This window comes from Peptoniphilus catoniae, from assembly GCF_901447155.2.
In the GTDB taxonomy this organism is placed as follows: Bacteria; Bacillota; Clostridia; order Tissierellales; family Peptoniphilaceae; genus Peptoniphilus_E; species Peptoniphilus_E catoniae.
On the sequence record NZ_LR588418.1, the window covers coordinates 1 to 98,925 of the forward strand.

Annotated in this window: 91 protein-coding genes, 2 tRNA genes, 1 rRNA gene, 1 other RNA gene, 1 riboswitch and 1 other annotated feature; of the genes, 78 read left to right on the forward strand and 17 right to left on the reverse strand. The window is 35.1% G+C overall.

The annotated features are described in order from the left end of the window. Positions 1-11 precede the first annotated feature (11 nt). From rrf to PEPCATONIAE_RS07350, 4 genes are all read left to right on the forward strand, one after another. A 5S ribosomal RNA gene (gene rrf / locus PEPCATONIAE_RS07335) occupies positions 12-127 on the forward strand. Positions 128-696: 569 nt separating this feature from the next. Beyond that, positions 697-1,743, forward strand: coding sequence for a TAXI family TRAP transporter solute-binding subunit (locus tag PEPCATONIAE_RS07340; RefSeq protein WP_246060454.1), 1,047 nt, complete (start codon positions 697-699; stop codon positions 1,741-1,743). Next, complete coding sequence (locus PEPCATONIAE_RS07345; RefSeq protein ID WP_138160497.1) at positions 1,730-2,266, forward strand: DUF1850 domain-containing protein; 537 nt, start codon at positions 1,730-1,732, stop codon at positions 2,264-2,266. Before PEPCATONIAE_RS07340 ends, PEPCATONIAE_RS07345 begins: the two co-directional genes overlap by 14 nt. Next, positions 2,259-4,307, forward strand: coding sequence for a TRAP transporter permease (locus PEPCATONIAE_RS07350; protein ID WP_138160498.1), 2,049 nt, complete (start codon positions 2,259-2,261; stop codon positions 4,305-4,307). The genes PEPCATONIAE_RS07345 and PEPCATONIAE_RS07350 overlap by 8 nt, the downstream gene beginning before the upstream one ends. 182 nt (positions 4,308-4,489) lie before the next feature. Here the strand turns inward: PEPCATONIAE_RS07350 and pepT are convergent, their stop codons facing one another. After that, positions 4,490-5,719 (reverse strand): peptidase T, encoded by a 1,230-nt coding sequence (pepT, locus tag PEPCATONIAE_RS07355; protein WP_138160578.1) that lies wholly within the window; start codon positions 5,717-5,719, stop codon positions 4,490-4,492. A 100-nt stretch (positions 5,720-5,819) separates the two neighbouring features. Between pepT and PEPCATONIAE_RS07360 the strand changes: the two genes are divergently transcribed. The 12 genes from PEPCATONIAE_RS07360 to PEPCATONIAE_RS07415 all read left to right on the forward strand — a co-directional run bounded on the left by PEPCATONIAE_RS07360 (position 5,820) and on the right by PEPCATONIAE_RS07415 (position 21,886). Continuing rightward, the gene (locus PEPCATONIAE_RS07360; RefSeq protein ID WP_180339372.1) at positions 5,820-5,981 is read left to right on the forward strand and encodes a hypothetical protein; all 162 of its coding nucleotides are present in this window, start codon (positions 5,820-5,822) and stop codon (positions 5,979-5,981) included. Further along, the gene (locus PEPCATONIAE_RS07365) at positions 5,978-7,174 is read left to right on the forward strand and encodes an aminoacetone oxidase family FAD-binding enzyme (RefSeq protein ID WP_138160499.1); all 1,197 of its coding nucleotides are present in this window, start codon (positions 5,978-5,980) and stop codon (positions 7,172-7,174) included. The genes PEPCATONIAE_RS07360 and PEPCATONIAE_RS07365 overlap by 4 nt, the downstream gene beginning before the upstream one ends. Before the next feature lie 160 nt (positions 7,175-7,334). Beyond that, the gene (locus tag PEPCATONIAE_RS07370; RefSeq protein WP_138160500.1) at positions 7,335-8,612 is read left to right on the forward strand and encodes an NAD(P)H-dependent oxidoreductase; all 1,278 of its coding nucleotides are present in this window, start codon (positions 7,335-7,337) and stop codon (positions 8,610-8,612) included. A 53-nt stretch (positions 8,613-8,665) separates the two neighbouring features. Then, complete coding sequence (locus PEPCATONIAE_RS07375; RefSeq protein ID WP_138160501.1) at positions 8,666-9,082, forward strand: RrF2 family transcriptional regulator; 417 nt, start codon at positions 8,666-8,668, stop codon at positions 9,080-9,082. A 208-nt stretch (positions 9,083-9,290) separates the two neighbouring features. Further along, positions 9,291-12,383, forward strand: a complete 3,093-nt coding sequence (gene ileS, locus PEPCATONIAE_RS07380) for an isoleucine--tRNA ligase (RefSeq protein ID WP_138160502.1) — start codon at positions 9,291-9,293, stop codon at positions 12,381-12,383. 59 nt (positions 12,384-12,442) lie between these two features. Then, entirely contained in the window at positions 12,443-13,480 is a 1,038-nt protein-coding gene (locus PEPCATONIAE_RS07385) for a haloacid dehalogenase-like hydrolase (protein ID WP_138160503.1), read from the forward strand. Then, positions 13,470-14,582 (forward strand): M20/M25/M40 family metallo-hydrolase, encoded by a 1,113-nt coding sequence (locus tag PEPCATONIAE_RS07390; protein ID WP_138160504.1) that lies wholly within the window; start codon positions 13,470-13,472, stop codon positions 14,580-14,582. Before PEPCATONIAE_RS07385 ends, PEPCATONIAE_RS07390 begins: the two co-directional genes overlap by 11 nt. 48 nt (positions 14,583-14,630) lie before the next feature. Next, positions 14,631-14,867 (forward strand) — a binding site (T-box leader). Positions 14,868-14,903: 36 nt separating this feature from the next. Beyond that, entirely contained in the window at positions 14,904-16,190 is a 1,287-nt protein-coding gene (locus PEPCATONIAE_RS07395; protein WP_138160505.1) for an O-acetylhomoserine aminocarboxypropyltransferase/cysteine synthase family protein, read from the forward strand. Between the two features lie 12 nt (positions 16,191-16,202). Continuing rightward, the gene (locus PEPCATONIAE_RS07400; protein WP_138160506.1) at positions 16,203-17,999 is read left to right on the forward strand and encodes a homoserine O-acetyltransferase/O-succinyltransferase family protein; all 1,797 of its coding nucleotides are present in this window, start codon (positions 16,203-16,205) and stop codon (positions 17,997-17,999) included. A 129-nt stretch (positions 18,000-18,128) separates the two neighbouring features. Then, a complete protein-coding gene (locus PEPCATONIAE_RS07405; protein WP_138160507.1) occupies positions 18,129-19,073 on the forward strand; it encodes a hypothetical protein in 945 nt (314 codons plus the stop codon). A gap of 191 nt (positions 19,074-19,264) precedes the next feature. Further along, entirely contained in the window at positions 19,265-20,839 is a 1,575-nt protein-coding gene (locus tag PEPCATONIAE_RS07410; protein ID WP_138160508.1) for a copper amine oxidase N-terminal domain-containing protein, read from the forward strand. 168 nt (positions 20,840-21,007) lie between these two features. Further along, on the forward strand, positions 21,008-21,886 hold the full coding sequence (locus PEPCATONIAE_RS07415; RefSeq protein WP_282957748.1) for a DMT family transporter: 879 nt from the start codon (positions 21,008-21,010) through the stop codon (positions 21,884-21,886). A 252-nt stretch (positions 21,887-22,138) separates the two neighbouring features. Here the strand turns inward: PEPCATONIAE_RS07415 and PEPCATONIAE_RS07420 are convergent, their stop codons facing one another. Further along, on the reverse strand, positions 22,139-24,025 hold the full coding sequence (locus PEPCATONIAE_RS07420; protein ID WP_138160510.1) for an ABC-F family ATP-binding cassette domain-containing protein: 1,887 nt from the start codon (positions 24,023-24,025) through the stop codon (positions 22,139-22,141). A gap of 89 nt (positions 24,026-24,114) precedes the next feature. Here PEPCATONIAE_RS07420 and PEPCATONIAE_RS07425 point away from each other — a divergent pair, with 89 nt between their 5' ends. The 5 genes from PEPCATONIAE_RS07425 (at position 24,115) to groL (ending at position 28,441) form a co-directional block, all read left to right on the forward strand. Further along, positions 24,115-24,759, forward strand: a complete 645-nt coding sequence (locus PEPCATONIAE_RS07425) for a redox-sensing transcriptional repressor Rex (RefSeq protein ID WP_138160511.1) — start codon at positions 24,115-24,117, stop codon at positions 24,757-24,759. 37 nt (positions 24,760-24,796) lie between these two features. Beyond that, a complete protein-coding gene (locus tag PEPCATONIAE_RS07430; RefSeq protein WP_138160512.1) occupies positions 24,797-25,678 on the forward strand; it encodes a DNA-3-methyladenine glycosylase family protein in 882 nt (293 codons plus the stop codon). Further along, positions 25,675-26,388 carry a DUF554 domain-containing protein gene (locus PEPCATONIAE_RS07435; RefSeq protein WP_138160513.1) on the forward strand — a complete coding sequence of 238 codons (714 nt, stop codon included), beginning with the start codon at positions 25,675-25,677 and terminating at the stop codon, positions 26,386-26,388. The genes PEPCATONIAE_RS07430 and PEPCATONIAE_RS07435 overlap by 4 nt, the downstream gene beginning before the upstream one ends. Positions 26,389-26,510: 122 nt before the next feature. Further along, positions 26,511-26,795, forward strand: a complete 285-nt coding sequence (locus tag PEPCATONIAE_RS07440; protein ID WP_138160514.1) for a co-chaperone GroES — start codon at positions 26,511-26,513, stop codon at positions 26,793-26,795. A gap of 11 nt (positions 26,796-26,806) precedes the next feature. Further along, positions 26,807-28,441 (forward strand): chaperonin GroEL, encoded by a 1,635-nt coding sequence (groL, locus tag PEPCATONIAE_RS07445; protein ID WP_138160515.1) that lies wholly within the window; start codon positions 26,807-26,809, stop codon positions 28,439-28,441. A 102-nt stretch (positions 28,442-28,543) separates the two neighbouring features. Here the strand turns inward: groL and PEPCATONIAE_RS07450 are convergent, their stop codons facing one another. The 5 genes from PEPCATONIAE_RS07450 to PEPCATONIAE_RS07470 all read right to left on the reverse strand — a co-directional run bounded on the left by PEPCATONIAE_RS07450 (position 28,544) and on the right by PEPCATONIAE_RS07470 (position 32,831). Next, positions 28,544-29,317, reverse strand: coding sequence for a hypothetical protein (locus PEPCATONIAE_RS07450; RefSeq protein WP_138160516.1), 774 nt, complete (start codon positions 29,315-29,317; stop codon positions 28,544-28,546). Continuing rightward, positions 29,317-30,003: an ABC transporter ATP-binding protein gene (locus PEPCATONIAE_RS07455; RefSeq protein WP_138160517.1), complete on the reverse strand. Its 687-nt coding sequence runs from the start codon at positions 30,001-30,003 to the stop codon at positions 29,317-29,319. Before PEPCATONIAE_RS07455 ends, PEPCATONIAE_RS07450 begins: the two co-directional genes overlap by 1 nt. Further along, the gene (locus PEPCATONIAE_RS07460) at positions 30,000-30,359 is read right to left on the reverse strand and encodes a GntR family transcriptional regulator (RefSeq protein ID WP_138160518.1); all 360 of its coding nucleotides are present in this window, start codon (positions 30,357-30,359) and stop codon (positions 30,000-30,002) included. Before PEPCATONIAE_RS07460 ends, PEPCATONIAE_RS07455 begins: the two co-directional genes overlap by 4 nt. A gap of 248 nt (positions 30,360-30,607) precedes the next feature. After that, entirely contained in the window at positions 30,608-31,888 is a 1,281-nt protein-coding gene (locus tag PEPCATONIAE_RS07465; protein WP_282957745.1) for an amidohydrolase, read from the reverse strand. Between the two features lie 52 nt (positions 31,889-31,940). Beyond that, positions 31,941-32,831: a fructose bisphosphate aldolase gene (locus PEPCATONIAE_RS07470; protein ID WP_138160519.1), complete on the reverse strand. Its 891-nt coding sequence runs from the start codon at positions 32,829-32,831 to the stop codon at positions 31,941-31,943. Positions 32,832-32,943: 112 nt separating this feature from the next. On the opposite strand from PEPCATONIAE_RS07470, the gene PEPCATONIAE_RS07475 reads away from it, so the two are divergent. The 23 genes from PEPCATONIAE_RS07475 to PEPCATONIAE_RS07585 all read left to right on the forward strand — a co-directional run bounded on the left by PEPCATONIAE_RS07475 (position 32,944) and on the right by PEPCATONIAE_RS07585 (position 58,090). After that, positions 32,944-33,537, forward strand: coding sequence for a ribonuclease H1 domain-containing protein (locus PEPCATONIAE_RS07475; RefSeq protein WP_138160520.1), 594 nt, complete (start codon positions 32,944-32,946; stop codon positions 33,535-33,537). Beyond that, entirely contained in the window at positions 33,537-33,971 is a 435-nt protein-coding gene (locus PEPCATONIAE_RS07480; RefSeq protein ID WP_138160521.1) for a deoxycytidylate deaminase, read from the forward strand. Before PEPCATONIAE_RS07475 ends, PEPCATONIAE_RS07480 begins: the two co-directional genes overlap by 1 nt. Continuing rightward, a complete protein-coding gene (gene mscL, locus PEPCATONIAE_RS07485; RefSeq protein WP_138160522.1) occupies positions 33,968-34,417 on the forward strand; it encodes a large conductance mechanosensitive channel protein MscL in 450 nt (149 codons plus the stop codon). Before PEPCATONIAE_RS07480 ends, mscL begins: the two co-directional genes overlap by 4 nt. Next, positions 34,410-35,555 carry a patatin-like phospholipase family protein gene (locus tag PEPCATONIAE_RS07490; RefSeq protein WP_138160580.1) on the forward strand — a complete coding sequence of 382 codons (1,146 nt, stop codon included), beginning with the start codon at positions 34,410-34,412 and terminating at the stop codon, positions 35,553-35,555. Before mscL ends, PEPCATONIAE_RS07490 begins: the two co-directional genes overlap by 8 nt. Continuing rightward, positions 35,552-36,169 (forward strand): NUDIX hydrolase, encoded by a 618-nt coding sequence (locus tag PEPCATONIAE_RS07495; RefSeq protein ID WP_138160523.1) that lies wholly within the window; start codon positions 35,552-35,554, stop codon positions 36,167-36,169. The genes PEPCATONIAE_RS07490 and PEPCATONIAE_RS07495 overlap by 4 nt, the downstream gene beginning before the upstream one ends. Positions 36,170-36,422: 253 nt before the next feature. Beyond that, complete coding sequence (locus PEPCATONIAE_RS07500; RefSeq protein ID WP_138160524.1) at positions 36,423-37,421, forward strand: resuscitation-promoting factor; 999 nt, start codon at positions 36,423-36,425, stop codon at positions 37,419-37,421. A gap of 1,362 nt (positions 37,422-38,783) precedes the next feature. Continuing rightward, a complete protein-coding gene (locus PEPCATONIAE_RS07505) occupies positions 38,784-41,609 on the forward strand; it encodes an S-layer homology domain-containing protein (protein WP_138160525.1) in 2,826 nt (941 codons plus the stop codon). A 731-nt stretch (positions 41,610-42,340) separates the two neighbouring features. Next, entirely contained in the window at positions 42,341-42,892 is a 552-nt protein-coding gene (locus tag PEPCATONIAE_RS07510) for a sigma-70 family RNA polymerase sigma factor (RefSeq protein ID WP_138160526.1), read from the forward strand. Further along, positions 42,886-43,356 (forward strand): peptidoglycan recognition protein family protein, encoded by a 471-nt coding sequence (locus PEPCATONIAE_RS07515; RefSeq protein ID WP_138160527.1) that lies wholly within the window; start codon positions 42,886-42,888, stop codon positions 43,354-43,356. The genes PEPCATONIAE_RS07510 and PEPCATONIAE_RS07515 overlap by 7 nt, the downstream gene beginning before the upstream one ends. 47 nt (positions 43,357-43,403) lie before the next feature. Then, positions 43,404-43,628: a DUF1659 domain-containing protein gene (locus PEPCATONIAE_RS07520; RefSeq protein WP_138160528.1), complete on the forward strand. Its 225-nt coding sequence runs from the start codon at positions 43,404-43,406 to the stop codon at positions 43,626-43,628. 25 nt (positions 43,629-43,653) lie between these two features. Continuing rightward, a complete protein-coding gene (locus tag PEPCATONIAE_RS07525; protein ID WP_138160529.1) occupies positions 43,654-43,872 on the forward strand; it encodes a DUF2922 domain-containing protein in 219 nt (72 codons plus the stop codon). A 16-nt stretch (positions 43,873-43,888) separates the two neighbouring features. Continuing rightward, positions 43,889-44,041 (forward strand): YvrJ family protein, encoded by a 153-nt coding sequence (locus PEPCATONIAE_RS07530; RefSeq protein WP_346265078.1) that lies wholly within the window; start codon positions 43,889-43,891, stop codon positions 44,039-44,041. 329 nt (positions 44,042-44,370) lie between these two features. Beyond that, positions 44,371-45,321 (forward strand): DNA-binding protein WhiA, encoded by a 951-nt coding sequence (gene whiA, locus PEPCATONIAE_RS07535; protein WP_138160530.1) that lies wholly within the window; start codon positions 44,371-44,373, stop codon positions 45,319-45,321. After that, positions 45,311-45,577 (forward strand): HPr family phosphocarrier protein, encoded by a 267-nt coding sequence (locus PEPCATONIAE_RS07540; RefSeq protein ID WP_138160531.1) that lies wholly within the window; start codon positions 45,311-45,313, stop codon positions 45,575-45,577. The genes whiA and PEPCATONIAE_RS07540 overlap by 11 nt, the downstream gene beginning before the upstream one ends. Before the next feature lie 60 nt (positions 45,578-45,637). After that, complete coding sequence (locus PEPCATONIAE_RS07545) at positions 45,638-49,084, forward strand: DNA polymerase III subunit alpha (protein WP_138160532.1); 3,447 nt, start codon at positions 45,638-45,640, stop codon at positions 49,082-49,084. A gap of 7 nt (positions 49,085-49,091) precedes the next feature. Continuing rightward, positions 49,092-50,051, forward strand: a complete 960-nt coding sequence (locus PEPCATONIAE_RS07550; RefSeq protein WP_138160533.1) for an ATP-dependent 6-phosphofructokinase — start codon at positions 49,092-49,094, stop codon at positions 50,049-50,051. Positions 50,052-50,059: 8 nt separating this feature from the next. Continuing rightward, positions 50,060-51,808, forward strand: coding sequence for a pyruvate kinase (gene pyk / locus PEPCATONIAE_RS07555; protein ID WP_138160534.1), 1,749 nt, complete (start codon positions 50,060-50,062; stop codon positions 51,806-51,808). 330 nt (positions 51,809-52,138) lie between these two features. Further along, complete coding sequence (rbsK, locus tag PEPCATONIAE_RS07560) at positions 52,139-53,050, forward strand: ribokinase (RefSeq protein WP_138160535.1); 912 nt, start codon at positions 52,139-52,141, stop codon at positions 53,048-53,050. Position 53,051: 1 nt separating this feature from the next. Beyond that, positions 53,052-54,572, forward strand: a complete 1,521-nt coding sequence (locus PEPCATONIAE_RS07565; protein ID WP_138160536.1) for a sugar ABC transporter ATP-binding protein — start codon at positions 53,052-53,054, stop codon at positions 54,570-54,572. Continuing rightward, on the forward strand, positions 54,556-55,500 hold the full coding sequence (gene rbsC, locus PEPCATONIAE_RS07570; RefSeq protein WP_138160537.1) for a ribose ABC transporter permease: 945 nt from the start codon (positions 54,556-54,558) through the stop codon (positions 55,498-55,500). Before PEPCATONIAE_RS07565 ends, rbsC begins: the two co-directional genes overlap by 17 nt. Before the next feature lie 9 nt (positions 55,501-55,509). Then, entirely contained in the window at positions 55,510-55,908 is a 399-nt protein-coding gene (gene rbsD, locus PEPCATONIAE_RS07575; RefSeq protein ID WP_138160538.1) for a D-ribose pyranase, read from the forward strand. Between the two features lie 47 nt (positions 55,909-55,955). Next, positions 55,956-56,900: a ribose ABC transporter substrate-binding protein RbsB gene (rbsB, locus tag PEPCATONIAE_RS07580; protein ID WP_138160539.1), complete on the forward strand. Its 945-nt coding sequence runs from the start codon at positions 55,956-55,958 to the stop codon at positions 56,898-56,900. Between the two features lie 245 nt (positions 56,901-57,145). Beyond that, positions 57,146-58,090: a D-2-hydroxyacid dehydrogenase gene (locus PEPCATONIAE_RS07585; RefSeq protein ID WP_138160540.1), complete on the forward strand. Its 945-nt coding sequence runs from the start codon at positions 57,146-57,148 to the stop codon at positions 58,088-58,090. 501 nt (positions 58,091-58,591) lie between these two features. On the opposite strand, the gene PEPCATONIAE_RS07590 is transcribed toward PEPCATONIAE_RS07585, so the two are convergent. From PEPCATONIAE_RS07590 to PEPCATONIAE_RS07605, 4 genes are all read right to left on the reverse strand, one after another. Further along, the gene (locus PEPCATONIAE_RS07590) at positions 58,592-59,083 is read right to left on the reverse strand and encodes a methyltransferase family protein (protein WP_138160541.1); all 492 of its coding nucleotides are present in this window, start codon (positions 59,081-59,083) and stop codon (positions 58,592-58,594) included. Between the two features lie 13 nt (positions 59,084-59,096). Further along, positions 59,097-60,035, reverse strand: coding sequence for an alpha/beta hydrolase (locus tag PEPCATONIAE_RS07595; protein ID WP_138160542.1), 939 nt, complete (start codon positions 60,033-60,035; stop codon positions 59,097-59,099). A 77-nt stretch (positions 60,036-60,112) separates the two neighbouring features. Further along, on the reverse strand, positions 60,113-60,739 hold the full coding sequence (locus tag PEPCATONIAE_RS07600) for an L-2-amino-thiazoline-4-carboxylic acid hydrolase (RefSeq protein WP_138160543.1): 627 nt from the start codon (positions 60,737-60,739) through the stop codon (positions 60,113-60,115). A gap of 20 nt (positions 60,740-60,759) precedes the next feature. After that, the gene (locus PEPCATONIAE_RS07605; protein ID WP_138160544.1) at positions 60,760-61,377 is read right to left on the reverse strand and encodes a class I SAM-dependent methyltransferase; all 618 of its coding nucleotides are present in this window, start codon (positions 61,375-61,377) and stop codon (positions 60,760-60,762) included. 413 nt (positions 61,378-61,790) lie between these two features. Between PEPCATONIAE_RS07605 and ispE the strand changes: the two genes are divergently transcribed. Genes ispE through PEPCATONIAE_RS07625 form a run of 4 tightly spaced genes read left to right on the forward strand, consistent with a single transcriptional unit; the run spans position 61,791 to position 64,538 of the window. After that, on the forward strand, positions 61,791-62,639 hold the full coding sequence (gene ispE, locus PEPCATONIAE_RS07610; RefSeq protein ID WP_246060456.1) for a 4-(cytidine 5'-diphospho)-2-C-methyl-D-erythritol kinase: 849 nt from the start codon (positions 61,791-61,793) through the stop codon (positions 62,637-62,639). Beyond that, entirely contained in the window at positions 62,629-63,303 is a 675-nt protein-coding gene (locus tag PEPCATONIAE_RS07615; RefSeq protein WP_138160546.1) for a hypothetical protein, read from the forward strand. The genes ispE and PEPCATONIAE_RS07615 overlap by 11 nt, the downstream gene beginning before the upstream one ends. A gap of 39 nt (positions 63,304-63,342) precedes the next feature. After that, positions 63,343-63,708: a metallopeptidase family protein gene (locus PEPCATONIAE_RS07620; protein WP_246060457.1), complete on the forward strand. Its 366-nt coding sequence runs from the start codon at positions 63,343-63,345 to the stop codon at positions 63,706-63,708. Beyond that, positions 63,705-64,538, forward strand: coding sequence for a DnaJ domain-containing protein (locus PEPCATONIAE_RS07625; protein ID WP_138160547.1), 834 nt, complete (start codon positions 63,705-63,707; stop codon positions 64,536-64,538). Before PEPCATONIAE_RS07620 ends, PEPCATONIAE_RS07625 begins: the two co-directional genes overlap by 4 nt. 67 nt (positions 64,539-64,605) lie before the next feature. On the opposite strand, the gene PEPCATONIAE_RS07630 is transcribed toward PEPCATONIAE_RS07625, so the two are convergent. Then, positions 64,606-64,682, reverse strand: a tRNA-Pro gene (locus tag PEPCATONIAE_RS07630). Between the two features lie 52 nt (positions 64,683-64,734). Between PEPCATONIAE_RS07630 and PEPCATONIAE_RS07635 the strand changes: the two genes are divergently transcribed. Beyond that, positions 64,735-65,367, forward strand: a complete 633-nt coding sequence (locus tag PEPCATONIAE_RS07635; RefSeq protein ID WP_138160548.1) for an epoxyqueuosine reductase QueH — start codon at positions 64,735-64,737, stop codon at positions 65,365-65,367. Between the two features lie 35 nt (positions 65,368-65,402). Beyond that, a tRNA-Thr gene (locus tag PEPCATONIAE_RS07640) sits at positions 65,403-65,478 on the forward strand. A 190-nt stretch (positions 65,479-65,668) separates the two neighbouring features. On the opposite strand, the gene PEPCATONIAE_RS07645 is transcribed toward PEPCATONIAE_RS07640, so the two are convergent. Beyond that, a complete protein-coding gene (locus tag PEPCATONIAE_RS07645) occupies positions 65,669-66,658 on the reverse strand; it encodes an aspartate-semialdehyde dehydrogenase (RefSeq protein ID WP_138160549.1) in 990 nt (329 codons plus the stop codon). 123 nt (positions 66,659-66,781) lie between these two features. Between PEPCATONIAE_RS07645 and PEPCATONIAE_RS07650 the strand changes: the two genes are divergently transcribed. From PEPCATONIAE_RS07650 to PEPCATONIAE_RS07690, 9 genes are all read left to right on the forward strand, one after another. After that, positions 66,782-67,972: a homoserine dehydrogenase gene (locus PEPCATONIAE_RS07650; protein WP_138160550.1), complete on the forward strand. Its 1,191-nt coding sequence runs from the start codon at positions 66,782-66,784 to the stop codon at positions 67,970-67,972. Beyond that, positions 67,973-68,923, forward strand: coding sequence for an NAD(P)-dependent oxidoreductase (locus PEPCATONIAE_RS07655; RefSeq protein ID WP_138160551.1), 951 nt, complete (start codon positions 67,973-67,975; stop codon positions 68,921-68,923). Positions 68,924-68,931: 8 nt separating this feature from the next. Next, positions 68,932-69,369 carry a ribose 5-phosphate isomerase B gene (gene rpiB / locus PEPCATONIAE_RS07660; protein WP_138160552.1) on the forward strand — a complete coding sequence of 146 codons (438 nt, stop codon included), beginning with the start codon at positions 68,932-68,934 and terminating at the stop codon, positions 69,367-69,369. Beyond that, complete coding sequence (locus tag PEPCATONIAE_RS07665; protein ID WP_138160553.1) at positions 69,351-70,907, forward strand: glycoside hydrolase family 26 protein; 1,557 nt, start codon at positions 69,351-69,353, stop codon at positions 70,905-70,907. The genes rpiB and PEPCATONIAE_RS07665 overlap by 19 nt, the downstream gene beginning before the upstream one ends. A gap of 32 nt (positions 70,908-70,939) precedes the next feature. After that, a riboswitch (Lysine riboswitch) is annotated at positions 70,940-71,069 on the forward strand. 69 nt (positions 71,070-71,138) lie between these two features. Beyond that, the gene (locus PEPCATONIAE_RS07670) at positions 71,139-72,305 is read left to right on the forward strand and encodes an aspartate kinase (protein WP_138160554.1); all 1,167 of its coding nucleotides are present in this window, start codon (positions 71,139-71,141) and stop codon (positions 72,303-72,305) included. Positions 72,306-72,315: 10 nt separating this feature from the next. Continuing rightward, positions 72,316-73,194, forward strand: coding sequence for a 4-hydroxy-tetrahydrodipicolinate synthase (dapA, locus tag PEPCATONIAE_RS07675; protein WP_138160555.1), 879 nt, complete (start codon positions 72,316-72,318; stop codon positions 73,192-73,194). After that, a complete protein-coding gene (gene dapB / locus PEPCATONIAE_RS07680; RefSeq protein WP_218975530.1) occupies positions 73,194-73,946 on the forward strand; it encodes a 4-hydroxy-tetrahydrodipicolinate reductase in 753 nt (250 codons plus the stop codon). Before dapA ends, dapB begins: the two co-directional genes overlap by 1 nt. After that, the gene (locus tag PEPCATONIAE_RS07685; protein ID WP_138160557.1) at positions 73,947-74,909 is read left to right on the forward strand and encodes a diaminopimelate dehydrogenase; all 963 of its coding nucleotides are present in this window, start codon (positions 73,947-73,949) and stop codon (positions 74,907-74,909) included. A gap of 138 nt (positions 74,910-75,047) precedes the next feature. Then, positions 75,048-76,025: a copper amine oxidase N-terminal domain-containing protein gene (locus PEPCATONIAE_RS07690; RefSeq protein ID WP_138160558.1), complete on the forward strand. Its 978-nt coding sequence runs from the start codon at positions 75,048-75,050 to the stop codon at positions 76,023-76,025. A gap of 38 nt (positions 76,026-76,063) precedes the next feature. Here the strand turns inward: PEPCATONIAE_RS07690 and PEPCATONIAE_RS07695 are convergent, their stop codons facing one another. Further along, entirely contained in the window at positions 76,064-76,960 is an 897-nt protein-coding gene (locus PEPCATONIAE_RS07695) for a LysR family transcriptional regulator (protein WP_138160559.1), read from the reverse strand. Between the two features lie 267 nt (positions 76,961-77,227). On the opposite strand from PEPCATONIAE_RS07695, the gene PEPCATONIAE_RS07700 reads away from it, so the two are divergent. Genes PEPCATONIAE_RS07700 through PEPCATONIAE_RS07715 form a run of 4 tightly spaced genes read left to right on the forward strand, consistent with a single transcriptional unit; the run spans position 77,228 to position 81,945 of the window. Then, positions 77,228-78,670, forward strand: coding sequence for a sodium:solute symporter family protein (locus PEPCATONIAE_RS07700; RefSeq protein ID WP_138160560.1), 1,443 nt, complete (start codon positions 77,228-77,230; stop codon positions 78,668-78,670). A 13-nt stretch (positions 78,671-78,683) separates the two neighbouring features. Then, complete coding sequence (gene allB / locus PEPCATONIAE_RS07705) at positions 78,684-80,087, forward strand: allantoinase AllB (RefSeq protein WP_218975531.1); 1,404 nt, start codon at positions 78,684-78,686, stop codon at positions 80,085-80,087. A 25-nt stretch (positions 80,088-80,112) separates the two neighbouring features. Continuing rightward, complete coding sequence (locus PEPCATONIAE_RS07710) at positions 80,113-81,288, forward strand: Zn-dependent hydrolase (protein WP_138160561.1); 1,176 nt, start codon at positions 80,113-80,115, stop codon at positions 81,286-81,288. A gap of 18 nt (positions 81,289-81,306) precedes the next feature. After that, positions 81,307-81,945 carry an aspartate/glutamate racemase family protein gene (locus PEPCATONIAE_RS07715; protein WP_138160562.1) on the forward strand — a complete coding sequence of 213 codons (639 nt, stop codon included), beginning with the start codon at positions 81,307-81,309 and terminating at the stop codon, positions 81,943-81,945. 70 nt (positions 81,946-82,015) lie between these two features. On the opposite strand, the gene PEPCATONIAE_RS07720 is transcribed toward PEPCATONIAE_RS07715, so the two are convergent. Continuing rightward, the gene (locus tag PEPCATONIAE_RS07720; protein ID WP_138160563.1) at positions 82,016-82,807 is read right to left on the reverse strand and encodes an ABC transporter permease; all 792 of its coding nucleotides are present in this window, start codon (positions 82,805-82,807) and stop codon (positions 82,016-82,018) included. Between the two features lies 1 nt (position 82,808). Continuing rightward, complete coding sequence (locus PEPCATONIAE_RS07725; protein WP_138160564.1) at positions 82,809-83,441, reverse strand: ABC transporter ATP-binding protein; 633 nt, start codon at positions 83,439-83,441, stop codon at positions 82,809-82,811. Positions 83,442-83,665: 224 nt separating this feature from the next. On the opposite strand from PEPCATONIAE_RS07725, the gene PEPCATONIAE_RS07730 reads away from it, so the two are divergent. The 11 genes from PEPCATONIAE_RS07730 to PEPCATONIAE_RS07780 all read left to right on the forward strand — a co-directional run bounded on the left by PEPCATONIAE_RS07730 (position 83,666) and on the right by PEPCATONIAE_RS07780 (position 95,138). Beyond that, on the forward strand, positions 83,666-85,744 hold the full coding sequence (locus tag PEPCATONIAE_RS07730; protein ID WP_138160565.1) for a glutamine synthetase III domain-containing protein: 2,079 nt from the start codon (positions 83,666-83,668) through the stop codon (positions 85,742-85,744). Between the two features lie 35 nt (positions 85,745-85,779). Next, complete coding sequence (pyrG, locus tag PEPCATONIAE_RS07735) at positions 85,780-87,387, forward strand: CTP synthase (protein WP_138160566.1); 1,608 nt, start codon at positions 85,780-85,782, stop codon at positions 87,385-87,387. Positions 87,388-87,416: 29 nt separating this feature from the next. Further along, positions 87,417-89,126, forward strand: a complete 1,710-nt coding sequence (locus PEPCATONIAE_RS07740) for a DUF2207 family protein (RefSeq protein ID WP_138160567.1) — start codon at positions 87,417-87,419, stop codon at positions 89,124-89,126. A gap of 12 nt (positions 89,127-89,138) precedes the next feature. Beyond that, complete coding sequence (locus tag PEPCATONIAE_RS07745; protein ID WP_138160568.1) at positions 89,139-89,681, forward strand: LemA family protein; 543 nt, start codon at positions 89,139-89,141, stop codon at positions 89,679-89,681. A gap of 16 nt (positions 89,682-89,697) precedes the next feature. Next, positions 89,698-90,690, forward strand: a complete 993-nt coding sequence (locus tag PEPCATONIAE_RS07750; RefSeq protein ID WP_218975532.1) for a PLP-dependent cysteine synthase family protein — start codon at positions 89,698-89,700, stop codon at positions 90,688-90,690. Positions 90,691-90,810: 120 nt separating this feature from the next. Next, positions 90,811-91,323: an NUDIX hydrolase gene (locus PEPCATONIAE_RS07755; protein WP_180339373.1), complete on the forward strand. Its 513-nt coding sequence runs from the start codon at positions 90,811-90,813 to the stop codon at positions 91,321-91,323. 83 nt (positions 91,324-91,406) lie between these two features. Continuing rightward, positions 91,407-92,804, forward strand: coding sequence for a cysteine--tRNA ligase (cysS, locus tag PEPCATONIAE_RS07760; RefSeq protein ID WP_138160569.1), 1,398 nt, complete (start codon positions 91,407-91,409; stop codon positions 92,802-92,804). Continuing rightward, positions 92,789-93,211, forward strand: a complete 423-nt coding sequence (locus tag PEPCATONIAE_RS07765) for a Mini-ribonuclease 3 (RefSeq protein WP_138160570.1) — start codon at positions 92,789-92,791, stop codon at positions 93,209-93,211. Before cysS ends, PEPCATONIAE_RS07765 begins: the two co-directional genes overlap by 16 nt. Continuing rightward, positions 93,201-93,959 carry an FAD-dependent thymidylate synthase gene (gene thyX / locus PEPCATONIAE_RS07770; RefSeq protein ID WP_138160571.1) on the forward strand — a complete coding sequence of 253 codons (759 nt, stop codon included), beginning with the start codon at positions 93,201-93,203 and terminating at the stop codon, positions 93,957-93,959. The genes PEPCATONIAE_RS07765 and thyX overlap by 11 nt, the downstream gene beginning before the upstream one ends. Before the next feature lie 2 nt (positions 93,960-93,961). Next, complete coding sequence (rlmB, locus tag PEPCATONIAE_RS07775) at positions 93,962-94,669, forward strand: 23S rRNA (guanosine(2251)-2'-O)-methyltransferase RlmB (protein WP_138160572.1); 708 nt, start codon at positions 93,962-93,964, stop codon at positions 94,667-94,669. Then, a complete protein-coding gene (locus PEPCATONIAE_RS07780; RefSeq protein ID WP_246060458.1) occupies positions 94,656-95,138 on the forward strand; it encodes an NYN domain-containing protein in 483 nt (160 codons plus the stop codon). The genes rlmB and PEPCATONIAE_RS07780 overlap by 14 nt, the downstream gene beginning before the upstream one ends. Positions 95,139-95,222: 84 nt before the next feature. On the opposite strand, the gene PEPCATONIAE_RS07785 is transcribed toward PEPCATONIAE_RS07780, so the two are convergent. Then, positions 95,223-96,026: an NAD(+)/NADH kinase gene (locus PEPCATONIAE_RS07785; RefSeq protein WP_138160573.1), complete on the reverse strand. Its 804-nt coding sequence runs from the start codon at positions 96,024-96,026 to the stop codon at positions 95,223-95,225. A gap of 134 nt (positions 96,027-96,160) precedes the next feature. On the opposite strand from PEPCATONIAE_RS07785, the gene ssrS reads away from it, so the two are divergent. From ssrS to PEPCATONIAE_RS07805, 4 genes are all read left to right on the forward strand, one after another. After that, positions 96,161-96,340, forward strand: a non-coding RNA gene (gene ssrS / locus PEPCATONIAE_RS07790) — 6S RNA. A gap of 80 nt (positions 96,341-96,420) precedes the next feature. Further along, positions 96,421-96,921: a YtxH domain-containing protein gene (locus PEPCATONIAE_RS07795; RefSeq protein WP_138160574.1), complete on the forward strand. Its 501-nt coding sequence runs from the start codon at positions 96,421-96,423 to the stop codon at positions 96,919-96,921. A 15-nt stretch (positions 96,922-96,936) separates the two neighbouring features. Continuing rightward, positions 96,937-97,428, forward strand: coding sequence for a hypothetical protein (locus tag PEPCATONIAE_RS07800; RefSeq protein ID WP_138160575.1), 492 nt, complete (start codon positions 96,937-96,939; stop codon positions 97,426-97,428). Positions 97,429-97,588: 160 nt separating this feature from the next. Then, positions 97,589-98,602: a LacI family DNA-binding transcriptional regulator gene (locus PEPCATONIAE_RS07805; RefSeq protein ID WP_138160576.1), complete on the forward strand. Its 1,014-nt coding sequence runs from the start codon at positions 97,589-97,591 to the stop codon at positions 98,600-98,602. Positions 98,603-98,925: the final 323 nt, after the last annotated feature.

Sequence of the window (98,925 nt, forward strand, 5' to 3'; positions counted from 1 at the left end):
TTGTAGTTGGATCCGGTAAAGATAGCATGAGGGAGACACCTGTACCCATACCGAACACAGAAGTTAAGCCTCAGAGCGCCGATGGTACTCGGTTGGAGACGACCCGGGAGAGTAGGTAAGGCCGGATAAAGGTTTATGAGAGTATAGAAATATCACTTGTGAACTTTTAGGAATAATATTATAAAGGAGGACCTGATGGTCCTCTTTTTTTATTATTTTATATTAACTTTATATTTAGCTATAAAATTGTTTTAAATAATTACATAATTTTAACGTGATATCAGACTGAATAAACGTTTTCATATAAATATTAATATACTTTTATTTTCATTTAGTGAAAACTAATATTTTTAATTAGATATTTGATTTAAATTTATGTCTATGGAATTAAATTAATAAAATTTTTTATTAATTTTTACTCTTCAGAAAGCCTTGTCATAAAGGGATAAAAGAAAAATCTATTTTTAAAAACTATTTTCTAATGGATTTTATTTCTACAAATAGACAGGCTTATGTGTTTTGATTATCAATATTGACTTCTTAATATTTTGACTTATAGGATTTGTAAAAGTATAATTAAGCTAATGGTGAAAACGTATACAAATGCGTTTGAAAATTATTAAGTTTAAAGGGTATGTAACTTAAAAATTTTCTTTAATTATCCATTATTATTTATTACTTAAGGAGGGATTTCTTTTGAAAAGAAAACTATTATGTCTTACACTTAGTTTGATGATGTTGCTTTCTGTAGCAACAGCTTGTGGAGGAAAGAATAATTCAGGAACTAACGGAGGTTCAGAAAATACTGCAAGTGAAGAATCTGCAAGTTCAGATAGCGGCGGATTTGTTTCTATCGCTACAGGTGGTACTGGTGGTACATATTATCCTTTAGGTGGGGCTCTTGCTACAATTCTTAATAATGCTGATATAGGAATTCAAGCTAATGCTCAATCTACAGGTGCTTCTATTGAAAATGTTCAGTTAATCCACAATGGAGATGCTGAAATTGCATTTATCCAAAATGACGTTTCTTATTATGCTGCCAATGGTAAGGAATTTTTCTCTAAGGACAATCCAGATGCTGATCCGGCAGTAGTTGGTGTTTATGATGAATTAAGAGGTATAGCTTGCGTATATCCTGAAGTTGTTCAAATAATTGTATCTAATGATTCTGGAATTAAGACTGTAAATGATCTTAAGGGTAAGAGAGTAGCAGTTGGTGCTCCCGGTTCTTCAGTTGAAGTTAATGGTAGACAAATTGTTGAAGCTTACGGATTATCTTATGATGATTTTGCTAAAACTGACTTTTTGTCATTTACTGAATCAGCTGATGGTATTAAAAATGGTCAAATTGACGCTGCTTTCATGGTAGCTTCAGTTCCTGCTTCAGCAGTTACTGAACTTGCAACTACTTATGATATCCATTTACTTCCAATAGAAAAGGAAGTAGCTGACAAGATAATAGAACAATATCCTTATTACACTTATTCAGATGTTGATGTAAGTGAATATAGAGGATCTGAAGGAACTATTCCTGCACTTTCAGTTAAGGCTATGTTAGTAGTTAATAAATCAATGTCTGAAGATGAATGCTACAATATTACAAAAGCATTATTTGAAAATCTTGATACTTTCGGAGAAGCTCACGCAAGAGGTAAAGATTTGACTCTTGAAACTGCACTTGAAGGTATGAGCCTTGAAGTTCATCCGGGCGCTCAAAAGTATTTCGATGAACAAAAGTAAGATTTTAAAAAGTAAGATAGTAGGTAAGGAAGGCTTAAAAGCCTTCTTTGCTATCTTATTGGTATTAATTATAGGTTTATCTTTAGTAAATACAGATGCTCTTATTCTCAGAGATAAAATAACAGGAGATCTTTTAGCTGTAAGAAGGTTAAAAAAAGACTCCTATATCGGAATAATTTATAAGCATTCAGTTATGAAAACTCAAACAAGTGAGTGGTACCGTTTTGAAGATGGCAAGCTGATATTAATGGAGGAAAGATTCAGATCTTATGGTGCCGGATTACCGGCGCAAAGTAAATATAAGTTTAAACATGATAAGAACGGATTTAAACTTTATGATATTAATGAACCTTTTGAAGAGGTTGTTTATAGAACAGGCGCCGTAATTGCAAATCATAGATTGTCTATTGATGGAAAGGTTGAAAACTTTTTGGATTTTTCTGAGAAAAGAGAGGCAGTTGCATTTACAGTGGAAAAACTTCCTATAGTTAAATTTTTAATTTGGAGGTGTATCTATGACTGATAAGGATAAAAGAGATGATTTAATAAAGGATGATTCTAGCTTACATAATGAAAATACAAAAGAAGTAGTTGAAAACGACGTGGATCATTCTAATATGAGTGTTGATGATCTTCTTGCAACTTACGATAAGGAATCCTCAAGACTTAGAAATCTTAGTGGCTTTGCAGGTAAATTGGTTTTGTTTTTAGCAGTTGCAATGAGTATATTTCACTTATATACTGCAGCTCACGGAACACTACTTGCAATGAAACAAAGGTCTTTACATATGATTTTTGCTTTTGCTCTTGGATTTTTACTGTATCCTGGAAGCGAAAAATCAAAGAAAGACAAGGTAAGTATTTTAGATTGGATTTTTGTAGTAGTATCAATTGTAGTTTGGGGATATATATTCCTAAATGTGGAGGCTATAGCTCTTAAGGGAGGCAAGCTTTCACAAATGGATATGATTCTCGGATCTATTGCAATATTAATTACCTTGGAGGTTACAAGGAGAGTTGTTGGACCTGAACTTCCTATAGTAACTATTGTATTTTTACTTTATGCTTATTTTGGAAGGTCTATGCCGGGTATGCTTGCTCACAGAGGTTTTAATGTACAAAGAATTGTAGGTCACATGTATATGACTACTGAAGGTATAATGGGAACTCCTCTTGGCGTATCTGCAACCTTTGTATTTATGTTTATACTTTTCGGGTCTGTTCTTGACAAAACAGGAGTAGGTCAATTTTTTATAGATTTTGCCTATGCACTTACAGGTTCAACAAGGTCAGGTCCTGCAATGACATCAGTTCTTTCATCAGGACTTATGGGATCAATTTCAGGATCATCAGTTGCTAATACTGTAACAACTGGAGCCTTTACAATACCTTTAATGAAAAAAGTAGGATATAAGCCCTATTATGCAGGAGCTGTTGAAGCTACATCATCTACAGGAGGACAAATAATGCCTCCGGTAATGGGAGCTGCAGCATTTATCATGGCTGACTTTACAGGCTTTAAGTATGTTGACATAATAAGAGCTGCTGTTATACCGGCTGTACTTTATTATATAGCTGTAGGTACAATGGTCCATTTGGAAGCCTGCAAATTGGGACTTAAAGGGATGCCTAGAGATCAACTTCCTAAGCTTGGCAAAATTTTTAGGGAAAAGGGATATTTGGTTATTCCACTAATAGTAATAATAACTATGCTTATTATGCAAAAGACTCCTATGTATTCCGCTCTTGGAGGTATAGTTACAGCAGTAGTAGTTGCAGGAGCAATGTCTTTAATTAAAAAAGATAAATCATTCACCCTTAAAGATATAGTTTTAGCACTTGAATCAGGAGCAAAGTCATCACTGGGTGTAGCTTGTGCTTGTGCTTGTGCCGGTATGATCGTTGGAGTAGTAACTCTTACAGGATTCGGACTTAGAATAGCAGAGCTTATAGTTAAAATAGCTCAAGGTCAATTGCTACCTACCTTAATGCTGACAATGGTTGCATCACTTATACTTGGTATGGGATTGCCTACAACAGCTAAGTATATAGTTCTTGCAACTATGGCTGTTCCGGCGATTACTAAACTTAATGTAAATTTAATGGCTGCTCACTTATTTATACTTTACTTCGGAGTTGTAGCAGACGTTACTCCTCCTGTTGCACTTGCTGCCTATGCGGGAGCGGGTATTGCTGGTGCAAACTCAATGAAGACAGGGGTTCAGGCCTTTAAGCTTTCTATAGGTGCCTTTATAATACCTTATGTCTTCGCTATGGATTCACACTTAATAATGGTTGAATCAGTAACAGGTACAACTGTTAACTGGTTACCTTTATTCACCGCCTTGCCTACAATAGCATCAGCTCTTATAGGTACAATGTGTCTTGCAGGATTTATAGAGGGCTATCTATTTGCAAAATGTAAAGTTTGGGAAAGAGGTCTGCTTCTTGTAGCTGCACTTTCTTTACTGGTACCGGGATTGGTTTCAGACTTAATCGGTCTTGCAGTACTTGCCTTTGTATTTGTATGTCAAAAGGTATTACGTAAGAAAAGGCTAGCCTAGTGACAATTTAAGAATTAAACGTTAAAGCCTTCGGGTATAACCGAAGGTTTTTTATTTTTATAAAAGCTTTTAAATAAAAGAAGATTTAAGTAATCTAAAATAATAAAGAGCTGACTTTTATCATATCAGCTCCTTATTAACTAGTTACTCAAATCCTAGAAGAAAGGGATTGAGAATTTATTTTATTTTTCAGGTATTTTAATTGAATCTAAGTTTTCTATTATCTTTAGCAATAAATCCTTGCACTTAAACATTGATGAGCTTGGTATTAATTCATAAATGCCGTGAAAGTTATAGCCTCCTGTAAAAAGGTTAGGGCAGGGAAGTCCCATATAGGACAGTGTTGCTCCATCAGTACCGCCTCTTGTAGGGGAAATTTTTGCTTCTATGCCTAGGTCCTCCATGGATTTTTTAGCTAAATCTATTATATACATATGAGGTTCTATTTTTTCCTTCATATTGTAATAGGTATCTGATAAATCAAGTTCAAGAACATTGTTGTACTTGTGATTTAAAAATTTCACAATTTTTATAAGAAGATTCTTCTTTTCTTCAAATTTTTCCTTGTCATGGTCCCTTATTATATAGGTCATTTGACAATGGTCTACAGTTCCTTTAATTTCCATAAGCAGATAAAAACCTTCATATCCATCTGTGTGCTCCGGTCTCATATGTGAAGGAAGCATGGAGTTAAGCTCCATAGCTATTAGTTGAGAGTTAACCATAATGTCCTTTGCAGTTCCGGGATGAACGTTTTTGCCATGAATGGTAATTTTGGCAGCGGCACCGTTAAAGTTTTCATACTCCAATTCTCCTAAGGGTCCTCCGTCTACTGTGTAAGCAAAGTCCGCATCGAAGTATTTAACATCAAAGTGATTAGGGCCACGACCTATTTCTTCGTCAGGTGTAAAAGCTATTTTTATATCTCCGTGTTTAATATCGGGGTTATTAATTAATTCTTCAATGGTGCTTACTATAATTGCAACTCCCGCCTTGTCATCTGCACCTAAAAGAGTAGTACCATCTGTTGTAATTAGCTCTTCTCCTACAAGGTCATTTAAAAATTTAAATTCCTTAGGTGAGATTACAGATCCATTTTTAAGCTTAATGTCCCCGCCCTTATAGTTTATAATTTGTGGATTTACATTTTTCCCAGGAGCGTCAGGTGATGTGTCCATATGGGCTACAAAGCCTATTTTAGGCAAGTCCTTTTCGGTATTTGAATCCAGTTGTGCATAAACATAGCCCTTATCACTTAGACTAACCTTTTCCAGTCCCAAAGCCTTAAGTTCTTCTACAAGGTATTGTGCCAATTTAAGCTGGCCCGGTGTAGAGGGTACTGTAGTTGAATCTTCATTTGACGTAGTTTCAAAGGATACATATTTTAAAAATCTTTTTATAATATTTTCTATTTTAATCGCCTCCATTAAGGATTATATCATAATTTAATAAAGTGATTTATTACTTTTAAAAGCAGTCCAAGTTTTATATAATTAAGACAGGGTGAGATATATGGAAATTACTGATAATATGTTTACAAATTTAATTTTTTTAATAATAATTGCAGGCTTCTCATTTTATAGCTACAAAAAAAATAAGAAACAAGATGGTACTGTCTTTGCCTTAATAGGAGTTATTTATCTTATATACATACTTAGAAAGTGGTTCAGATGAAGGTTGTAATAATAGGCGGAGGGATATCCGGTTGTTTTTGTGCCATTGAGCTTGCAAGATCCGGAATAGATGTAACTATTTTAGAAAGAAAGGAAAGAATTTTAAAAAAGATGCTTGCCACAGGCAACGGCAGGTGTAATCTTACTAATAATCTTCTAAATTACAACAACTATAACAATCCCGACTTTGTAAAACCGGCTATTGATTTAAATGGCAACGATAATTTCAGAAGCTATTTAAAAACCATAGGCTTGCTTACTGTTAAGGAAGAGCTTAATAGAATTTATCCCATAAGCTTAAAGGCACAAAGTGTTGTAAATCTTATGCTAAAAGAAATTAAAGACTTAGGTATTAAGGTTTATCTGTCATCTCCTGTTTTAAGAATTGTTAAGGATGATAAATTTTCGGTTTATACTAATGAGGATGAGTTTACTTGCGATGCTTTAGTTTATGCAGCCGGAGGAGCCTCTGCACCAAACTTCGGAACTGATGGTAAAAGCTTCGGACTTCTTAAAGCCCTGGGACATAATATAAGCCATATTTATCCTTCTCTTACTCAAATTAAACTTGATTCGGAGTTTTTAAAGCAATTAAGCGGAGTCAAGGTGGTGGGAGAAGCTTCCTTATACAAGGAAGATCAACTTATAAAGTCGGATTTTGGAGAAATTTTATTTACAAACTACGGATTAAGCGGTCCTCCTATTTTAAATTTATCGAAATATGTAAATCTTAAAGGAGCCGACAAAATTACCATGCCTTTAATAAATATTTTTGATAGTATTTATGATCTTAAAGACAGCTTGTATTCACAGTTTTATATGTTGAGTCATTTTACTCTTGAAAGATGGCTTCAAGGCTTAGTTGATAAAAAGCTTATTAATTTAATTACAAAGAGTCTTTTTATGGACAAGGATCAGGTTCTATCAACCTTTGAAGAGGAAAAAGTCAAGGAGCTTATAGAATTTATTTTGGGGGCTGAATTTAGGGTTACAGGAACAAGGGGATTTGAAAATTCTCATGTAAGTAGCGGAGGACTCTCTCTTAAAGAGGTGGATCCTTATACTATGAGGTCGATTTATGTAGATGGTCTTTACATTATAGGAGAGGCTCTTGATATAGATGGAGATTGCGGAGGCTATAATATTCAGTGGGCCTTTAGCTCAGCTATGATATGTGCCAAGGATATAAAATAAAAGTCTTTAAAAATTTTAAAGGCTTTTTATTTAATTTAAATCCTATATAAATTATTTTTATGGAATAACTTTATAAGTATAGTGACTGATTAACAGCTAATACTTAATTCTTTTAAAAGCTATTGGAATATGTTATAATCTAGTACAATTGGAGGGTTATATGTTCTATTTAGATAATTTACTAAAGAAACATGGAACTATAGATGTGTCTGTAGCAGGTGCCGGATTAATGGGAACTTCTTTAGTTACTCAGCTTAATCTTTTGGAAAACTTCAGACCCTCGGTGGTGACATCAAGGAATATAAATTCTGTGCTTAATGCTTATGAAAAAGCGGGGATTGACAGAGATAAAGTTAAAATCACAAATGACCTTAATGAGGCAAGAGACATTTTAGAAAAGGGCTATTATGTAGCCAGTGAAAACTTATATATTGCTGCAAGCTTTACATCTTGTCTTGTAGACTGTACAGGAGACACTGAAGCCGGAGCAAGACTTAGCCTAATGGCAATAGAAAATGGTATAGACATAGTAAGTTTAAATGTTGAAATGGATGCTACTGTAGGTCCATACTTAAAACATTTAGCAGATGAAAGGGAAATAGTATATTCAGGAACTGCCGGGGATGAACCCGGATCCATAATGGAAATTTACGAATTTGCAAAGTTTACCGGCTTTGAAGTTTTGGTTTTAGGCAAGGGAAAGAATAATGCCTTAAATAAGTTTGCTACTGTAGAAGAATTGACTCATGAGGCAAAGAGCAAAAAGCTTAATCCCAGAATGTTGACATCTTTTGTAGATGGAACCAATACTATGGTTGAACTTAATGCAGTTTGTAATGCAACGGGATTTGTTCCTGATATAAGAGGTTGTCATTTTTTCACCACCGATAAGGAAAACATTGCAAGGGACATTGACTTAAAGGAAAAATCGTCAAAACTTAATTCCTATGGTGTAGTTGACTTTGCCAAGGGAATAGCCCCCGGAGTCTTTGCTATAGTAAGGGCCAAGTCCGATGTTATAAAAGATGAAATGAAATTTTTAACAGTAGGAGAGGGACCGAACTTTGCAATTTATAGACCCTACCATTTGACAAGTATCGAGACGCCTTTATCAATTGCAAGAGCTGTTCTTTTAAAAGACTCTACAATTGCTCCCATAGGAAAACCTGTAGCGGAAACTGTAGCCATAGCAAAAAGAGATTTAAAGGCGGGAGAGTACATAGAAGGAATAGGAAGCAATGATGTTTTCGGAGAGCTTGAAAGGGCATCTGTTCAAAAGGAAGAAAACCTTGTTCCAATAGGTCTTATAGTTGGACAGGTAAGACTAAAAAGAGATGTGAAAAAGGCTCAGGCTTTAAAATATTCAGATCTTGAATTAGATGATACTTCTCTAATTGTAAAGCTTAGAGAAAAGCAGGACAAATTTTTTGTTGACTAATAGAGGACTTTCATTATAGAATGGAGTCGTTGTAATTTAAAAGAGGTTATTAAATGAGAATTACACAAGAAACAGATTATGCTTTGAGAATCTGCAGACATTTAGCAAAAAACGAAGGTAAGGTAATTCGTTCACAGGCAATATCACAGGAAGAATTTATTCCTGAGAGGTTTACCCTTAGAATTTTAAGAAAACTTAACTTGGCAGGTATTACAGGAGCAAAAAGGGGATTTTCAGGTGGATATTTTTTAAAGAAGCCTAAGGAAAATGTGTCCTTATATGATGTTATACTTGCAATTGACGGACCTATTGTAATTAATAGATGTCAGGATCCTGATGATCCGTATTGTTCAAAAAATTGCTCTTTAGGCAAGGATTTCAAGACCTGCAAGTTTCACAACAAGTTTGCTGAATTACAGCAAAATATTATAAACAACTTTAGGGAGCAAACTTTAGACAAGTTTATATAGGTGAAGACAAGGACCGGTGTTAATGAGAGTTTTTAAGAGAGTGTTCAATAGGTGAGAGGACACAAACTCAGTTAACATAGATCAGCCTTTGAGCCTAAGGTTTGTCACCTAAGACAGCTCGAGTGATTATTTATAACTAGGGTGGTACCGCGGTTAATTCGTCCCTTCATATGAGGGGACTTTTTTTATTTTAAAGGAGGAAAGAAGAATGAAAGTATTTGATGAACTTTCAAAGGAGTCGGTAAAAGACAGGGAGGAAAAAATCTCTGAATACTGGAGCAGTATAGACCTTTTACACAGATCCGTAACAACAAGAGAGGGTAAGAAAAATTACATCTTTTATGAAGGACCGCCAACGGCAAATGGACGTCCCGGCATTCACCATGTAATGGCAAGGACCTTAAAAGATTTAACTTGTAGATATAAAACCATGACGGGACACAAGGTAAAAAGAAAGGCCGGTTGGGATACTCATGGTCTTCCCGTTGAAATTGAGGTTGAAAAGAAATTAGGACTTAAAAATAAACAGGACATAGAAAAATATGGAGTTGCAAAATTTAATGAAATGTGCAAGGAGTCCGTATTTGAATATGAAAAAGAGTGGAGAGCCTTAACAAAAAGAATGGCTTATTTAATTGACCTTGATGACCCCTATATTACTCTTAACAATGACTATATAGAATCAGTTTGGCATATTTTAAGCTCCATGTTTAAAGACGGTTTAATTTATGAAGGTCATAAGATACTTCCCTACTGTCCCAGATGCGGAACAGGCCTTGCTTCTCATGAGGTTGCTCAGGGCTATGAAGAAATAAAGACTGAAACTGTAGTTGCAAGGTTTAAGCTAAAGGATAAGGATGAATATTTCCTTGCATGGACCACAACCCCTTGGACTCTACCCTCCAACGTTGCACTTACAGTTAATCCCAATGTTGATTATATAAAAATCAAATATGAAGGAACTGTTTATTATATTGCCAAGGACCTGGCAGCTTCTGTAATAGAAGGCGAATATGAGGTTTTAAAAACCTTTAAGGGCAAGGACTTGGAATATGTTGAATATGAACAGCTTCTTCCCTTCCTTACTACCAACAAAAAGGGCTTTTATGTAACCTGCGCAGACTATGTAACAACAGAAGACGGTACAGGTATAGTCCATACTGCACCTGCCTTTGGTGAAGACGACTATCAAACAGGAAGAAGATATGACCTTCCCGTTCTACAACCTGTAGATGAAGAAGGAAAGTTCACTGCAACACCTTGGAAGGGAACCTTCGTTATGGATGCCGACCCGGATATTATTAAATATCTTGCTAAGGAAGGCAAGCTATTTAGCAAGAAGAAGATCCTTCACAACTATCCTCACTGTTGGAGATGCCATACTCCTTTAATTTATTACGGACACCCCTCATGGTATATAGAGGTTACTAAATTTAAGGAAAAGCTTATAGAAAACAACAATGGAGTAAACTGGTTTCCTGAATTTGTAGGAGAAAAGAGATTTGGAAACTGGTTGGAAAACTTAAATGATTGGGCTATTTCAAGATCCAGATACTGGGGAACTCCCCTACCTATTTGGAAGTGCGAATGCGGTCATACAGAGATTATAGGTTCAAGAAAAGAGCTTAAAGAAAAAGCCATAGAGGAAATAGATGAAAATATAGAGCTTCACAGACCCTATGTAGACAATGTTCATATTAAATGCGAAAAGTGCGGCAAAACAATGAAAAGGGAACCTGATGTAATAGATGTCTGGTTCGACTCAGGATCCATGCCCTTTGCTCAATGGCACTATCCTTTTGAAAACAAGGACAACTTTAATGAACTTTTCCCGGCGGACTTTATTTGCGAGGGTATAGATCAAACAAGAGGCTGGTTCTATTCATTAATAGCAATATCAACCTATATGACAGGAAAAAGCCCTTATAAAAATGTACTTGTAAATGACCTTATCCTTGATAAAAACGGCAAGAAAATGTCCAAATCTTTAGGTAATACAGTTGCACCCTTTGAACTTTTCGACAAGTACGGCGCTGACGTTGTAAGATGGTATTTAATGTATGTATCACCTCCATGGGCACCTACAAAGTTTGACGAAGGTGGAGTTAGAGAAATTGAATCCAAGTTTTTCAGATCTCTTAGAAATATTTACAATTTCTTCAGCCTTTACGCCAACACCGACTCCATTGACCCGAGAGAATTTAATGTAGACTATGAACAAAGGGACGAAATCGACAAGTGGCTGTTGTCAAAGTTTAACAGTCTTCTTAAAGCTGTAAATGAAGATATGGAGATTTTTGAAATAACAAAGGTTGTACGTGAAATTCAAGAATTTGTTATAGAAGATTTTTCCAACTGGTACATTAGAAGAAACAGAAGAAGATTTTGGAAAACTGAAGTAGATATGGATAAAAAAGCTGTATATAAAACTTCCTATGAAGTCCTTGTAGGCTTAACTAAACTTATAGCTCCAATAGTACCATTTATTTCAGAGGAGCTTTACAGATCCCTTACAGGGGGAGAATCAGTTCACCTTGAATATTATCCTAAGGCCGATGAAGATCTAATAGATAAAAAGCTTGAAGAGAAAATGGACCTTGTAAGAGAGCTTGTAACCTTGGGACGTGCATCAAGGGAAGAAGTTAAAATAAAGGTACGTCAACCCTTAGTTAAGGTTATAATAGACGGCAAATATAAAAAAACAATAGGAGAGCTTACAGAGCTTATTAAAGAAGAGCTTAATGTTAAGGAAGTGGACTATAGAGATGACCTTTCAGTCTTTATGGAATATGAACTAAAACCGAACTTTAAGGTTGTAGGATCTCTCCTTGGGCCTAAGATTAAACCCTTTAGTGAATTTTTAAAGAAGGCTGATGCAAAAGACCTTGTAGCTAAGCTTGAAGAAGGGCCTATAAATCTTGAACTTAACGGAGAAGACACTGAAATTCAAAAGGACTTTATCCTTATAAATATTAAATCCAAGGAAGGCTTTGATGTTACCGCTGACAATAATCTTTTTGTAATTTTAGATACTGAGCTTACACCTGAGCTTATAGAAGAGGGAATAGTTCGTGAATTTATATCAAAGGTACAGCAGTTAAGGAAGGCTGAAGATTTAGATGTACTTGACAAAATTAAAATAAGCTATGAATCAGACACAGATGTAACAAAGGCTATAGAAAATGCAAATAACTTTATTAAGTCTGAAACCTTGGCAGAAGTTATTGAAAAGACAAATTTTGATACAGAAACAATTGACTTAAACGGACACGATGCTAAAATAAAAATTGAAAGAATATAATAGAAAGATGCAATTTGCATCTTTTTATTTTTCTTAAGTAAAATTTTGCGGAGGTATAAATGCAGGAAAGACTTTGGAATAAAAGAACCTTTAAATATTTAAACAAGATGATAAAAGATGCAGGTAGTAAGGGGAGTCCTTCCTATATAGTAAGTGATTGGGACAATACTGCAGCCTCCTTTGATGTAGAGGAGAATACTCTTTTATATCAGATTTTGAATTTAAGATATGAGTTTACGCCTCAAGAAATAAGGGAAGTTTTAACCTGTGAAATAGACTCGGTCCCTGAAGAAATAAATGAACTGGTTGATAAAATAGAAGAGGATTACAAAATTCTTTATCCTTATAGAAGGGACCTTAATAAGTTAAAGAAGATACCTGAGTATGAAAGCTTTGTTGCGGCAATGGCCTATTACTTTCAAAGCTATGTAAACTCCCTTGAGTATGGGCTTTCAAGTAGAAAGTTCACCCATGTTTTCTATAAGATGACTGAAGAGGAAGTTAGAGATCTTGCCGGGGATGCCCTTTCTTATTTTAAGGACTATAAGGATTACAAAATGAATTTTAAGGTAAATATGCCTAAGGGAGAAAGCTTAAGCTCAAGCTATGATGTGGGCCTAAGGGAAATAAAAGAAATGTCTGATTTATTTAAGGAGCTTTTCGAAAATAAAATAGATGTTTATATTTGCAGCGCCTCCTTTAAAATTTTAGTTGAAGAATTTGCCTCATCAAAGCTTTTTAACTATAGGCTGCCCAAGGATTCGGTAATGGGCTTGGAGCTTATAAAGGATAAGGAAGGCCGTTTTACCATGGAAGTAAAGGAAGATTCCAAAACCTACCTTCAAGGCAAGGCAGATGCAATAAAAAGGCTTGAAGAAAGATACAAGTGTCCCCCTCTTCTCTATATGGGAGATAGTAGAGGAGACTATTATGCCTTAACCTATTCCGGTTTACAATACGGCTTAATAATAGATAGAGGACCAATAGGTAAACTTGAAGATTTAAAGAAGCTTGCCTTTAAAGAAAATCCTCAAGGAACCTTCTATTTAATTCAGGAAAGAGACAACTATAAGGGAGAATTTAAAAATGGAAATTGAAAAAATTAAAAAATTAAGACAGGTTTTACATGCCAATCCTGAATTATCAGGAAGAGAAGTTAAAACTAAAGAGATAGTTATAAATTTTTTGGAAAAAAATACAAGCCTTAAGCTTGTAGATATGGGCAAGTGGTTTTATGCTCTTCATTTTGAGGGAGATTCCTATAAGACTATAGCCATAAGGTCTGAAATAGATGCAATTTCAAATGGAGAGGGAGGAGCCTTTCACGGCTGCGGTCACGACGGCCATATGTCCATCCTTTGTGGATTAGCTTTAAAAATAGATAATGAAAATCTCGGTAAAAATATTCTTTTGCTTTTCCAAAATTCTGAGGAGGATGGAAAGGGAGCAATAAATATAGCACCTGAATTAAAAAACTTAAATGTTAGCAAAATTTACGGTCTTCACAATCTACCGGCAGTAGAAAAAGGCCTTGCCCTTTTAAAAGAAGGAGTGTTTTTTTGCGCATCTAAGGGAATGAATATAGACCTTATAGGCAAACAAAGTCATGCCTCAACGCCTGAGCTGGGTTTAAACCCCGGCTACTTAATGGCGGAGCTTGCCCTTGATTTAAAAGACCTGTCAATTTTTAGAGGCTACGCCCCCTACAGCTATAAGGGAGTTGAATTTTCCGATATGGTTTTAGTAAGTCTTATAAGTATGGACCTAGGTACAAGAAACAGCTACGGAGTGTCCCCGGGATATGGCAACCTCCAGCTTACACTAAGGGCTGCAAGGGATGAAGACTTAGAAAAGCTCTCTGATCTTGTAAAAAGGATTTTAGAAGAAAAGGCAAAAAAATATAAAATAGACTTTAAGCTAAGCTATGAAGATGTATTTCCTGATACATCAAATAGCAAGGAGGAGGTTGGTCTTTTAGAAGATATTTTTAAAAAGGAAGGAATTAAATATATATTTGGACAAGAGCCCTACAGAACCTCTGAAGACTTCGGTTGGTATCTTAAAAAGGTTAAGGGATGTTTTTTCGGAGTAGGTTCAGGAGAGGACCAACCACCTTTACACTCTAAGAACTATAATTATCCTGACGATATAACAGAGGACTGTATAAATATTTTCTATAAAATTATAAAAAATAATTGAAAAAGTGTTTGACAAAAATACAATTAGATAGTATTATTGAACCCAATAAGAAACTAGATAAAAAGAAGAGTATCTGATGTAGATGACTTTAGAGAGCTTCAGTTGGTGAAAAGAAGCGGATTTGAAATCGGAGAACATGGTCTTTTTTTAGGGAGTGCTGAATAATTAGGCACTTTCGGGTTTGCCCGTTATAGCAATAGAGTATGATAGTACTTGAAGAGGTTATCGTTGCAAGACGATAATAAATTAAGGTGGTAACACGTAAGTTCAGCTTTCGTCCTTTAGGGATGAAAGCTTTTTTTATTGTTTAGGAGGTAAAAAATGCAAGAGAAAGATATAAGAAATTTAAAGTTGGATTCAATATGCGTTCAAGGAGGATATCAACCGAAAAACGGAGAGCCGAGAATAGCACCTATAGTTCAGTCAACAACCTATAAGTATGACAATGCCGATACTGTAGGAAACCTTTTTGATTTAAAGGAGTCTGGATATTTTTATACCAGACTTGCCAATCCCACCTTGGGATACCTGGAAGAAAAAGTCGCACAACTTGAAGGGGGAATTGCGGCAGTAGCAACATCATCAGGTCAGGCGGCAACACTTTTATCTATACTGACTATTTGTTCTAATGGGGATCACATAATATCAATGAATAACCTTTATGGAGGAACCCACACTCTTTTAGGTTCAACTATAGGAAGGTTCGGAATTTCCACCAGCTTTGTAAATCTTAACGATATAGACGAAATAAGGGCAGCAGTAAGGGACAATACTAAACTTATTTTTGCAGAAACTATAGGAAATCCTGCAGTAGGAGTTTTGGATATAGAAAAGGTTGCAAATGTGGCTCATGAATACGGACTTCCACTAATAGTGGACAACACCCTGGCAAGTCCTGTTTTATGCAGACCTATAGACTTCGGTGCAGATATAGTAACTCATTCATCAACTAAGTACCTTGACGGTCATGCAACATCAGTAGGAGGAATAATAGTAGATAGTGGAAAGTTTGACTGGACAGGAGGAAGATTTGATTGCTTAACCGAGCCTGATCCCAACTATCATGGTTTAAGCTATACAAAGAGCTTCGGAAATCTATCCTATACAACTAGAGCAAGGGCGGTTTTTATGAGAGATTTCGGACCTATTATGAGCCCCTTTAACGGATTTTTGACTAATCTTGGAATAGAAACCCTGGCCCTTAGAATGGAAAGACACAGTAAAAATGCCCTAGCCATAGCCCAGTACCTTGAAGGTCACGATAAAGTGGAATGGATAAGGTACCCCGGTTTAAAATCAAGTGAAGACAAGGATCTTGCCGACAAGTATTTAAAAAATGGAGCAAGTGGAGTAATAGCTTTTGGAGTTAAGGGAGGAATAGAGAAGACCAAGAAGTGGATAGATTCCCTTAAGCTTATAAGCCTTGTAGTCCATGTAGCCGATGTTAGATCCCATGCCCTTCATCCTGCCAGCATGACCCACAGACAGCTATCTGAAGAGGACCTTTTAAAGGCGGGAATAAAGCCTAACATGGTAAGACTTTCAGTAGGAATAGAAAATGTAGAAGACATAATAAATGATATAGACCAAGCATTTAAAAATATTTAAGGAGTGAGTTAAGTGCCTTTAATAATACCTAAAGATCTTATTAGCCAGGATATATTAAAAAAAGAAAAAATATTTACTATGGATGAGTCAAGGGCTGACACCCAAGACATTAGACCTCTTAAAATAGCTATAGTTAATCTTATGCCTAAAAAAGAAGAAACTGAACTGCAGCTTATAAGAGTTCTTTCAAATACGGCCCTTCAAATTAATATAGACCTGGTAAGAATGAAAAGTCACAATCCTAAAAACACCAGTGAACATCATTTGGAAAAGTTTTATAAGACCTATGACGAAATAAAAGATTCAAAATATGATGCCATGATAGTAACAGGAGCACCTGTAGAAAGACTGGAGTATGAAAAAATTAAATATTGGCCGGAGCTTAAAAAAATCTTTAATTTTGCCAAGGAAAATGTCTATTCAACTATGTTTATATGCTGGTCGGCACAGGCTGCCCTCTATCACTACTACGGAATTGAAAACGAAACTGTGGAGGATAAAATCTTTGGAGTATTCGACTTTGAAAAGCTTGAGGATGATAAGCTGGTTAAGGGCTTTGATGATGTATTTTCAGTACCGCAATCAAGATACACCTATGTAAAGGAAGAAGAAGTTGCCAAGCACAAGGATCTTAAAATTATATCCTCAAGAGAAGATACGGGAGTTGGAATAGTTACCACTAAGGACAACAGATTTGTCTTTTCCTTCGGCCATTGGGAGTACGACAAGGATACCCTTCACAATGAATACATTAGAGATTTGGAAAAGAATACAAAAATTTCCTTGCCTAAAAATTATTACCTAAATGATGATTCCAAAAATAAAATTCTTGTAAGATGGAGAGCTGTAGGAAACCTATTTTTCTCCAACTGGATTAACTACTGTGTCTACCAAGAAACACCCTACAAAATAGAAAAAATTAAGAGAAAACAAGTGTCAAAGTTCGGTGGGTCATCACTTTCAGACTCCCATCAGTTCTCCAAGGTAAAGAACATAATAAAAGAAGACAAGAGTAGAGATGTTATAGTTGTGTCCGCTCCCGGAAAAAGGCACCTTAGAGACACAAAGGTTACTGACAAGCTTCTTGACCTATATAATAGTAAGTCCGATCTTGAAAGATTAAAGGCTGTTTTAGAAAGAATAAGACTTGAAATAGAAGATACTGATCATAGACTTAAGGAAACGACAAAAGAGGCCAGGGAAAGATTTGAAGAAATAGCTCTTAATCTGGACCTTAAAGAAGATGCACTTATGGAAATCAATAAGGTTTTTAATAATATTGAAAATTCAAATTCCAAGGATTATATAGTCAGCAGGGGAGAGTATCTTAATGCCAAGCTAATGTCTATATACCTTAACTATAAATTCCTTGATGCCAAAGACCTTATTGTGCTTGACTCAAAGGGTCAGGTAGATTTAAAAACCAGTTACGAAAAAATCAGAAAAAATATAGGCCAAGGGGAAAAGGTTGTAGTGCCGGGATTTTATGCGGGAGATGAAAAGGGCAATGTAGTCCTTTTTGACAGAGGAGGCTCAGACTATACAGGATCAATTATAGCGGGAGCCTTAGATGTTGAGGTTTATGAAAACTGGACTGATGTAGATGGAATTATGACTGCAGATCCAAACCTTGATAAAAATGTAAAAAAATATTCCTCCCTAAGCTACAGCGAGCTTTCAAAAATAGTAGATGGAGGAGCGGGAGTCTATCAAAAGGAAGCCATTGAACCTGTAAGAGAAAAAAATATTACAATAAAAATATTAAACACCAATAATCCGGCCGGATCAGGAACGGAAATTAAAGATTAATATTAAAATGTCCCGAAGCCTTGCTACAAAACCTATAAAGTTTCGGGATATATTTATGCCCTAATAGGGTATAAACGTAAATATCAGTTACATATGTAAAATTAAAGACTATAAAATTTAGGAGGATTTATGAAAAAAATAAAAGTTTTATTTTTATCCCTTGCCCTTCTTTTAATTTTTAGCGGGGCGGCTCTTGCTGAAAGTGTAAATGTAAGTAGTCAAGGTCTTATAATTAAGCCTATATTTCCCACAACTATAGATCCTACAGCTAAAAGCTATAACATTGACGGGGAAAATTATTTTTCTATAAGGGCCTTGCAATTCAGTTTTTCTTCCAGCAGCTTTAAGTATATGTCTGTAAAATATAATAAGGACAAGGATGTAATTACAGTAGAAAAACCCGGCGAGGATATTTCCTATTCCATGGAGGACAGATTTATTAATGATCCTTTAAATAAGGACCCACAAGTTGTAAAAAAAGACATTAAGCTTAATATAAATTCCAAGGATTTTGTCCTTAAGGGCTACAATATTGACGGAAGAAATTATGTAAGGTTAAAGGATTTTGCTGAAGCCATGGACTTTTCTCTAAGCTATGATTATATAAACAAATTAATAGTAGTTGACCTGGAAAAACCCTATAAGGCGGAAAGCGAGTCGGACTTTAAGGCTCTTCATGAAAAAGAATACAGGGACTTAAGGGCATTAATAGACTCCCATGTGGAGGGGCTTGAGTCTGAAAGCACAGGATTTATAAAAGCCTTTAAGCCTAAAATGGATCTTACCTCTTATAAAACCTACAGGGACAAGCTTCTACAGGTTAAAAAAGATTTCAGTAGAGAGAGTCTTTTAAAAGAAAATAATCTGTCTACAGACTTCAGTTACTATATTTATATCTACAGAGATCTTGAAAACTTATCCTATGCTGCCAACGAGCTTGTATATAATATAGATGTTTTTAAGGATAATGGGGATATTCTTTCAATTTACACCAAGGATTACGCCAACTCCTTTTTAAAAACCTTAAAGGAGCTTAGGGGACATCTTGAGCCTTATGACAACTACTATAAATAACCTTGTAAAAAATTTTGTAGATGATTTTAGAAATAATTTAGAAATTTTTTACATTTTTATGTAATACTTAAAATAGTTGAAAGGCTAAGTTATTCTAATATATAATGTATATGTTGTTTCAATCCAATCAACTGTTAATATTTTTTGATATGATTAATATGATTGAAATTTTAAAATTTTAGGAGGTATTTATGAAGAAGAAAGTATTATCACTACTATTGGCCTTTGCCATGGTATTTTCCCTTGTAGCCTGTGGACCAAACACCAAGGCATATCTAACCAAGGCACAAGAAGTAAATTCCTGGGAAGGTGCAGAATCTAAGGGCAAAATGTCCATAAACTTTGAAGTTAAGGATCCTGAAACTAAGGAAACACTTAAATTTAATATACCTGCAAGCTTTGAAGGTACACAAGAGGGCAAAAAGGTTCATGTAACTATTAACTATGACTTTAAGGCTCTTATGGAATTAGCTAAAGGTAAGGGAGAGGAAGCTCCTCTAGATATACCTGAAAACCTTAAGCTTGACATGTTTATGGATGGTGAAACCGGAGATATTATTATGGGCAAGGACTACTTCAGCATTGTTTCAGGCGGTAGTGAAGCTTTAAATAATATTAAAGAAAACTATATATCAATTGGTGGAGACTCAGATCCTATGGGAATGGGACTTTCACAAAAAACTTTAGCTTATTTAGAGTCAGCTGAATACACATCAGACCTTATGAAGCTTATGGACACTGCTCTTAAGGGCTATGAAAGCAAAAACGACATGAAGGTTGAAGGAAATACCTTTACTTATGAAGCAAGCTTTGAAGACTTAACAGACGAATTTGTAAATATTCTTGCTAATGTTGTTAAAAATTGGGGAGCAACAAAGGATGTTTTAGCTTCAATTCTTAATAAGGCTGAGGTTCCCGTAACTTCAGAACAACTTGACAAGGCAATTAAGGAAATTGACCTTAAAGAGCTAAAGGAAGGCACTTCAGAATTTAAAGATGCCTTTAAGGGTTCTAAAATCAGCTTTAAATCTACCTTTGATGAAGGAAAGGTAAGCCAAGATGTTAAGCTTAATCTTGTAACCACTGCATTTAGTGTAGCTGAAGAAGGAAAGTCAACTGAACCTGATAAAATTAACATTGAAATGACTTCAGTTACCAGCAAAAATTCAAAGGCTAAGGTTGAAATGCCCAAGGATGTTAAAAAGCTTACAATGAGTGAGTATTTGGAACTTGTAAATCCCGGATATAATGACACTCTTATTCTTGTAAGATATAATGGTGAGCTTGTTGAATTTGAAGACCAACAACCTGTAATTGTTGAAGGAAGAACCCTAGTACCATTTAGAGCCCTACTTGAAAAAATGGGTGCAACTGATATTAACTGGGATGAAGCAACAAGAACTGTAACTGCAAAGCATGGAGATAAAACTATAAGTCTTGTTATTGATAACAAAACTGCAAAGGTTGCAGATAAAGACGTTGAACTTGATGTCCCTGCACAAATAATCGGCGACAGAACTATGGTTCCTTTAAGATTTGTATCTGAAAACTTCGGATATAAGGTTAAATTTGATGACAGCCTTGGAAAAATTTATATGATAGACATATATAATATTTCAGATGAAGAACTTGAAAAAGCTTTAGAAGGAGCACCTGAAGAAGAAACTAAGGAAGAACCTGCTAAAGAAGATAAAAAGGCTGCTGCAACTGCAGTTGGAATTATAGGTGGAGCTGACGGTCCTACTGCAATAAAGGTTGTAAAATAAAATATAATACAGTGAAAAAAACCTTAACTCTCTAATGAGGGTTAGGGTTTTTCTTTTATAATTAAGCAGATTTATAGGAAAATAAATCCTTATTGTAAAATACTTTTTAATTGACTATTATTATAAATGAAATTGTTATAGTTTTATAAATTAAGGGAGAGGATTGTTATAAAAACTAAGGGTTTTCTTCAAGCTATATTAAGCGCCGCAATTTTCGGTGCCATGCCCATATTTACAAAAATAGTTTATTCTTTTGGAGCCGATGCTGTAGATGCAGCTTTTTATAGAATGAGCCTGTCTCTTATTATTATGTTTATCTTAAATAAATTTATTTATAAGGAAAGCCTTAAGCTTAACAAATTAGAGGTTAAATTCCTTTTACTTGCCTCCCTTGGACTTTTAGTTACCAGTATATGGCTTTACAATTCCTATAACTATATGGATTCCGGCACAGCAACGGCTCTGCACTTCAGCTATCCCATTATTATTTTTGTAGCAGTAAGTCTTATTTATAAGAAAAAGCCGAGATTTATAGAACTTGCCTGTGTTTTGGGAGTAAGTGTGTCCATTCCTATGCTTACTATGGGAAATGCAAACTTTCATCCCTTAGGAATTTTTTTCTCCATAGGCTCAGCCTGTACCTTTGCCTTTTATGCAATTATTTTGCAGGATCAGGTTTTTATGAAAATGCCTCCTATAGTAAAGCTTTTTTACATAAATGCCTTTTCCTCAATAATTATTTTCGCCTTTTCCCTGGTAAGAGGAAAACCTGTTTTATTAAGTTTAAGCCCTATGGATTTTTTAATTGCCTTTACTTATTCCTGTACAATAACTCTTGGAGCAACCTACCTTTATCAAAATGCCATATTCCTTATAGGGGCTAAATATACCTCTATTGTAAGTGCTATAGAGCCTGTAGTCAGCAGTCTTATAGGAGTCTTTATCCTTAATGAGTCTATAGGATATGTGCAAGTTTTTGCAATTTTTTTAATTTGTCTTTCCACTATTGTTTTAGTTGTAAGTTCCAGAAATTATTTAGAAGAATAAATTTATTAACAGAATATTAATAAATCTTTGTTCGCATTTATGTGGATAATGTTAATAACTTTGGTGATAAAGTATTTTATCGACTTTACAAAGATTTTATAATAGGTCTTTGAATTTATTAGACAAATGGCTATTTTAAGGGATTTAGTTTAAGGACAAAAATCAACTTTTATTTACAATGGGTAAAACAAGCCTGTTGATGTTGTTGATAAGTCTGTGGATTAAAAAAAGAGCAGTTTTTTCGCTGCTCCTTTAATCATTTATTGTGAACCATATTTTATAAAGTTTATTTAATTCTTCCTGGTAGTCTTGCATATTTTTTGATATTTCATGTACATAATCTATATCATCGTAGGTGGCATTGTCCGCCAGTTCCTTTTCTATAAAGCTTATTTTTGCTTCAAGGCTTTCAATTTGCTCCTCAGTATCCTTAATTTCTGCAAGTCTTTCTTTTTTTAATCTTCTCTTTTCCCTGTCCAGCCTTTTAAGGTTATCAATTTGTGTTTTACTCGTTTCCTCTTCTTCAGCCTCATCGTTAACCTTTGTTTTTTCCAAATAGTAGTCATAGTTGCCTAAGTATTCTTCCACTCCATTAGCCTTCATAAGGATAATCTTATTACAGGTGGAGTTTAAAAAGTATCTGTCGTGACTAATTGATATAATGGTGCCTTCATAGGAGTTAAGCGCATCCTCCAAGACGGATTTTGAATCTATATCAAGGTGATTGGTAGGTTCGTCAAGAAGAAGGAGATTGGCACCCTTAAGGATAATTTTAAGCAAGCATAGTCTAGCCTTTTCTCCACCGGAAAGCTCTTCTATACTTTTAAATATATCATCTCCTATAAACAAGAATGATGCCAGGTAAGACCTTATTTCATAGTGGTTAAGCTTGGGATACTCGTCCCAAATTTCATCTATAACGGTTTTGTCCGAGTTGAGGTTTTCCATTTCCTGGTCAAAGTATGAAATTATAACCTTGCTGCCGAATTTAAATTCTCCCTCATCCTCTTTTATTTTGTTGTTTAAAATTTTAAAGAGAGTGGACTTTCCTATACCGTTAGGTCCGATTATTCCCACCTTATCTCTTTTGTAAACATTAAAGGAAATATTTTCAAAAACCTTTCTATCTCCATAGGATTTAGCCAGGTCTTTTACCTCAAGGACATCCTGACCGGAATCAAAGTGAGGGACGAATTTTAACTTATATTTCTTAGACTCTTCAGGAGCTTTTACCTCTTTCATTTTGGCAAGGAGCTTTTGCCTGGACTTGCCGGCTCTTACAAATCTGTCCCTACCCATATTAAGGTATCTTTTAATAATTTCCTGTTGCCTTTTAATTTCCTTTTCCTGATCCATATATTGTTTTTTAAGGACCTCTATTTGTTTTTTTCTTTCTTTTAAATAGACTGAGTAGTTGCCCCTAAAATGTGTAAGGGTTTTGTTTTCTAAAAGTGATATTTTATTTACCACATTGTCTAAAAAATACCTGTCATGGGAAATAATAATAGCTGCCCCTTTAAAGTCTTTTAAAAACTTTTCCAGCCAGCTTATTGCATCTATATCAAGGTGGTTGGTAGGTTCGTCAAGAAGCATAAGATCAGGTTGAGATAAGAGGAGCTTTGCCAAAGCAAGCCTTGATTTCTGTCCTCCGGAAAGCTGATTTACAGTCATGTCGAAATCCTCCTGACTAAAGCCCAAGCCTATTAAGGCTCCCCTTATTTTGGAAGGGTAGGAGTAGCCCTCAAGCTCGGTAAATTTCTCCTGAAGCTTGCCGTACCTTGCCATGTCGTTTTCAAGATTAAGGTTTTCCGGATCTGAAATTTTTATCTCAAGATCTCTAAGGTCAGTCTCCATGAAAATAAGATCTTTAAAAATTTTTTCGCATTCCTCATAAATGGAATTGTCGGCATGAATATTAAGCTGTTGATGAAGATAACCTATTTTAATATCCTTTTTAATATAAATATCTCCTTCATCTTTTGATATTTCATTATTCAATATATTAAAAAGAGTGGTTTTTCCGCTGCCGTTGTTGCCTATAAGACCTATCTTGTCATAGTCCTCCACTATTAAATTTACATTTTCTAAAATTTTTTCACTTATGTAGGCTTTTGATAAACCCTGTATACTAACTAACATTCTACACCTCAAGCTAATTGTAACAAATTTTACAAATTAAAAAAAGCTTGTTATAATATTGGCAAAACAATTGTTAAAAGGAGGTTCATGTGAATAAAAAAGCTAAAATTTCAGAAGCTGTAATTAGAAGACTGCCTATATATCACAGATTTTTAAATGATGCGATAAACAAAGGTATAGTCAGAATGTCATCATCTGAGCTTGGAAAATTAACAGGATTTACAGCTTCACAAATAAGACAGGATTTGCATAATTTCGGCGGCTTTGGTCAACAAGGGTACGGATATAACTGTATTGAGCTTAGAGATGAACTTTCCATAATACTGGGTATGAACTATAAACATAGAGCTGTATTAATTGGAGCAGGTAGACTTGGCTCAGCCATTTCAAGATATAAGGGATTTAGGAAAAGCGGTTTTACCATTGAGGCTCTTTTTGATATATCTGAAGATCGAATAGGGTCCAATGTTGATGGGGTTCCTATTTTAGACTTAAAGGATATTAAGGACTACATAAAGGTTCATAAAATAGATGTAGTTGTAATTACAACACCTAAAGAATCTGTTCACGATATTATTGATATAATTACAGATACAGATATTAAAGGTATATGGAACTTTGCACCGGTGGATATAGTTTTGCCTGATAGTGACATAGTAATTGAAAATGTTAAGTTTAATGATTCTTTGCTTAAATTGTCTTATTATTTAAAACAAAGAGAAGAAGGAAATTAAGGGGTACTTAGGTACCTCTGTTTTAATAGGAGAAGGTATGGATTTAAAGGAAATAGATGGAAATTTAGTAATTGAAGATATAGATTTTTTTAGAGTTGAAGATATATTTAACTGCGGTCAGGCCTTTAGGTGGCACAAGGAAGAGGACGGATCCTACACTAATGTAGCCTATGGAAAAATAATAAACATCTCTGATAAGGACAAGAACGTAACTATAAAAAATTCAAATATAAAGGATTTTTATAAAATATGGATAGATTATTTTGATGTCCTTAGAGATTATAAGGAGTTAAGAGAAAAATTAAGCTTTGATCCTATTTTAAAAGAAGCTATGGACTATGGCAGAGGTATAAGAATTTTAAATCAGGAACCTTTTGAAACCATTATTACCTTTATAATTAGTGCCAATAACGGAATTGCAAGGATTATGAACAGTGTAGATATAATTTCAAGAATGTACGGCAGCGAAATAGGAAGCTATATGGGAAGATCCTATTGCGCCTTTCCATCAGCCCAGGAATTATCTCTGGCAAAGGCTGAAGACCTTAGAAAATACGCCAGAGTAGGCTTTAGAGATAAGAGAATTGTAGAGGCGGCTCAAATGATAAGGGACAAGGAAATAGACCTTGACTCCCTTTATAAAAAACCCTTGGAAGAAGCAAGAAGGGAGCTTATTAAAATCCCAGGAGTTGGACCTAAGGTTGCCGATTGCGTTTTGCTTTTCGCCTTTAAAAGATCCGAATCCTTTCCTGTAGATGTGTGGATAAAAAGAGTAATGGAAGAATTGTATTTAAAGAAAGACACTCCCAGAAATAAAATTGCAGATGAAGGCAGAAGAATCTTTAAAGAAGAAGCGGGCTTTGCTCAGCAGTATCTATTTTATTACGGCAGAGATCACAAATTAGGTAAAGACTTATGAAAGCTGTAATTATAAATGCTCTTGCCATAATTGTAGGGACCTTTGCGGGAAACCTTATAGGCAATAGGTTTAGCAAGAAGCTTGAAGAGGAAATTTTAGATATTTTAGGAATCGCCGTAATTTATATAGGCATTTCTTCCGCCCTTAAGGGAGAAAATACCCTTCTTATTGTAATATCCTTAGTAATAGGAGTTGCCCTGGGCAATCTTATTAATATAGAGGAGAAGCTTAATGGACTTGGAGATAAGGTTCTTGGTCTTGTAAGCAAAAGGTCAAAGACCTCACAAGGAAATTTTATAGAAGGATTTGTAACGGCATCTTTAATATTTAGCGTCGGCTCCATGGCTATTTTAGGTTCAATATCAGCAGGTATACTAAAGGACAACTCAATTCTTATAACAAAGTCTATTCTTGACGGAGTAACATCAATAGTTTTAGCATCGTCCTTGGGATTTGGAGTGGGTTTTTCTTCCCTTGTTGTATTTATATATCAAGGTCTTATAGTAATTTTTTCAAGCTTTTTAAAAGATATTTTTACCCCCGGTCTTATAGCTGATTTGTCCGGAGTAGGGGGAATCCTTATTATGGCTATAGGCTTTAATATGCTTAAAATTAAAAAACTCAATACTGCAAATATGCTTCCTGCAATTTTAGTTCCTATAGTTTATGAAAGCCTTATTCGCAAGCTTATAGAAATAATATTTGGATAAAGGTAAAAAATGGTAAAAAAAGACTTGAATTATCTTAAAAGATGTATTAATATAATTATTAGCACTTAAAGATGATGAGTGCTAAAACTTGTAAATAATATTTTTTAAATAGGAGGGCCAGTATGAATTTAAAACCTTTGGAGGATAAACTTGTAATTAAAAAAGTTGAAGTGGAAGAAACTACAAAATCAGGAATAGTACTTCCAAGCTCTGCTAAGGAAGAATCAAATATTGCAGAGGTAGTTGCACTAGGAAGAGGCATACTAGAAGACGAAAAGAAGAAAGATGAAGTTAAAGTTTCAGATCAAATAATATTTTCAAAATATGCCGGAACAGAAGTAGAAATTGATAAGGAAAAATACACTATTATAAAGTTCGCTGATATTCTTGCAGTAGTTGAAAGATAAGGAGTAATAATATGGCAAAAGAGATTAAATTTTCAGAAGAAGCCAGAAAAGGCTTAATTGAAGGAATAAATAAACTTGCAAATACAGTTAAGGTAACCCTTGGACCTAAGGGAAGAAACGTAGTTCTTGACAAAGAATTCGGAGCACCCTTAATTACCAATGACGGTGTTACCATAGCAAGAGAAATTGACTGTGAAGATAAATTTGAAAACATGGGAGCACAGCTTTTAAAAGAAGTAGCTACTAAAACCAATGATGTTGCAGGAGACGGTACTACAACAGCTACATTACTTGCTCAATCAATAGTTCTTGAAGGAGCTAAGAACTTAGCAGCAGGAGCTAATCCTATGATCCTTCAAAAGGGAGTTAACAAGGCTGTAGAAAAGACAGTAGAAGAAATTAAAAAGTTCTCAAAACCTGTAGAAACTAAAGGATCAATTGCTCAAGTAGCATCAGTTTCAGCAGGAGATGAAAACATAGGTCACCTGATTTCAGAAGCTATGGAAAAAGTCGGCAAAGACGGTGTAATTACAGTTGAAGAATCAAAATCCATGGGTACAAGCCTTGAAGTGGTTGAAGGTATGCAATTTGACAGAGGATATCTATCACCTTATATGGTAACAGATTCAGATAAAATGGTTGCAGAGCTTGAAAGTCCTTACATTCTTTTAACAGATAGAAAAATTACAAACATTCAAGATCTTCTACCTTTACTTGAACAAGTTCTTAAAGAATCAAAGCCTCTACTTATTGTTGCTGAAGATGTAGAGGGAGAAGCACTTGCAACTCTTGTTCTTAACAAACTTAGAGGAACTATAAATGTAGTTGCTGTAAAGGCTCCTGGCTATGGCGACAGAAGAAAGGAAATGCTTCAAGATATAGCTATTCTTACAGGAGGTAAGGTAGTATCAAGTGATCTTGGAGAAGAACTTAAGGATGCACAAATAGATGTTTTAGGTAAGGCTGCTAAGGTAAAAGTTGAAAAAGACCTTACTGTAATAGTTGACGGCGCAGGAGACAAGTCAGAACTTCAAAACAGAGTAAGTCAATTAAAGAACCAATTTGAAAACACTGAATCAGAATTTGATAAAGAAAAACTTCAAGAAAGACTTGCAAAACTTGCAGGCGGAGTTGCAGTAATTCAAGTAGGTGCAGCAACTGAAGTTGAGCTTAAAGAAAGAAAATTAAGAATAGAAGATGCTCTTTCAGCTACAAGGGCAGCAGTAGAAGAAGGAATAGTTCCCGGAGGCGGAACAGTTCTTGTAGACTGTATCGAAGCAGTTGCAAAGCTTTCTGAAGAAAGTGAAGGGGACGAAAAAACAGGAGTTAACATTATTCTTAAATCCCTTGAAGCTCCACTAAGACAAATTGCAATTAATGCAGGACTTGACGGATCAGTTGTAGTTGAAAAGGTTAAAGGTCTTGATAAGGGCGTAGGATTTAACGCAATTACAGAAGAATACATTAACATGGTTGAATCAGGAATTGTAGATCCTACCAAGGTAACAAGATCAGCTTTACAAAATGCTGCATCAGTAGCATCAATGATCCTTACAACAGAAGCTGCAGTTGCAAATATTCCTAAGAAAGGACCGGACCCGGCAGCAATGGCAGGAGCCATGGGCGGCATGGGCGGCATGATGTAAAAAATATAAAATATAAAGAAAAAGCTCTCGAACTTGAGAGCTTTTTTTAATGACTATATAATTGAAAAAGAGCTCATAAATATTGAGCTTTTTTTTTATTTATTAGTTAACGGATATTCTGTTTTTGTGAAGATAATATACTCCGTATATAAACAAGGGTGCTTCAATTAAAATAAAAATTAAAAAACTTATACCTGTGCCCCTTATAAAGATATCTCCATTAGCCATATATAATTTTATATTGCTTAATAAATTTAAATTGTTCATAAATGAAATAATTACAGATTCAACAAAAGATATAACTATATAGACAATTACTGTAGCCCCAAAACCGAATCTTTTTAGAATTTTGCCTCCACCTGCACTTATGGAGAAGATTATTTTTGCAATTGATCTTATTAAGAGTACAAGGCACCAAAAGCAAAGAATAGAAATATTTAAAGTACCTACCTTATTTATCTCACTCATAAGTTTAGTCCAATTTGCTCCTTGTATGGAAGCGAAATCCATAGCCTGACCGCTTGGAAGCATAATTAGTAGAAATAGAGCCGCCATAAATATTGAATAAATAAAAAACATAATTAAATAGTAAAAAAGCCTTGAGAAAGTTTTTGCAACAGGACTTAGAGAAATTGACTCATAAAAGAGCCCTTCTTCCCCGAAAAACATATTGTAATCTCCAACTATTACAGTAATAATAGCCGCCATATATCCAAAGGGTATTGATAAAACGGAAATGCTAAGACTTGTATCTGCCCAGGATATATTTATATAATTAAAAGCTAGACCCACCATAAAAAATATAAGAGGCAAAAGCGGAATAAACCAATTGTTTTTAAAGTGATTTTTGATTTGGTGTCCAAGTAATTTTCCCATTAAAATACCTCCGTAAAATAGTCTTCTAAACTCATATTATTTTCCCTTCTTATTTCATCAACTGTCTTGTTTAAGTAAATTTTTCCTTCAGATAAAAACACAACTCTGTCCAACAAAGGTTCAATTTGATTAATAAGGTGAGTTGATACAATTATAAGAGAGTCTTTTTCAAAGTTATTTAAAATCATTTTAATAATCGTCTTTCTTGCAGAAGGATCGACTCCTGAAATCGGCTCATCTAATAAAAAAATCTCGGCTTTTCTTGAAAGACTAAGAGCAATTTGTAATTTTTCTCTCGCACCCTTACTTAATTCTTTTACCTTAGCCTTAGTAGGCAGGTTAAAATCCTCTAAAAGTTTATAAAATTTATTCTCGTCAAAGTCCTTAAAGAATTTTTTATAAGTATTTACAACTCCTTTAATTGAAAGCTTGTTGCTAAGGGTAAACTTATCAGCCTGATATGATACAATTGCAGCAGTCTTATAATTTATTTCTTTCCCGTTAATTAGGACTTTGCCCTTGTAAGTTTTTTCAAGACCGGCTAAAATTCTAAGCAAGGTTGATTTACCCGAACCGTTGGGTCCTACAAGGCCAACAATTTGTCCTCTATCCAAGTCTAAGTTCAAGTTATCTAAAACTTTTTTACCATAGGACATGGTTAAATTTTTTATTTCCAATTTGCTCATTTTTCCCTCCAATATTCTTCCAAAAGTGTAATGGATTTTTCCTTTGATAGCTTAAGTTCTCCCGCTATGGTGATTAAGTCGTCGCAGTATTTGTAAAAAGATTCTCTTGCAATTTTTTCAATTAATTTTTCGTCACCTGTTATAAATCTTCCGGCTGTTCTGTTTGACTCTGCAAGTCCTTCTCTTTCCAGTTCTGATAGGGCTCTTTGGACTGTGTTTGGATTAACGCCGTAGACTTTTGCCAAGTTTCTTACTGTATCCATTTTTTCGCCGCTTTTCCATTCTCCACTTGAAATTTTCAATTTAAAATCTTCAAGAAGTTGTATATATATAGGTCTATTATTATCGAATTTCATACCACTCCCCCTTGTATCATTGTACCAATTCATTAATACAATAATCATTATAAGATTTACCTTTACTGTATGCAAGTATTATTTTTAGAAATTTTTAATTTAAACATAAAAAGCCCAAAGTTTTTACTTTGAGCCTAAAAGTTTCTTATATAGTTTTGTCGTAGGAATTTTATAGAAAAAGTAGTTTAATTTTTACTTTAAAATTTGGGTGATTTGTTTAATATTAAGCTAATATATCTATAAAATTTTTATTTTTCCTCTATAAGATATATATAATCAATTAATTTTGTAAACATATTAAAGCCAAGTTCAAGGGAGTCCTCGCTTATATCAAATCTACCGTTATGGTGAGAAGCTGCAAGGTCTGATCCTATTATAAAGTGCAAAGCCTTGCCTCCCTTAGCTTCAACCTCATTTAGCATATAGCAAATATCTTCAGAGGCATTAAGCCTAGGGTTCATTACAGTTTTAAAACCCGAATCCTCAAGGTACTTATTAAAGCCCGGGGCAAAGTCCTTGTACTTGCTTCTAAATACAATTGATCCACCAACAGTTTCTATTTTTTTCTCCAAACCGTAAGCTAGGGCAGTTCCCTCTACTGCTGCAAAAAGTCCCTCCTTAAGATCCTTAACTATAAGGTCGGATTCTCCTCTTATTTCAACTTCCAGGTGGGCATCCTCAGCTATTATATTCCTTGAACTTCCCGCTCTAAGCACACCTACATTTACTCTGGCAAGGCCCTTTGAATGTTGAGGAAGAGAGTGTAGAGTAAGGGTAAGACTTGCAGCACCTAAAAGGGCGTTTCTTCCTCTCTCAGGAAGAATACCGGCATGACTTGCACGTCCTTTAAGGTCTATGTCAAATTTTTCAGTGGCAAGAAATCCATCTGTATCAACTCCTATAACACCCCCTGGGACCCTTATACCTATATGAGCACCGAATACATAATCAAGGCCATCTACAGCACCTGCATCCACCATGGATTTGGCTCCGTGGACTCCCTCTTCCGCCGGCTGAAAGATAAATCTGAAGGAACCCTTAAGGTCCTTTTTGTTTTTAACATAGTCGGCAAGACCAAGACCTATTGCCATATGAGCATCATGTCCACAGGCGTGCATGCACTTGTTATTTTCAGATCTGAACTTAAGCTTGTTAGGCAGGTGGTTTTCATCCTTTGTTTCTTCGATTTTAAGGCCGTCTATTTCAAAGCGAAAGCCTATTTTAGGTCCGCTCCTACCTGTATCATAGTCAACAATTAATCCCGTATAGCCCTGGAGAATTTCTTCAACATCAAAGTCTACATCTATTTTACCTAAGCTTTCAGCATGACTTTTAATTTCATCTTCACTTGGTAGACCTATTCTTTTAGAGTGAATTTTTTTACCATAACTTATATTTTCAAAGCCCATAGCTTTAAGCTCTTTAATAAGCTCAATAGTTGTTTTCATTTCCAGGTAACCAGGCTCCGGAAATCTATGAAAATATCTTCTATATTCCTTAAGCTTTTCTGATTGTTTAATAGTAATCACCTCATTACAAATAAAGCCCTTTAGGAAGTCTAAAGGGTTTATATTTTTCAGTTTATTTTTCTATTGATGCCTTATAAATTGATTCAATTGAACTGTCAAGTAAGTCGTTAAATTCCTCATCTGTTTGATTTACATTAAGACCCTCTGTTAGAGCCCTTGAAAATGAAGCTATAAGATTTTGATTCTTTGCAAGAAGTTTATTTGACTTTTCTCTTGAGTATCCTCCTGAAAGAGCAACAAGTCTTACAGTTTGATCAAAGCTTAAAAAGTCAAGATAAAGGTCGGGCTTATTAGGTATAGTCATTTTAAAGATAACGAGAGTATCCTTGTCCAGAGCCTTAAGCTCCTTAAGGATTTCTTCCTTTAAAAACTCCTCAATTTCACCTTTCTTTTCAGCGTGAATATCAACCTCAGGCTCAATAATAGGAACAAAACCTGCGGCTGATATTTTTTTGGCAAGCTCAAATTGTTGGCTTACAACTTTTTTAATACCCTCCTCATTAAATTCCTTAATTACAGATCTCATTTTAGTGCCGAAGATGTTTCTTTCCTTTGCCTCTTTAAGAAGCTCGTCAAGGTGCTTCATAGGCTTCATAAGCTGAACGCCGTCTTTAACTGTATCAAGACCTTCGTCTATTTTAAGAATAGGCACCACACCCTTTTTATCCCATAAATAATCGGCAGTGTATTTACCGTCAATTTTAGAATTCATAGTTACCTTAAAAAGAATGGCTCCTAAAATTCTGTCGGAGTTAAAGGCAGGTGATGTAATAATTCTGCTTCTCATTTTATGGACAAGGTCAAACATTTCTTTGTCATTTGAATAACCGTCTTCATCTATACCGTAAAGCTTAAGAGCTTTGGGAGTTGAACCTCCACTTTGGTCAAGGGCGGCAATAAAACCCTTGCCTGATTTCATACGTTTAAGTTGTTCTATATTCATTATAACCTCCATTGTTCCATAGATAAGTAAAGTATATCACAAATAGGAGATATAAGGGATTTTTCTTGTATAATTTTAAGCCATGGGGTAAAATTCAAAAGTAGGTGATTAAGTGTATTATGCAGTAAAAAAAGGAAAACAGGCCGGCATATATCAAAGCTGGGATGAAGCAAAAAAACAGGTTATAGGATATAGCGGAGCCATTTATAAAAAATTTAAAAGCTATGAAGAGGCCTCAGACTTTATAAAAGGCGAAAGTAAGAAGGCTGAAATTCATTCTGAAGACAAGCTTAAAGAAGGAGAAATTATAGCTTATGTAGACGGATCCTATAATATTAAGGATAAGTCCTTTTCCTATGGAGCCCTTCTTTTTGACAATTCAGGTATCTATGAGGAGCATTCTCAGAGATTTTTTACCGGCAACAATGAAATGCGTAATGTTGCAGGAGAAATTAAAGGAGCCGAGTATGCCATGAAAAGAGCCTTGGAGCTTGGGAAGAATAAGCTCTACCTTCACTTTGACTACTCAGGTATTGAACACTGGGCAAAGGGAGAGTGGAAGACCAACAAGGAAGGGACAATTAATTACAAAAACTTTTATGACTCTATAAGGTCGAATCTTAAAGTTGAATTTATAAAGGTTAAGGCTCATAGCGGTGTAGAATATAATGAAATAGTTGATAAACTTGCAAAGGAAGCGGAATAATGAGAAAATCTTGGGACGAATATTTTATGAAAATTACTCAAATGGTGGCGACAAGGTCCACCTGTGACAGGGCATTTGTAGGTTGCGTTTTGGTAAATGAGGACAACAGAATAATATCTACAGGCTACAACGGATCCATTACCGGCAACAAGCACTGTGATGAAGTGGGACATACCATGAGGGACGGACATTGTATAGCTACTATACACGCTGAAATGAACGCCCTTTTATACTGTGCCAAGGAGGGAATATCAGTAAAAGGAGCCAAGTGCTATGTTACTCACTTCCCCTGTTTAAATTGCACCAAGGCATTGATACAGGCAGGTATTAAATATATAATATATCAGGAAGCTTACAGAATTGATGATTATGCCCTTGAATTAATTAATAAAAACAAAATAGGACTTAAACAAATCAAAGGGGTGGAAGAATGAAGAAATTTATAGACGAATTTAAAGAATTTATCTCCAGAGGCAACGTTGTGGATATGGCGGTAGGTGTTATTATAGGTGGTGCCTTCGGTAAAATTGTAAGCTCCCTTGTAGAAGACATTGTTATGCCTATGATAGGAATGTTACTTGGAAATATTGATTTCAACAATATTTTTATAGCCCTTGACGGATCCGACTACAGCACTTACGAACAAGCCAAGGAAGCAGGAGCAGCAATAGGAATAGGAGCATTTATAAATAATGTTGTAAACTTTTTAGTTATAGCACTTGTAATATTTATAGTAATTAAACAGTTTAATAATATGAAAGACAAATTAAAAAAACCCGAAGAAGCAGAAGCACCATCAACAAAAATTTGTCCTTATTGTAAGAGTGAAGTTAACATAGAAGCAAGTAGATGCCCACATTGTACAAGTGAACTTGAATAAAAAATACGGCCTCGTATTAGAAGGAGGCGGAGCAAGGGGAGCCTATCATATAGGTTCCTATTTTGCTTTAAAAGAATTGGGATTTGAATTTGAAACAGTTGTAGGCACATCTATAGGTGCAATTAATGCAGCTATGATAGCTATGGGCGAGCCGGAAAAGTGTGCTAAACTGTGGAGAAGTGTAACTATGGAGGATTACCTTAAAGACTCCTCTAAGGAAGTTACAACAAAAAAAGACGAAGATAAAAATCAGGACCTTAAAGATGAGCTTATAGACTCTATAAAAAATGTTATAAATGACACCATTAACAACATAACCTTACCTGTAGAACCTTTAAAAAATTTGGTAGATGAAAATATAGACGAAGACAAGGTCAGAAGATCCAAAATCAGATTCGGACTTGTTACTGTAAATGTTACAGACAAAAAAGCAGAAGAACTCTATATAGAAGATATACCTAGGGGAGAACTTAAAAAATATTTAGTTGCCAGCTGCTATCTTCCTATATTTAAAATGGAACCCCTTGACGGAAAATACTATTTAGACGGGGGATTCTACAACAATATCCCCTATGACATGGTGGAAAAATTAGGGCAGACTCCCGTAATTATAAGATGCAAAAAAAGCAAGGTAAACAATATTTACATGCCTAAGGATGCACTTATAATAGAACCGGCGAAAAAATATGCCTCATCTGTGGATTTCGACCCTATAAGGGCAGATGAAATTATTAGAATAGGCTACTTTGACACCTACAAAAAAATCAAAGGCCTTATGGGAAATAAATACTACATTAAACCATTTGAAGAAGAAAAAGCCGCTAAAATACTTTCAGAAATTTATTTTGATATTTTAGATTCCTATATTGACCATAACAAATATAAAATAAGCTCAAACTACAGAAGGTTCTTTGAAGAGGTTTTGCCCGACATAGCATCCAAGCACGACCTAAAAGGAGACTACACCTATGCAAAGCTCTTAGTTTTAATAGTGGAAAAGCTTGCAAAGGAGCTTAATATAGACTACCTTAACATATACGATATAGACTCACTTTTAGAGAAGATAAAAAATAAAGAAGAAATTGAGTCCGGTAAAGATAAAATGATAGAGAAGCTTGCAAAAAGGATTATGAAGTGAAACTGGAAAAAATTAGAAATACAATAGAAAACTCCATACCAGAACCTATAGACATTTTTAGAAAATATTCCGTTTTAATTCCCATAATAGAAGTTGAAGGAGAACTCCATCTTCTATATGAAATAAGGTCAAAAAAACTAAAAACCCAACCCGGAGAAATTTGCTTTCCCGGTGGCGGTATAGAAAAAGGCGAAGACCCAATAAGCGCAGCCCTAAGAGAAACAAGTGAAGAGCTTTTAATTTCTAAAAGTGAAATTGAAGTTTACGGAGAAGGAGACTATTTAGTAAACCCCTACAACAGAGTTATTTATTCAGTAGTCGCTAAAATAAATAAGGATCTCTCTGAAATAAATCCCAACAGGTCAGAAGTGGACCAGGTATTTACTGTGCCCCTTTCATTTTTTTTAAAGGACCCGCCTAAAAGCTACGAAGTAGAATTTCAGGCAAAGAGAAACAAACTCTTCCCCTATGAACTCATCCCCAACGGAAAAAATTACAAATTCGGGAAGAACAGGGACAGAGTCCTCTTTTATAACTATAAAGGTTTAATAATTTGGGGATTTACCGCTAAAATGACCTACAATTTCCTAAAAAAAGTGGGAGTACAATTGTAACAAAATTGTAACAATTAACAGAAAAGGGCTATTTTTAGCCCTTATTTTTGACCATTTAATTAATAAAAAGCAAAAACAGCTCTGACCACCCTAAACAAAAGGCTAAAATCAGCGGTTTTAAGAAAAAATTAAGAAATTAAGCTAAAAATTTGACAAGACTCATTTTAATAGATATACTACCAAAGTAGTTAAATGGTTACAAAATAGTTACATTAGTGACAAAATTGTAATCATCAGCTTAGGAGGTTATAAAATGGGTTTAAAAACAAGTACATTTAAAAGAAAGAAACTTCTTGTTGTGGCAATTATAATAGTTGCAGTATCAGCTATTATGATGGGTTTCTCAACAGCACTTGCTAAAAATGTTAATTTAATTATAGATGGTAAGGTAAAAGAAGTTACAACATATTCAGAAACGGTAGGAGACTTTTTAAAAACACAAAACATAAAATTACATAGCGATAACCTTGTAATCCCTGGAGAAGAAGAAAAAATTACCGAGGATATGGACATTATTGTCGCAGAATACAAATATTACGTAATTATAGACGGAAAGCAAATATATAGCGGTAAATCTATAAACGAAAGCGTAAAAGATATACTTAAAGATCTTAAAATTGAACTTGACGAGGACGATGTAGTAACACCCGGCTTACTTGAAAAAGTTAAAGAAAGAGATACCATAAAAATAGAAAGAGTAGAAAGACAAAGCTACCAAACCAAGACAGAAATCCCTTACGAAAGCGAAATCGTTGAAAACGCCGATATGTATAACGGAGAAAGCAAAATAATACAAAAAGGCGTTGTCGGAGAAAAAGTAGATACATTTGAAAATGTTTTTGTAAACGGAGAATTGGTATCCATAGAGCCTGTAGACTCACAAATTACCATTGAACCGGTTAAAGAAATAGTTGAAAAAGGAACAAAAGAAATCGACGTAGCAAACCTGGAAGGCAAAAAAGTAAAAAAAGTTATAGTAATGCAGGCAACAGCCTATGACCCTACAGCAGGTTCAAAAACCGCTATGGGAACAAAAGCAAGAGTCGGAGCTGTAGCCGTAGACCCTAGAGTTATACCCCTAGGAAGCAAACTATATATAGAATCAATGGACGGATTCCCAACCTACGGCTATGCTACCGCCGAAGATACAGGAGGAGCAATTAAAGGAAACAGAATAGACCTGTTTTACTCAACAAATGCTCAAGCCTTAAAATTCGGTAGAAGAAACGTAAAAGTATACGTTTTAGAATAAAATCGATTAATTTTAATTAAAAACATTATAAAAATATAAATAAAATTTAAACTTGCAAAATAAAAGGCTAGGAGAATTAACCCTCTAGCCTTTTTATTTTAGTCATTTCGACCGAGCGCAGCGAGCGGAGAAATCTCTACCCCATACCACCCAGTCATTTCGACTGAAGCGAATGAAATGAGCGGAACGGAGAAATCTTATTACAATTCCGAGATCTCTCCATGCGTTCGCTGTCGCTCCCTTAGCGAGATGACAGACTTTATAATACCGCAATTAATATGACGAATCCTCCCAAACCTTTATATCCAAACAGCCTAAAAGCGTTTTAAGGGGTAAGAAGGGGGAGCGCGAGGGGGACGTTAAGTGTAGCCCTAACCCGATTTTTGAAAAAAATCGTAGGTAGGTCTCATGCAATCATTTGTCTGAAGCTTGCTTCAGTAACAAATGTCTGCTGAGAATCGCAACTCCCTTAGTCCCCCTCGTATAAAAACAATTAAATATAATAAAAAAGAGAGATTTCTCCATGCGTTCGCTATCGTTCACTTAGTCGAGATGACAGACTAAAAAAGTCCGTTCACTTAGTCGAGATGACAGACTTCAAAATCCCCAATTAATATTATGAATCATTTAAAACCTTTATATCCAAACAGCTTAAAAGCGTTTTAAGGGGTAAGAAGGGGGAGCGCGAGGGGGACGTTAAGTGTAGCCCTAACCCGATTTTTGAAAAAAATCGTAGGTAGGTCTCATGCAATCATTTGTCTGAAGCTTGCTTCAGTAACAAATGTCTGCTGAGAATCGCAACTCCATTAGTCCCCCTCGTATAAAAAACAATTATATATAATAAAAAAGAGAGATCTCTCCATGCAGTCGCTATTGCTCACTTAGTCGAGATGACAGACTTAAAAAGTCCGCTCCCTTAGTCGAGATGATAGACTTCAAAATCCCCAGTCATTTCCACCGAGCGAAGCACCCCATCCCACCCAGTCATTTCGACCGAGCGTCAGCGAGCGGAGAAATCTCTTTTTAATTCCAGCCTCTCTCCCCTATATGTCAAATAAATAAATAATAGCAAAATCCGCCGCTAAACAAGCCCCGCAACAAAGAAAGAAACCTTGATTTTTCAAGGCCTCCCACCAATATTTCTCCAATATTTCATTAAACTTACATTTTGTAATACAACTGTAATTTTACAACCGGCCCTTTTAGTGTATAATAATAACACAAGAGGAACAATGACAATTAAATATTATTTTAGTAATGAGGTAATGTTTAACTTGTCACCTCTAGCTGTTTAAATAAACAGCGACAGAAGTTTAAGACTTTTGTAGGTCTACAAAAATTTTAAGGAGGTCGTAAGACAAGATGAACAAAAAACTTTTATCCCTTGTACTTGCACTAGTGATGGTACTGGGAACATTCACAACTGTCTTCGCCGAAGAAGCTAAAGCAGAAAAAGTTGAAAAAGTAGTTGGAAAAGAAAACAAAATCCAATACATTATCGACAAAAAATTTGTTGAAGGCTACGGCAATGGAGACTACGGATATGATAAGAATATCAAGAGATCCGAAATTACTAAGCTATTAGTTTATGCTAACGGTAACAAAGAACTTGCAGACAAAATCCAAGGTTCAATGCAATTGTACACAGACGTTGATACAAAGCACTGGGCAAACGGAGTTATCTCAGTAGGTTCAACAGTGCCTTCAAAGGCAAACAATCTACCTATGCTAAACGGTTATCCTGATGGATCTTTCAAACCTGAAAACGACGTAACATATGCAGAACTTGCAAAAATGTTAGTTGTTCTTGTTAAGAAAGATTTAACAAAGGATATGTACGATGAAGCTAACGCTCATTGGGCATCTCAATGGATGACTTGGGCAGCACAACTAGGTATCCTAGATGACGTAACTGTAACTGATTCAAGTGCACCTGCAAACAGAGCAGACGCATTTACAATGGTTTACAACGCACTTTATAGCATGGAATATTTCCACAGAACACCAGTTGGTGAAAACATGGGAATCATTTCTCAATTAAAGAATAGCGAACTTACTCTAAACCAAGGCGAAAAAGCTAAAACTTATAAGATTACTGAAAACACAGTATTTGTACTTTACAATCAACACAATACACTTGATGTAAATGCAAACGTAAAAGATGCAAAGACACACGTATCAACAGCAGTTAAGGCAAGAGCAATTTCTAACCCTGAATACTACTATGGTTCTCTAGTAAGAGTTCTATCTAACGATAAGGGCGAAGTTACTCACATTCTTGAACTTGGTAACCCAAGATACCTTGCATTAGGTCATACAGACACTGCAAAATGGACTCACACATCAATTGAAGATAATGTAATTGATACTAACCAACGTTGGAGAGGCGTTGCAGATGCAACAGTAGAAACTTCAATATCAGAAGAATTAGGCAAAACCTCTGACTACAGATATGGTGTTGGCGCTAAGCTAAACTATAAGAACGGCGCTGCAAAAACTATTTCTTTCCATCAAGGATATTTCGCTAGAAAGCCTATCAATGAAACAGGAACAGAAAGATATAAAAACAACTACAACTATATAGATGAACAATATCAAGGCAAAGATGTTAAGCTTGTTAAAGAAGTAAAATTAACTTCAGCAACAAGATACTATGTAGCTGACGTTTATAGAAACCAATTAACAGAAGTTAAAAATGCTGACGAAGCAATTAGAATTCTTGGCAATACAACAGCTTCTAACTGGTTCTTTGATGTATATGTAGGATATGACGGATTTGGCAACAGAGAAGCTCATGAAACAGCAGGTCACACAAATCTTGTAGGATACAATGAAGCTAAGGTTGTAGTATTTAACGCAGTTCAAAGAGATAACAACGGTTCAGTTACACTAAGAGTTAAAAACGAAACTAATAACGTTTACGGTATTACTTTAGAAGATACTAAGGGTAATGTTATCGATAAGAACGTAGAAGCTTATAGAAACTACTTCCCATACAACTTCAATACAAGAAACGACTCAGCTAAGCTTGATGTTATAACATTTAGCCTAAACAACGCTTTAGGTTTTGAAGCAGAAATGCTAATTGACCACAGCAAAACAGACAAATACCCAATTGTTGAAATTACTGACATTCAAGACAGAGCTCTTATCGTAAGAGACAAATGGGGCGCAACTGCAGTACTTTACATGGATAGCGAAACTGATGTATTCCTAGAAGGACAAATCAAGAGGGGTGCACTAATTCAATTCCACACTGAAAAAGACAATAAGCTAGTTAAAGATGGTAAAGTTAACGAACTTAACTATGTTGACGTAGTATCTGTAATGCCTGAAGGAAAGGGAATAGTTCCAGCAGGTTCACTACAAGGCGTTGTTGAATTTAACCATGGCAACCAAGTAGCAGGTAGCGTAAGAGTAGTTAACGATGTTACTGAATACGGCAACCAATATCACAAGGTAATTGTTGATGTAGACAGAAACCTATATGATGGAAAAGACTATTCAGACAGATCTTACTTCGTTCTTGACAACACTGAAGCTTACAGACTAATCAAATGGCTACAAGATGGTCATACAAATACAAAATTCAGATTCAAGGTTAAGGCAAGCAGAATCGCTGAAGTAAAAGACGAAATGTATGATATCGAAGTACTAGTTGGAGACACTTGGTACAAGATTAATGACAAATATGACTATGTAACCTTAGCACAAGTTAAGGCTATGTATGATCAACTAGCTGCAAAGTACAATGCTGATGGTAGCGGAGTTACTTTTGCTAACTACAAAGATGCTGAAAAAGATTTAAAAGCAATTGCTGACAAAGTAAAGGAATTAAGTCTTGAAGATCAAGCAGTACTTGACAGCACACCTTATAAGCCTGTAAAGGACGCTGTTGAAAAGAAAGTTAAAGATGCTACAGAACTTGAAACAGAACTTGCAAAGGTAACAGACGCAGATATCGAAAATCTTGATAATACTCTAACAAATCCTGCAGATGTAAAAACAGCAGTAGAAGGAAAAGTAAATGCAAAAGTTAATCCTAATGCAACTGCAACAGCTACATTAACAGATGGAGCTACAGTTTACGCTCCTGAAAAGCCTGTAAAAGCTAAAGTTACTTTAACATCAGCAGCTGATGCTACTTTAACAGCAGAAAAAGAAATAACAGGTAACATTGCTAAATAACTTAAAATAAACTTAGTTTATTAAAGTTAAATAAAAGATTAACCCGAGAGGAAACTCCCGGGTTTCTTTTTTTGCCCTTTTTTAACATCCCCACACCCCCAGTCATTTCGACCGAACGAAGTGAGCGGAGAAATCTCCACCCCACCCCCAGTCATTTCGACCGAGCGCTTTATATACCCCAGTCATCTTGAGCGAGCGCAGCGAGTCGAAAGATCTCTCTTTCCAGTCATTTCCACTGGAGCGAATGAAATGAGCGAAACGGAGAAATCTCTCTTTTTATTGTGAGATCTCTCCATGCTTTCCCTTAGTCGAGATGACAGACTTAAAAAAGTCCGCTCCCTTAGTCGAGATGACAGACTTCAAAATCCTCAATTAATATGATGAATCATTTAAAACCTTTATATCCAAACAACCCAAAAGCGTTTTAAGGGGTAAGAAGGGGGAGCGCGAGGGGGACGATAGGGAGAATCGCAACTCCCTTAGTCCCCCTCGTATAAAAACAATTAAATATAATAAAAAAAGAGAGATCTCTCCATGCGTTCGTTACACTCACTTAGTCGAAATGACAGGCTTAAAAAAGTCCGCTCCCTTAGTCGAGGTGACGGTCTTTATAATCCTTCGGTCGAGATAACAGGATCCCACACCAAAAAAGAACACTTGTTTTATTTCCTCTCTTATATTATAATCTTAAAAGAACATAAGTTCTTAATTTATATAAAGGAGGTTTTAAAATGGACTACAAGGACTTTAATTCGCTTTTGGATAGGTGTCTTAATGGGGACAATGAGGCCAGGCTTGATTTGCTTAATGCTTTGACTCCTCTTATTGCTTCTTCTATTAAGTCTTATTGTCCTATTTGGCAGGAGTATGAGGATTTATTTCAGGACGGGGTTTTGCTGGTGCTGGAGTGTCTTGAAATTTATAATCCTTCTAAGGGAAGGTTTTTAAATTTTGTGAAGAATTATTTAAGGTTTTATTTTCTTGATACTTTTAAATATCTTATTGTTGGAGAGTATTTTGAGGATATTGACGGAAAGGAGGATTTTGCTAATTTTTTAAGGGATACTGCTAATGTTGAGGAGGAGGTTTTGTCAAGAATGGACTCTGATGATTTGAAAAGGGCTCTTGGTCTTTTGACTAAAAGGCAAAGGGATGTAATTGTCATGTATTATTTTCTTGATATGAGACTTGATAGGATTGGCGAGGCTCTTGACATTAAAAGGTGGACTGTTGTTAATACTAAGAGGAGGGCTATTGAAATTTTAAGGGGGTTTTTATGTTAGTTAATAAGCTGCCTATTGGCTTTAATTTTTCTAAAAGGGCTTCTGAGCCTAGGTTTATCGTGGTTCATGATACGGGTAATCCTGCAAGGGGTGCTGATGCACAGGCGCATTTCAGGTATTTTAACGGTGGCTATAGAGGGGCTTCGGCTCATTATTTTGTTGATGATAAGGAAATTGTTGAAACTGTTGAGGTGTCAAGGTCTGCTTGGCATTGTGGCGACGGCAGGGGCAAGTACGGCATTTGGAATTATAATTCTATCGGAGTTGAGCTTTGTATTAATGAGGATGGTGATTGGGAGAAGACCAAGGCTAATGCTCTTGTTTTAATTAGATTTTTGTGCAGGTTTTATAAAATCAGCAAGTCTAATGTTGTAAGGCATTATGATGCAAGTAGAAAGATCTGCCCGGGGAGGATGTCAAAGGACAATTGGAAGGAGTGGTGGATTTTTAGGGAAATGATTTAATAGCAACTTAGGGATATTTTTTCTATATATATAGTGGAGGTGATAATATGGCATATACTGATAGACTTGACAAGGTTACTTTAAAAATCGGCATTGTTAACGGCACCAATAAGAATGGAGAGACTATTGTTTCTTATAAGTCTTTTAAAAGTGTAAACCCGACTTGCAGCAGCGATGTTTTGGCTGAGGGTGCTAAACAAATTGCGGCTCTTTTTCCGAGTCAAATGGCAGATATGAAAAAGGTTGTAGAGTATAGTTTAATTAATGGTTAATGATTAATAGTTAAGGAGGTGTATTATGGGTAAAAAAACTTTGGAGCTTAATTTTCTTGATGAGAATGATAAGTCTTTAAGATTTTCCATTGCCAACCCTAAGGAAGGGATTAACAAGGCGCAGCTTGTGGGTATTGAAGACTATATTGTTAAGAATGAAATGTTTGTAGGTCCCAGCGGAAAGCTAAAAGGTTTCGGTACTGCAAAGTACAGAGAAGTTACAGAAACTGATTTATTGGCATAGTTCGGGAGGTGATTTCTTGAATATTAATGAACTTTTTGCAAATATTGCAAATATCGGTTTTCCAATTGCCATTTCTTGTTATTTGCTAACGAGGCTTGAGGGGAAAATGTCTGATCTTTCTAATTGCATAAATGAACTTAATAGAAATATTGAGAAATTTATCAACTGACACTTATGTGCCGGATTTGGAGCTTAGGCTCTTTTTTTTATGCCCTTTTTTATTTTCCAGTCATTTCCACCGACCAACCCCACACCCCAGTCATTTCGACCGAACGCAGCATCCCACCCTTCCAGTCATTTCGACCGAGCGCCAGCAAGCGGAGAAATCTCTCTTTTCATACATAGAAATCTCTCTTTTCATACATAGAAATCTCTCTTTTCATACATAGAAACCTCCCTTTTCATAAAAAATTAAATAATACATTGTTGTGGAAACAATTGCATGAATGATGTATAATGATTCTATGCTAGATTTATGTGTGCATAAGGGGTGGGAGTATGAGTTTTTCATCCTATGTGAAAAGTGAATTGGCAAAGATTCCTATTGAGAATAATTGCGATATTATTGCTGAGCTTGCTGCTTTTGTACCTATGTGTGCCTCTTTAAGCCTTGCTGAAGGAGGGCTTAGAATAGGCTTTAATACTGAAAGTGCGGCTGTGGCAAGAAGGATTTTTACTTTTTTAAAGGGTTATTATTCTGAGGATGTTGTCGTCAAGGTATCCAAGTCCAGACAGCTTAAAAAGAATAATATTTATTCTGTTATGCTTGAAGATTCGGGGGCCACTAATTTACTTTTAGATGATGTTAATTATATAAGAAATGAAAACGTATTTATGCCTAATTATGCTCCTGAATTTTTATTAAGGGACAGGTGTTGCAGGAGGGCTTACATAAGGGGGTCTTTTTTGGGAGCGGGTTCTATATCTGATCCTAAAAAGTACTACCACTTGGAATTTGTTTGTAACAGGGCTGAGCATGCGGAGTTTTTGTCTAATTTGATTAATTCTTTCGGCTTCAGGTCCAAGTTTATTGCAAGAAAGGATAGTTACATAGTCTACCTTAAGGAGGCTGAACAGATTTCTGATTTGCTCAGTTTAACGGGGGCTTACAGGTCTACTCTTGAGTTTGAGAATGTCAGAGTTTTTAAGGATATTAACAACAGGGTCAACAGAATTGTAAATCTTGAGAGTGCTAATTTGAATAAAATAGTTGATACTAACATAAGGCAGGTAAGGGATATAGAGTTAATTGACAAGGTTATTGGTCTTGATAATCTGCCTGATAATTTAAGACAGGTGGCGCAGCTTCGACTTGAGGACAGATCTTTAAGCTTAAGGGAGCTTGGCAAAAGGCTAAGTCCTCCTATAGGAAAGTCGGGGGTCAACCACAGATTAAAAAGGATTAAGGATATTGCGGATAGCATAAGGAGTGAGAGAGATGGTGGTTAAGACAGTAGAATTAAAGCATGAGAATGGCTTACATGCAAGGGCGGCGGCTTTATTTGTAAGGTGCGCCAACAAGCATAAGTCTGAAATTACTTTAACTGCTCACGGAGAAAGTGTAAACGGTAAGAGTATAATAGGTATCATGTCTCTTGGTGTAAAGTGTAATGAGTCTATTGAGATAAGTGCTCAGGGTGTTGATGAGAAAGAGGCAATTGACAATTTATCTAAATTGGTGGAGAATAATTTTATAGATGTGTAGATTAGGAAGAGTTTTAATAATTTATTATTAAGGCTCTTTTCATTTAAGTGGTGATATATAGTGAAGGATTTTGTAAATTTACATGTGCATAGTGAGTATTCTCTCCTTGACGGATCGGCTCGTATAGAGGAGCTTGCCGAGAGAACTAAGGAGCTGGGTATGGATGCTGTAGCCTTAACGGATCATGGAAATATGTATGGTGCCATAGCTTTTTATAAGGCTTGTAAAAAAGTAGGTGTAAAGCCTATTTTAGGTTGCGAGGTTTATATAAGTGATGGTGATTATACTAAGTTTGACAAGGACATGCAAAGGTTTCATTTGATTCTTCTTGCTGAAAACAATGAGGGTTTTTTAAATCTAATGAAAATTGTGTCTGAGGGTTTTGTTAAGGGCTACTACTACAAGCCCAGAGTTGACAAGGATGTCCTTAGAAGGTACTCCAAGGGTATTATTGCAAGCTCAGCCTGTCTTGGGGGAGAGGTGCAGAGAAAGCTTTTATATAATGATTATGAGGGGGCAAAGCGTGCCGCCTTATCCTATAGGGAAATTTTCGGACCTAACAACTTTTTCTTAGAACTCCAGGATCATGGCATCCTGGACCAAAAAAGGGTAAACAAGCAGCTTGTTATTTTATCTGATCAGCTTGGGATTGATCTTATTGCAACTAATGATGTTCACTATTTAAAAAGGGAAGATGCCAAGGCTCATGATGTGCTTTTGTGTATTCAGACAGGGACTATTGTAAATGCAAGTAAGAGGATGAGATTTCCCAGTGATGAGTTTTATTTAAAGGGCCCTGATGAAATGTATGAGATTTTTTCGGCTAATCCTGAGGCTTTGGAAAACACCAAAATAATTGCCGACAGATGTAATGTGGATATAGAGTTTCACAACTTGCACCTGCCTCACTTTAAGCTTCAAGAGGGTTATACTAATGTAAGCTATTTAAGGCATTTAGTTGAGGAGGGTTTAAAGCAAAGGTATAAAGAGGTTAGCGGCAAAATAAGGGAAAGGGTTGAGTTTGAACTTAACACCATTATAACCATGGGTTACACTGACTACTTTTTAATTGTTTGGGATTTTATAAATTATGCTAAAAGTAAGGGTATTATGGTGGGACCGGGACGTGGATCTGCAGCGGGCTCTATTGTGTCTTATGCTCTTAGGATAACTGATGTTGACCCTATGGAATTTAATTTGCTTTTTGAAAGGTTTTTGAATCCTGAAAGGGTCTCCATGCCGGATATAGATATAGATTTTTGCTATGAAAGACGTGAAGAGGTAATTGATTATGTTATAGACAAGTACGGCAAGGACAATGTTGCACAAATTGTTACCTTTGGAACCTTGGGAGCAAGGGGAGCCATAAGGGATGTAGGAAGGGCTTTGGATATAGGCTACGGAAAGGTTGACTATATTGCCAAGCAGGTACCTAATGAGCTTAATATGACTATAGAAAAGGCTCTTGATGTAAGCAGCAATTTAAAAAAGGAATATGAAAGTAACGATGAAATTAGGGAGCTTATAGATACGGCTATAAAGGTTGAAGGTCTACCAAGACACACATCAACTCATGCTGCCGGTGTTGTAATATCAAAGGACGCTCTTACTAATTATGTACCCTTAACTAGAAACAAGGATATAATAGCAACTCAGTTTAATATGACGGAGCTTGAGGAGCTGGGCCTTCTTAAAATGGACTTTTTAGGTTTAAGGACTCTTACTGTAATTAGAGATGCGCTTTTTCTTATAAAAAAAATCCATGGAAAGGAAATAGATTTTTCTTCCATGAAGCTTAATGATAAAAAGGTTCTTGAAATGTTTGCCAAGGCGGAAACTCTCGGGGTATTTCAATTTGAATCTGCAGGTATGAGGGCTTTTTTAAAGGAGCTTAAGCCTGACGCCTTTGAAGATTTAGTTGCGGCAAATGCACTTTTTAGACCGGGGCCTATGAATCAGATACCTAAGTTTGTAGAGTCGAAGCATAATCCTAAAAAAATCAGTTATATTCATCCTGCCTTAGAGGAAATACTGGCTTCAACCTACGGCTGCATAGTTTACCAAGAGCAGGTAATGCAAATTGTTCAAAAAATCGGAGGCTACTCTCTTGGTAGAGCGGACCTTGTAAGACGTGCCATGTCCAAGAAAAAAATGTCCGTTATGGAAGAGGAAAGGCAAAACTTTATTTATGGCAAGAGGGAAAATGGCAAGCTGATTTGCAAGGGTGCCATAGCTAATGGTGTTGATGAAAAAAGCGCCGGGGAAATTTATGATTTAATGATAGATTTCGCCAACTACGCCTTTAATAAGAGCCACTCCGTTGCCTATTCAGTAGTGGCATATTGGACAGCTTACTTAAAATACTACTACCCTAAGGAGTTTATGGCGGCACAGATTTCTTCTCAAATGGGCAATGTTTCTCAAGTGTCCCTTTATATTGAAGAGTGTGCAAGATTGGGTATAGGTATTTTACCTCCCGATATTAACAAAAGTTATGAAAAGTTTACTGTAGAAGATGGTAAAATCAGATTTGGACTAAAGGGTGTAAAGAATTTAAGTTCAAATTTAATTTCCGCCATAGTTGAAGTTAGAAAAAATGGAAGGTTTAAAAGCCTAAGTGATTTTATTGAAAGAGTTGCCAAAAATGATGCCAGGGCTCTTAACAAGAGATCTATTGAGTATTTAATAAAGTCGGGGGCCTTAGATGGACTTGGAGGCAACAGGGCACAGTATTTGGCGGCTTATGAAAAGATAATTGACAACTGTCTATCTAATGCAAGAAACAATATTCAGGGACAATTTTCTCTTTTTGACACTATAGAAAATAAAAACGAAATTTTGCCTGAGCTTAAGGATTTTAATCAAAGGGCAAAGCTTGAAATGGAAAGGGAAATTTTAGGTATATATGTATCGGGGCATCCTCTTGACAGTTACAGGGACTTTATTGCATCCTCAGGTGGAGACAATATTAATGAAATTAACGAAAGATACAGAGAGGGCGGATTTAATCGAGATTATTATGTAAAAATAGTCGGCATTTTAAAAAATAAAAAGACTATGATTACAAAGAATAAAAAAATAATGGCCTTTGCAAAGTTGGAGGACCTTTATGGTGAAATAGAACTGATAATTTTCCCCAACACCTATGAAAAAGCCTTTGACAAGCTAGTTGATGACTCAATAGTTTTAATTGAGGGTCACATTCAACACTCTGAGGTGGAGGAGCCTAAAATTATAGTGGATGATATAAAGTCCGTTAAGGAGCCTTCCAGCAAAAGACTGTATATTTCAGTAAAAAGTCAAAAAAGCACCGCCATTATTAAGTTGATTAAAAATGTACTTGTTAACTACAAGGGTGAGACTCCCAGTGTTTTGTATTTTGAAGACAGTAAAAAAGCTTACGGCTTGGACAAGGATTTTTGGATAGATGAAGAAAGATTTGAGGATCTTAGACCTGAGGTCTTGACTTTTTTAGGCAACGATTCCTCTAAGATAATTTTAAAGTAGGTGTTTTATGGAAAAAATAGGAATTTTAACAAGTGGGGGAGACGCCCCGGGTATGAACGCCTTTATCCGTTCCGTAGTAAGGACTTCAATTTATAGAGGGGCGGAGGTATATGGTATTAAAAACGGTTATAAGGGACTTTTAGAAGGTAAGGTAGACAGAATGGTTGAGTCCTCAGTTGGGGATATTATACAAAGAGGAGGAACCATTTTAGGTACATCAAGGTCCGACAAGTTTATGACGGAGGAAGGAATCAGAAGGGCTTTAAGTATTCTTGAAGTTTTCGGTATAACAAAGCTTATAGTTGCAGGAGGAGACGGTTCCTTAAAGGGGGCCTTGGAACTTGGCAAAAGAGGTGTTGATGTAATAGGAGCACCCTTAAGTATAGACAATGATTTAGGCTATACTGATTATTCTATAGGATTTTTCACTGCCGTTAACACAGTTACCTCTGCCATATCTAAAATAAGAGATACGACGGAATCTCACGGAAGGGCCCATGTAGTTGAGGTTATGGGAAGAAACTGCGGAGACATTGCCCTATACAGCGGCTTGGCATCAGGTGCCGAATCTATAATAGTACCTGAAAGAAAGCTTAACTTGGATGACATTGTAAAGAGAGCCATAAAGACTAAGGAAAGAGGCAAAAGGCATCACATTATAATTATGGCTGAGGGAGCGGGAAGCTCCTATGACCTGGCGGAAAAATTCAGCGACCTGACTCAAATTGAAACTAAGGTTACAGTGCTGGGTTATCTTCAAAGAGGTGGAGAACCTAATGTTATAGACAGGATAATGGGTTCCACCATGGGAGAAATGAGTGTAAATCATATTATGGATAACTTAGGTTCCTATGCTATAGGAAACAAAAAGGGCGAGATAAAAATCTATGATCTTGAAGAAGCCCTTAGTGTGAAAAAAGAATTCAAGGATAATTTAGCAGATATAATGAAGGTTATATCAATATAGGGGGATTTATGAAAAGGACTAAAATAGTAGCTACTATAGGACCTGCATCAGACAGTGAAGAAATGCTTGAGCTTCTTTTAAAGGAGGGTGTTGATGTTTGCAGACTTAACTTTTCCCATGGAACAAGACAGGAGCACCTTGAAAGAATAAAAAAGATAAAAAAATTAAGAGATAAGCTTAATTTGCCTGTCGCCCTTATGCTGGACACTAAGGGGCCTGAAATAAGACTTGGCACCTTTAGGGATATGAAAGAGTTTTACCTGGAAAGTGGAGATAAATACATTCTTACTACAAGGGAAATTGAGGGGGAAGAGGGTATATCCTCAGTCTCCTATAAGAATTTACCTGAAGATTTAAATGAAGGTTCAAGAATTTTAATAGATGACGGACTTATAAGCATGATAGTTAACAAGGTGGAAGGAAGCGAAATTTACTGCACAGTTGAAAACGGAGGTATGATTTCTTCAAGAAAGGGCCTTAATTTGCCAGGAGTCAAGGTAAATCTTCCGGCTATCACAGAAAAGGACATTGAGGATATAGAGTTCGGTATAGAAAATGATATTGATTTTATAGCGGCTTCCTTTGTAAGAAGCAGGCAGGACGTGCTTAACATCAGAAAAATCCTTGAAGACAGAGGCAACTATGATATAAGAATTATAGCTAAGGTTGAATCTAAACAGGGCCTTGATAATCTTGATGAGATTCTTGAGGTATCAGACGGTATTATGGTAGCAAGAGGGGACCTTGGAGTTGAAATTATGACAGAAGAAGTTCCCCTGGCACAAAAGCTTATGATAAAAAAATGTAATTTGGCAGGTAAACCTGTTATAACTGCAACTCAAATGCTTGACTCCATGATGAGAAATCCAAGACCTACAAGGGCTGAAGCTAATGATGTTGCAAATGCGGTTTTAGATGGAAGCTCCGCCGTTATGCTTTCAGGAGAGACGGCAAGTGGCAAGTATCCTCTGTTGGCAGTAAAAACAATGAGAAAAATAATAGAGGTAACGGAAAGATCCATTGACTTTAAGGAGCTTTTAAAGAAAAAAATAGATCAAAACTCAGACACTATAGTCAATGCTATAGGTAAAAGCGCCTGTACCATAGCGGGGGATTTAAATGCCAAGGCTATAATTACTGCAACTACATCAGGAAGCACAACAAGAGCAATAGCAAAGTTTATGCCTAAGGCTGATATTATAGCTGTAACGGTTAATGAAAAAATAAGAAGACAGCTTAACCTTGAATGGGGAACTGTTGCAATTACAGGAGAACCCTTAACAAACACCGATGATGTTTTGGAGAACTCCGTAAAGAGAAGTATTGAAGAGGGATTAATAGGTCCGGGAGATACACTTGTTTTAACTGCAGGAGTCCCTGTAGGCCTTTCAGGTTCCACTAACCTTATAAAGGTTCAGACAGTTTCAGAAATTATAGGCAGAGGTGTTGGTTTCGGTCTTAGTAATGTAACAGGATCAGCCCTTGTGGTAAACTCCATTGATGATTTGATTTACAAGTTTAAAGCCGGAGACATTTTAATTTTAAATAACACTGATAAGGAAATAATGGAGTATGTGAAAAAAGCTTCAGCTATAGTTGCAGAAGTGGAGGGCTATACCTCCCATGCTGCCATTACAGGCCTATCCCTTAATCTTCCTACAGTTGTAGGAGTAAAAAATGCAAGAAAACTTATTAAAACCGGGGACATAGTCAGTCTTAATCCTCTAGAGGGTTTGGTAAAAAAGGGTATGTCTTAAGATTATAAATAATAAAAGAGAGGAGCCTTTAATATAGGCTTCTTTTTTATGGAGAAAATAATCTTATAGGATAAATGTAAATAAAATTTTAAAATAGCTATATTTTTTATTAAAAGTAAACTAAAATATAGGATATAGGTGTAACTTAAAAATAAGAGGACAATTTTTAATAAATAGAGATAAAAGGCAATTTTATTTTATTAGGATAAGTATATTTTTAATGAGAATAATCCCTTATAAGTATATACTATGTATAATGTGTGTGTAATAAAAGTCTATTGCTTTTATTATGCAGTTTGGTTTTAACTCCATTTTTTCAAGGAGGGTGTAATGAAAATAATAGTGGCAGGCAGTATAAACATGGACCTGGTTGTAAGGTCGGAGGAAATTCCAAAGCCCGGCGAAACTGTTCCCGGAAAAGATTTTACTACTATACCTGGAGGCAAGGGAGCCAATCAAGCGGCTGCTATAGCAAAGCTTGGAGGAAGCTGTGTTTTTTTAGGTAAGGTTGGAAATGACGACTTCGGCACAAGTGTCCTTGAATCAATGAAGGCCTCGGGAATTAACGTTGACCTTGTGGAAAAGGAAAAGACTTCAACAGGAGTTTCAATTATAAATGTAGATGCAAGAGGCAACAACAATATAGTTTTTGTTGCAGGGGCAAATGCCTTAGTTGATGAGGCCTATATTAACAGGCACATAAATGCCTTTAAAGATGCTTCTATGGTTGTTATGCAAAATGAAATTCCCAAGGAAACTATAAGACACATTTTAAAGGTCACAAGGGACATGAATATTATCAGACTTCTTAATCCGGCTCCGGCTATGGACATAGAAGATGATATGTTAAAAGAGATAGATATACTTATACCTAATGAGCACGAACTTGCAAGGCTTTCAAAGGTAACAATAGATTCTAAGGAGTCAGTAAGGGCTGCGGCAGGTCTGCTTTTAGACAGGGGACTTGGAAGAATAATAGTTACCCTTGGTGAACATGGAGCCTTTTATAAGGATAAGGAAAAGGAAAAGTTTTACACAGCCTATAAGGCGAATATAGTTGACACTACAGCTGCAGGGGACAGTTTTATAGGAGGATTTTGCAATAGCTTTGTTGAATCCGGGGACATAGATAAGTCTATAGATTTCGGACAAAAAACCGCAGCTATAGCTATAGGAAGATTCGGAGCTCAAACATCAATCCCTAGCAGGGAAGAAGTGCTTAATTTTAAACCGGAGGACTGATATGGAAGCTAAATTAAAAGAACCTCTTTTAAAAATGGAAAACATCAGTAAAAGTTTTCCGGGAGTCAAGGCTCTGGACAAGGTAAGCCTAAATGTCTATGCCGGTGAAGTAATGGCTCTTTTGGGAGAGAACGGAGCAGGTAAAAGCACCCTTATGAAAATTCTTTCAGGGTCTTATAAGGCTGATGAAGGCAAAATCATTTTAAGGGGAGAGGAAATAAATGTAGACTCACCCTTAGACGCCACTAAAAAAGGCATATCAATTATTCATCAGGAGTTAAATTTGCTTCCCCACATGTCGGTATATGAAAATGTATTTTTAGGCAGGGAGCTTACAGGCTCCATGGGAATGCTTAAAAAGTCCCAAATGATTAAAGAAACTGAAAAGGTCATTAAAAGGCTTAATATTAATATAGACCCTAAGATAGATGCCGGACTTTTGTCCATTGCTCAACAACAAATGGTTGAAATTGCCAAGGCTTTGTCTATAAATGCAGATATAATAATTTTAGATGAACCTACCGACACCCTTACAACTAAGGAGTCGGATGTGCTTTTTAATATAATTAGAGAGCTGAAGGCTCAGGGCAAGGGACTAATTTTTATTTCCCACAAGCTTGAAGAGGTTTTTGAAATATGCGACAGGGTAACGGTATTTCGTGACGGAAAGCTTATAGGAGAGGAAGAAGTCAGTCAAGTAGATGAGGATAAAATAATTACCATGATGGTAGGCAGAAGCCTTGATGAACAATTTCCTCATATAGATGTGCCGGGAGAAGAAGTCTTTCGCGTGGAGGGCTTAAATAACAAATATATTAAAAATATTTCCTTTGGAGTTAACAGGGGAGAGATTTTAGGTATATCAGGCTTAGTAGGGGCAGGTCGTACTGAACTTGCCAAGACTATTTTCGGGCATTATCCCTTGGATTCAGGTAGAATTTACCTTGAAGGCGAAGAAATAAGGGTCAAATCTCCAAGAGAGGCTTTAAGTAAGGGAATAGTTTATGTATCAGAGGACAGAAAGGGAGAAAGCCTTGTAATTCAAATGAATGTTATGGAAAACATCACTCTTTCCGCCTTGGATAAATTTAAAAGAGTTCTGGCTATAAACAAAAAGCTTGAAAAAGAAGCAAGTGAAGACTATGTAAAAAAAATCAGAATAAAAACTCCTACAGTTAGGCAAAGGGTAAAGAATTTAAGTGGAGGCAATCAACAAAAGGTTGCCATTGCAAAATCCCTTTTAACAGATCCCAAGATTCTTATTCTCGATGAGCCTACAAGGGGAATAGATGTAGGGGCCAAAAAAGAAATTTACGAGCTTTTAAATACTATAAAAGAAGAAGGCAAGGCAATTATCATTATTTCCTCAGACATGCAGGAAATTTTAGGAATGAGTGACAGGGTAATAGTTATGAACGAAGGTAGACAAAAGGCAATAATTAAAAGAGAAGAGGTTACCCAGGAAAAGATTATGAGCTATATTATGAAAGTGGAGGAAACAGAAAATGAATTTGAAAAATAAGGATTTATTAAATAAAGCCCGCCCTGTAATAGGACTTATAATTTTTTCAATAGCTATAAGTTTTATAAGCGACAGATTTTTAACAGTAAATAACTTGTTTAACGTCTTTAGACAAACCTCTATTAATGCAATAATAGCAATAGGTATGACCTTTGTAATCCTTACATCGGGAATAGATTTGTCAGTAGGATCTATACTTGCCTTTTCAAGTGCAGTGGCAGCCTATATGCTTTCAAGCGGCTATAATATATGGCTGGTTATATTTGTAGCTTTAGGCATAGGACTTTTAGCCGGTACAATTAACGGACTTTTTATAACTAAGGGAAATATACAACCCTTTATAGCTACTCTTGCCATGATGCAGCTTTTAAGAGGAGCGACTCTTGTTTTTCTAAATGGAAAGCCTATAGCAGTACCTGCCAAGAATGTATCACCGGTTTTTAAATTTATAGGAAGGGGAAATCTTTTCGGTATTCACGTTCCTATACTTATTACAATTATAGTCTTTATAATAGCTTATTTGCTTCTTAACTTTACCAAATTCGGAAGATATATATATGCAGTTGGAGGCAATGAAGAATCCTCCATGCTTTCAGGAATTAATACCCACAAGGTAAAAATAAGCGCCTATGCCATAAGCGGACTTATGTCAGCCCTTGTAGGACTAATAGTAATATCAAGACTTTCATCAGCCCAACCTACAGCAGGAGAAGGTTATGAAATGGATGCCATAGCAGCAGTGGTACTTGGAGGAACAACTCTTTCAGGAGGCCAAGGTTCAATAATAGGTACCCTTATAGGTGCCTTGATAATAGGAATTTTAAACAATGCTCTAAACCTTATGAACGTTCAATCCTACTACCAAATGATTGCCAAAGCAATAGTAATAATTATTGCAGTATTACTTGACAGAAAGAAGTCAAACTAGGAGGTAATTATGAAAAAACAGGGAATTTTGCAAGGGGAAATATCAAAAATCATAGCTGAATCAGCACACACCGATTTAATAATGATAGGTGATGCAGGTATGCCTGTACCTGAAGGTGTTAAATTTATAGATTTAGCCGTAAAAGAAGGTGTACCGGGATTTTTAGATGTTCTTGAAAAAGTTCTTGAAGAGTTATACATAGAAGAAGCAGTTATAGATGTGGAGCTTAAAGACTTAAATCCGGATTATAGAAAAAAAATTTTAAGTCTTATAGATGAAAAGGTTCCGGTAAAGGAAATTCCTCATGAGGATCTTAAAAAAATGTCAAAATCCTGTATAGCTGCAATTAGAACAGGGGAGTTTACACCCTATTCAAATATTATTTTAAAATCCGGAGTTGTGTTTTAGTTATTAACCCGGCAAAGTCGGGAGAAATAAAAGGAGGAATATATTAAATGAAGAAGATTATTGCAACATTATTAGTGGTAGTTTTAGGACTTTCACTTGTAGCTTGCGGGGGCGACAAAAAAGCAAATGCTCCTAGCGAAAACACAGGAGAAAAAGAAACCACAGAAGCATCAGCAGAAGGTAAGACAGTAGGTTTTGTTATTTCAACTCAAACAAATCCTTTCTTTGTAACTCTTAAAGAAGGCGCTGAAAAGAAAGCTAAGGAACTTGGAGTTGAACTTATAGTTTTGGATTCACAAGACGATTCAGCTAAGGCTGCATCAAATATGGAAGACTTAATTACAAGAGGAGTTGACCTTATTATAGTTAACCCTACAGACTCAGATGCCATTGTACCAAGTGTTGAAGCTGCAAACGAAGCAGGTATTCCTGTAATAACAGTAGACAGAGTTTCCAACGGCGGAGAGGTTGTAACATCAGTTGCATCAGATAACGTTGCAGGCGGAAAAATGGCAGGACAATTTATAATTGATAAGCTTGGCGGAAAAGGTAAAGTTGTTGAACTTGAAGGTATTTCAGGAGCCAATTCAGCTATAGAAAGAGGCCAAGGATTTAACGAAGCTATAGAAGGTAGCGACATAGAAGTAGTTGCAAAACAAACAGCAGACTATGATAGAGTAAAGGGTCTTGAAGTAATGGAAAACATTCTTCAATCACAAGCTGAAATAGACGCTGTATTTGCTCACAACGACGAAATGGCATTAGGTGCTCTTGAAGCTATTAAAGCCAGCGGTAGAGATATGATTGTAGTAGGCTTTGACGCTACAGATGATGCAGTAGCATCAGTAGAAGCGGGAGAACTTGCAGCAACAATAGCTCAACAACCGGGACTTATGGGAGAAAAGGCAATAGAAGCAGCAATTTCAGTTATTAATGGAGAAACTGTTGAATCAAGTATCCCTGTAGACTTACAACTAGTTGAAAAGAAATAAATTTTTAGGCAGGCTGACTATCAACCTGCCTTTTAAATTAGAAACCTATTTTAGAAGAAGAAAAGCACGGATTATTAAGGTACAAACTTATTAAATGTGATATACTTATTTAAGTTTAAGTATGAATTTTGCCACAGTAAATTACTTTGTGAAATAATAAATTCATATTGAAAACCTATCTTGCTTGAGATACAATAATCCATGGAAAATTATAAATTATATAAAATTTACAAGGAGAGATATTAATGAAAGCTTTAATAGTAGATTATGTTTCCGACATTATTGAAAAGGAACTTAAGGAACTTGGATTTGAAGTAGACAAGGAAATGCTTCCTACATCTGAAAAACTAGCTGAAATTATTGAACCCTATGACCTATTGGTTATGAGAGTTGACCCATTTATTGATAAAAAAGTACTTGATGCAGCTAAGAATCTAAAAATGATTGCTGTAGGTTCAACAGGAACAAACCATATTGACCTTGACTATGCAAAAGAAAAGGGAATTGAAGTTCACAACTCACCTGGACAAAATGCAAACGCAGTTGCAGAGCTTGTATTTTGTAAAGCCCTTGACCTTTACAGAAACTCCTACCAAGCACAATATGAAATTAAGGAAAAAGGAATTTGGAACAAGTATAGATGGATAGGTAGAGAACTTAGAAATAAGACTATGGGTATTTTGGGATATGGTGCAATTGGAAGACGTGTTGCTGAAATAGCTCATGTATTCCACATGGACGTTATTTCTTACGACCCCTACTTTGACCCTGCAAAGAACCCATTTGATTATGTGAAGTTAACAAGCTTTGAAGAAGTAATAAAGAATTCAGACGTTATTACTCTACATCTACCACTAACTCCTGACACTAAGGATATGATTTCAGATAAAGAAATGGAATCAATGAGAGATGGAGCAGTTTTAATTAATGCAGCTCGTGGCGGCGTTATCAACGAAGAAGCTCTTTATAAGTACATTAAAAATGGAAAACTTGGCGGAGCAAACCTTGATACCCTTGCAGACGAATTAGGAACAGGCGGACTTGATACTCAAGACGTACCTATTTCTTCACCTCTATTTGAACTTGACAGAGTTTATGTTACTCCTCACATTGGTGGATCAACACAAGATGCTCAAGATGATATAGGTAGAGTTGTGATAGAAAACGTTAAAAAAGTTTTTAGCCTATAAGAAAAAATAATATAAAAATTAAAAAGAGATTTCTCCTTAGTCATTTCGACAAGCTTATTATCACACCAGCAGTCATTTCGACTTGAGCGAAGCGAGCGGAGAAATCTCTTTTTTTAATGTGAGATCTCTTTCTGCAGTTGCTTCGCTCCTTTAGTCGAGATGACGGGATTAAATAGACTATGTTCACTTAGTCGAGATGACAGGACTTTTTAATACCCAGTCATTTGGACGGAGGTTAGTATCACATAAGCAGTCATTTCGACCGAGCGAAGCGAGCGGAGAAATCTCTTTTTTTAATGTGAGATCTCTTTCTGCAGTCGCTCCGCTCCTTTAGTCGAGATGACAGGCTTAAAAAGTTCATTCACTTAGTCGAGATGACGAGATTAAATAGACTAGGTTGGCTTAGTCGAGATGACTTGATTGGTCAGTATGGATAAAAGGCATAATTTTTTAAAAGCCTCGTATGTGGAAATACATCTGTAGATGCTAACTTAAAATTAGTTATTTTTTTCTAATCCATGGTATTATTCTATTTACTTCATTTAAATATATTGCATACTCTTTTCCAAATTCATTTTTTAACCATTTTTCTTCTGTGTTTTTCATTAATATTGTTAAGAAAGCCCAGTAAATAAATGGTAATATTAATAAAATATAGTTTGCTGTAAGTAATAAAATACCTGTAAATAAAAATATAAATGCTGAATAAACAGGATTTCTCACAATGCTGTAGGCTCCTGTTGTAATAAGTTTATTCTCTTTAACTTTCTTGTTTATTTTCTGAACTATAACTGCTTGTACCCATAAATATATGCCTAAAAGTATTAATAATATCCCCGTTATTATAAAGAATATTTTCCCTTTACTTAGTTCTCCTTTATATAGGTATCCTTTAAAATGAAGGCATAACGCTACTATTGTAAGAATTAAACAAGTAATTACATATAACGGACCAATTCCAAAAACAGGCATTCTAAATTCTTTAGATTTCATTTTATGTCCTTAACTATTTTTTTAACAATTCAATAATTTCATCTTGTGCCTTTCTTCCTTCTCTAAAAAATCTCATCAATGGATAACAGTGGCACATTCCCTTGCCAACAATAATTTCATATGGAACATGGTACTTTTCCATTGTTTTTTTAAATTCTTCCGCAAAGGCATAAAGACATTCATTTCCCCCATAATAAAAGTAAGTTTTTGGAAAGTCTGAAAAATCTCCATTTGTTCCATCTAACATATATTCAGGTAAGTCTTCATCTTTCTTTAAGATTTCTCTTGCAGTTTTAAAATAGGTAGGTTCTATCATTATGTCTTTATGGTTAAGGGCATTTAATTTTTCCCATACTTCTTTATTTTCATCAAGATTTATATCTGGAAGTCCGCCAGGAGATACTGAAATTATTTTCCCAGCCATTGGTAAAGGTCTGCCTAATGCATTATTATGTAAAAAAATTCCAAGAGATAAACAGGCTCCTGATGAAAATCCAAGGACACTTATCTTTTCTGCCTTATAAGTTTCGGTCATTAGCCTATAGGTTTCAAAACAAACTTCATAGGTCTTATCCACCTTTACATCTTCTGAACAAAGAGGATAAAATAAAAGCCATACGTCTTTTCCAGTTTTTTCCATTATTCTTTCTGATAGGGAAAAGTCTAACCTATCAGGTCCTGTAATCATTCCTCCGCCGAAGAAATATAGCACCGCTCCCTCTGCATGGCTCTTATTTTTTTGATATGAAAGGAGCCTGTAACCCATTACGTCTCTTACAATGAGATAGTAATTTTTTCTATTGGCTCTTTTCTTCGCCTTATCTAAATCAAATACCGCCTTGGCATTTTCTTTCTTTGCATACTCTAGCATCTCTTCTTTATTCTTTAAAAACATTTTTTTAACATTTAAAAGTCTTACTATTCCTGATGCAATTTTATAAATTAAACTCATTTTGTTTTACTCCATTAAATAACTTATCAATTTCAATTTCTTAAATTAACTCCTAAACCCTATTCTTATAACTTTTTTCATTCTCTATCGCCTGTAATAAAATAATCACAATAATCTGCTCCATTTGCTATGGTACCTTTTCTGTGAAGTACTCCATGTTGAAGACTTATCATAAGCTCATCAAGTTCACAAAATAGCGGCATTAATTCAGCTACACCCAGCTTCTTTGTGTAAGCACAAATCGGGCAACGAGTAATTCTGTAATAACAAGCACCCTCATAGGGTTCTCCCACAAAATCAATCTTAAAGGATGTGGGATAGAGCTTTTCTTTTTCCTCTGTATACCACTTGTAATACTTAAGAATATTTTTCTTATTGGCCTCTTTTCCCCTTTTAGTATTGAGATTAATCAAGGAAAAATACCAGCTGACAAAATAAAGAGAGCGACGCATCATTTCTTGCACTATTTCAGGAGGAATTTTTTTCTCACTTGCTAAATATGGAGCAACAAAGGCAAGGGCGAACATCTCATTGTATGCCATGGGATTATCATTGCCGATATCGTCTGCTTCTTCTATTAGTTTTCGATAAATTATTTTGCTTTTTTTGATTATTTCTCTAGCATAGTCATGTCCATAATTTTCCAGCAAAACTTTTTTCATAGGATGCTTAAATAAATTGAAATAAAAACTGTGATATTTCATATTTTATCCCTTGCCTTTCCTTATCTTATATATTTTTTAGCAATGAAAACCAGTTGTTTTTTTCTGTCCAAATTATAGTCACAGCAAAAACCTAATTCTGTAAGCATTTTTGTCAAGTCCTCAGGTGTGTATACTTCCATACCTATCATATCCACTATTTTTTTTACATCTCTTCTTTTCTTAGATGATGCTTCATTGCATATTAAAAATTGTCCGCCTTTTTTTAACACGCGATAAATTTCTTTAAAGCATTCCTCTATGTCATCCCAAAAATAAATAGTTTCAAAAGCTGTGACAATATCCATGGATTCATCTTTAAAAGGAAGGCTCTTAACATCTCCCACTGAGATTTCGCATCTTCCGGACTCAATTGCTTCCTTGTTTATCTCACTTGCCATTTTTACACTTGCCTCCGAGTGATCAATGCCATAAACTTTATTGGCTTTAGTTAAAAAATATTCTATGTTCCGACCACCACCGCAGCCCAAATCTAAGACAATATATTCTTTATCAATATTTATGTAAGACCTTCCCCACTTGGCTAGTTTTTCATGGCCTTTATTCATACTCTTTAACATGAATCTACCGCCAAAATTGTCTTTTGGATTTCTAAAATTTTCAAAAAAACGCTTAAACATATACTCCTCCCATTGATACTAATTATCATTTATATTATATCATGTTTTCTTAGTTAAGATTTAATGTTTTACTAAAAAGGGAATTTTTAATTATAAGCCCTATATCATCATAGGCAGATTAACTTGAATCATTACCACATTTCATTACTCTGTAAATAGCCATTATTGCAGTCATAACTTCCTCTATTTTTTTTGTAGATTTTTCTTTATCAGTACTTATATTTCCTCATTTGTTTCAAGTCGATTAACTGCGTTAATCTTGTGAAAGCAGGGTTAGGGCTTAAATGTATCTTGCTTGGGTAAACAAGTAACTGAAGGTAAAAAAGCCTTCGGTTTTCTTTTGTTTTAATATTGAAAATCAAAAAACTTAATAATTTTACAATTTATGTTATAATTTCTCCTAGAGGTGGATTATGAAAGTAAGGTCTTATGGAAAAATTAATCTTTCTTTAGATGTTATTTCAAAAAGAGATGACGGCTATCACAATATAAAGACAATTATGCAAAAGATATCTCTCTATGATGAACTTACTTTTAAAAGAAGCTCTAAGAAATTTATTCTTGACTCAAATATAAAGAGCCTTTGTAACGAAGATAATTTAATTTTTAAAGCTTATAGACTTTTAGAGTCCTATTGCAAAAAAAGCCTTCCCATAGAAGTGTTTTTGCAAAAAAATCTTCCTATAGCCGCTGGTATAGCGGGAGGTACGGGGAATGGGGCAGCTTGCCTTAAGGCTTTAAATAAAATTTATAATTTAGAAATTGCTCCTTCTGATTTGGAAAAGATTTCTTTAAAACTTGGTGCGGACTTTCCTTATATGCTAAGGGGAGGGACTGTTCTTGCCCAGGGGATAGGAGAAAGGCTTATGGACTTAAAAGACTTTAGCGGTGTTCCGCTTCTTATAATTAATCCAGGCTACCCTGTATCAACGCCTGAGGTTTATAAAAATATAAGTCTTAATAATAAAAGAATAGATTTTGATAAAATTATAGAACTAATGGAGAAAAGGGACATAGAGGCTTTAACCTTTGCCCTTGAAAATAAAATGGAAGCTTATGTTTTTAAGAAGCACAAGGAGTTAAGGGAGCTTAAAGACAGTCTTAATAAAATGAATGGTGCCGCCTTAATGAGCGGATCGGGTCCGACTTTATTTTGCCTTTTTAATAATGAAGAGGATCTTAACAGGGCTTATAATATGTTTGAGGGTAGGTATAAATACGTCTTAAAGGCTGTAACTATAGGTGGAGATAATGAGATATAGAATTGCCATGATTGATGACTCTTTAGGGTCTGTTGATTTGTTCAGATTAATAACAAATAGCTACTCGGGTCATTATAAACTTTTTATAGATAATAGAAACTTTCCCTATTCTATAAGGACAAATAGACCTTTAACTGAAGAGGGAAGGCTTGATAAAATTCCCGGGGATTTTTATATTTGTTCTAATCCATCTATGGCTATAAATATAAAAAAGCCGGGGCTTATAGATGGCCTGGAAAGATTTTACGATGACTTTAAAGGGGGCAGCATAATTACAAATAAGCTTTTTAAGTCTTATTTGGAAAATAAGTTTAAAAATGCTCGAGTAATTGACGGTCAGCTTTTAGATAATCAAGTGCAAATATTTAATATTGACAGATATATTATTTCCAATATACTTAACAACTATATAGGAGAAGGTGAAAATGTATACTTTTTAACCTCAAACTCCTATGTTTTAAAAAATTATATTTTACATAGATATAAGGACAAAAATATTAAGTTTTTAGGAGACTATATTCTTAAAGACCTTGAAGACTTGGGACTTAAAAAAGGAAGTTCTGATTCTTTAAGATATTATGTTACCGGAAACAGAATCGGTGTTTACACAGCTCTTGAAGATTACTACAAGGAAAGTATAAAAGTCAAAACCTTCAATGTTTAGGGGTTGTTAGGAGGGGCGGCGAAAGCTGCTTTTTTTATCATGATTACTATAGATGAATTTTGTAAAATTTTAGATGAGCTTTATGATGAGTTTGATCCAAGGGTCTTTGAGGGCTTAAATGGTGGCGTAATTGTGGAAGATAGGACTGAGTACCACCCTGAAGCGGAAAATAAGGACTTAGTTGTTCTTGGAGCCTATAAAAGGGATCTTTTAGGTAAAAGTATCCTTATTTATTATGGATCCTTTATGGAGCTTTACGGATATATGGATACCCAGGACCTTAAGGTTGAAATGAGAAAGACCTTTAGACATGAGATAACTCATCACCTGGAGTACCTTGCAGGAGAAAATGATTTGGAAATTGAAGATATGAAATTTATAGAGAGTTATAAGGAGAAGGAATGAATAAAATTTCAGGATATTTTTATAAGCTTGTAGGTCTTATTATAGATTATTTTTTGTCGGGAGTAATTTTTATAGTAAATGCTTTAGTAAGTGTATTTTCATCAGTAAGGCAACTTTTCGGACTGATTTTGTCAATGGGCGGTTGCCTCTTTATGCTACTCTTATTTAATCCTCTTTTACTTTATGCAATAATCGGAAACCCGGCCCTTTTAACTCTAATAGTTTTATCTATTGTGATTCCTATACTGGGAAAAATTACAGTAAGTTATTTAAAGTACATTCACTATATAGGAACTGAATATTTTTATGATAAGTCAGATCAGCTTTTACTAGGTAGAAAGGCTTCCTTTGAAAAAATGGAAGACTATGGTAGAAAGTATAGAGAGGATCTAAATAAGGAAAGAATCAGAAGAGAAGAAGAAAGAAGACGTGCTCAGGAAGAAGAGTTTAAAAGAAGATTTCAAAACTTTTCAGGGACCTACTATAGTTTCGGAGACTTTCAGGACTTTGAAGACTTTTTTAGAAATGCACAACAAGGAGGCTACCAGGGTCAGTACGGCGGTTATCAGGGACAGAGTGGAGGCTATAGTCCCGGATCCTATGGATCATCCTTTAAGGATCAATACGAAAAATCCTGTAATATTTTAGGTGTAGATTATAGTGCCGATAAGTATGAAATAAGACTTGCTTACAGAAAAATGGCAAAACTTTATCATCCTGACATTAATAAAGAAGAAGGGGCAACGGAAAAGTTCCAGGAAATAAATAACGCCTATGAATTTTTAAGTGACGAAAATATACAAAAGTATAAAAATATGACAACAAATTAAAAATTTTTATAAAAAATGAATGGCAGTTAAAAAGTGCAAAAAAATAGCCTTGACAAGCAAGGCTTTATGGTCGGGATGAAAGGATTTGAACCTTCGACCCCATGCACCCCATACATGTGCGCTACCGGGCTGCGCTACATCCCGACGACAGGTACATATTGTAACATATTTACCTTAAAATTACAACGGTGGTTAAATGAATAGAATTAATTATAATTTAGAAATGAAAAAAATAATAGATTCACTGGATGGGAAAAAGCCTAAGCTTTTATTACATTCATGTTGTGCTCCATGTTCAAGTGCAGTTTTGGAAAAGCTTAAGGAAATTTTTGATATAAGTATTTTCTACTACAATCCTAATCTTGACAGCAAGGATGAGTTTATAAGAAGGTCAGATGAACAAAAAAGGCTTGCAGAGGAGCTTGGAATAAAGAAAGTAATAGTTGAAGATTATAAGCCCGAGGACTATTATCTAAAAATAAAGGGTCATGAAAATGACAAGGAGGGAGGTCCCAGGTGTTTTTTGTGCTTTGAGCTAAGGCTTGAGAAAACGGCAGAGCTGGCTAAAAAATTCGACTTTGATTATTTTACTACAACTCTTTCCATAAGCCCTTATAAAAATGCCCAAGCCCTTAATGAAATAGGAGAGAAGCTTGGAAAAAAACATGGAGTGAATTATTTATATTCAGATTTTAAAAAGGAAAATGGATATAAAAGATCCATTGAACTTTCAAAGCTTTACAAGCTTTACAGACAAAATTATTGCGGCTGCGAGTTTTCAAAAAAAGAGGCCGAGCTTAGAGAGAGGGACAAAAGTAAAATCTTGTAAAAGGAAATTTATAGGAGTATATTTATATAAGGTTTGCTGATATGGCTCAGATGGTAGAGCAATTGATTCGTAATCAATAGGTCGGGGGTTCAAGTCCCCCTATCAGCTCCAGACCTGTTAGTTCAACTTAGATTTGTAAAGAATAGGTTTAAATTCTAAAGGCTAGGTTAAGTGATAGTTTTATAAAAATCCAATAAATTAAAAATTAAATAGAGAGCATCTAATAAGATATTTTTTATTAAATGACAAATATCTTATTTAAAAAGCAGAGTCTTTATAGACCCTGCTTTATTTTTTATATTTATTTATGAGCCAGTATATATTCAAGAATTTGAATGGTGTTAAGGGCTGCACCCTTTCTTGTATTGTCCGCCACTGATATAAAGTTAATGCCGTTTTCCACAGACATATCTCTTCTTATTCTTCCTACATAGACCTCGTCCTTACCTGCTGTAATTATAGGCATGGGGTAAATGTTGTTTTTAACATCATCATATAGGACAATTCCCTCTTCCTCTTCAAAAATTTTGAAAATATCCTTAAGGTCGAAGGGCTTTTCGGTTTCCACATTTATTGATACCATATGAGATTCAAATACAGGTATTCTTACTGTTGTCGCAGTAATTGCTATATTTTGATCTCCTAAGATTTTTCTCGTTTCATTAACCATTTTCATTTCTTCTTTAGAGTAGCCGGTATCTAAAAAGTCATCTATATGAGGTATAGCATTGCCTGCTATTTGATATGGATAGCACTTGTTTTCTCCGCCCCACATCCCTCTTTTAAGGTCCTCTATGCCTGCTGTACCTGAGCCTGAAACCGCCTGATAGGTGCTGAAAATTATTCTCTTAATGCCATATCTTTTGTAAATAGGGTTTAGGGGAACAACTGATTGTATAGTGCTGCAATTGGGATTTGCAATAAGGGTGTGTCCCATTGCCTTATCTCCGTTAATTTCAGGAACCACCAAAGGAATATCATCATACATTCTATAGGCTGATGAGTTGTCTATAACGGTAATATTATATTTTTGTGCTATAGGAGAAAATTCAAGTGAAAGCTTTGAATCTAAGGCGCAAAGAGCATAGTCAATGTTTTTGTCCTTCAGATTTTCTTCGCTTAGCTCCTCAATAGTATATTCTTTTCCCTTAAATTTTATTTTTTTGTCCGCTGACTTAGCTGATGCAAAAAAATAAATATTGTCTATATCAATGTTTCTTTCTTCTAAAATGCTTTTCATCTTTTGGCCTACAAGACCTGTAATGCCAAAAATCGCAAGATTAATACTCAACTATCCCACCTCTTTAAAATTAATATTTAATTGGAATAATATCATCTGACATCTTTATTGTCAATTTAGAGCCTAAATATTATAATATGCTGTATAATTATTAGGAAAGATAGGGGGAAAAGAATGTTTGAGATAGCGTTGCTGGGATTTGGTACTGTAGGTAAATCTACTTACACTATTTTAGAGGAAAAAACTGATGAAATTGCATCCACCCTTGGTGAAAAAGTTAAAGTTTCAAAGATTCTAGTTAGAACTTTAAGATCCCATGAGAAAATAGAAGAAGAAATTTTTACAAATAATTTTGAAGATATATTAAATGACGATAAAATTAGCCTTGTTTGCGAAATGACCGGGGACTTGTCCGCCAGCTACCATTATATTAAAAGCTCCCTTGAAGCGAAAAAGCACGTTGTTACTTCAAATAAGGCTGTAATAAGTGAACACTTTAAGGAATTTAATGATTTAGCCGAAAAAATGGGAGTAAACTTTTTGTTTGAAGCTTCTGTTGGAGGATCCATACCTATTATAGGTCCCTTAAAGAGCCAGAGGTTAGTTAATAATATTCATAGACTTAGGGGAATTCTTAATGGAACCAGCAATTATATTTTATCTAAAATGTACTTTGATGGCACATCCTACGAAGATGTTCTTGATGAAGCAAAAAAACTCGGCTATGCGGAATCCGACCCCTATGAAGATGTAGAGGGAGTAGATGCCTTAAGAAAGCTTAAAATTTTAAGCTCTATAGCTTATGGCAAGGACATAGACAATGATGAAGTTATTTGCCAAGGCATTTCTTCAATACTTCCCATTGATATTAAATATTTTCAACATAATAATTTAAAGGTAAAGCTTATAGCTGAATCTTTTTTAAAAAATAACAGGTATGCGCTTTTGGTGGAACCGGTAATAGTTGATGTTGAAGATCCATTTTACTCAGTTGACGGAAGCAACAATATAGTTGAAATATTTGGAGAAAACTATTCCAATTTGTCCTTTGTAGGAGAAGGAGCCGGAGGAATGCCTACGGCCAATGCTGTAGTTATAGATGTAATTGAGGCTTTAAAGGGAGATACCTATAAGATTAATCTTAATAAGAAGCCTATTAACTCAGGTAAAAGTTTTAAGGGAAGGTACTACCTAAGACTTAAATCAAATGACCTGGACAGCTCCTATATAGACAGTATAAAAACTACAGGAGATTATAAAATTATAATTACCAAAGAAATTGAAAGATCCCTTTTATTTAAGGATCTTGAAAGTTTAAAAAAGGAAGACTATTTCATAGCAAGATTTGAAAGAAAGGAAGAGTAAATGAAAATTTTAATTACAAGCAGGATTCCCGAAAATATTTTAGTAGAAATTAAAAAAATATTTGATGTGGACTACCACGATTCAAACATACCTTTAAAAAAAGAAGAAATTATTGAAAGACTAAAGGGTAAAGATGCTCTTCTGTGTCCTCTTTCAGATAAAATCGACAAGGAAGTAATAGATTCCTCTGACAGTTTAAAAATTATAAGCAATTACGGAGCAGGCTTTGACAATATAGATTTAGAAGCGGCAAGTGCAAAAAATATAATTGTAACTAATGCTCCTGCACCTTCATCTGCAGTGTCTACAGCAGAGCTTGCCTTTAGTTTAATTCTTCTTACTTCAAGAAGGCTAATAGCAGGAGAAAAGGATTTAAAGGCCGGTAATTTTTTAGGCTGGAGACCTACATATTTTTTGGGAAGTGAACTTAGAGGCAAGACTCTTGGAATAATAGGAATGGGAAACATAGGCAAAAATCTTGCTAAAAGAGCTCTTGGATTTGAAATGAAGGTTATATACAATTCAAGAAATAGAAAAGATGACATAGAAGCCCTTGGTGTAGAGTATATGGAAAGGGACGAGGTAATTAAAAATTCTGATTTTCTAAGCCTTCACACGGCCTTTGTAAAGGAACTTAAGCATATGATTTCAGATAGGGAGTTTGACCTTATGAAAAAAGACGCTTATCTTATTAATGCCGCAAGAGGTCCCTTGGTAGATGAAAATGCTTTAATTAAGGCTTTAAAGGAAAACAAAATTAAGGGAGCAGGTCTTGATGTTTATGAATTTGAACCTAAGGTTTCAGAAGAACTTATGAAACTTGACAATGCGGTTTTGCTTCCTCACTTAGGCAATGCAACTTACGAAGCAAGGGGAGAAATGGGAGAGGCTGTTCTTAAAAACTTGATAGATTTTTCTCAAGGTAGAGTTCCTGTAAATAAGGTTAATTAGGAGGAGTTATGAAAATAGGTTTCGGGTCTGACCATGCAGGCTATGAACTGAAGGAAATTTTAAAAGAATATTTGTCAGAAAAAGGTTATGATTGTGTAGATTACGGTACCAACAGTAAGGAAAGAGTCGATTACCCTGACTACGGCAAGCTTGTTGGAGAAAAGGTTGCTCAAGGTGAGGTTGACAAGGGTGTTCTTGTTTGCGGTACAGGAGTGGGCATATCAATAGCTGCCAACAAGGTAAAGGGTATAAGGGCCTGTGTTTGCTCGGAACCCTACTCCGCTATGATGAGTGTAAGGCACAATAAGGCAAATATAATAAGTGTAGGAGCAAGAGTTGTAGGTGAAGACCTAGCTAAAATGATAATAGATGCTTTTTTCTCGGCTGAATTTGAAGGTGGAAGGCACGAAAAAAGGGTGGAAAAAATATGCAGTATAGAAGACTGAAAACCAAGACATTTGTTAAACTAATATCTTTATTTTTTGTTTTTCTTTTAGCTACAGGCTTTAAAGCCAACGATTTAACCACACCCTTAAAAAACGGAAGGCTCCTCTTTAAAAATCCCTATGACGGGTATTCTCTTGAACTGCCTCAAGGAGCAAGTATCGATATTAGCGACAGTTACAAGAAAACTGAAATCGACCTGGGGGATACTAATTTAAAAGTTTTTATAGATAATTTTTCCGACAAGGATTATTTGGAGTACAGAGACTACTCTCTATTAGGAATTAAAGCAAATACCTTGGAGCATAAAATAAAATCTGAGGGAGGAATGATTTTAAGCGAAAAAGAGGCTTATAAGATCTCTTTTACACGACCTGAACTCGGCAAAGTTGAAGGTGATAAGAACAAGTACCTAATTGTTTTTGTAAAACTTGGAGAAAAAAAGGCCCTTACCTTTATGGCAAAGTCCTCTAATGAAATAAATGAAGAGGAGCTTATGAAAATTTTTGAAAGCTTTAAGGAAAATGTGAATAAAATAGATAAGCCTGTAAGAAGGGTTGAAAAAAAATTTACCTTTCAAAACGAAAATCTTCTTGGAGGGGAAAATTTATCCGAACAAACACAAAGAATGTATATAGACAGCTTTCTTACTAAGGGTACTAAGTGGGGAATATTTTTAAATTCTTTTTGGAAGGACAGTAAGGTGTCTGATTTCAGTGATTATATTAATTACGATTTAGACTATATGCTTCTTTATCACGGCCCGGACAGCTATGCCGGGGAGCTGGACCTTGCCATAGATTACTGTAAGAATAAGGGTAAGTTTTTGGAATATACTTTCCAACCGGAGTATAAGAGCGGTCTTAACCAAACTTATGAAATTTTACAGGGAAAGTTTGACAGTAAAATCAGAGAGCTTGGAAAATCAATAGCCAATAAAAAATATCCCACTATGTTTAGACTATCCAATGAAATGAATGGGGATTGGTGTTGTTACAGTGCCTATAACACCTGCCTTGATGCAGATATTTATTTGGAGCTTTACAATTATTTTTATAAAATTTTTGAAGAAGAAGGTGCCAACAAGTACCTAATCTATATATTTAATCCTAATGGAAGAAGTTTTCCAGACTTTACTTATAACCATGAGTCCCTTTATAGACCTGACAAGGATAAGTATGACATAGTCGGTCTCACTCTTTACAATACAGGTACCTATTATCCTGACGAAAACTGGGAGACCTTTGATGAGCTTTACAAGGACCTGTATGATTATGTGGATAAAAACTATGACAGACCTATGATGATTACAGAGTTTTCTTCCTCTATAACTGGAGGGGATAAAATGGCCTGGACTGAAGATATGTTTAAGTCCATTGCCAACTATCCGAAGATTAAGCTGGCTATTTGGTTTAGCGGAACTGATTATGATGCCTTTGGTAATCCTGCAAGAATTTATAATATAGACGAACCTAAGGAGCTTTTAGATGTTTTTAAAAAATATCTTGGAAAGAGTCTTGACAAGGAAGAAAGTATCTGATACCGTATTATTCAATTAAATTATGTTATATCGATGATAAAAGAGGTCGCAGGTTGCATTTAAAAGGGCAACTTGCCGAAGCATTTGCTGGGTATGCACAGAATATGTGTATAACTGTTAATTTATAAAAGCCCGTTTTTAAATTAAAGCGCTTTTATCGTTGAGGGCAGAAGGACTGTTAGACCATGAGTACTTTTGCTCGTGGTCTTTTTGTATAGTCGGGAGGTAAGTATGACTACTAAGGTAATGAAATTCGGGGGAAGCTCTCTTTCAACAAGTGAGAAAATAAAAAATGTGGCGAAAATTCTTGTAAGGAAGAAGGGAGATCTAAACAATATAGTCTGTGTAGTAAGTGCCATGGGAGATACTACAGATAATCTTATAGCATTGGCAAAAAGCCTGTCATCAAAACCGGACAGACGGGAAATGGATCAGCTCCTTGCAACTGGAGAGACTATTTCAATTTCCCTTCTTGCTATGGCAATAGAGGAGCTTGGGGAAAAAGCCATATCTTTAACAGGTCCTCAGGCGGGATTTCAGGTTAAGGGAAGGTACGGCTTCGGCAAAATAGTAGATGTAAAAACCGACTACTTGGAAAAAAAGCTAGCTGAAGGTTACATAGTAATAGTGGCGGGATTTCAGGGACTTAATGCCATAGGAGATATAATGACCCTAGGCAGAGGGGGAAGTGATACATCGGCAGTTGCCCTTGCAGCTAAGCTTAAATGTGACTGTGAAATTTATACTGATGTTGCAGGAGTTTATACAGTTGACCCGAGAATTCATAAAACTGCAAGGAAGCTTGAACATCTTTCCTATCTTGAAACTATGGAAATGGCGCATTTAGGAGCTAAGGTCATAGATCCGAGGGCTGTGGAAATAGCGCAAAAGTACGGAGTTAGGCTTTACATAGCTTTAAACACTGCTAATGTAATGGGAACTTATATAGACAAGGAGCAAAACGTGGAACAAAGTATTATTTCAAATATTTCTATACAGGACAATATCCTTTTAGTGGACAAAAAACTTTCCGAGGGAGAAAGTATATCGGACTTATTTTCAAAGCTTGCTGGTAAGGATATCAATATAGACGTTATATCTCAAAGGGTAATAGGAGATGACAATTATATTTCCTTTACATCTCTTATAGATGAAAAAGATTTAATTTCTGAAATATCCGAGGATTTCTCCTTTAGAGAAAATGTATCCAAGGTAAGTATTATAGGTAACGGTATGAGAAATCAACCGGGTGTCGCAGCTAAGGTTTTCAGTCTTTTTAATGCCAATAAAATCGATTTTTATCAAGTATCTACATCTGAAATATCAATCTCATACATTATAGATACTAAAAATAAGGAAAAGGTAATTAAGTTATTAGTTAAGGAATTTGATTTATAGGAGGATAAGTATGAGTATTTTTACAGGAAGCGGAGTAGCTATAGTTACACCTTTTAAGGAAAACATGGATGTTGATTTTGAAAAAATGGCTGAGCTTATTGAGTTTCAAATAGAAAATGAAACTGATGCCATAGTAGTTGTGGGAACTACAGGTGAAGCTTCAACCTTAACAGATGAAGAACAGGCGGAAGTTGTAGAGTTTACAGTAAAGCAGGTAAATAAAAGAGTGCCTGTAATAGCAGGCTCAGGCTCCAATGACACAAGACACGGAGTAAATCTTTCAAAAATGTGCGAGGCTGCAGGAGCAGATGCTTTACTTCAGGTTACACCCTATTATAACAAAACATCTCAAAGAGGACTTATAAAACACTTTGAGGCTATGGATAGAGCGGTCTCTATACCTAATATAGCCTATACAGTGCCAGGTAGGACTTCCATGCATATAGAACCTGAAACTGTTAAGGTCCTATCTCAAATGGATAATTTCGTAGCCTTAAAGGATGCTACAGGAAGCTTAAGCTATACAGCCAAGGTAAGAAGCCTTGTGGGAGATGATTTTGATATATATTCAGGTAATGATGATGTAGTTGTACCTATTCTTTCTCTTGGAGGAAAGGGAGTTATATCAGTTTGGGCCAACCTATATCCTAAGGAAGTACATGAAATGTGCCACAGCTTCTTTAAAGGGGACACAAAGAAGGCCATGGAAATTCAAATTAAATTTAAAAAACTTATAGACGCCCTATTTATGGAACCAAGTCCAATACCTGTAAAAGCTGCTATGAAATTAAAAGGAATGGCTGCAGGGGGACTTAGGCTTCCACTTTATGAAGCAAGTGAAAAAACCGTTGAAACCCTTGAAGAAATATTAAAGGATCTGGATAAATAATGAAGATTTTTCTATCAGGAATAACCGGCTCCATGGGCCATGTTATTATGGATACAGTAAAAGAAAACACCTTAAGTGAAGATAAGGTTGTTGCAGGTTTTGCAGGAAGAAATACTGAAATTGACGGGATAAAGGTTTACGGCTATCTTGATGATGTAGCTGAAGATTTTGATGTAATTATTGATTTTTCAAATAAATTTTGTACATCAGATGTGGTAAGCTTCGCCCTTAAAAAGAAAAAGCCCTTGGTAATAGCCACAACAGGTATGGATGATGAGGTAGTTGATTTTATTAAAGAGGCTTCAGATAAAATTCCTATAGTATTTTCCCAAAATATGAGTATGGGAGTTAATGCCTTGGACATAATTTTAGATAAGCTGAGTAAAATGCTTGATGATTTTGATATTGAAATTATAGAAAAGCATCATAATCAAAAGGTTGACAGTCCCAGCGGAACTGCAAAAATGCTTTTTAATACTATAAGCAAAAACAGAGAGGTTTATCCGGTATATGACAGGACACCATTTCATGAAAAAAGAAAGAAGGAAGAGGTGGGAATCTCCGTTATAAGAGGAGGGACTATAACAGGAGAGCACAGTGTAATTTTTGCAGGAGAAGATGAAGTCTTGGAGATAAAACACTCTGCAGGATCAAAAAAAATATTTGCAAAAGGAGCCATAAAGGCGGCACACTTTTTAAAGGATAAGGAAAAGGGACTTTATAATATGCAGGACGTATTGGGAGTGAAGTAGATGATAAGAGTAGGTATAGTGGGATATGGGAACCTGGGAAAGGCGGCCAGGTTTTTAATAAAAAGAGAAGAGGATATAGAGCTTGTAAAGGTCTTTACCAGAAGAGACCCCTTAAGCTTTAAGGATGAAATTATGGAGTCTCTGGATAAAATATCAGACTATAAAAATAAGATAGATGTTTTAATCCTAGCCCTAGGCTCAGCAAAGGATATACCCGATATGGCACCTGACTTGTTAAAGGAGTTTAACACTGTTGATTGCTATGACAACCACAATCACATTCCGGAATATTTTGAAAAAATGGATGCTATAGGAAGACAAAAGAAGAAGTGTGCTTTTATATCAACAGGATGGGATCCGGGACTATTTTCCCTTAATAGGGCTCTTGCAGAAGCTGTCTTAACAAAGGGTAATACCAACACCTTTTGGGGCAAGGGAGTTTCTCAAGGCCATAGCGACGCTGTAAGAAGAGTAGAGGGAGTAAAGTATGCCATCCAATATACAGTGCCTAAGGAAGAAATAATTGCCAATATAAGAGAAGAAAAAAGACAATTAAAATCCTATGAAAGTCATAAGAGAGAAGTTTATCTTGTAGCTGAAGAAGGAGCCGACAAGAAAAAAATAGAAGAAGAAATAATAAACATGGAGGACTATTTTAAGGACTACGAGGTTAAAGTGCACTTTATAGATGAAGAGGACTTTAAGAAAAACCATCAGGGTATGCCTCATGGCGGACACGTTATTAGAGTGGGAGAAGGTCTAGCTAATAACAGCCAGGTTTATAAGTTCAGCCTTGATTTAATGAGTAACCCCGAGTTTACCGCAGCAGTAGCAATAGCATCTCTAAGGGCTCTCTATAAATTTTTAGAGAAAAAAGACTATGGAGCACATACAATTCTTGATACACCTATTTATTACTTTACAGGTAAAAGTCACTTAGAAGCTATAAAAAAATATTTATAAACTAAGAAGTCAAGAGAAGATTAACTCTTGACTTTTTTATTTTGCTGAAAATACTTAATATATTTAAGAGTAAGTTAAAGTTTAAAAAGACCTTTTTAAAGCTATAATATAATTAAGAGAATATTAGGAGGTTTTAATATGAAGAAGAATTTTCTTAAAATTTTACCCTTGGCAATCTTACTTTTAATTTTTTCAAAAATAAGCTATGCCCAGGAAGCTATATCGCTTTATGTAGATGGAAAACTCGTAACCTGCGATACGGCTCCCATAATAAAAAATGACAGGGTACTTGTGCCTGTAAGGTTTGTAGCTGAAAACTTAGGCCTTAAAGTTTCCTGGGAGGGAAGTGAAAAAAGAGTCGCTATATTTCGTCCGGGTGCCGAAAACACAGGAGACGGGATTTTTCTATGGATAGGTGAAAAAATAATCGGAGTCGGAGAAGAGACGACAGAAAAAATTGACGTGGCGCCTATAATAGTAAACGGTAGAACTATGGTACCTATAAGAGTTATAGCTGAAATTTTTGACAGGCCGGTTAACTGGGATGATGCTACAAGATCAGTTTATATAGGAAAAACTGAAAATATAGTTTCATGTGGAGAGGTAAATAAACTGCCTATACAAGATCATGTGGACCTTGTATTTTCATCAGGAGTCGGCAATTGGGAAACCTACCTAAGGCTTTATCCCAATGGAGACTTTATTGGAAAGTACTATGATATTAATTATGGGGAAAGCGGTAAAAAATACCCCGGCGGTACTATGTATATCTGCATTTTTAACGGTAGCTTTTCAAATATAAAAAAAGTTGATGACTATACCTATGCAATGACTATTAAAAATATAAAGACTAAATACCCTTTGGATAAGACCTGGATTAAAGGTAACATGAAAAATATTGCATCTGAGCCCTATGGTCTTGAAAATGGCAAGGAGTTTGAATTTTATCTACCGGGCAAGCCCACAAAGGGATTAAGTGAGGACTTTTTACTTTGGAACTATTACACCAGCAATGAAAAACCTCTAAAGTTAGAAACCCATGCTCTAAGAAACCTTACAGATGACACCGGATTCTTTAACATTACAGATGACCTTACAGAAAGTGATTTTAAATAAAATAAAAAGACAACCACCTGACATTTGGTGGTTGTTTTTCATATAAGCATTTTACACAGTTGATTTTTTTCTTTTTCTCTTAAAAAGTCTATTAGGTCAAATTTCAGCTCATTAACAAGCTCAGAGGAGTCTCTTTGAGATACAAGATACATTTTTCTCGTTAGATTTATATTTTTTGTAATTAGGTCTGAGTCTGCTCCTCTCATTTTCAGATAATTTATAATGCAAGTAGGAACTATAGCCCATGAATTTTTTGACCTTAGAAATGATATTAATAATTCAGGGGAGTCCACTGTTATTTTCGGGACCTCCGTTTGATTCCAAAATCTTTGAGACCATAAATCGTAGTCGGGACCCCAATCTAAATGTATCTCGTCTTCTTTTTTTATTTCACTAATTGAATTTATGTGACTGTAATCGGAAAAATCTTTGTTATATATAATTACTAAGGGTTCAAGAAACAAGGGAGATGTTTTTATATACGGTGAAGCATAGGGCCTTGAAACCAGTCCGAGATCAATCTCGTACGTACTTATCATATTGTAAATTGTATGATTCCAGTGGCTGCTTATGTCAAGCTTAATGGGACCGTCTAAGTATTTTTTAAAAAATTCATCTAAAAAGTAAGTGTTTGTAGTGTATGGACCACTTATGCGTATATTAGTTCTAACCTTATCTTTATGGCTCCAGTCTTTTATATCATCAAGAACAGATAGGTACTTTTTGGCATATATTATAAATTCCTCGCCATCAGCTGTTAGCTTCACACCGTTGTATCCGTAGCCTCTTGTAAAAAGAGTTTTATTAAGCTCCTTCTCAAGCTTTGATATTCGTTCAGACAAGGTAGACTGACTTATAAAAAGGCATTCGGCAGCTTTGGTCATATTACCAAGTTCAATAGTTTTTAAAAAAGCTTCAATTTGAAAAATATTCATAGTATCACCATCGATTAAAGCGATTGATTAGACCGCTATATCCAATTTAACAATTTACCAAGCTAATATTATAATTTAATTAAGGACATTGTATCATATCTAAGGTGGCTGATGATTATTAAAATTTATTAAAGGAGGTTATTTATGAGGTACGCATCGACTAGTTTAATATTTACTTGGGGATTTTATATTTTTTTAAGTGTTTTTCCTATTATTTATTTAAAAGCTAAGGAAAAATAAGAAAAATTTTAAAGAGAGGTGATAAGTGTGACTAATAATCAAATTTACTTTTTAATTGTTGGATTATTTATGTTAGGACTTTTATTTTTTGGACTATATGTTTCAAGAAAAATAAAAGATCCTGATGATTGGGTAGTTGCTAATCAAAGTTTAGGTATAATACCTTTGTCAGGTACGTATTTTGCGACAATTGTAAGTGCCACATCTATAGTAAGTTATTTAGGTTATTATTATTTGCAAGGATGGCCGGGAATATGGAATTTTGCAGGAACACTGATTACTTCCTTTGTTGCTGCAATTTGGGTTGCAAAAAGGATGAGGGGTTTTGGCGTTACCACAGTGCCTGAGTACATAGAGAGAAGATTTGGTAAAGTTCATTCTTTAATTGGGTGTTTTATAATTTTAATAGGATCAATAACTCTTATGTCAGCACAGGTGAAGGCTTCAATTATTATTTTACAGTCTATGGTTAATTGGAGTGATATCGTTTGCAGCATTGTTACATTACTGGTTTTCGTTACATTCACAGCACTTGGAGGTATGCTTGCAGTAGCTTGGACTGATACTATTTGTGCTTACACTATAATTATAGGAGTTTGGGCAATAGCCATTAATTATTTAGGAACGTTGGGTGGATTCGGAGAATTGATGAAAGGTCTTCATTCTATAGATAAAGAGTTTGTGTCAGGATTTTCTAAATCAATTACTCCTCTAACGGCTTTAGGGTGGTCAGCTACTTGGGGAATATGTAACTTTGGAGCACCTCAATTTGTTGGAAGATTTTTATCTGCGAAGACTCCTGAAATAGCTGCGAAAAGTCAAGCAATTTCAGCTTTAATGATAGGAATTTTTTATGTACCATTATTAATAGTAGGCCTTGGAGGTATGATAATATTACCGGGAATTGAACATCAGGATCATGTTTTTACTACCTTAGTCACCCAGACAGTAAATCCAGTTATTGGAGGCTTGATGTTTGCGGCAGTTATTTCCGCTATAATATCAACTGCTGATTCTTTGCTTTTGCTTGCTAGTACAACATTTACCAGAGATATATGTAGAAATTTTATTAAACCTAATATGACAAGTAAGGAAGAACTTAATTTATCTAGGATTTCTACTGTTGTATTCGGAGTATTAGGTGTTGCATTAACCTTTGTTGTAGGCGATGTAATACAATTTATACAAGCTAGAGCAGTAACTTTAATGGGTTCAGCTATAGCTATGCTGATTCTTATAGGTGCGTTTGATAAAAAAATCACTTCTACGGCAGCTCTATGGTCTATGATTGTAGGATTTGTTGTGGCAAATATTTGGTATCAATTAGGACAACCTTATGGAATTTTTTCAGCTTTACCGGGCTCTATTTCTTCAGGTCTTGTTCTTGTTATAGTAAGTAAGTTTACAAAGCCAATGGATAAAGAGAAATTGGTAGATTTCTTCCCGGAAGTTATGGAAGATGATGTTTAGAAAGGAGAATATAATGAAACTGGATTTAGCTGTAGTTAATGGAAAAGTTTTTATAAATGGAAGGTTTATAAATGCTGATATTGGAATAAAAGATGAAAAAATTGAATTGATTTCAGAAAACGGTTTGGATATTGAAGCGGATAAAGTAATAGATGCAGAAGGAAAGTATGTTATCCCAGGAGGAGTAGATACTCACGTTCATTTTAGAGATCCGGGTCACTCTGAAAGGGGAACATTTTATACGGAATCAATGGCGGCAGTAGCAGGTGGAACAACAACGATACTGGAACATCCTATATCATCTCCCCCTCAATATAACAAAGAAATACTTGATAATAGAAAAAAAGTGGCTAAGGAAAGACAGGGAGTAGTTGATTATGCCTTTTTTGCAGCAGCCGGTGGACAATATCCTGAAGAAATTACTAAGGTTGCAAAGGAAGGAATAGTTGCATTTAAAACATTTTTACATGAAGCTCCTGAAGGAAGAGAAGATGAGTTTGTTGGTCTAACTATGGCAAATGACTATGAAATTTACATAGGTATGCAGGAGGTTGCTAAAACCGGACTTATGCTTGCTTCCCATGCGGAAAATAACGACCTTATTCAAGGATTTATTAAAAAATTTAGACAAGAGGGCAAAGTGGGAGCAGAATATCATTGCCCATCAAGACCTCCAATTTCAGAATATACAACAGTGCAAAAAATGATTACATTTGCTGAAGCTACAGGATGTATTTTGGATTTAGTACACATATCAACTGCAAAAGCTATGCAATATGCAAAAGAAGCTAAGGAAAGAGGACAAAAGCTTTATTTGGAAACCTGTCCACACTATTTACTATTAACTGAAGAAGAGTTGATAAAACACGGAGCCTATGCAAAATGTAACCCGCCATTAAGAACTAAAGAAGAGGTGGATAACATTTGGAAATATGTTCTTGATGGAACAGTAGATTTCATAGGTAGTGATCATGGTCCATTTTTGGCAGAAGAAAAGGATAAGGGATTGAAGGATATATTTCTTGCACCAGCCGGAACTGTAGGAATAGATGTTAGACTGCCACTTATGATTAATGAAGCAGTTGAAGGCAAAAGAGGAATTACTTTGGAAAGAGTAGTTGAACTTTGTTGTGAAAATCCTGCAAAAGCTTTTAATATTTATCCTAAAAAGGGAGTTATCCAACCGGGATCAGATGCAGACTTGGTAATTTTTGATACAAATGAAAAATATGTTATAGATTGGAGAAAAAATTATTCAAAATCTAAGGAAATTGCAAAGATCTATGATGGAAAAGAACTTAACTGTAAGCTTAATTATACAATATTAAGAGGTAAGGTTGTTATGAAGGACGGCTTAGTTGACCCTGAAAAAGATGGAACTAAAGGTTGGGGCAAGTTAGTTCTAAGAAATAATTAATTTTATGCAAAGGTAGGAGAAAACTATGAATGCTGAAAGGTTTATGAATAATTTAAAAACGATAGCAGGCATTGGAAGAAATGATTTAAATGGAATTGACAGATTGGCATTTTCCCCCTACTATTACCAAGCACTGAAAGAGCTTGAAAAATATTTAAAAGAAAGAGACTTCCAGACCAGGGTAGACGCCATTGGAAACCTTTTTGTAACTTATAATCCTGACAATAAAGACGAGTTTATAATGCTAGGCTCACACCTTGATACTGTAAAAAACGGAGGCTTATATGATGGAGCCTTAGGAGTTTTTGCGGGACTTGAGGCTTTGGAATCAATAAAGGAAAAGGGCCTAAAGCTGAACTACGGGCTTATATTAGCTGTATTTAATGCTGAAGAAGGCAGCGAAATGGGCGGAACCTTCGGAAGCAGAACTATTTGCGGAAGAAATGATTTTAGTGATAAAGGCTTTGAGGAAAGACTTAAAAAGTATGACTTAACACTTGAGGATATAAGGGCTTGCAAAATAAACTTTGATAATATAAAGGCTTTTATTGAGCTACATATTGAGCAAGGACCTACACTTTATAATGAATCTATTGATATAGGAGTTGTAAATGGGATAGTGGGAATCACCAGATATGATTTAAAAGTATTTGGAGAATCCAATCATGCCGGTACAACTATGATGAAATATAGAAATGATCCTATAAAAAAGCTTCCTAAAATAATTAAAGAGCTGTTTGATTTGGCTGATGAATATGAGGACCCCTTTGTTATGACTATAGGCGATATAAAAGTGGTTCCGGGTATGTATAATGTTATCCCTAGAGAGGCTAATTTATTTATAGAAGTTAGGGATATGAGTCAGGATAATATAAATAAGTTTTTTGAAAAATTAGGGAAATTTTTATCAGATGAAAAATTTGACTACAGTTTAGAAAAAATGATAGAAAAACCATCTGTTAAACTTGACAAAAATATTATGAGCTTAATAGAAAAGAGTGCTCAAGATTTGAAGCTATCATACAAAGAAATGAGTAGCGGAGCAGGACATGACGCAAAAGAAATTTCACACCTGGTGCCTACAGGAATGATTTTTGTACCAAGTGTTGATGGTATAAGTCATTCTCCTAAGGAATACACTAAAGAGGAAGATTTAGAGAAAGGCGTTAGGCTCTTAATAGAATTTTTAAAAAATATATAACATATGAGGGGGGATGGAGTGAAAGCTTTATTAATAAATCCTAATAGCGACCTTAAAGTTACTGAAGACTTGAAGAATATAGTTGACAGATATGAAACCAAATACGTAGATTTAGATGTTATAGGCACTGTAAACACGCCTAAATTAATAATTACCAAAGAAGACATTGAAGATACCTATGATGAGCTTGCTAAAATTATAAAGGAGCAAGAGGATACCTATGACATTTTTATTATAGCTTGTCATTTAGATCCTAATCTTAAGGAATTAAGAAAGATAACAGAAAAAATTGTTTTAGGTATATGTGAGGTATCGGTACTATTTGCTAAAATGCTTGGTAAAAGCTTTTCTATAATTGGAGCATCAAAAGATACTGTAAATATGAAACATGAGCTTGTGAAAAGCTATGGTGCTGATGACTCTTTAGACAGGGTAAGTTATATTGAAAAAACAAAAGATAGCTTAAAGGATAATCTCTATGATGCAGCCGACAAAATTGAATTTAACAACAAAAGTGATTCAATAATACTAGGATGTGCCGGGTTTTCACATTTAGACGGCTATTTGGAAAAAAGCCTTCAAAGGGATGTTATAGATGGCGTTGCATTATCAATTTTATTATCTGATACTTATGCAAGATATAAAGAATTAAAATAAAAGACAACCACCTGATGTCAGGTGGTTGCTTAATTTTTATATTTAATAAATTTGTTTTGCCTAGTTAAAATTATTTAAGATTTAAAAATTGATCCTCTTCATTAAAAAATGCCTTGTAACCGAAGCTTACCAGAATAATTGTGCTTAGTGATACAGCTCCTGCAAGGCCGAGCATAATGGCAACTTGGTATTTAATTGCCGTTGTAGGGGACATACCTGCTAAAATTTGTCCTGTCATCATTCCCGGCAAGAAAACTATTCCCATTCCCATCATTGAGTTTATAGAGGGAAGGATTGCAAGGTCAAAGGCTCCATCTACCACTTCTTTAGTTGCAACCTTTGGAGTTGCACCAAGCATAAGAGATGATTCAATTTTTCTTCTGTTGTCATACATACCGTCTGTAAGGTTATTAACTGCAAGGGATACTCCTGTCATGGCATTTCCTGTAATTATACCTGCCACAGGAATAAAGTATCTTGATTCATACCAGGGTTTTACCTGCATTACTACTAAGAGAAAGTAAAAAACTGTAACTGTTGAGCCGAAAAACATGGCTGCAACTATGGTTTTTTTCAATTTATCAGGCAATTTTATCTTTGCTCTTTTAAAGACGTTATTTATGGAGAAAAGGTTCATTAAAATTATAATTATAAAGGGAATAAAGGGACTGTTATTGTTAAAAAGATAGTCCAAAACGTATGCCATTATTGTCATTTGGACAGTCATTCTTATAGAGCCTATTAGTATATCTTTTTCCCTGGGGATTTCTCTCTTTTTTACTAAAAAAAGCATTACAAGTATAAAGGCATAGGCTAATGCCATTTGAAATAAGCTTAAATTTACAGTGCCGTCGGAATTCATTTTAAGCCTCCTTGTAGGTTTTGTTCTTTTCTAGGACTATAACCTTATCAGATACTTCTCTTGCCATATCTTCAGAGTGAGTTATCATAATAAGGGTTTTATTATTTTCTTTAGAATAATCTATTACAAGTTCTATAATTTTCTTTTCACTTTCGCTGTCAAGGGCTGATGAAGGTTCATCTAAAAGAAGGACTTCAGGCTTCATTATTATTACTCTTGCAAGGGATACTCTTTGAAGTTCCCCTCCCGACAAGTCTTCTATTGAATCATCTAATTTTTTCTTAACTCCTGTGTGTTCCAGCATATATTCCAGGGTTGTATCAGGAACAGGTTCTTTTTGTGAAAACTTAAGGCCTATTAAAAGGTTGTCCCTAATGCTGCCTCTATAAGCAATAGGAGTTTGTGCAAGCATGACAACCTCCCTTCTCAATTTAACTGAATCAATTTGACTTAAGGGAGTGGATTTATAATAAATTTCTCCCGAACTTGGGCTTATCATTTTATTTAAATGCTTAAGCAAGGTTGTTTTTCCACTTCCACTTTCTCCAATTATAGAAGTGATTTGTCCTTTTTCCATGGACATATTTTTTATGTCTAATATATCTTTATATTTAAGGCTTTTTAAAGTAAACATGGCTACTCCTTTATCAAAATTGTCAACATATTAATAATACCTCATATATTAATATTTAGAAAGTGATTTTGATAATAAAACCTTGAAGAAGTCCTATAAAAATTTTTAGACTTTATTGACAAGAGCGTAAATTATAAGTATTATAAAAGAAAACACCCCTAAGGGATAATATTTTTTTCATATTGGCAAGGATGTGCCAATTTTTTTATTTTATAGGAGGAAAAATGAAAAATAGGACAGTTGAAGAATTTGGAAAGATGACCTTTAACAAGGCAAAAATGAAGGAAAGACTTCCATATCCCGTCTACTTAAAGTGGAAGGATGTAGTTAGAACTAATGCGATTTTAGATAAGGATACTGCTGACTCTATAGCTCATGCCATGAAGGAATGGGCCCTTGAAAACGGAGCTACACACTACACTCACTGGTTCTCTCCTTTAAATGGGCTTACTGCAAAAAAACACGAGGCTTTTTTAGATAGAACCTCAGATTTTGAAATTATGAACAGGTTTTCAGGTAAGGAGCTTATAAAGGGTGAGCCTGACGCTTCATCATTTCCAAGTGGAGGCATGAGGTCAACCTTTGAGGCAAGAGGTTATACCTATTGGGATTGTAGTGCCAACTCTTTTATTTTAGATAATATACTTTATATTCCTTCAATCTTTTTATCCTTTACAGGTGAAAAACTAGACAAAAGGGCACCTTTAATGGCTTCTATTAATGAAGTGTCCAAGGAAGGGTCAAGGCTTTCAAATATACTTAAAAAAGAAGAGCACACTTATAGAATGAGAGTAAAAATAGGACTCGAGCAGGAATTCTTTTTAGTGGATAAGAAGCTTTATGACAAGAGATCCGATCTTAAAAACTGCGGTAGAACTATTTTCGGAGCCAATCCTCCTAAGGCACAAGATCTTGAAGATCACTATTTTGGAGTAATTCCCGAAAGAGTTATGGATTTTTATGAAGATGTTAATTCAACCCTATGGTCTTTAGGGGTATATGCTAAAACTGAGCATAATGAAGCTGCGCCATGTCAATTTGAACTTGCCATACTTTTTGAAAATGCCAATATTTCCATTGATGATAACCAACTTTGTATGAGCGTTTTGCAAAGCACGGCCTTAAAGCATGGTCTTGTTTGTCTTCTTCATGAAAAGCCTTTTAAAGGTGTAAATGGCAGTGGCAAACATAACAACTATTCTTTGGTAACTAACTACGGATTAAATGTATTTGATCCCGGGAAAAAGCCTGAAGAAAATTTGATTTTTTTAAGTTTTTCCGCAGCCTTAATTGAAGCTGTATACAAAACTCAAAGCCTGATTAGAATTTCATCTTCATCAGTATCAAATGACTTTAGACTTGGGGCTGACGAGGCACCACCTGCAATTGTATCCTTGTTTTTAGGAAGGGACTTGGAGGATTTATTTAAGTCAATTGCCTACGATGACTATGAAAAAAGAGCCTTTGAAGGCAAGATAAAAGTAGCTTCCTTAGGTGAAGTTGACAAGGATAGATCTGATAGGAACAGAACGTCTACAGTTGCTTTTACAGGAAATAAGTTTGAGTTTAGGATGCTTGGATCATCAAAAATGGCTGCCGATATTAATATAGTAATTAATGCAGGTATGGCAGCAGCCTTAAAGAAGATAGCGGATAAGCTTGAGGGAGTAAAGGAAGACTGCCTAAAGGATGAGGTATATAAAATAGTAAGAGATATAGTTGTAAATTATGGGTCTGTACTTTATGATGGCAACAACTATTCAGAAGACTGGATAAGGGAAGCTGCCAGAAGAGGTTTGAAAAACCATAAAACTTTTTTTGATGCCTTATGTGCTGTAAAGGATGAAGATTCTTATAAGATGTTTTATGATATGGGTATACTTTCTGAAACTGAGTTAAAGGCAGTTTATGAAGTTTACCTTGAAGACATAGTTAAGTACCACAGCCTGGAGCTTAGAATTGCCAAGGACATGGTGGTAAAAGATATAGTCCCTGCAGGTTTAAAACAGATTTGTGATTTAGGTAAAGCCCTTTCCTATGTTAAAAACTCACCGGTAGAAGAAGTAAAGGAAAGAATTAATGAGGATATAGACAAACTTTTAAAGCTAAGAGACAAGGCTCAAAAAATCTATGATGACTCTCTTAAAATACAAAACACCTTTAAGACTGCAGAGTTTTTAGAGAAAAATGTAGTTCCTCTATTAAAGGAAATGAGAATTTACGCTGATGATATAGAAAAAATGGTAAGTAGAGAAAATTATACAATACCAACTTATGAAGATTTATTCAGTTCAATAATATAAAAGGGTTTATTTATAGGATAGTAAAGGAGGATAAAATGACTAAATTTATTTTTGTAACTGGAGGAGTAGTTTCAGGAATAGGTAAGGGAATTTCAGGAGCCAGTATAGGAAGACTTTTAAAGGACAGGGGTCTTAAGGTTTTTATGCAAAAATTCGATCCCTATATAAATGTGGACCCCGGTACTATGAGTCCTTACCAACATGGAGAAGTTTTTGTAACTAAGGACGGAGCGGAAACAGATCTTGATTTAGGACATTATGAAAGATTTATAGATGAAGAGCTTACAAAGGTTGCTTCAATTACTACAGGAAAGGTTTATTCAAAGGTTATAGAAAAAGAAAGAAGGGGAGACTATAACGGATCCACTGTTCAAGTAATTCCTCATATTACAGATGAGATAAAGCAATCTGTCTACAAGGCTGCAAAACAATCAGGAGCCGATGTTGTAATTACTGAAATAGGCGGAACCGTAGGAGATATTGAATCCTTGCCCTTTTTAGAAGCCATAAGACAAATTCACTCTGAAAACAAGACAGAGGATGTGCTTTTTGTACATACAGTACTTATTCCCACTATCCCGGGCTCAGATGAATTAAAGACCAAGCCTACCCAACACTCCTTTAAGGCACTTATGTCCTATGGAATAAAGGCGGATATATTTATTACAAGAGCCGATGGAGAAATAACCGACGCTATAAAGGAAAAAATTTCTTTGTTTTGCGATGTGCCTAAGGAAGCTATTATTGAATCAAAAACCGTGGACTTAATCTATGAAGTGCCTTTAGTTTTTCATAAGCAGGGCCTTGATGATTATATTTTGGAAAGATTTAACTTAAAGGCTAAGTCTGACTCAGATAAGTCCTGGTACAAAATGGTTGAGGAATTTAAAAAAGCCGATAAGAAAATTAATATAGGTTTAGTAGGAAAGTACATTGAACTTCACGATGCTTATATATCAGTTAATCAAGCTTTATATGATGCAGGCTACACCAATAGAGCCAAGGTTAAGATTCATTGGCTGGATTCAGAGCAAATTAATGACGAAAATGTTTCTGAAGTGTTAAAAGATATGGACGGCATAATTATGCCTGGAGGTTTTGGCAGCAGAGGCGTTGAAGGTATGATTGCAACAAGTAAGTACGCAAGAGAAAACAATGTACCTTTCCTGGGAATTTGCTATGGTATGCAAATGGTCGCCATAGATATTTGTAGAAATAAATTGGGATTAAAGGGAGCAAACAGTACGGAAATAGATCCGGATACTCCATATCCTATAGTGGATCTTCTTGACAATCAAAGACCTAACACTAATATAGGCGGAACCTTAAGACTGGGAAACTATGAGTGTACAGTTGAAAAAGATACCTTGGCCTATAGACTTTACAAGGAAGATAAGGTTCTTGAAAGACACAGACACAGATATGAATTTAACAATAATTTTAGAGGACAAATCAGATCAGCAGGTGTTGTATTTTCAGGAATAAATGAAGATTTAGATGTGGTGGAAATTATGGAGTTAAAGGATAACGACTTTTTTATAGCCTGTCAGTTTCACCCTGAATTTAAGTCAAGACCTAACAAGATTCATCCCTTATTCGATGGTTTAATTAAAGCAAGCTTAAAGAAAAACAATAAGCAATAAAAACAGAGCTTTATACTTTGAGGTAATAAATGAGAAAATTAAAGATCCTTATTCTTAGTATTTTATTTGTACTCCTGATTCCAATTTATGTATCGGCTGAGGCTGTTCTTAATTCACAATCTGTCTTTGTTCAGATACATAAGGACTCAACTGCTACTATAAGCAACTATTATGACCTATATACAGACCGGGGGACTGAATATTATTTCCCTATTTCTCATCTTGGAGAAGGAAATATAAGTTTAAAGGGAGCCGGCATAAAAGAAGGAGAGGATTATAAAAATTATCAGCTTATAGATCCCTGGAATACAGAAGGATCTATTGAAGACAAGGCTTATAAATACGGTTTAATAGATTATGGTGATTATTTTGAGCTTTGCTTCGGCCTAACAAGTCATGGAGATCATGAGTATTATTTATCCTATGACATAAGTAAAATTATAAAAAAGCTTACAGATACAAACATGCTTTACTTTAAATTTATAAACGACAACCTTTCAAATCCGCCTCAAAAAGTAAAAATCAGACTAAGAGTTGACGGAGTGGAGCTTAATAAAGATTTGGCAAGAATTTGGGGATTCGGATCTGAAGGAGAGATTAAATTTGAAGACGGGGATATAGTTTTTGAAAGTTTTAAGCCTCTAGGCTCAGGCAACTATACCACAATACTTGTCGACTTTAAGGGAGTGGATTTTACAGGAGGGCAAAATATAGATCATGACTTTGAATACTACAGAGCCATGGCCTTTGAAGGCTCGGACTATAACGATGATTACTCTTTTGAAGAAGATTACAATCCTTATGACAGAGTGCCGAGCTTTGGATTTATAGGCATGATTGTCCTGGCTGTTATTATCCCTATAGTGGTTTTTATAGTTGCTTTATTAGTGAGAATACTTGGACATGATAAAATTAAGTCCCTTTATAAAAAAGGAGATTTAAAGGAAGAGTACTATAGAGAACCTCCTGAGAAAGACAATTGGAAAAGTCTGTCTAAGGTTTTGGAATCTACAAATCTGGGTGGTCCTTACAGTATAATTAGAGGTTTTATCCTAAGCTGGATATATAAAGGTTATATCTCACCTGAAAATTATGAGAAAGGACTTATCTTTAAAAAAGAAAAATTAGGCCTTAGAATAAACCAAAGTGAAATTAATGAAGGACCTATTGAAAAATCTTTCTTTAAACTTTTTTCAAAGGCAGCTGAAGATAGTCTCCTTGAAGAAAATGAATTTACAACATTGTTTGAAGATGAGGACAATTTAGATGAATACTCAGACATTTTAGATAATATTACTGAAGCTTCCAATAGCTTTTTATTAGAAAAGGGATACATTAAACAAACAGGTAAAACTTTAACTTATTCGCCGGCTGGAAATGAACTTACAAAAAATTTGGTTATGTATTTTAATTATTTAAATGATTTTACCCTTCTTAATGAAAGAGAGTTAAAAGAAGTTCTTGTCTGGGACAAACTTTTAATTTATGCATCTTTGTTCGGAATTTCAGATAAAGTTATTAAAGAGTTGGAAAAGCTCGGTCCTGAACTTCTTAACCAAATAGATGGGGATTTGACAAATATTTTAATTGCATCAAGGTATGCAAATATCTATAGTCACAGTATAAGCTCAAGCTATTCAAGTGCAAGTAGCTCTGCTTCAGCAGGTCAAGGAGGATTTACAAGCATAGGTGGCGGTGGAGGATCCTTCGGCGGCGGAAGCGGCGGCGGAGTAAGATAGGAGGATTTGATAATGGTAATAATTTTTTTAGTTGTTTTATTCTTTCTAATTCTATTTTTAATAAGAGTTTACAACGGTCTTATAAGAAATAGAGAACTTGTAAAAAATTCCAAGGGTCAAATTGAAGCAAATATGGAAAGCAGATGGGACGCCCTTAAAAGTATTATAGATGGAGTAAAAGATTACAAAAGCTACGAAGCGGAAAATATTGTTAAAATAGTTAAAGAAAGACAGGTTATATCCAATAATGTCAGTGTAAAAGATTTGGAAAAAGACGAAGAAAACTTCTCAAAAGCCTTTGGAGGTCTTATGGCCCTGGCTGAAAGCTATCCGGACCTAAAAGCATCAACTCTTTATCAGGATTCTATAGAGAAAATTGACAAATATGAAACAAATCTTAAAAATGCCAGAATGGTTTTTAACGATACTGTAACTAAATATAACAGAAGTATTTTAATCTTTCCCAACTCAATAATTGCATCAGCTTTAGGTTTTAAGGAATATGATTACTTTGAAGGCTCATCTGACAAAAAAGATATACCTTCATGGAAATAAGAAAGTAGAGATAAATATGAGAAAAATTGAAGAATTAAAAAATATGATAGGAAACACCCCCATGTTGGAAGTTAACTTTAAGTATAAAAATAAACAGAAAAAGATTTTTGCAAAGGTGGAATATTATAATCTGTCAGGTAGTGTTAAAGACAGAATGGCTTATTATGTTTTAAAAAATGCCTACGATACAGGAAGTATTAAAGAAAATGACACAATAGTAGAGGCTACAAGCGGCAATACAGGCATAGCCTTCTGCGCCCTTGGTGCATATTTAAATCATCCTGTTATTATTTATATGCCTGATTGGATGAGCGAAGAAAGAAAAAGGTTAATAAGCAGTTACGGAGCGCAAATAAGAAATGTATCCAAAGAAGAGGGAGGCTTCCTAGGTTCAATAGAACTGGCGGAAAAAATGGCAAGAGAAGAAAATCATGTATTTTTGCCAAGACAGTTTGAAAATCCGGACAACACCACTGGCCAATGCTTAAGCCTAGGCAAAGAAATAATAGAAAATCTTGATAAAATAGGGCTGATTCCAGATGGATTTGTAGCAGGAGTAGGTACGGGAGGCACCGTAATGGGAGTTGGTAGAGCAATAAGAGAAGTTAACCCAAGAGCTAAAATCTACCCTCTCGAACCTTTAGAGTCTCCAACCCTAAGTACAGGAGGAAAGAAAGTCGGCAGTCATAGGATAGCCGGCATAAGTGACGAATTTATTCCTAAATTGTGTAAACTTAATGAGCTTAATGAAATAATTTCAGTTTCAGACGGGGATTCTATACTTATGGCGAAAAAACTTGCTCAAGCGGGTCTTGGAGTAGGGATATCTTCAGGAGCAAATTTCATAGGAGCACTAATGGCTCTTGAGAAGGGAAACGAAACCGTAGTAACAGTCTTTCCCGATGATAACAAAAAATACTTATCAACGGATTTAATGAAGGATGAACCAGTAAAGGATAGTTATCTTTCTAAAGACGTTGAAATTTTAAATTTCAAAGTAATAAAATAAAAAAGAAGCGTTTCCTTTTAAGGGAGCGCTTTTATAGGTTTTTAGTCCTTATAACAATACTATTGCAAAAAGGCTACACATGTTATTTAATAATAGTAATAATATAATAGGTGAATGGTTATGGTGGAGTATTGGGATATTTATAACCGAAAAGGTAAAAAGAAAAACAAAATTATAAAAAGGGGACAGATTCTAAAAAACGGTGAGTATCACATAGTAGTAGAAGGCTGGGTCAGGTGCGCTCCAAATGAGTTTATAATTCAAAAGAGAAGCCCTACAAAAAAACTTTTCCCAAATAGGTGGTATTGTTCCTTCGGTGGGTCAGTTTTGGCAAAAGAGGACCCTCAAGATGCTTTAATAAGAGAATCTATGGAAGAACTATCTCTTGACATATCAAATGCTCCCATAAAGCTTAAAAGAATAATCCTTGAATATCACACTATCTTTTATATTTATCTTGTGGACAAAAAGGTCGACATTAAGGAACTGGTTCTTCAGGAGGATGAGGTTTCAGATGTTAAAAAGGTAAAGGTTGAAGAAATATTTAAGCTGGTTGAAGTCGGTGAAATAGTAGGCTTAAGCTATTATGACAAGTTCTTCAGCTCTGTTGAAAAGATAGAGTTTTTAGGGTAAAATATATTAAATTAATCCCTAAGATAAAATGTCAGGGTATAGGCAGTCTCTCCAGGGAGACTTTTTTAGTATAAGGAGGTAGTATGCAACTTTATAATACACTTAGTAGAAAGAAGGAAGACTTTAAACCCTTAAATGACGGAGTAGTTACCATGTATAACTGCGGACCGACAGTTTATAATTTTATACATGTAGGCAACGCTAGACCCTTATGTGTTTTCGACACCTTAAGAAGATACTTTATTTATAAGGGCTTGGATGTAAAATTCGTAGTTAATTTTACAGATATAGATGACAAAATTATAAATAAATCCATAGAAGAAAATGTGAGCTCCAAGGAGATTGCCGAAAGGTATATTAAGGAGTTTAAAAAGGATGCGGAAGGACTTCATCTATATGATTATAAAACTATGAATCCAAGAGCTACTGAGCATATTACTGAAATTATAGATTTTATCAGTACCCTTCTTGAAAAGGATGCGGCTTATGTATCTGAAGGCGATGTTTATTTTGATATAAGAGCAGCTAAAGATTATGGTAAACTGTCTCGAAAAAAATTGGAAGACCTAATAAGTGGAGCAAGAGTTGATGTTTCAGACCTGAAGAAAAGCCCTGCGGACTTTGCTTTGTGGAAGGCAAAAAAAGAAGGGGAACCTTTCTGGAAGGCTCCTTGGGGAGAAGGTAGACCGGGTTGGCATATAGAATGCTCTGTTATGGCAAAGACTCTTTTAGGAGATACTATAGACATACACTCTGGAGGAGAAGACCTGCAATTTCCTCATCATGAAAATGAAATTGCTCAGTCAGAAACCTGCAACGGCAAGACTTTTGCCAGATTTTGGTTGCATAATGGTATGATTACTGTGGATAACGAAAAAATGTCAAAATCCTTAGGCAACTTTTTTACAGTAAGGGAAATTTCAGAGGAATTTGACCTTGAAATATTAAGATTTTTCCTTCTTGGATCCCATTATCGTTCTCCAATTAATTTCTCAAGAGAAATAATGATTCAGACTAAACAGTCCCTTGATAGAATTTATAATGCTAAGTGGGGTCTTGAAGCCTTGGAGAAGACAGCTGAAGATAAGGATCTTGAAGCTGAAGATGAAAAGTTTTTAGATGACTTGGAAAAAGAAGTTCTCTACTTTGAAAAGTCCATGGATGATGACCTTAATACCGCAGATGCGATTACCGCCATATTTAATATAGTTAAAATGGCAAATTCAAGACTTGATGAAAGTTCTCCTAAAAAACTTGTAGAGCAAAGCCTTAAAACTTTACTTAAGCTTACAAAGGTTTTAGGAATTTTGGAAATGAAAGAGGAAGCAATAGATCCTGAGGTTGAAAGGCTTATTAAGGAAAGAGAAGAAGCAAGAAGCAACAAGGATTTTAAAAAAGCTGATGAAATAAGAGATCTTCTTCTTGAGAAAAATATTCAAATAAAAGATACAAGAGAAGGAACTACATGGAAGAAAATTTAAGGTTTCTTGAAGTTAATCATATAGAAGAAACTTCCATAAAAGAGTTGTCGGCCTTAAGTCTGGCTTTTATAGGAGATGCGGTTTATGAGCTCCTGGTAAGGACTTATATATTAAAGGGGAACAAAACCGTTAACGGACTTCACAGAGAAGCCATAGGCTATGTAAAGGCAAAGGCTCAGGCTGACTCTATAAGAGCTGTTTTAGGTGAACTAACTAAGGAAGAGCTTTCCGTTTATAGACGGGGAAGGAACACAAATCCTCATACAGTACCTAAAAACGCTAAACTGTCGGACTATAGAGAAGCAACAGGCCTTGAGGCTCTTTTTGGCTACTTATATTTAAAAGACCGAGGTAAGAGGATTATAGAGATATTTAATATGATGGAGGATGAAAAAGATGAAAGTTGAAATAATCGCCTACACTCCCAATCCTGAAGAGGTTATTGCCCAAGCTGCCAAGCTTTGTTATTCGGCAGTAGGAGTAGATGAAATAAAGAAAAAAATGACTGAAGAATCAAGAAATAAATTTCTTGAAATGCTAATGAGTTTTTCTCACGCTTCACCCTTGGAGCATGCAAGTTTTACCTTTGCTGTGGAGGGGGTTTCAAGAACTTTCAGCCATCAACTTGTAAGACATAGAATAGCCTCATACTCTCAACAGTCACAAAGATATGTAAGACTTGATAATTTCGAATATATAATTCCGCCTAAAATTGCAGAAAATGAGAAGGCCAAGGAAATTTTTATTAAGTCTATGGAAGAAGATGCCAAGGCTTATGAAAAACTTACGGAAATTCTAATTTCAGAAAAGGCAAGACCTTTAATAGAAGAGGGAATGGATGAGAAAAAGGCTAGAAGAAAAGTTGAAAAAGAATCTATAGAAGATGCCAGATATGTATTTCCAAATGCTTGCGAAACAAAAGTTGTCTTTACTATGAATGTAAGAAGTTTAATTCACTTTTTTGAACTGAGAACTTGCACAAGAGCACAGTGGGAAATTAGAGAAGTTGGCATAGAAATGCTTAGACAATGTAAGAAAATAGCACCAGTACTTTTCAAATCATGTGGGCCAGCTTGCGTAAACGGTCCTTGCAATGAAGGGGCTATGTCCTGCGGAAGACAAGCTGAAATAAGAAAATTTTTTAAGGAACTCTAATAATGGAAGAGTATATATATGGTAGAAATCCGGTAATAGAAGTTTTAAAATCAGGTAAGGTAGATAAACTTTACATACAAAATTCCAATTCTGAAGGGTCTATTAGAAAAATATATGCCATGGCCAAAGAGAAGAAGGTCCTTATAAGCCAAGTCAACAAGTCAAAGCTTGACAGCTTAAGTAGGGGAGAAAATCATCAGGGTGTTGTGGCTTTAGTTGCCGGATATAACTATGCTGAATTTGAGGACCTTTTAGGAGAAAATATAGTTATACTTGACAAAATAGAAGACCCTCACAATTTAGGTGCAGTTGCAAGATCTGCAGAGGCTTTAGGTTTTAAGGCTCTTATTATACCTAAACACAAGTCAGCCTATGTAAACAGTGTAGTCTATAAAACATCCGCCGGAGCAATAGAAAATCTTAAGGTTTATATAGCAGGCAACCTATCAAACGATATTGAAAGGCTTAAAGAAGAAGGCTATTGGATTTATGGAGCTGATATGCAAGGAGATAACCTTTATAAAACCGACATTTCAGGAAAAATTGCAATAGTTTTAGGCAATGAGGGAAAGGGCATTTCCCAAGCTTTAAAGAAGCACTGTGATGTAATTGTATCAATACCTATGTCCGGACAAATAAATTCCCTAAATGTTTCCTGTGCAGCATCAATTATTATGGCTGAAATACAAAGAAAAAATGAAAAGGCTTAAATACAAAAAGGATCATGAATATATTTTCGTGGACGGATACAATATTATAAATTACTGGGATGTTTTTAAGGGCAGGGAAGAAAGTCTTGAAGATCAAAGGAACAGACTTGCAAATATACTTGCCGAATATGCTCATATGTCAAGAGAAAAAGTAATTTTGGTCTTTGATGGTTATATGGTAAAAAAATCTCCCGGCGCCCTTTATAGCTACAAGGGAATACTTATAATTTTTACAAAGGAGTTTGAAACTGCAGACCACTTTATAGAAAGGGAACTTGACCGAATGGGAAGGGTAAGAAGTATAAGGGTAGCTACATCTGATAACATAGAGCAGCAAATAATACTTTCCCGAGGAGGATCAAGAGTGTCTGCAAGGGAATTTGAAATAGAGGTTTATGATACCCTTAACAAGGTAAAGAAAAATATTAGATCTCTTAATCAAACCTATAAAAAAAATAGGAAGTCTTGATGAAGATTCAATTGAAATTTTAAGAAAATTTAAAGATAATATGTAAAAAAGAAAAATTGTTTCCAGAAATGAGAAACAATTTTTTTATAGAAATTTACTTTTTAAGTTTAACCAATAAGAATCTTGAGAAAAAACCAGCTTTTTAATATTTTTGTTAGAAACTTTAAAATTTATTTTTTTCAAATTGTTAAAAAAGTATTCCTGTCCATCAACTAAGAGCAAATTGGAATTATTATACCTTTTTTCCGGAGCCAAAGTAATAATATAATTGCCAGGTATAATAATGGAGCTTGAAAGAGATCTGTAAACAACACTGTTAATAGGTGCCATAGGTGTCATTTGCAAAGCATCAAGAGAATGATGAACCAAGGAGCCTCCAAGAGAAAAGTTATAGGCAGTAGATCCTGAAGGGGTGGAAATTAAAATACCATCTCCTGAAAACTTTTCCAGATGATTTCTGTTTACAAAAACGTTCATGTGAATAATTTTTGAATTTTTTGCCTTTAAAGCAATTTCATTAACACCAAGCATTACATGAGATTTGTTTCTTGTGAAGACCTCGGCTTCTATAAGCTTAAGCTGCTCTATACTATAATTACCGTTTGTATAATCATCTATAAACTCATCTATATTATCAGGATCCACCTCCTGATAAAAGCCTAAATGACCTGTATTAATACCTACAATAGGGATTGACGGGAAATTATTTTTATGAAGAGCCTTTATAAAGGTTCCATCTCCTCCTATTGAAATTATAAGCTCGGCATTTTCGTTAAACTGCTTGCTTGGTATGTATCCGCTTTTATTTAATTTATCAACTAAAATTTGATTAATCTTTCGAGAATCATAACTCGCATTAGATACAATATTGATAATTTTCTCTTTCATAAATCCTCCAACCTTAAGCAACATATATCATACAATAAAAATAAAAGGATTAAAAGTAAAAAGTGATTATTAGATAGAAGTTCTATACTAAGGTGGATTCTTGAATAAACTAAGCAATTGTTATATAATTTTATTAAGCTCTACGATGTGCGCAAAAGCCTTATTTAATTCAACCGACATAAAAGATCCGGGAATCCAGATATCATAAAGGATAACAGGCCGCAGGATTGCGGAAGTTAGAAATTTTGATGAGGACAACCACACTTAGGTGAGGCGGGTCTGAATTAATAAGGTCCCGGCATTGTGGAGTTATTTTTGTGCCATTTGATTAAATTAAAATCATAGGGGTATTAGATAATAAGTAAATGTAAATTTAATATTAGGAGTGATAAAAATGGGATTATTTGATTATTTAGAAGAAAAAAGAAGAGAAGCTGCAATGAAAAGAAACATTAAAGAGGCGGGTAAACTTGCTTTGGGAGCTAGTATAGGCGCTGCTATTGGAGTTTTATTTGCACCTAAATCAGGAAAAGAAACAAGAGAAGATATTGCAGATAAGGCAAAAGAAACAGCTGAAGCTGTAAGCTCCGCAACAAAAGATGCAGCAGATACAATTCAATTTAAAGCAAATCAAGCAAATGAACAATTAAAGAAAACCTATGAAGATTTAAGAACCAAGCTTGATGAAAAAAGAGAAGAGCTTGGAGAAAATGTAGAAGTAGCAAAGGCAAAAGCTCAAGCAATTGGAGAAATTGTAAAAGAAGGCGCCGAAGACGTTAAAAAAGACGTTAAAGAAACAAAAGAAGAAGTAAAAGAAGATATCAAAAAGGGAGCAGAAGAAGTTAAGAAAGATACAAAAGAAACTTCCAAAAAAGTAGAAAAAGAAACTAAATAATAGGAGAGTGTAAATATGCAAATGACAATTACGCTACAGGATCTGCTTACTATTATTTTATTTCTGGCAGGCATAGCAGCACTTGTTTTTCTTGCTCTGGCTCTGAAAAATATCCTAAGTATATTAAAGAAGATAGATCAAACAATTGAGGACAACCAAACCGTAATAGATGATACTATTAAAAAAGTTCCGGCTCTTACGGATAATGCCCTTGGAATAAGTGACAATGTAAATAAAATAAGTTCAGAAGTTTCAGATATAGTAGTAGTCGCAAAGCCTGAAATAGAAAAGGCCGTTGCGACAGTAGGATCCATATCAAATACTGTAGAAGGCATATCAAGGAATGTGGATAAGACGGCTTTAAAGGTTACAGATACCATAGCAACAGTATCCGATACTGTATTTGATACATCAAAAACTATTTCATTAAGTGCCAATAATATTGTAGATTACTTCTATATATTAAAAGAAGTGCTTGAATCACTTAGAGAAGTTTTCTTTAAATAAAAACCTAAGGCGAAATTCCATTGAGAGTTTCGTCTTTTTTATTTTCAAAATAAAAAAAGCCTAAAGATTTTAAATTAATGGATAATACTGTATAATATATATACTTGAATTTCACAAAAAAACCTTATAAAGGAATAAAAGGCAAAAGGAGGGATTTTTGTTGGCATCAACTATAAAAGACGTTGCTAAAATGGCGGATGTATCAATTTCAACAGTATCCAGAGTAATAAATGATTCAAAACCGGTATCTCCTGAAGCTAGGAGAAGAGTATTACATGCAATAGAGGTTCTAAATTATACACCCAATGAAGTAGCAAGAAGCCTTGTAAAAAGAAAGTCATATTTAATAGGAGTAATAGTGGACGATATAGGAACATCCTATGTAAGCAAAATATTAAGAGGTGTAGAAGAAGTAGGAAGAATGTATAATTACGATATTCTACTGGCATGCTCATACGGAAATCCTAAAGCCGAACTTAACCTGGCAAAAGTATTTATGCAAAAACAAGTTGGGGGAATAATAGTAATTTCCACAAAATTAAACCAGAAATTGCTATATAAATTAGAAGAATATAAGCTGCCTCATATTAATATTAATAAATTCTACGACATAGAAGAAAACCTAACAGTAAGAATAGGATATGAATCAATAAGTTGCGAAATGCTTAACTATCTAATTGAAATGGGACATAGAAATATTGCCGCGATGATTATGCAAAAAGACATAGATAGGACGGAAGAAAGATATAAACTTAAAGGCTATCAAAAAATAATGGCTGAAAACGACTTAAAAGAAAACATTATTTACACCATGGGTACAGAAGAAAAAGATCTAAAAGAAGTTCATAAAAAAATAGATCAGGCAATAGAAGATGGAGTAACAGCACTTTTCTGTTCCCAAGACGAGTTGGCAATACACACTATAAACTATCTTTCAGATAAAGGACTCAAAGTACCGCAAGACTTATCTGTAACAGGCTTTGGAGGGACAGACCTTACAGAAATCTACAGGCCTAAACTTACTACAGTTAGAATTTCTTATTATGAAATAGGAGCCGTAGCCATGAGAAGGACTCTAAAACTTATAGAAAAAGAAGACACATCAAAAGACGAAAGAGTGGTACTTCCTCTGAGTATAATAAAAAGAGACACTGTAAAAGACTTAAGAAAATAAAAAGTTAATAAATTGAAATGTAAAAAACGAAAATCAAACAATCAAAAATTGTAAATTCATATTGACATAATAAAAAACCAATGTTATTATAATGAGGTCAGCTTTGCATGGAGAGGTTTTTTAAACTTAATAAAAAAGTAAAAAAATCCCTTGACAAAACAAAGCGAGGCAATATATAATAGACAAGCTACCTCAAAAAAGGCAGCAAGAACCAAGATAATTAAATAGTGTAAGAAATCATAAGCAAAGAAGCTTAGCGGAAAAAGTCAGTAAAAAGAACTGAAGCTAAGGACAAATTACAATCGAGAGTTTGATCCTGGCTC

Excerpts from the sequence above, each read along its gene's own strand:
- PEPCATONIAE_RS07345 (WP_138160497.1), top strand. The coding sequence starts at position 1,730 with ATGAACAAAAGTAAGATTTTAAAAAGTAAGATAGTAGGTAAGGAAGGC.
- PEPCATONIAE_RS07350 (WP_138160498.1), top strand. The coding sequence starts at position 2,259 with ATGACTGATAAGGATAAAAGAGATGATTTAATAAAGGATGATTCTAGC.
- PEPCATONIAE_RS07360 (WP_180339372.1), top strand. The coding sequence starts at position 5,820 with ATGGAAATTACTGATAATATGTTTACAAATTTAATTTTTTTAATAATA.
- PEPCATONIAE_RS07365 (WP_138160499.1), top strand. The coding sequence starts at position 5,978 with ATGAAGGTTGTAATAATAGGCGGAGGGATATCCGGTTGTTTTTGTGCC.
- PEPCATONIAE_RS07370 (WP_138160500.1), top strand. The coding sequence starts at position 7,335 with ATGTTCTATTTAGATAATTTACTAAAGAAACATGGAACTATAGATGTG.
- PEPCATONIAE_RS07375 (WP_138160501.1), top strand. The coding sequence starts at position 8,666 with ATGAGAATTACACAAGAAACAGATTATGCTTTGAGAATCTGCAGACAT.
- ileS (WP_138160502.1), top strand. The coding sequence starts at position 9,291 with ATGAAAGTATTTGATGAACTTTCAAAGGAGTCGGTAAAAGACAGGGAG.
- PEPCATONIAE_RS07385 (WP_138160503.1), top strand. The coding sequence starts at position 12,443 with ATGCAGGAAAGACTTTGGAATAAAAGAACCTTTAAATATTTAAACAAG.
- PEPCATONIAE_RS07390 (WP_138160504.1), top strand. The coding sequence starts at position 13,470 with ATGGAAATTGAAAAAATTAAAAAATTAAGACAGGTTTTACATGCCAAT.
- PEPCATONIAE_RS07395 (WP_138160505.1), top strand. The coding sequence starts at position 14,904 with ATGCAAGAGAAAGATATAAGAAATTTAAAGTTGGATTCAATATGCGTT.
- PEPCATONIAE_RS07405 (WP_138160507.1), top strand. The coding sequence starts at position 18,129 with ATGAAAAAAATAAAAGTTTTATTTTTATCCCTTGCCCTTCTTTTAATT.
- PEPCATONIAE_RS07410 (WP_138160508.1), top strand. The coding sequence starts at position 19,265 with ATGAAGAAGAAAGTATTATCACTACTATTGGCCTTTGCCATGGTATTT.
- PEPCATONIAE_RS07420 (WP_138160510.1), bottom strand. The coding sequence starts at position 24,025 with ATGTTAGTTAGTATACAGGGTTTATCAAAAGCCTACATAAGTGAAAAA.
- PEPCATONIAE_RS07430 (WP_138160512.1), top strand. The coding sequence starts at position 24,797 with ATGGATTTAAAGGAAATAGATGGAAATTTAGTAATTGAAGATATAGAT.
- PEPCATONIAE_RS07435 (WP_138160513.1), top strand. The coding sequence starts at position 25,675 with ATGAAAGCTGTAATTATAAATGCTCTTGCCATAATTGTAGGGACCTTT.
- PEPCATONIAE_RS07440 (WP_138160514.1), top strand. The coding sequence starts at position 26,511 with ATGAATTTAAAACCTTTGGAGGATAAACTTGTAATTAAAAAAGTTGAA.
- groL (WP_138160515.1), top strand. The coding sequence starts at position 26,807 with ATGGCAAAAGAGATTAAATTTTCAGAAGAAGCCAGAAAAGGCTTAATT.
- PEPCATONIAE_RS07450 (WP_138160516.1), bottom strand. The coding sequence starts at position 29,317 with ATGGGAAAATTACTTGGACACCAAATCAAAAATCACTTTAAAAACAAT.
- PEPCATONIAE_RS07455 (WP_138160517.1), bottom strand. The coding sequence starts at position 30,003 with ATGAGCAAATTGGAAATAAAAAATTTAACCATGTCCTATGGTAAAAAA.
- PEPCATONIAE_RS07460 (WP_138160518.1), bottom strand. The coding sequence starts at position 30,359 with ATGAAATTCGATAATAATAGACCTATATATATACAACTTCTTGAAGAT.
- PEPCATONIAE_RS07470 (WP_138160519.1), bottom strand. The coding sequence starts at position 32,831 with ATGAATATAGAACAACTTAAACGTATGAAATCAGGCAAGGGTTTTATT.
- PEPCATONIAE_RS07480 (WP_138160521.1), top strand. The coding sequence starts at position 33,537 with ATGAGAAAATCTTGGGACGAATATTTTATGAAAATTACTCAAATGGTG.
- mscL (WP_138160522.1), top strand. The coding sequence starts at position 33,968 with ATGAAGAAATTTATAGACGAATTTAAAGAATTTATCTCCAGAGGCAAC.
- PEPCATONIAE_RS07500 (WP_138160524.1), top strand. The coding sequence starts at position 36,423 with ATGGGTTTAAAAACAAGTACATTTAAAAGAAAGAAACTTCTTGTTGTG.
- PEPCATONIAE_RS07505 (WP_138160525.1), top strand. The coding sequence starts at position 38,784 with ATGAACAAAAAACTTTTATCCCTTGTACTTGCACTAGTGATGGTACTG.
- PEPCATONIAE_RS07510 (WP_138160526.1), top strand. The coding sequence starts at position 42,341 with ATGGACTACAAGGACTTTAATTCGCTTTTGGATAGGTGTCTTAATGGG.
- PEPCATONIAE_RS07515 (WP_138160527.1), top strand. The coding sequence starts at position 42,886 with ATGTTAGTTAATAAGCTGCCTATTGGCTTTAATTTTTCTAAAAGGGCT.
- PEPCATONIAE_RS07520 (WP_138160528.1), top strand. The coding sequence starts at position 43,404 with ATGGCATATACTGATAGACTTGACAAGGTTACTTTAAAAATCGGCATT.
- PEPCATONIAE_RS07525 (WP_138160529.1), top strand. The coding sequence starts at position 43,654 with ATGGGTAAAAAAACTTTGGAGCTTAATTTTCTTGATGAGAATGATAAG.
- whiA (WP_138160530.1), top strand. The coding sequence starts at position 44,371 with ATGAGTTTTTCATCCTATGTGAAAAGTGAATTGGCAAAGATTCCTATT.
- PEPCATONIAE_RS07540 (WP_138160531.1), top strand. The coding sequence starts at position 45,311 with ATGGTGGTTAAGACAGTAGAATTAAAGCATGAGAATGGCTTACATGCA.
- PEPCATONIAE_RS07550 (WP_138160533.1), top strand. The coding sequence starts at position 49,092 with ATGGAAAAAATAGGAATTTTAACAAGTGGGGGAGACGCCCCGGGTATG.
- pyk (WP_138160534.1), top strand. The coding sequence starts at position 50,060 with ATGAAAAGGACTAAAATAGTAGCTACTATAGGACCTGCATCAGACAGT.
- rbsK (WP_138160535.1), top strand. The coding sequence starts at position 52,139 with ATGAAAATAATAGTGGCAGGCAGTATAAACATGGACCTGGTTGTAAGG.
- PEPCATONIAE_RS07565 (WP_138160536.1), top strand. The coding sequence starts at position 53,052 with ATGGAAGCTAAATTAAAAGAACCTCTTTTAAAAATGGAAAACATCAGT.
- rbsC (WP_138160537.1), top strand. The coding sequence starts at position 54,556 with ATGAATTTGAAAAATAAGGATTTATTAAATAAAGCCCGCCCTGTAATA.
- rbsD (WP_138160538.1), top strand. The coding sequence starts at position 55,510 with ATGAAAAAACAGGGAATTTTGCAAGGGGAAATATCAAAAATCATAGCT.
- rbsB (WP_138160539.1), top strand. The coding sequence starts at position 55,956 with ATGAAGAAGATTATTGCAACATTATTAGTGGTAGTTTTAGGACTTTCA.
- PEPCATONIAE_RS07585 (WP_138160540.1), top strand. The coding sequence starts at position 57,146 with ATGAAAGCTTTAATAGTAGATTATGTTTCCGACATTATTGAAAAGGAA.
- PEPCATONIAE_RS07590 (WP_138160541.1), bottom strand. The coding sequence starts at position 59,083 with ATGAAATCTAAAGAATTTAGAATGCCTGTTTTTGGAATTGGTCCGTTA.
- PEPCATONIAE_RS07595 (WP_138160542.1), bottom strand. The coding sequence starts at position 60,035 with ATGAGTTTAATTTATAAAATTGCATCAGGAATAGTAAGACTTTTAAAT.
- PEPCATONIAE_RS07600 (WP_138160543.1), bottom strand. The coding sequence starts at position 60,739 with ATGAAATATCACAGTTTTTATTTCAATTTATTTAAGCATCCTATGAAA.
- PEPCATONIAE_RS07605 (WP_138160544.1), bottom strand. The coding sequence starts at position 61,377 with ATGTTTAAGCGTTTTTTTGAAAATTTTAGAAATCCAAAAGACAATTTT.
- ispE (WP_246060456.1), top strand. The coding sequence starts at position 61,791 with ATGAAAGTAAGGTCTTATGGAAAAATTAATCTTTCTTTAGATGTTATT.
- PEPCATONIAE_RS07615 (WP_138160546.1), top strand. The coding sequence starts at position 62,629 with ATGAGATATAGAATTGCCATGATTGATGACTCTTTAGGGTCTGTTGAT.
- PEPCATONIAE_RS07620 (WP_246060457.1), top strand. The coding sequence starts at position 63,343 with ATGATTACTATAGATGAATTTTGTAAAATTTTAGATGAGCTTTATGAT.
- PEPCATONIAE_RS07625 (WP_138160547.1), top strand. The coding sequence starts at position 63,705 with ATGAATAAAATTTCAGGATATTTTTATAAGCTTGTAGGTCTTATTATA.
- PEPCATONIAE_RS07635 (WP_138160548.1), top strand. The coding sequence starts at position 64,735 with ATGAATAGAATTAATTATAATTTAGAAATGAAAAAAATAATAGATTCA.
- PEPCATONIAE_RS07650 (WP_138160550.1), top strand. The coding sequence starts at position 66,782 with ATGTTTGAGATAGCGTTGCTGGGATTTGGTACTGTAGGTAAATCTACT.
- PEPCATONIAE_RS07655 (WP_138160551.1), top strand. The coding sequence starts at position 67,973 with ATGAAAATTTTAATTACAAGCAGGATTCCCGAAAATATTTTAGTAGAA.
- rpiB (WP_138160552.1), top strand. The coding sequence starts at position 68,932 with ATGAAAATAGGTTTCGGGTCTGACCATGCAGGCTATGAACTGAAGGAA.
- PEPCATONIAE_RS07665 (WP_138160553.1), top strand. The coding sequence starts at position 69,351 with ATGCAGTATAGAAGACTGAAAACCAAGACATTTGTTAAACTAATATCT.
- PEPCATONIAE_RS07670 (WP_138160554.1), top strand. The coding sequence starts at position 71,139 with ATGACTACTAAGGTAATGAAATTCGGGGGAAGCTCTCTTTCAACAAGT.
- dapA (WP_138160555.1), top strand. The coding sequence starts at position 72,316 with ATGAGTATTTTTACAGGAAGCGGAGTAGCTATAGTTACACCTTTTAAG.
- dapB (WP_218975530.1), top strand. The coding sequence starts at position 73,194 with ATGAAGATTTTTCTATCAGGAATAACCGGCTCCATGGGCCATGTTATT.
- PEPCATONIAE_RS07685 (WP_138160557.1), top strand. The coding sequence starts at position 73,947 with ATGATAAGAGTAGGTATAGTGGGATATGGGAACCTGGGAAAGGCGGCC.
- PEPCATONIAE_RS07690 (WP_138160558.1), top strand. The coding sequence starts at position 75,048 with ATGAAGAAGAATTTTCTTAAAATTTTACCCTTGGCAATCTTACTTTTA.
- PEPCATONIAE_RS07695 (WP_138160559.1), bottom strand. The coding sequence starts at position 76,960 with ATGAATATTTTTCAAATTGAAGCTTTTTTAAAAACTATTGAACTTGGT.
- allB (WP_218975531.1), top strand. The coding sequence starts at position 78,684 with ATGAAACTGGATTTAGCTGTAGTTAATGGAAAAGTTTTTATAAATGGA.
- PEPCATONIAE_RS07710 (WP_138160561.1), top strand. The coding sequence starts at position 80,113 with ATGAATGCTGAAAGGTTTATGAATAATTTAAAAACGATAGCAGGCATT.
- PEPCATONIAE_RS07720 (WP_138160563.1), bottom strand. The coding sequence starts at position 82,807 with ATGAATTCCGACGGCACTGTAAATTTAAGCTTATTTCAAATGGCATTA.
- PEPCATONIAE_RS07725 (WP_138160564.1), bottom strand. The coding sequence starts at position 83,441 with ATGTTTACTTTAAAAAGCCTTAAATATAAAGATATATTAGACATAAAA.
- PEPCATONIAE_RS07730 (WP_138160565.1), top strand. The coding sequence starts at position 83,666 with ATGAAAAATAGGACAGTTGAAGAATTTGGAAAGATGACCTTTAACAAG.
- pyrG (WP_138160566.1), top strand. The coding sequence starts at position 85,780 with ATGACTAAATTTATTTTTGTAACTGGAGGAGTAGTTTCAGGAATAGGT.
- PEPCATONIAE_RS07740 (WP_138160567.1), top strand. The coding sequence starts at position 87,417 with ATGAGAAAATTAAAGATCCTTATTCTTAGTATTTTATTTGTACTCCTG.
- PEPCATONIAE_RS07745 (WP_138160568.1), top strand. The coding sequence starts at position 89,139 with ATGGTAATAATTTTTTTAGTTGTTTTATTCTTTCTAATTCTATTTTTA.
- PEPCATONIAE_RS07750 (WP_218975532.1), top strand. The coding sequence starts at position 89,698 with ATGAGAAAAATTGAAGAATTAAAAAATATGATAGGAAACACCCCCATG.
- PEPCATONIAE_RS07755 (WP_180339373.1), top strand. The coding sequence starts at position 90,811 with ATGGTGGAGTATTGGGATATTTATAACCGAAAAGGTAAAAAGAAAAAC.
- cysS (WP_138160569.1), top strand. The coding sequence starts at position 91,407 with ATGCAACTTTATAATACACTTAGTAGAAAGAAGGAAGACTTTAAACCC.
- PEPCATONIAE_RS07765 (WP_138160570.1), top strand. The coding sequence starts at position 92,789 with ATGGAAGAAAATTTAAGGTTTCTTGAAGTTAATCATATAGAAGAAACT.
- thyX (WP_138160571.1), top strand. The coding sequence starts at position 93,201 with ATGAAAGTTGAAATAATCGCCTACACTCCCAATCCTGAAGAGGTTATT.
- rlmB (WP_138160572.1), top strand. The coding sequence starts at position 93,962 with ATGGAAGAGTATATATATGGTAGAAATCCGGTAATAGAAGTTTTAAAA.
- PEPCATONIAE_RS07780 (WP_246060458.1), top strand. The coding sequence starts at position 94,656 with ATGAAAAGGCTTAAATACAAAAAGGATCATGAATATATTTTCGTGGAC.
- PEPCATONIAE_RS07785 (WP_138160573.1), bottom strand. The coding sequence starts at position 96,026 with ATGAAAGAGAAAATTATCAATATTGTATCTAATGCGAGTTATGATTCT.
- PEPCATONIAE_RS07795 (WP_138160574.1), top strand. The coding sequence starts at position 96,421 with ATGGGATTATTTGATTATTTAGAAGAAAAAAGAAGAGAAGCTGCAATG.
- PEPCATONIAE_RS07800 (WP_138160575.1), top strand. The coding sequence starts at position 96,937 with ATGCAAATGACAATTACGCTACAGGATCTGCTTACTATTATTTTATTT.